This is a genomic window from Shewanella zhangzhouensis, from assembly GCF_019457615.1.
Classification (GTDB): domain Bacteria; phylum Pseudomonadota; class Gammaproteobacteria; order Enterobacterales; family Shewanellaceae; genus Shewanella; species Shewanella zhangzhouensis.
The window spans coordinates 2,450,068-2,565,410 of the sequence record NZ_CP080414.1 but is presented as its reverse complement, the minus strand read 5'-3'; the positions used below and the strand labels follow the sequence as shown (position 1 = coordinate 2,565,410).

At 52.1% G+C, this 115,343-nt stretch carries 99 protein-coding genes, 1 tRNA gene and 1 pseudogene (2 of these 101 only partly in view); 50 read left to right on the top strand and 51 right to left on the bottom strand.

The genetic code is table 11. The features are described 5' to 3' along the window. From K0H63_RS11090 to K0H63_RS11080, 3 genes are all read left to right on the top strand, one after another. Positions 1-697 carry the 3' portion of a hypothetical protein gene (locus tag K0H63_RS11090; protein ID WP_220064739.1) on the top strand. It extends 191 nt beyond the left edge of the window, so the window shows 697 of its 888 coding nt (coding positions 192-888); the start codon falls outside the window, past its left edge; it ends in the stop codon at positions 695-697. After that, entirely contained in the window at positions 697-1,536 is an 840-nt protein-coding gene (rlmA, locus tag K0H63_RS11085) for a 23S rRNA (guanine(745)-N(1))-methyltransferase (protein ID WP_220064738.1), read from the top strand. The genes K0H63_RS11090 and rlmA overlap by 1 nt, the downstream gene beginning before the upstream one ends. A 287-nt stretch (positions 1,537-1,823) precedes the next feature. Then, complete coding sequence (locus tag K0H63_RS11080) at positions 1,824-2,033, top strand: cold-shock protein (protein ID WP_011760083.1); 210 nt, start codon at positions 1,824-1,826, stop codon at positions 2,031-2,033. A gap of 552 nt (positions 2,034-2,585) precedes the next feature. On the opposite strand, the gene K0H63_RS11075 is transcribed toward K0H63_RS11080, so the two are convergent. The 4 genes from K0H63_RS11075 to K0H63_RS11060 form a co-directional block, all read right to left on the bottom strand. Further along, positions 2,586-3,491, bottom strand: coding sequence for an ABC transporter ATP-binding protein (locus K0H63_RS11075; protein WP_220064737.1), 906 nt, complete (start codon positions 3,489-3,491; stop codon positions 2,586-2,588). Beyond that, a complete protein-coding gene (locus K0H63_RS11070) occupies positions 3,488-4,327 on the bottom strand; it encodes an ABC transporter permease subunit (protein ID WP_220064736.1) in 840 nt (279 codons plus the stop codon). Before K0H63_RS11070 ends, K0H63_RS11075 begins: the two co-directional genes overlap by 4 nt. A gap of 22 nt (positions 4,328-4,349) precedes the next feature. After that, the gene (locus K0H63_RS11065; RefSeq protein ID WP_220064735.1) at positions 4,350-4,982 is read right to left on the bottom strand and encodes a YceH family protein; all 633 of its coding nucleotides are present in this window, start codon (positions 4,980-4,982) and stop codon (positions 4,350-4,352) included. Between the two features lie 122 nt (positions 4,983-5,104). Beyond that, positions 5,105-5,935, bottom strand: a complete 831-nt coding sequence (locus K0H63_RS11060) for a CvfB family protein (protein ID WP_220064734.1) — start codon at positions 5,933-5,935, stop codon at positions 5,105-5,107. Between the two features lie 498 nt (positions 5,936-6,433). Between K0H63_RS11060 and K0H63_RS11055 the strand changes: the two genes are divergently transcribed. The 5 genes from K0H63_RS11055 to pdxH all read left to right on the top strand — a co-directional run bounded on the left by K0H63_RS11055 (position 6,434) and on the right by pdxH (position 11,421). After that, positions 6,434-6,577: a hypothetical protein gene (locus K0H63_RS11055; protein ID WP_220064733.1), complete on the top strand. Its 144-nt coding sequence runs from the start codon at positions 6,434-6,436 to the stop codon at positions 6,575-6,577. A gap of 106 nt (positions 6,578-6,683) precedes the next feature. Further along, positions 6,684-7,559, top strand: coding sequence for a polyamine aminopropyltransferase (gene speE, locus K0H63_RS11050; protein WP_220064732.1), 876 nt, complete (start codon positions 6,684-6,686; stop codon positions 7,557-7,559). Between the two features lie 28 nt (positions 7,560-7,587). Then, entirely contained in the window at positions 7,588-9,498 is a 1,911-nt protein-coding gene (gene speA / locus K0H63_RS11045) for a biosynthetic arginine decarboxylase (RefSeq protein WP_220064731.1), read from the top strand. A 73-nt stretch (positions 9,499-9,571) separates the two neighbouring features. Then, positions 9,572-10,501: an adenosylmethionine decarboxylase gene (locus K0H63_RS11040; protein WP_220064730.1), complete on the top strand. Its 930-nt coding sequence runs from the start codon at positions 9,572-9,574 to the stop codon at positions 10,499-10,501. Positions 10,502-10,782: 281 nt separating this feature from the next. Further along, the gene (gene pdxH / locus K0H63_RS11035; RefSeq protein WP_220064729.1) at positions 10,783-11,421 is read left to right on the top strand and encodes a pyridoxamine 5'-phosphate oxidase; all 639 of its coding nucleotides are present in this window, start codon (positions 10,783-10,785) and stop codon (positions 11,419-11,421) included. Here the strand turns inward: pdxH and K0H63_RS11030 are convergent, their stop codons facing one another. Beyond that, the gene (locus K0H63_RS11030; protein ID WP_220064728.1) at positions 11,422-11,634 is read right to left on the bottom strand and encodes a cold-shock protein; all 213 of its coding nucleotides are present in this window, start codon (positions 11,632-11,634) and stop codon (positions 11,422-11,424) included. Positions 11,635-11,817: 183 nt separating this feature from the next. Between K0H63_RS11030 and K0H63_RS11025 the strand changes: the two genes are divergently transcribed. The 4 genes from K0H63_RS11025 to K0H63_RS11010 all read left to right on the top strand — a co-directional run bounded on the left by K0H63_RS11025 (position 11,818) and on the right by K0H63_RS11010 (position 14,215). Beyond that, the gene (locus K0H63_RS11025) at positions 11,818-12,393 is read left to right on the top strand and encodes a YceI family protein (protein WP_220064727.1); all 576 of its coding nucleotides are present in this window, start codon (positions 11,818-11,820) and stop codon (positions 12,391-12,393) included. A 93-nt stretch (positions 12,394-12,486) separates the two neighbouring features. Further along, positions 12,487-12,837 (top strand): DUF3802 family protein, encoded by a 351-nt coding sequence (locus tag K0H63_RS11020; RefSeq protein WP_220064726.1) that lies wholly within the window; start codon positions 12,487-12,489, stop codon positions 12,835-12,837. Between the two features lie 35 nt (positions 12,838-12,872). Further along, entirely contained in the window at positions 12,873-13,241 is a 369-nt protein-coding gene (locus tag K0H63_RS11015) for a SpoIIAA family protein (protein ID WP_220064725.1), read from the top strand. 104 nt (positions 13,242-13,345) lie between these two features. After that, on the top strand, positions 13,346-14,215 hold the full coding sequence (locus K0H63_RS11010) for a putative ATP-dependent zinc protease (RefSeq protein WP_220064724.1): 870 nt from the start codon (positions 13,346-13,348) through the stop codon (positions 14,213-14,215). Here K0H63_RS11010 and K0H63_RS11005 read toward each other — a convergent pair. Further along, a complete protein-coding gene (locus K0H63_RS11005) occupies positions 14,212-16,761 on the bottom strand; it encodes a PAS domain-containing protein (protein ID WP_220064723.1) in 2,550 nt (849 codons plus the stop codon). The genes K0H63_RS11010 and K0H63_RS11005 overlap by 4 nt on opposite strands. A gap of 118 nt (positions 16,762-16,879) precedes the next feature. Then, the gene (locus tag K0H63_RS11000; protein WP_220064722.1) at positions 16,880-18,394 is read right to left on the bottom strand and encodes a methyl-accepting chemotaxis protein; all 1,515 of its coding nucleotides are present in this window, start codon (positions 18,392-18,394) and stop codon (positions 16,880-16,882) included. A gap of 419 nt (positions 18,395-18,813) precedes the next feature. On the opposite strand from K0H63_RS11000, the gene pheS reads away from it, so the two are divergent. The 5 genes from pheS (at position 18,814) to K0H63_RS10975 (ending at position 24,548) form a co-directional block, all read left to right on the top strand. After that, positions 18,814-19,797 carry a phenylalanine--tRNA ligase subunit alpha gene (pheS, locus tag K0H63_RS10995; RefSeq protein ID WP_220064721.1) on the top strand — a complete coding sequence of 328 codons (984 nt, stop codon included), beginning with the start codon at positions 18,814-18,816 and terminating at the stop codon, positions 19,795-19,797. 15 nt (positions 19,798-19,812) lie between these two features. After that, a complete protein-coding gene (gene pheT / locus K0H63_RS10990) occupies positions 19,813-22,200 on the top strand; it encodes a phenylalanine--tRNA ligase subunit beta (RefSeq protein ID WP_220064720.1) in 2,388 nt (795 codons plus the stop codon). Between the two features lie 3 nt (positions 22,201-22,203). Next, positions 22,204-22,500 (top strand): integration host factor subunit alpha, encoded by a 297-nt coding sequence (gene ihfA, locus K0H63_RS10985; RefSeq protein ID WP_011760064.1) that lies wholly within the window; start codon positions 22,204-22,206, stop codon positions 22,498-22,500. A gap of 81 nt (positions 22,501-22,581) precedes the next feature. Continuing rightward, positions 22,582-23,508, top strand: coding sequence for a lauroyl-Kdo(2)-lipid IV(A) myristoyltransferase (gene lpxM, locus K0H63_RS10980; RefSeq protein WP_220064719.1), 927 nt, complete (start codon positions 22,582-22,584; stop codon positions 23,506-23,508). 56 nt (positions 23,509-23,564) lie between these two features. After that, positions 23,565-24,548 (top strand): GGDEF domain-containing protein, encoded by a 984-nt coding sequence (locus tag K0H63_RS10975; protein ID WP_220064718.1) that lies wholly within the window; start codon positions 23,565-23,567, stop codon positions 24,546-24,548. A 117-nt stretch (positions 24,549-24,665) separates the two neighbouring features. On the opposite strand, the gene hisIE is transcribed toward K0H63_RS10975, so the two are convergent. From hisIE to hisG, 8 genes are read right to left on the bottom strand one after another with little or no spacing between them, the layout of a single operon-like run. Beyond that, positions 24,666-25,292, bottom strand: a complete 627-nt coding sequence (hisIE, locus tag K0H63_RS10970) for a bifunctional phosphoribosyl-AMP cyclohydrolase/phosphoribosyl-ATP diphosphatase HisIE (RefSeq protein ID WP_220064717.1) — start codon at positions 25,290-25,292, stop codon at positions 24,666-24,668. A gap of 6 nt (positions 25,293-25,298) precedes the next feature. Beyond that, the gene (gene hisF, locus K0H63_RS10965) at positions 25,299-26,078 is read right to left on the bottom strand and encodes an imidazole glycerol phosphate synthase subunit HisF (protein ID WP_220064716.1); all 780 of its coding nucleotides are present in this window, start codon (positions 26,076-26,078) and stop codon (positions 25,299-25,301) included. Further along, positions 26,060-26,797, bottom strand: coding sequence for a 1-(5-phosphoribosyl)-5-[(5-phosphoribosylamino)methylideneamino]imidazole-4-carboxamide isomerase (gene hisA / locus K0H63_RS10960; RefSeq protein ID WP_220064715.1), 738 nt, complete (start codon positions 26,795-26,797; stop codon positions 26,060-26,062). Before hisA ends, hisF begins: the two co-directional genes overlap by 19 nt. Continuing rightward, on the bottom strand, positions 26,794-27,534 hold the full coding sequence (hisH, locus tag K0H63_RS10955; RefSeq protein WP_220064714.1) for an imidazole glycerol phosphate synthase subunit HisH: 741 nt from the start codon (positions 27,532-27,534) through the stop codon (positions 26,794-26,796). Before hisH ends, hisA begins: the two co-directional genes overlap by 4 nt. Before the next feature lie 19 nt (positions 27,535-27,553). Beyond that, complete coding sequence (gene hisB, locus K0H63_RS10950) at positions 27,554-28,621, bottom strand: bifunctional histidinol-phosphatase/imidazoleglycerol-phosphate dehydratase HisB (RefSeq protein WP_220064713.1); 1,068 nt, start codon at positions 28,619-28,621, stop codon at positions 27,554-27,556. A 19-nt stretch (positions 28,622-28,640) separates the two neighbouring features. Beyond that, positions 28,641-29,729, bottom strand: a complete 1,089-nt coding sequence (gene hisC, locus K0H63_RS10945) for a histidinol-phosphate transaminase (RefSeq protein WP_220064712.1) — start codon at positions 29,727-29,729, stop codon at positions 28,641-28,643. After that, a complete protein-coding gene (gene hisD / locus K0H63_RS10940) occupies positions 29,726-31,033 on the bottom strand; it encodes a histidinol dehydrogenase (RefSeq protein WP_220064711.1) in 1,308 nt (435 codons plus the stop codon). The genes hisC and hisD overlap by 4 nt, the downstream gene beginning before the upstream one ends. A gap of 3 nt (positions 31,034-31,036) precedes the next feature. Then, positions 31,037-31,930, bottom strand: a complete 894-nt coding sequence (hisG, locus tag K0H63_RS10935; protein ID WP_220064710.1) for an ATP phosphoribosyltransferase — start codon at positions 31,928-31,930, stop codon at positions 31,037-31,039. A 461-nt stretch (positions 31,931-32,391) separates the two neighbouring features. Between hisG and yoaA the strand changes: the two genes are divergently transcribed. The 8 genes from yoaA (at position 32,392) to rnd (ending at position 41,273) form a co-directional block, all read left to right on the top strand. Continuing rightward, the gene (gene yoaA, locus K0H63_RS10930) at positions 32,392-34,404 is read left to right on the top strand and encodes a DNA repair helicase YoaA (RefSeq protein WP_434086730.1); all 2,013 of its coding nucleotides are present in this window, start codon (positions 32,392-32,394) and stop codon (positions 34,402-34,404) included. Between the two features lie 117 nt (positions 34,405-34,521). Then, positions 34,522-35,232, top strand: coding sequence for a tRNA (adenosine(37)-N6)-threonylcarbamoyltransferase complex dimerization subunit type 1 TsaB (tsaB, locus tag K0H63_RS10925; RefSeq protein WP_220064709.1), 711 nt, complete (start codon positions 34,522-34,524; stop codon positions 35,230-35,232). 17 nt (positions 35,233-35,249) lie between these two features. After that, positions 35,250-35,543, top strand: a complete 294-nt coding sequence (locus tag K0H63_RS10920; protein WP_220064708.1) for a hypothetical protein — start codon at positions 35,250-35,252, stop codon at positions 35,541-35,543. After that, positions 35,536-36,246 (top strand): M50 family metallopeptidase, encoded by a 711-nt coding sequence (locus K0H63_RS10915; protein WP_220064707.1) that lies wholly within the window; start codon positions 35,536-35,538, stop codon positions 36,244-36,246. The genes K0H63_RS10920 and K0H63_RS10915 overlap by 8 nt, the downstream gene beginning before the upstream one ends. A gap of 84 nt (positions 36,247-36,330) precedes the next feature. Beyond that, complete coding sequence (locus K0H63_RS10910) at positions 36,331-37,140, top strand: class I SAM-dependent methyltransferase (protein ID WP_220064706.1); 810 nt, start codon at positions 36,331-36,333, stop codon at positions 37,138-37,140. A gap of 170 nt (positions 37,141-37,310) precedes the next feature. Then, a complete protein-coding gene (locus K0H63_RS10905; RefSeq protein WP_220064705.1) occupies positions 37,311-38,246 on the top strand; it encodes an alpha/beta fold hydrolase in 936 nt (311 codons plus the stop codon). A 173-nt stretch (positions 38,247-38,419) separates the two neighbouring features. After that, a complete protein-coding gene (gene fadD / locus K0H63_RS10900) occupies positions 38,420-40,096 on the top strand; it encodes a long-chain-fatty-acid--CoA ligase FadD (protein WP_220064704.1) in 1,677 nt (558 codons plus the stop codon). A 61-nt stretch (positions 40,097-40,157) separates the two neighbouring features. After that, positions 40,158-41,273: a ribonuclease D gene (rnd, locus tag K0H63_RS10895; RefSeq protein WP_220064703.1), complete on the top strand. Its 1,116-nt coding sequence runs from the start codon at positions 40,158-40,160 to the stop codon at positions 41,271-41,273. A 495-nt stretch (positions 41,274-41,768) separates the two neighbouring features. Here the strand turns inward: rnd and minE are convergent, their stop codons facing one another. Genes minE through minC form a run of 3 tightly spaced genes read right to left on the bottom strand, consistent with a single transcriptional unit; the run spans position 41,769 to position 43,542 of the window. Next, complete coding sequence (gene minE, locus K0H63_RS10890) at positions 41,769-42,026, bottom strand: cell division topological specificity factor MinE (protein WP_203323958.1); 258 nt, start codon at positions 42,024-42,026, stop codon at positions 41,769-41,771. Positions 42,027-42,028: 2 nt separating this feature from the next. Then, the gene (gene minD / locus K0H63_RS10885) at positions 42,029-42,838 is read right to left on the bottom strand and encodes a septum site-determining protein MinD (RefSeq protein ID WP_011760044.1); all 810 of its coding nucleotides are present in this window, start codon (positions 42,836-42,838) and stop codon (positions 42,029-42,031) included. Positions 42,839-42,867: 29 nt separating this feature from the next. After that, the gene (gene minC, locus K0H63_RS10880) at positions 42,868-43,542 is read right to left on the bottom strand and encodes a septum site-determining protein MinC (RefSeq protein WP_220064702.1); all 675 of its coding nucleotides are present in this window, start codon (positions 43,540-43,542) and stop codon (positions 42,868-42,870) included. 122 nt (positions 43,543-43,664) lie between these two features. On the opposite strand from minC, the gene K0H63_RS10875 reads away from it, so the two are divergent. Genes K0H63_RS10875 through K0H63_RS10865 form a run of 3 tightly spaced genes read left to right on the top strand, consistent with a single transcriptional unit; the run spans position 43,665 to position 45,463 of the window. Continuing rightward, positions 43,665-43,943 carry a YcgL domain-containing protein gene (locus K0H63_RS10875; RefSeq protein ID WP_220067883.1) on the top strand — a complete coding sequence of 93 codons (279 nt, stop codon included), beginning with the start codon at positions 43,665-43,667 and terminating at the stop codon, positions 43,941-43,943. Positions 43,944-43,982: 39 nt separating this feature from the next. Then, the gene (locus K0H63_RS10870; protein ID WP_220064701.1) at positions 43,983-44,978 is read left to right on the top strand and encodes a lytic murein transglycosylase; all 996 of its coding nucleotides are present in this window, start codon (positions 43,983-43,985) and stop codon (positions 44,976-44,978) included. Between the two features lie 44 nt (positions 44,979-45,022). Continuing rightward, positions 45,023-45,463 (top strand): YcgN family cysteine cluster protein, encoded by a 441-nt coding sequence (locus tag K0H63_RS10865; RefSeq protein WP_220064700.1) that lies wholly within the window; start codon positions 45,023-45,025, stop codon positions 45,461-45,463. Between the two features lie 75 nt (positions 45,464-45,538). Here K0H63_RS10865 and dsbB read toward each other — a convergent pair whose 3' ends face one another. Together dsbB and nhaB are read right to left on the bottom strand one after the other, a co-directional pair. Continuing rightward, positions 45,539-46,048, bottom strand: coding sequence for a disulfide bond formation protein DsbB (gene dsbB, locus K0H63_RS10860; RefSeq protein ID WP_220064699.1), 510 nt, complete (start codon positions 46,046-46,048; stop codon positions 45,539-45,541). A 100-nt stretch (positions 46,049-46,148) separates the two neighbouring features. Beyond that, positions 46,149-47,735: a sodium/proton antiporter NhaB gene (gene nhaB, locus K0H63_RS10855; RefSeq protein ID WP_220064698.1), complete on the bottom strand. Its 1,587-nt coding sequence runs from the start codon at positions 47,733-47,735 to the stop codon at positions 46,149-46,151. Positions 47,736-48,041: 306 nt separating this feature from the next. Here nhaB and fadR point away from each other — a divergent pair, with 306 nt between their 5' ends. Further along, positions 48,042-48,764: a fatty acid metabolism transcriptional regulator FadR gene (gene fadR, locus K0H63_RS10850; RefSeq protein WP_011760037.1), complete on the top strand. Its 723-nt coding sequence runs from the start codon at positions 48,042-48,044 to the stop codon at positions 48,762-48,764. 45 nt (positions 48,765-48,809) lie between these two features. On the opposite strand, the gene K0H63_RS10845 is transcribed toward fadR, so the two are convergent. The 4 genes from K0H63_RS10845 to sodB all read right to left on the bottom strand — a co-directional run bounded on the left by K0H63_RS10845 (position 48,810) and on the right by sodB (position 54,441). Next, positions 48,810-50,336 (bottom strand): SpoVR family protein, encoded by a 1,527-nt coding sequence (locus K0H63_RS10845; protein ID WP_220064697.1) that lies wholly within the window; start codon positions 50,334-50,336, stop codon positions 48,810-48,812. A gap of 9 nt (positions 50,337-50,345) precedes the next feature. Further along, complete coding sequence (locus tag K0H63_RS10840; protein ID WP_220064696.1) at positions 50,346-51,617, bottom strand: YeaH/YhbH family protein; 1,272 nt, start codon at positions 51,615-51,617, stop codon at positions 50,346-50,348. 51 nt (positions 51,618-51,668) lie between these two features. Further along, positions 51,669-53,603: a PrkA family serine protein kinase gene (locus tag K0H63_RS10835; RefSeq protein WP_011760034.1), complete on the bottom strand. Its 1,935-nt coding sequence runs from the start codon at positions 53,601-53,603 to the stop codon at positions 51,669-51,671. 253 nt (positions 53,604-53,856) lie between these two features. Further along, positions 53,857-54,441 (bottom strand): superoxide dismutase [Fe], encoded by a 585-nt coding sequence (gene sodB, locus K0H63_RS10830; RefSeq protein ID WP_011760033.1) that lies wholly within the window; start codon positions 54,439-54,441, stop codon positions 53,857-53,859. 242 nt (positions 54,442-54,683) lie between these two features. Between sodB and grxD the strand changes: the two genes are divergently transcribed. Further along, a complete protein-coding gene (grxD, locus tag K0H63_RS10825; RefSeq protein ID WP_011760032.1) occupies positions 54,684-55,016 on the top strand; it encodes a Grx4 family monothiol glutaredoxin in 333 nt (110 codons plus the stop codon). A gap of 105 nt (positions 55,017-55,121) precedes the next feature. On the opposite strand, the gene K0H63_RS10820 is transcribed toward grxD, so the two are convergent. Continuing rightward, on the bottom strand, positions 55,122-56,351 hold the full coding sequence (locus K0H63_RS10820; protein WP_220064695.1) for a uracil-xanthine permease family protein: 1,230 nt from the start codon (positions 56,349-56,351) through the stop codon (positions 55,122-55,124). Positions 56,352-56,558: 207 nt separating this feature from the next. Between K0H63_RS10820 and K0H63_RS10815 the strand changes: the two genes are divergently transcribed. Both K0H63_RS10815 and hda read left to right on the top strand, forming a co-directional pair. Beyond that, the gene (locus K0H63_RS10815) at positions 56,559-57,710 is read left to right on the top strand and encodes a DUF2066 domain-containing protein (RefSeq protein WP_220064694.1); all 1,152 of its coding nucleotides are present in this window, start codon (positions 56,559-56,561) and stop codon (positions 57,708-57,710) included. Between the two features lie 87 nt (positions 57,711-57,797). Next, complete coding sequence (hda, locus tag K0H63_RS10810) at positions 57,798-58,508, top strand: DnaA inactivator Hda (protein WP_220064693.1); 711 nt, start codon at positions 57,798-57,800, stop codon at positions 58,506-58,508. A 163-nt stretch (positions 58,509-58,671) separates the two neighbouring features. Here the strand turns inward: hda and K0H63_RS10805 are convergent, their stop codons facing one another. The 3 genes from K0H63_RS10805 to bepA all read right to left on the bottom strand — a co-directional run bounded on the left by K0H63_RS10805 (position 58,672) and on the right by bepA (position 60,985). After that, a complete protein-coding gene (locus K0H63_RS10805) occupies positions 58,672-59,064 on the bottom strand; it encodes a DUF2069 domain-containing protein (RefSeq protein ID WP_220064692.1) in 393 nt (130 codons plus the stop codon). A gap of 8 nt (positions 59,065-59,072) precedes the next feature. Further along, positions 59,073-59,423, bottom strand: coding sequence for an arsenate reductase (glutaredoxin) (arsC, locus tag K0H63_RS10800; RefSeq protein WP_220064691.1), 351 nt, complete (start codon positions 59,421-59,423; stop codon positions 59,073-59,075). Positions 59,424-59,515: 92 nt separating this feature from the next. Then, complete coding sequence (bepA, locus tag K0H63_RS10795) at positions 59,516-60,985, bottom strand: beta-barrel assembly-enhancing protease (RefSeq protein WP_220064690.1); 1,470 nt, start codon at positions 60,983-60,985, stop codon at positions 59,516-59,518. A gap of 103 nt (positions 60,986-61,088) precedes the next feature. On the opposite strand from bepA, the gene K0H63_RS10790 reads away from it, so the two are divergent. Together K0H63_RS10790 and K0H63_RS10785 are read left to right on the top strand one after the other, a co-directional pair. After that, positions 61,089-61,319: a sulfurtransferase TusA family protein gene (locus tag K0H63_RS10790; protein WP_220064689.1), complete on the top strand. Its 231-nt coding sequence runs from the start codon at positions 61,089-61,091 to the stop codon at positions 61,317-61,319. A gap of 57 nt (positions 61,320-61,376) precedes the next feature. Next, positions 61,377-62,495: an AI-2E family transporter gene (locus tag K0H63_RS10785; RefSeq protein WP_220064688.1), complete on the top strand. Its 1,119-nt coding sequence runs from the start codon at positions 61,377-61,379 to the stop codon at positions 62,493-62,495. Positions 62,496-62,590: 95 nt separating this feature from the next. Here the strand turns inward: K0H63_RS10785 and bcp are convergent, their stop codons facing one another. Continuing rightward, the gene (gene bcp / locus K0H63_RS10780) at positions 62,591-63,055 is read right to left on the bottom strand and encodes a thioredoxin-dependent thiol peroxidase (protein WP_220064687.1); all 465 of its coding nucleotides are present in this window, start codon (positions 63,053-63,055) and stop codon (positions 62,591-62,593) included. 295 nt (positions 63,056-63,350) lie between these two features. Then, entirely contained in the window at positions 63,351-63,878 is a 528-nt protein-coding gene (locus K0H63_RS10775; RefSeq protein WP_220064686.1) for a glycine cleavage system transcriptional repressor, read from the bottom strand. Positions 63,879-64,050: 172 nt separating this feature from the next. Here K0H63_RS10775 and dapA point away from each other — a divergent pair, with 172 nt between their 5' ends. The 4 genes from dapA (at position 64,051) to K0H63_RS10755 (ending at position 70,611) form a co-directional block, all read left to right on the top strand. Continuing rightward, positions 64,051-64,932, top strand: coding sequence for a 4-hydroxy-tetrahydrodipicolinate synthase (gene dapA, locus K0H63_RS10770; RefSeq protein ID WP_220064685.1), 882 nt, complete (start codon positions 64,051-64,053; stop codon positions 64,930-64,932). A 42-nt stretch (positions 64,933-64,974) separates the two neighbouring features. Further along, the gene (gene bamC, locus K0H63_RS10765; protein WP_220067882.1) at positions 64,975-66,039 is read left to right on the top strand and encodes an NlpB/DapX family lipoprotein; all 1,065 of its coding nucleotides are present in this window, start codon (positions 64,975-64,977) and stop codon (positions 66,037-66,039) included. A gap of 385 nt (positions 66,040-66,424) precedes the next feature. Continuing rightward, on the top strand, positions 66,425-67,510 hold the full coding sequence (locus tag K0H63_RS10760; protein WP_220064684.1) for an efflux RND transporter periplasmic adaptor subunit: 1,086 nt from the start codon (positions 66,425-66,427) through the stop codon (positions 67,508-67,510). Further along, a complete protein-coding gene (locus tag K0H63_RS10755; protein ID WP_220064683.1) occupies positions 67,507-70,611 on the top strand; it encodes an efflux RND transporter permease subunit in 3,105 nt (1,034 codons plus the stop codon). The genes K0H63_RS10760 and K0H63_RS10755 overlap by 4 nt, the downstream gene beginning before the upstream one ends. Before the next feature lie 68 nt (positions 70,612-70,679). Here the strand turns inward: K0H63_RS10755 and K0H63_RS10750 are convergent, their stop codons facing one another. The 11 genes from K0H63_RS10750 to rmuC all read right to left on the bottom strand — a co-directional run bounded on the left by K0H63_RS10750 (position 70,680) and on the right by rmuC (position 91,540). Further along, positions 70,680-72,401, bottom strand: a complete 1,722-nt coding sequence (locus K0H63_RS10750; RefSeq protein WP_220064682.1) for an AMP-binding protein — start codon at positions 72,399-72,401, stop codon at positions 70,680-70,682. A gap of 257 nt (positions 72,402-72,658) precedes the next feature. Beyond that, positions 72,659-73,669, bottom strand: a complete 1,011-nt coding sequence (locus K0H63_RS10745) for a D-alanine--D-alanine ligase (protein WP_220064681.1) — start codon at positions 73,667-73,669, stop codon at positions 72,659-72,661. 99 nt (positions 73,670-73,768) lie between these two features. Beyond that, a complete protein-coding gene (gene recD, locus K0H63_RS10740) occupies positions 73,769-75,664 on the bottom strand; it encodes an exodeoxyribonuclease V subunit alpha (protein ID WP_220064680.1) in 1,896 nt (631 codons plus the stop codon). Next, positions 75,661-79,320, bottom strand: a complete 3,660-nt coding sequence (gene recB / locus K0H63_RS10735) for an exodeoxyribonuclease V subunit beta (protein WP_220064679.1) — start codon at positions 79,318-79,320, stop codon at positions 75,661-75,663. Before recB ends, recD begins: the two co-directional genes overlap by 4 nt. Before the next feature lies 1 nt (position 79,321). After that, positions 79,322-82,831, bottom strand: a complete 3,510-nt coding sequence (gene recC / locus K0H63_RS10730; RefSeq protein ID WP_220064678.1) for an exodeoxyribonuclease V subunit gamma — start codon at positions 82,829-82,831, stop codon at positions 79,322-79,324. Between the two features lie 111 nt (positions 82,832-82,942). After that, positions 82,943-85,009: a transglutaminase TgpA family protein gene (locus K0H63_RS10725; protein WP_258405569.1), complete on the bottom strand. Its 2,067-nt coding sequence runs from the start codon at positions 85,007-85,009 to the stop codon at positions 82,943-82,945. Next, complete coding sequence (locus tag K0H63_RS10720; RefSeq protein ID WP_220064676.1) at positions 85,009-86,037, bottom strand: DUF58 domain-containing protein; 1,029 nt, start codon at positions 86,035-86,037, stop codon at positions 85,009-85,011. The genes K0H63_RS10725 and K0H63_RS10720 overlap by 1 nt, the downstream gene beginning before the upstream one ends. Beyond that, positions 86,037-86,966 (bottom strand): AAA family ATPase, encoded by a 930-nt coding sequence (locus K0H63_RS10715; RefSeq protein WP_220064675.1) that lies wholly within the window; start codon positions 86,964-86,966, stop codon positions 86,037-86,039. Before K0H63_RS10715 ends, K0H63_RS10720 begins: the two co-directional genes overlap by 1 nt. Positions 86,967-86,998: 32 nt before the next feature. Next, a complete protein-coding gene (locus K0H63_RS10710; protein ID WP_220064674.1) occupies positions 86,999-87,787 on the bottom strand; it encodes an EAL domain-containing protein in 789 nt (262 codons plus the stop codon). Between the two features lie 254 nt (positions 87,788-88,041). Continuing rightward, positions 88,042-89,958: a transglycosylase SLT domain-containing protein gene (locus tag K0H63_RS10705; protein WP_220064673.1), complete on the bottom strand. Its 1,917-nt coding sequence runs from the start codon at positions 89,956-89,958 to the stop codon at positions 88,042-88,044. Between the two features lie 19 nt (positions 89,959-89,977). Then, the gene (rmuC, locus tag K0H63_RS10700) at positions 89,978-91,540 is read right to left on the bottom strand and encodes a DNA recombination protein RmuC (RefSeq protein ID WP_220064672.1); all 1,563 of its coding nucleotides are present in this window, start codon (positions 91,538-91,540) and stop codon (positions 89,978-89,980) included. A gap of 174 nt (positions 91,541-91,714) precedes the next feature. Here rmuC and msrP point away from each other — a divergent pair, with 174 nt between their 5' ends. Both msrP and msrQ read left to right on the top strand, forming a co-directional pair. Beyond that, entirely contained in the window at positions 91,715-92,734 is a 1,020-nt protein-coding gene (gene msrP, locus K0H63_RS10695; RefSeq protein ID WP_258405568.1) for a protein-methionine-sulfoxide reductase catalytic subunit MsrP, read from the top strand. After that, positions 92,734-93,360 (top strand): protein-methionine-sulfoxide reductase heme-binding subunit MsrQ, encoded by a 627-nt coding sequence (gene msrQ, locus K0H63_RS10690; RefSeq protein ID WP_220064671.1) that lies wholly within the window; start codon positions 92,734-92,736, stop codon positions 93,358-93,360. The genes msrP and msrQ overlap by 1 nt, the downstream gene beginning before the upstream one ends. Here msrQ and K0H63_RS10685 read toward each other — a convergent pair. From K0H63_RS10685 to K0H63_RS10675, 3 genes are all read right to left on the bottom strand, one after another. Then, positions 93,313-94,620 (bottom strand): GGDEF domain-containing protein, encoded by a 1,308-nt coding sequence (locus tag K0H63_RS10685; protein WP_220064670.1) that lies wholly within the window; start codon positions 94,618-94,620, stop codon positions 93,313-93,315. The two genes, msrQ and K0H63_RS10685, sit on opposite strands and share 48 nt — an antisense overlap. A gap of 8 nt (positions 94,621-94,628) precedes the next feature. Beyond that, positions 94,629-95,615 carry an ABC transporter substrate-binding protein gene (locus K0H63_RS10680; RefSeq protein WP_220064669.1) on the bottom strand — a complete coding sequence of 329 codons (987 nt, stop codon included), beginning with the start codon at positions 95,613-95,615 and terminating at the stop codon, positions 94,629-94,631. 534 nt (positions 95,616-96,149) lie between these two features. Further along, positions 96,150-96,470 carry a hypothetical protein gene (locus K0H63_RS10675; protein WP_011760002.1) on the bottom strand — a complete coding sequence of 107 codons (321 nt, stop codon included), beginning with the start codon at positions 96,468-96,470 and terminating at the stop codon, positions 96,150-96,152. 174 nt (positions 96,471-96,644) lie between these two features. Between K0H63_RS10675 and K0H63_RS10670 the strand changes: the two genes are divergently transcribed. The 3 genes from K0H63_RS10670 to K0H63_RS10660 are packed head-to-tail and all read left to right on the top strand — an operon-like array spanning position 96,645 to position 99,490. Beyond that, entirely contained in the window at positions 96,645-97,139 is a 495-nt protein-coding gene (locus K0H63_RS10670) for a putative 4-hydroxy-4-methyl-2-oxoglutarate aldolase (RefSeq protein WP_220067880.1), read from the top strand. A 12-nt stretch (positions 97,140-97,151) separates the two neighbouring features. Continuing rightward, a complete protein-coding gene (locus K0H63_RS10665; RefSeq protein ID WP_220064668.1) occupies positions 97,152-98,966 on the top strand; it encodes an AsmA family protein in 1,815 nt (604 codons plus the stop codon). Continuing rightward, the gene (locus K0H63_RS10660) at positions 98,963-99,490 is read left to right on the top strand and encodes a BsuPI-related putative proteinase inhibitor (protein WP_220064667.1); all 528 of its coding nucleotides are present in this window, start codon (positions 98,963-98,965) and stop codon (positions 99,488-99,490) included. Before K0H63_RS10665 ends, K0H63_RS10660 begins: the two co-directional genes overlap by 4 nt. 500 nt (positions 99,491-99,990) lie before the next feature. Here the strand turns inward: K0H63_RS10660 and K0H63_RS10655 are convergent, their stop codons facing one another. Further along, positions 99,991-101,478, bottom strand: coding sequence for a LysM peptidoglycan-binding domain-containing protein (locus tag K0H63_RS10655; RefSeq protein WP_220064666.1), 1,488 nt, complete (start codon positions 101,476-101,478; stop codon positions 99,991-99,993). A 132-nt stretch (positions 101,479-101,610) separates the two neighbouring features. Continuing rightward, entirely contained in the window at positions 101,611-102,387 is a 777-nt protein-coding gene (gloB, locus tag K0H63_RS10650; protein ID WP_220064665.1) for a hydroxyacylglutathione hydrolase, read from the bottom strand. A 182-nt stretch (positions 102,388-102,569) separates the two neighbouring features. Here gloB and K0H63_RS10645 point away from each other — a divergent pair, with 182 nt between their 5' ends. Together K0H63_RS10645 and K0H63_RS10640 are read left to right on the top strand one after the other, a co-directional pair. Continuing rightward, the gene (locus tag K0H63_RS10645; protein WP_220064664.1) at positions 102,570-103,292 is read left to right on the top strand and encodes a class I SAM-dependent methyltransferase; all 723 of its coding nucleotides are present in this window, start codon (positions 102,570-102,572) and stop codon (positions 103,290-103,292) included. Then, complete coding sequence (locus K0H63_RS10640; protein ID WP_220064663.1) at positions 103,289-104,197, top strand: LysR substrate-binding domain-containing protein; 909 nt, start codon at positions 103,289-103,291, stop codon at positions 104,195-104,197. The genes K0H63_RS10645 and K0H63_RS10640 overlap by 4 nt, the downstream gene beginning before the upstream one ends. A gap of 41 nt (positions 104,198-104,238) precedes the next feature. On the opposite strand, the gene rnhA is transcribed toward K0H63_RS10640, so the two are convergent. Beyond that, positions 104,239-104,709 (bottom strand): ribonuclease HI, encoded by a 471-nt coding sequence (gene rnhA, locus K0H63_RS10635; protein ID WP_220064662.1) that lies wholly within the window; start codon positions 104,707-104,709, stop codon positions 104,239-104,241. 71 nt (positions 104,710-104,780) lie between these two features. Between rnhA and dnaQ the strand changes: the two genes are divergently transcribed. The 4 genes from dnaQ to K0H63_RS20220 all read left to right on the top strand — a co-directional run bounded on the left by dnaQ (position 104,781) and on the right by K0H63_RS20220 (position 107,883). Further along, complete coding sequence (gene dnaQ / locus K0H63_RS10630; protein ID WP_220064661.1) at positions 104,781-105,509, top strand: DNA polymerase III subunit epsilon; 729 nt, start codon at positions 104,781-104,783, stop codon at positions 105,507-105,509. 59 nt (positions 105,510-105,568) lie between these two features. Then, on the top strand, positions 105,569-106,810 hold the full coding sequence (locus tag K0H63_RS10625) for a TIGR03503 family protein (RefSeq protein WP_258405713.1): 1,242 nt from the start codon (positions 105,569-105,571) through the stop codon (positions 106,808-106,810). A 113-nt stretch (positions 106,811-106,923) separates the two neighbouring features. Further along, a tRNA-Asp gene (locus K0H63_RS10620) sits at positions 106,924-107,000 on the top strand. 445 nt (positions 107,001-107,445) lie between these two features. Then, entirely contained in the window at positions 107,446-107,883 is a 438-nt protein-coding gene (locus K0H63_RS20220) for a DUF4113 domain-containing protein (protein ID WP_350355108.1), read from the top strand. Positions 107,884-108,262: 379 nt separating this feature from the next. Here the strand turns inward: K0H63_RS20220 and K0H63_RS10610 are convergent, their stop codons facing one another. From K0H63_RS10610 to K0H63_RS10595, 4 genes and pseudogenes are all read right to left on the bottom strand, one after another. Continuing rightward, positions 108,263-110,464, bottom strand: coding sequence for a DEAD/DEAH box helicase (locus K0H63_RS10610; protein WP_220064659.1), 2,202 nt, complete (start codon positions 110,462-110,464; stop codon positions 108,263-108,265). Then, positions 110,461-111,768: an ATP-binding protein gene (locus tag K0H63_RS10605; protein ID WP_220064658.1), complete on the bottom strand. Its 1,308-nt coding sequence runs from the start codon at positions 111,766-111,768 to the stop codon at positions 110,461-110,463. The genes K0H63_RS10610 and K0H63_RS10605 overlap by 4 nt, the downstream gene beginning before the upstream one ends. Beyond that, entirely contained in the window at positions 111,768-114,047 is a 2,280-nt protein-coding gene (locus K0H63_RS10600) for a tellurite resistance TerB family protein (RefSeq protein ID WP_220064657.1), read from the bottom strand. Before K0H63_RS10600 ends, K0H63_RS10605 begins: the two co-directional genes overlap by 1 nt. A 201-nt stretch (positions 114,048-114,248) precedes the next feature. Then, positions 114,249-114,913 (bottom strand): annotated as a pseudogene (locus tag K0H63_RS10595) (IS5 family transposase); the annotation flags it as partial. Positions 114,914-115,298: 385 nt separating this feature from the next. On the opposite strand from K0H63_RS10595, the gene K0H63_RS10590 reads away from it, so the two are divergent. Further along, positions 115,299-115,343, top strand: partial view of a methyl-accepting chemotaxis protein gene (locus K0H63_RS10590; RefSeq protein WP_220064655.1) — the 5' end (the start) only. Its footprint extends 1,113 nt past the window's final position; only the first 45 of its 1,158 coding nucleotides appear in the window; the start codon lies at positions 115,299-115,301; the stop codon falls past the right edge of the window.

The window sequence follows — 115,343 nt, the reverse complement described above, 5'->3', positions numbered from 1 at the left end:
GGGCTTTAGCCTGTTTTCTCACCCAGTACTCAACGGTGATGTGCAGGGCCGATCAGCAATAGCCGGTGACAAGGGACAAGGGGCTATTGCGGGTCAGGTAACCAGCGGCCATGCCCCGGAGCATTTGCTTCGCGGACAAGGGCAAGGGCTTAGAGTGTACGCCAACAGTACCCGTACCCCGGCGCGCTTGTTGGAGAGATTACGCCGTGGTCTGCTTATCACCCTGGACCCAGAACAAAGCGAGTCTGGGTTATTGGGAATTCGGCTGGACGGAGAAGGGGAGTTTAATCTAGTAGCGCTTGAAACCGATTTACGTCTGTGCGAAGAGCCCTTGATACTGCAAAATGCCAAATCTGTTCTCGCCCGGGAGCCCGACTATGGTGCGAGCAGTGTCGCGTTGGCGCTGCTTATCACTGAGCTTGAACAGGCTAGGCTAGAATTGGTCGCTTACCTCTCTGGTATTGACTGCCATCCTGGCCTTGCAGCCGAAGCGATGCGCATTGAGCCTATGCTGAGTCAGCGTCGCCAATGGTTACTCAGGCAGTACGCGGAGTCTCAGGAGCGCCCCAAAATAGGTACCAGTGCCAACGATTACGGCCAGAATATAGACAAACTTAAACGTCTGTTGGAGTGTTACGAGCTTTTATCAACACCAGAGGTTAACGCCATGGTGCTGGCTATCGCAGAGGAAGATTAATGGTGGCCCAGAGCATTCAGCCGATTTACCTTTGCCCTTTATGTCAAGCGTCCTTGCGGTCGGAAACAACCAGTTTGGTATGCCCCGCAGGTCATAGATTCGATAAGGCAAAAGAAGGGTATGTCAATCTGTTACCGGTGCAGAAAAAAAAGTCAAAGGATCCCGGTGACAACAAGGAGATGATGCAGGCCCGCCGCTTGTTTTTGGAGTCGGGCGCTTATCAAGCGTTGAGTGACAGGTTGGGGGAATTGGTACTTGGGCTACCGGTAAATCCAGCCACAATACTGGATCTTGGATGTGGGGAGGGCTACTACACCCGCAGGTTGCAACAGGCTCTGGCAAATGAGGGCATTTGGCCCCAAACCTACGGTCTGGACATTTCCCGTGCTGCTCTGAAAGCGGCAGCTAAACGATATCAGCAAATTCATTTTTGCGTTGCCAGCAGTTTTGAAACCCCTTTTGAAAGTGAGTTTTTCGACTTGGTGGTACGAATTTATGCGCCCTCAAAAGCAGAAGAGCTCAAGCGCCTGGTTAAACCGGGTGGCCATTTACTGACAGTGTCTGCCGGCCCCTTACATCATTTCGCCGTTAAGCAGCGCATATATGGCACCCCAAGGCTGCACGAGGATAACGAAGAGCAAATCGAAGGGTTTGAAATGGTGAGCACAGAGCGCTTGCAATGGCAACTCGATATGGAAACACCTGAGTTGATACTCGCGTTTCTTGAGATGACACCCTACGCCTGGAAGTTTACGCCAGAGGCCCGCAGACAGCTTGCTGGCCAGCCATTCAGTTGCGAGTTGGATTTTCGGATCAATTTACAGCGCCGGGTGCTGTAAAACTTGGAAATAGAATGGGTTGGCAGGGGCTGGAGAGGTTGTCTGTACGCTATTTGAACAGGCCTTAAGCCAAATTCCAGAAATTTAAGTAAAAAATCAGAACGACATACACAAAGGTTTGTTGACTTATGTCTAGGATGGAGTATAGTCGATAAAGCTTGAAGGTTGGATTTATTTTGTGTTCCGCACGACCAGTTTGTCCTGTAAACATTAAGTAATACCGGCTTTTCCCGCTCCACCGCCGTAACCGGCAATTGTTTAAATATTTAATGTTACAGGATACCAATATGTCTCAAGTGACTGGTGTAGTTAAGTGGTTCAACGCTGATAAAGGCTTTGGTTTTATCGCTCAGGAAGCTGGCCCAGATGTGTTTGTTCACTTCCGCGCCATCAACACTGACGGTTTCAAGACTCTGGACGAAGGTCAGAAGGTGTCTTTCACCGTGACTCAGGGTCAGAAAGGTCCTCAGGCTGAGAACGTAACCGTAATCGGTTAATTCTCCCAAGAGATGTATAAAAGCCGTGGCAGATGCCACGGCTTTTTTGTTGCCTCGAATTTGTCAGTGCCGATCTTTTTCATTCCATAATTCAGTTTCTGGACACCATGCTATCGTTCGAAACGGGAGTATTTGTTGATAGCTTAGGAACGAACGGGACTCAGTTAGCGGTGGTAAAAGAGGGAATAGAAGCGCATAGAAGCGCAGAGTCGAACCGTACCGAACAAAGCAAAGCAAAGCAAAGCAAAGCGTACAATTGACTTTAACCTTGCTGGATGTCTGCCTAAAGATCAGGCGTAAATCGGGCGCCGTTTATGCTGCTGTGTGTTGATGACCGACATAGTTCGCGGAATTTCAGGATGTCGACAGCTACTCAGTTACTCAGTTAAACGGCGGTTCATGTGAGGCGATTTAACAGGGTACGAACCAAAACGATAGTGACACCTTTATGATGCACACTTTTTCGTTTGTCGATGACTATCACCGCCATTGAACAATGGTATAAAAAAGCACCACTGTGGGTGCTTTTTTATTATGCGGCTAAGGAAAACATCATGAAAAGAGCTTATCTTCCAGACTCTTGCCATTCAACAGTTGGCGATAGCGAATGCCTTCTTCGGCAAGTAACTCCAACGCGGCTTTTTCCAAACCGTAGTCCCTCGATGCAGGCTCAAATCCGATAATAAACTCTCGCCCATTGTGTTGACGTTTCACGCTGTGAACTCCAGGCAGTGTGCTCAGTTTATCACCGAACTCTTCTCCGGCGATATCCTGGAGGCTCAGTGTCAAAAAGCGCTCAACACTCTCAGATTTTATCGACAGGGACTGGCTGAGTTTCCCTTTATCCAGATACAGGACAGAGTCACACAGACGTTCAAGTTCTTCGAGATTATGTGATGAAATCAGGAAGGTTGTTTGTTCGCTGGCATGGGATATCAACTCCCGCACGGCCCTGGCATTGGCAGGATCCAGGCCGGCAGTCGGTTCATCCAGCAGCACCAGCTGAGGTGTGCCTATCAATGCCTGGGCAATGGCAACGCGCTTGCTCATGCCATGGCTGAGCGCAGTGGGCTTGTGCCTGGCTGCGTCTTTCAGCTGAACCAGCTCCAATACCCGCTCCGCTTCCAGGCGGGCGTCTTTGGCTGAGAATCCCTGCAGAGATGCAAAAAAAGCAAGCTGTTCGCCCACGCTGAAGTTGGGATCGAGCAAGGCGTCCTGAGGCAGGGCACAGACTTTGCCCAACAATTGGCGGCTTCCGGGAGCATAACCCAGAATCTCGAGGCTGCCGCCGTCCGGTTGGATATAACCACACATCAGGCTCATCAGGGTGGTTTTACCTGCGCCATTGGGACCGACGAGCGCAACCGGGGCGCCGGCTTCTACTTGCAGCGATACATCATCCAGCGCAGTTTTGCTGCCGTAGCGTTTGGTCAGGTTTCGGGTAACTATCAGGCTCACAGTGCGCTCCTTTTCATGTATACCAGGCCAATAAACAGCAGCACAGCGGTTTGCACTAAAGGCAGCGGCGCATGGAGCAGGGCACCCATTGGTGTGTTATCGACAATCATCTCAATCTGGCTTCCAGGCAACAGCCAATCGAGGCTGGGCAGAGAAGGTACGTAATAGGCGGCCAGCGCTGAAACAATAGCCAGAACGCACCACACCAACACGGCAAATAGCGTCGCCTGGCGGGCGCTGTTGGCGTATAGCGAAAGCAAGGCCATCAGCGCTATGTAGGGCATTATCACTATCAGCAGGTTCAGCAGCACCACAATACCGTCCGCAATCGCCGCACCGGCAAGGTCGGGTTCGCGAAACAGCGTCAGCACCAGGGTGGCCAGTCCGGCTGTGATGATATAGGCACTTTGTAATAACAATTGCCCAACTACACGGCCAAAAAACAGGGCTTCACGGCCGGTGCGCTGCACCAAAAAGCGAAAGGTCTTGCGACTCTTATCGGAGGCAAATTGATCCGCACTGCTTAAAATGGCAAACAGCGGGAACCAGTAGAGACTGATAACCCAAAACAACGACAGCTCGGGGACATCCCAGGAGAGCAAATACTTTGGACTGACCACACCGAGCATTTCGGACAGCGTCTGGCGCATGTGAGGGTCGGCGATATACTTGGCGGCACTGCGGATGGGGTAGTAGAGAATAAGCCCCCACACCAGACAGTAAGCAACCAGGGCAATCAGCCCCCGAAGATTAAAGAAACCTTTGATAACTTCTTGCCTGGCTATCAACCAGACATGGGTCATGGGACCCGGATGGGCGAGCTGAGCTTGAGACATGCTAACGTCCTGTCGTCACGGATTAGTGTGTTTGTGTTAAGAGTGCATCCAGGCGCGCTTCCAACTGCGCGACTCGCTCCTCCAGGGCTGCAATTCGGCTGTCGTCCCTCTCGTCGACTTGGGGCGCAACAGTATGTGCTGTCATGCCTGCTGTGGCTTCGACTATGGTGAGACTGAATCGCGACTCCCGTTTACCCGGCTCTCGGGGAAGTTGTACCACTAACGGTGTTTCCCGTGACGCCAGTGCGGTAAGGGTCGCGTCGACTTCACCGATGTCTTTGAATTCGTGTTGACGACCGGCGCGGGTTCTCAGCTCGCCGGGAGTCTGCGGTCCCCTGAGCAGCAACAGGCTGAGTACAGCAACCTGTGCGCTGGAAAGCTGAAGATCTGAAAACTCAGTATTACAAAACCTGTGTTTATATTTGACGACTCGGCTGCCAAATCCGGATTGCTCGCTTACCAGCCTCTTCTTGGTGAGTTCATCAATGCCGGCCTGAACCTGCGTTTCTGACAGGTCCATCACGGGATCCCGACTGCTTTTTTGGTTGCAAGCCAGAGTCAGGGCATTGAGCGAAAGGGGATATTGATCCGGTGTGGTAACTTCTTTTTCCAATAAACAGCCAATAATTCTGGCTTCGATGGCATCAAGCAACATTGAAAACTCCTTTAACTTCCTGAATCTGTTATATCAGAGCAGGCTGCTTGTGCCCATAGGCAACGCACTTTGTTACCATTTCGCCAATAAAAAACGGTGGCTATGCCACCGTTTTTTATCAATCAGCTCAGATAGAGCCCATCGTCTGTAATTCGAAGTTTCCCCTGTTTGAAGAGGCCGCCAATGCTCTTTTTAAACGCTTTTTTACTCATACCCAGCTCAGCGTAAATCACATCGGCGTCTGTCTTGTCGCCCAAGGGCAGGAAACCACCGGCGGCCTGCAGTTTTTTCAGGATAACGCCTGAATGGGCATCCAATTCATCGCGGGTGCCTTTGTTGAGCACCAAATCGATTTTACCGTCGTGGCGTACCTGCTTGATGTAACCCTTGAGCTTGTTGCCCGCCCGCAGTGGCTTGAACACATCGCTTTGATGGATAAGCCCCCAATGGCTATCGTTGATAATCGCCTTATAACCAAGATCCGTGCGTCCGGCGATAGTCAGTTTCACTTCCTGACCTGGTTTGTAAAAGGCAGGCGTCTTATCGAGGAACTTATCCAGCTTGGCAGAGGCGACAATTCTGTCATCTGCACGGTTGATATGCAGGTGTACCAGCTGATATTTGCCTTCCTCCGGTGGGCGGGTTTGCTCGGCAAAGGGCAGCAGTAAGTCTTTGTCCAGTCCCCAATCAAGGAAGGCGCCCACCCGGCTGACCGATACTATTTTCAGGTTGGCGAATTCACCGACCTGTGCCAGGGGTTTTTGCGTGGTGGCAATGGGCGTATCTTCAGAGTCCAGGTACAGAAAGACATCGATTTCATCACCTACCTGCAGGTTGTCCGGTGCAAACTTATTGGGTAAGAGCACCTGACCGAAGTCACCGGCATTGAGATAAAAACCAAAATTAACTTGTTTAACAACCGCCAGTCGGCAAGTTTTTCCTAATTGGATCATTGAGTACCTGATTTCAGATGATTGGGCATTACGGCGCAGATTATACCTCAAACAGACTGGATTCACCTCAGTTTACGCTGTAACGGCGCCGGGATTTGTTCAGGAAATATTCGGGTGATAAAAACCGCTTCATTAATAAGGTTTTTTGCGTGTTAAAAGCGAGTCTGAGCTATTTAAATATATTGAACACACACTCTGAAAACCGCTTTGGAATTAGAACTTTATTATATGATTTTAAGAGATATTTTGTGATTTCGTACTGAGAGGCTTTGTTCGCTTTGTAGTATATCTTGCAACTCATTGAACAAATGCGAATTCCTGCTTGCATTCTTGTGGTATGCGGGGTTTAATTGCGCCGTTTTTGGGGGTATTCCCAAAGGCTGGCGCCTGTTTACAGGTCAGTTTATCGGTCTGGATATTTTGGATGAGTCACGGGCCGTGTCATCTTGCACATCAAATGACGCAAGAGGTACGGTGAAACGAAGGGGGAGTTGGCTAATGCACTATCATTTGCTTTCTGCACATTGCCTCAAGCTGGCTTCTTGCCTGACTCAGGAGCTGGTTGCTATAGACACAGACGTCAAACACCTGACCCTTATCCGCATCAATTCTGGCCGCGAAGAGGCCAATAGTCCCCAATAAGCCGGTCTGACAAGACCTTACGGCTTCCTGATCCCGTCTTTCCTTAAAAAGTTCTCGGGACTGGGTATTCTACACTTTTCATACCGACACCATCGGATCCAGATCAATGCAAGACAACAAGCTATATTTCGAGACGCTGCACAGCGGCTATGGTCAATATTTCGAGATAGACACGGTGCTCTTCGAGCAAAAAACCAATCAGTGGCATTTATCAATTTTTGAAAATGCCCGTTTTGGCAGAGTGATGGCCCTAAATGGTGCTATTCAAACCACCGAAGCGGATGAATTTGTCTATCACGAAATGTTGACCCACGTGCCGGTTTTGGCCCATGGCAAGGTAAAGAGCCTGCTGATTATCGGCGGGGGCGATGGCGGCATGCTGCGTGAAGTGGTGAAACACCCAGCTATTGAGCGTATCGTGATGGTGGAAATTGATGGCGCCGTGGTGGACATGTGCAAAACCTGGTTGCCAAATCATTCTGCCGGCGCCTACGACGATCCTCGCGTGGAGCTGGTTATCGCCGATGGCATGGACTTTGTTGCCAACTGCACTGAGCGGTTTGATGTGATTATTTCTGACTGTACCGACCCGGTTGGCCCCGGCGAAGTGCTGTTCAGCTCTGATTTTTATGCGGGTTGCAAACGATGCCTTAATGAAAACGGCATCTTTGTGGCCCAAAATGGGGTGCCCTTTATGCAGGTTGAATCCCTGCAGGACACGGTGCGCCGCATGAGCAGTTATACCCGGGAATGCTGGTTTTACATGGCGGCAGTCCCAACGTACATTGGTGGTTCCATGGCGTTTGCCTGGGCTACCGACAATCCAGAGGCGCGCAAGCTTGACCTTGCAACCCTCGAGGCGCGTTTCAACGAGGCTGGGATCAGTACCCGTTACTACACGCCCGCAGTGCACCAGGCAAGCTTTGCCTTGCCAAAATACGTCGAACAGGCGATCCGGTCAGCCATGACCGTGATCGCTTAATATCTCTCTATATATAGGCACAATTGAGATGAACGAATGGTCAATTGACGACGCCCGCGCCGGGTACAACGTTGCCCACTGGAGTCAGGGTTTTTATGGGATCAGCGACGAGGGTGAGGTGACCGTCTCCCCGGATCCTAAAAATCCCACTTTCAAAATTGGTTTGAACGCGCTGGCCAAGGATATGGTTAAAGCCGGCGTGAGTTTGCCAGTGTTGGTACGTTTCCCGCAAATTCTGCACCACAGAGTCGACCACCTGTGCCAGATGTTCAACCAGGCCATTCAGAAATACGAATATCAATCTGATTACCTGCTGGTATACCCCATTAAGGTAAACCAGCAGCAGACCGTGGTTGAGGAAATCCTGGCAAGCCAGGTGAGCAAGACTGTACCTCAGCTGGGTCTTGAAGCCGGCAGTAAACCAGAGCTGATGGCTGTGCTCGCCATGGCGCAAAAGGCCAGCTCAGTGATCGTGTGTAACGGTTACAAAGACAAAGAATACATTCGTCTGGCCCTTATCGGTGAGAAACTTGGCCACAGTGTATACATAGTGCTCGAGAAAATGTCCGAGCTGCAGATGGTGCTGGAAGAGTCCAAGAAGCTGGGGGTTACCCCACGCCTGGGTCTGCGCGCCCGTTTGGCTTTCCAGGGCAAGGGCAAGTGGCAGGCCAGCGGCGGCGAAAAGTCCAAGTTTGGTCTGTCTGCTGCACAAATCCTCAAGGTAGTCGAGCGCCTGAAAGATGAAGACATGCTCGACTCGCTGCAACTGCTGCACTTCCACCTGGGCTCGCAAATCGCCAACATCCGTGATATTCGCCACGGTGTGGGTGAGGCCGCACGTTTCTACTGTGAACTGCGTAAACTGGGCGCCAAGGTTAACTGCTTTGACGTGGGCGGAGGCTTGGCCGTGGATTATGACGGTACACGCAGTCAGTCAAACAACTCCATGAACTACGCGCTGGCCGAATACGCCAATAACATCGTGTCTGTGCTTACCGACGTGTGTAACCAGAACGAACAGCCAATGCCGCGTATTATTTCTGAGTCAGGCCGTTACCTCACAGCCCACCACGCGGTACTCATCACCGACGTGATAGGCACCGAGGCATACAGCCCGGAAGAGATCCCAGCGCCGGAAGAAGAAGCGCCTCAGTTGCTGCACAACATGTGGCGCAGCTGGAACGAAATCAGCTCACGTCTTGACCAGCGTGCTTTGATTGAAATCTTCCACGATACTCAGTCTGATCTGGCCGAAGCCCAGTCCCTCTTTGCGTTGGGACAGCTGAGCCTGGAAGACCGAGCCTGGGCCGAGCAGTGTAACCTGGCCGTGTGTCATGAGTTGCAGGGCCTGATGAACGCCCGTAACCGTTATCAGCGCCCGATCATCGATGAATTGAACGAGAAACTGGCTGACAGATTCTTCGTGAACTTCTCCCTGTTCCAGTCGCTGCCCGATGCCTGGGGTATCGATCAGGTATTCCCTGTGTTGCCGCTGTCAGGTTTGGACAAGGTTCCTGAGCGCCGCGCAGTGATGCTCGACATCACCTGTGACTCCGACGGTATTGTTGACCAATACGTTGATGGTCAGGGCATTGAAACCACTTTGCCGGTACCTAACTGGTCAGCCGAAGATCCTTATTTGATTGGTTTCTTCCTGGTGGGTGCTTATCAGGAAATCCTCGGCGACCTGCACAACCTCTTTGGTGATACCAACTCAGCGGTGGTGCGTATCGACGAAGAAGGCCAGACCAATATCGAGTCTGTACTTGCCGGTGATACCGTGGCCGACGTACTGCGCTATGTGAACCTCGATGCCGTGTCCTTCATGCGCACCTACGAGGAGCTGGTGAACTCACACATCGCAGAAGACGAGCGCGCTATGATCCTCGAAGAACTCCAGGTGGGCCTCAAGGGCTACACCTATCTGGAAGACTTTTAACCCATACTAAGGCAAGGTGAAGCCAGGCCGGGGAACCAGGGCGTAAGCCCTCCCGGCCCTCAGGTAGAGAAAAATGTTTTTTGAAGGTTCAGAAAAAAAAATAGAAGTCATAGTCACCCCCGAATTCGGCTCACTCAGAGCACTGGGGCGTGAGTTCTGGAAAGAGATGGTGGCCTGCGCCAATGCGGAAATCCTCTCCAGTATCCACAATGAACACTGCGATGCCTACTTGCTCAGCGAATCGAGTTTGTTTGTTTGGGACGACAGATTCCTGATGTTGACCTGCGGCACCACAACCCTCGCTAAAGCCGTAGTCCGTTTTATCAATCAAGTAGGTGCCGACAAGATTGCTTTTGCCAGCTACCAGCGCAAAAACGAGTATCTGTCTCACTTGCAAAGCAGTGCCTTTACTGACGATTTAACCGCCATCCGCGCGTTGTTGCCGGGGGAAGCGTTCAGAATCGGGCATCTGGATTCCCACCATCACTATATTTTCACCAGTAACAAACCGTACGACGCGACCGCCGATGACCACACCAGTGAGCTTTTGATGTACCACATCCGTGGTGAGGCTGCCGATTACTTGCGCAGTGAACATCAGAGTGCAGCTGAAATCCGCCGTCTGCTGCAATTGGATGCCATGTTGCCCGGGTTTGTTTTTGACGACTTTTTGTTTGAACCTTTTGGGTATTCTATCAATGGCATCCGTGGCGATCGCTACATGACCATTCATATTACGCCGCAGGAAAACAGCTCCTACGTGAGTTTTGAAACCAACTTGCCTCTGGCAGGGGAGTATCGTCAGATTTTCTCTCGCCTGCTTGGTATTTTAAATCCGGGCAGTTGGGATGAGATTGGTTTTAACGCCCAGCGTCACACCGAAAACTACCCCGCGCACCTGTGCCTGGGAAGCTGTGCCTTATCCATGTCCCAGGGGTATAAGGTGGAGTTCAGCCACTATCAGCAGTTGTGTCATGAAGTGTTGATCCCCGAGCCCATGTAATCTTCGCCCAGTGTGATTGTTAGACCCGCTGCGCCAATGAGGTGTCTGGCAATGCTCAAAGAGTGCTGTGTGAACTACTCCGGGGAACAGCGGGCATCGAAGCCAAACGCAGTCACCCTTGTGCACCTGAAGCCCAGGTTTCACTAATACGAGAGTCTGCTTTGACTCTTTCCCGGGGATATTGGCGAATAAAATCAAAAGCCGACTTCACAGTCGGCTTTTTTGTTGCGCGTCAAGCGGCTAGAATGCCTCAAACGATACAGTGCCCATAAGGAATCACCATGACAGATCTCAGCGACATTCGCCGTGAATACACCAAAGGAGGCCTGAGGCGCAGTGAATTGCCCGAAGACCCCATGGCATTGTTTGAGCGCTGGATGGAGCAGGCCAAGGCCGCAGAGCTTACCGACCCAACGGCCATGTGCGTGGCGACAGTCGACGAGCACGGTCAACCCTATCAACGGATAGTGCTTCTCAAACGCTTCGACGAGCAGGGTTTTGTATTTTTCACCAATCTGGGTAGCCGCAAGGCGGCTCAATTGAAGCAAAACGCCCATATCAGTTTGCTCTTTCCCTGGCACCCTTTGGAGCGTCAGGTGGCTGTGACCGGCATTGCCGAACCGCTTTCAACGGCGGAGGTACTCAAGTACTTCGTTACCCGACCGAAAGACAGCCAGATTGCTGCCTGGGTATCTGCTCAGTCATCCAAACTCAGTGCCAGGCAGGTGCTGGAAGCCAAGTTTATGGAAATGAAGCAAAAGTTTTCCGCCGGCGAAGTGCCATTGCCGTCCTTCTGGGGTGGATATCTGGTGCGTCCCGCCAGTATTGAATTCTGGCAGGGCGGGGAGCACAGGTTGCACGACCGCTTTATTTATGAAAAAACGGCCGCGGGTTGGGATATTGAGCGGCTGGCGCCCTGATCACAGTGGCGTGACGTTTTCTGCCAGGAAGCCCTTTTGGCCTTCAACCAGGTTAAAGCTGACCTTTTGACCTTCTTTCAGCGTGCGTCTTCCCTGAGTGTTGATAGCGCGATAATGAACAAACACATCTGTATCATTATCGCGACTCAGGAAGCCAAAGCCTTTCTCATCGTTAAACCATTTTACGGTACCAGTGTGTTGTGGGGCTGACATGTAAACCTCGTAAGGGATTGATAACCTATTTGAACTTTAACAAGCAGATATTTCAGCCAATTGACAGCCCTGACGGGAATTTGCAGCTAGAGTTATAGTGGCCGTTTGGTTTATTGTTTGTGGTGTCACTAATTTAGCAATTCAGGAAAGGCCTGAACGACATAAAACACAAGGAGACAAGTGATGTTTATCCGTACTTTGTTGGGCGCAGCCCTGCTGGTATCTGCCTCGGGTGCCATGGCCGATTGGCAATTGAATGCAGCCAATTCCAACGTCAGCTTTATCTCGGTCAAGAAGGGCGATGTTGCTGAAGTTCACAAATTCAAAAGCCTGGAAGGCAAACTGACTGAACAAGGCGATTTCAGCCTCAATATTCCCCTGGCGTCTGTCGATACAGGTATTGAAATTCGCGATGAGCGCATGAAAAGCATGTTATTTGAAGTGGAGCAATTTCCCTCATTAACACTTTCTGCCAAGATAGAGCCGTCACTGGTAAACGCATTGAAACCCGGAGACATCACAAAAGCAGAAATTCCTGCAACTGTGGAATTGCATGGTAAAACAGACAAGCTCAACGTCGAAGTGACGGTGGCAAGAGTCTCTGATAACACCCTGATGGTTAGCAGCAGTACCATGTTAATCGTTAATGCAGCCAATTTTGGTTTAACCGCCGGGATTGAAAAGCTGCGTGAAGTGGCGGGGTTATCGGCCATCAGCAGTGCCGTACCGGTTTCATTCGTGCTAACACTTGAGAAATAACAGGAATTGCATGCTTTAAGGAAGAAGAAAGCAACTTGTTCCATAATAAAAATGCGGGCTTGGACCCGACATTAATGCAATACGGGATTTGACATGGTCACTGATAAAGAAGGTTACGTGCATCTCATTCAGTACTTGACTGAAAACTTGGGGCTTTTCGAAGCACCTGAGGGACAGGGTTTAGCTGATGAGACAGTGATGGAGCTCTTTGAAGAGCAGTTGTCCGCGCAGATCATCATGGTCTGCGGTCAAAATCCCGAATTAAGTTTTGCCCAACGTAACATGGTCATTCGGGAAATCGACGCCATCGTTTACGATCTCGAAGAAATCCTGGCCCATGTCGGAAACAAAAAAGCCACGCCGGAACAAACGCACTTTATTGCTGATTTTTCTGGGCTTATCAAAAATTTATTCGACCAGGAAATTGTCAAGCTGACCGCCTGACGCACCGTCGTGGTTCACACTCTGATGGGGTGAACATGATAAGAATCAAACCAGGATTTGAACACGATACCATTGCTGTAGAAGCATCAGGGATGATTGAGGCCGATGACTACAGCCGTGTATTGATCCCCGCCCTCGAGCAAGCGCTCAAAGATCATGCGTCGGTGCGCATCTGGTACGAAATTGCCGATGGATGCCGGGGGGCCAGTCTGCTGTCTCTATGGCAGGACGTACTGCTTGGCCTCTTCCATCTCGATGACTTCAGGCGTATCGCCATTCTCACCAATCGTCCCGCTTTTCGCCGCATGGGTGAGCTTATAGGCTTATTCATGCCATGCCCTGTGTGCGTGTTTCCCCTGGATGAGGTGCAATCCGCCAAAATCTGGTTGTCTCAACGTTGCTGAAATCAGTGCTTTTTATTGGCAAGCACCAGCGCTTCCGTTATGGTGGTTCAGGTTAAGTGTTATCCACGCTTTCTTGTAATTAATTGTTTTTCAGGATGTTATTTATGTTTAGAGCTTGGATCGCTATTTCGTTACTCCTGTTATCTTATGTGGCTTGTGGCAAATCGATTGTAGGGCAGAGTGTCGATATCCATCAGCCCGCCTCTGGGCTTAACTTTATTGCCCGGGTCGATACAGGTGCCTCTATAAGCTCAATCCACGCGGTCGATATCCAAGTGCTTGGCGGCGCAGCCGACTCGATGAAGGACAATATCGGCAAACGGGTGAAATTTACCACCCAAGGCTTGGGGGGCGTGACTAAAACCATTGAAGCCAAGATAGTGAAAGTCACCACTGTGTCCAACTCTCAGGGAACCGAGAGTCGTTATACGGTTGAGCTTGAGCTGCAATATGAAAAGGATGTTCGTAACATCCGGGTGAACCTCAGAGATAGGGGCCACATGGATTACAAGCTGCTGTTGGGCCGCAACTGGCTTGAAGGCCATTACCTGGTCGATGTGGCCGAAAAAAATGTTATCGGTGAGCGTGCCCCCATTCATCTGGTGGAAGGTGATATCACCTTCGATACCCGTATCGACACAGGTGCTGTAGAGAACAGCCTCCATGCCATCGATATTCAAATAGAAAATGAAGACCCCAGCGATATGGAAGCCAATGTTGGCAAGCCCATCAGCTTTACCACGGTTAATGAAAAAGGTGAAACCCGGCGCATCCATAGCCGAATTACTGAAACGTCACTTATCCGAAATGCTCAGGGAAGTGAAGTTCGCTATATGGTGGAGCTGACTCTGGGGGAACCCGGTAAAGAGTTCAAGGTAAAGGTAAACTTAAGAGACCGAAGCGAGATGACCCATAAGCTGCTCATTGGCCGTAACTGGCTGCAGGGGCACTACATCGTTGATGTCAGCCGCTAGTCTGCAAAGGGCAGTCTGCAATCCACTATGGTGGCCACGGTCAGCGAATGACAGAGCGTCAGTGAGCCGCCAAATTGGCGTTCAAGCCAGGCACAGAGGGCACTTAGTTCAGGCGCGATAATGTCAGAGCTCGCGCCCTGGCGATCAAACCTGATGAGGCAATCATTTCCGGCCCCGTCGACACAGACCCTGACAATATTGCCCTGAGGTGCGTTATCAATCTGAGTGCACAGGAGTTTTAATAAGCTGAATATCAGCAGCGTTAACTGCCAGGTCTCAAGCTGGACACTAAAATTACGTTCGCCCTCCAACTGAATTTGGATGTCACGTCCGGTGATTTCTGATTGAAACAGCAGCGTTAACTGCTGCAACACATCCATGGGAACGGCGCGTTGGCTTGCCTTGTGTCTGCCGGTTAATAGTTCCAGTACCCTGAGCCGCTCTGCGTGTTCGCTCAGCGCATCCTTCAGCTTTTCCATGGACGTGGCGCCCGGGTTGCAGGCCTTGGCCAGAAGGATTTCCTGCTCACGGGCAATCAAACTCACCAAATCTCTGAGCCAGTTTTTAAATAAGCGTCTCTCCGTAACCCAAGCCTCGTCTTTTGCTCTGGTCACTTCCATGCTTTGTGTCTTTTGCGACAGTTCGAATTCTGCCTGTTGCAGATTCTGCTGCAGCTTGCCACTTTCACTGACGCAAAGACTAAGGCTGCGCTCCAGTGTCGTTATCCTCTCCAGCAATTCGTTTTCAATGCGCTTGCGATTTTGAATATCAAAGGCGATGGCACCTGTTCCCCTGAGATTGTCGTCGTCATCCCGAATGGCGAACTTGGTCATTTGAAAACGCATCTCTCCCAAACGTGTTGGCAGTGTCTCTTCGAATTGCAGCGGGGCATCCTGAGTCATCACGCGCTGGTCGCTCTCGCCGTAGGCCTGGGCAAGATCCGACGAAAAGAGTTGTCTGTCGGTGGCTCCCAGGATCCTGTGTCGGTCAAGACCTATGGTTTCACAAAACTTATCGTTCACCATCAGGTAGCGGCCAGCCGTATCCTTGATAAAGATGAGGTTGGGGGATGATTTGAGCAAGGCGGTCAGTTGCTCCTTGTGGGCGAGTAAATCCTGTTGTGCCTCTTGCTGAACCTCCAACTGTTGCTCCAGCGCCAAATTTGAGGCATCGAGACTTGCCATGGCGATTTCGAGCTGACGGGTTCGGGCCACAAGGGCGCTGGCCAACACCCCAATTTCATCCTCACGCTGGCTCGCTTGCAGCTCCAGATGGGCTGCATCTTCTGCTTTCAACGCAGACACCATGCGGGCGATGGGTTTGATGTAAAGTTTGTGTTGTACAAAAATCATCAGCAGCAGTGCCAGCACCTGCGCCAGCAGCAGATACAGCCCAGCGCGCTCAACCAAAAGCAGGGCTTCATTTTTGAAAGAGCTTTTCGGGGTTACAGTGACCACCTTCCAAAATGTGCCCGGCATCCGATATACAGACACCAGCGACGGCGCGGCAATCAGCGGATCTGCGTCGATAGCCAGGGTTCCTAATAATGCAGGTGATTCCGTCATGGCAATGGCGCTGGTGTTAATCATGGCCTGGTACATCAGTTTGCCCTGGGGGAAATTACTGGGGGTCATGGTCAGAAACTGTTCCTGAGTGATGACCTGGTGTGCCTGCGCGTCCTTGATAAACAGCGTGTCTGCGTCCACAACCAGAGAGAGCAACGCCGACAGTTGAGGATAGCGTTGGGTGAGTGAGGCTAAATCGGGCAAGCTTGCGTGTTCAGGTAAACTTTGCTCTGCGCCGGGCAGGGGGGCCGACAACACCTGATTAAATTGGTCCAAAAGGATCACATAGCCCCCGAGTTCTTTACGGGACTCGGTTAGATAACTTGAGAGGCTGGAAAGGCTTACATCTATCGTCGCGACGCCCTGGAATTCATGCTCTTGCCAGATGGGCACCGATGCCGTGACCATGGACTCCTGAGTATGGGGGTCTATGTAGGAAGGGGACCAGAATACCCTGCCGGCGGGAAACAGCCGCATGGGCTTATACCAGAGTTCATCAAAGTAATGACCGCTGCTTTGGTTGTAACCGTCGTTTTTACGCAGCTGCCCAAGCAAGTCTCTGACCCAGAAAAGGCTTCTGATCTCATCTTCCTGACCGAGAGGATGTCCCTTTTCCGGCCAAATTCCACCGCTTGCGACCACGTCTTTATGGTTAGGCAAAGAGAGCAGACTGGGTATAGTGTTTTCAATGGTGGCGATATCGTTTCTTTGGGTGCCTGCGACATCCGCAATGGCAACCACCAGGGTGTCAAGCTGGGCCGTCAAGTCCCGCAACCTGGCTTGGATTAATTGACCCTGAGAGAGATTGAGGTTCATTTCCTGTGTCAGCCGCTCTTCTTTTTGGCTGCCAAGGAGGATCCAGAGGGTGGCCATAAGAAGCAGGGTGGCTATCAGGCTTTGTAGTAGTCCCACCCGAAAGGGCAAGCTATTACGCCACCTCGGGTGCAATGTATGTGATACATAGGCCTTGGAACGGTTCATGACAGGCCGGATCCTTTGGGCTGAAAATGACATTCTCAGCAGCCAGTCTAACGGATAATTTGTTGTTTGCCATTAGCTTAAAGCTAAAAGGCACCCGGGAGGGTGCCTTTTGCGTGGGTCAGAGTTTTAATCCGACCAAAAGCTTATCGAGCTTTTCGGCGGTGGCGTGGAGTTCATCACAACCCGATACCGATTGGTTCGCCGACTGTTCCACATCGTGGGACTGGTTACGGATTTCCATCAGGTTACCGGCAATTTCATTGGCAACGGCGGATTGCTCTTCGGCGGAGGTGGCAATGAGCACGCTCATTTCAAACACCTTGGCACTGTGATGGGCGATGCTGTCGAGATCCTCACCGGTTTTTATCACATGCTTTTTACCTTCTTCCGCTTGCTCAACGGTACGTGCCATCACCTGAGTGAGGTTACGGGAGCCGGATTGCAGCGCCTCAATCATGGACTTGATTTCCACCGTTGCCGCCTGAGTACGGCCCGCAAGGGTACGCACTTCATCGGCCACCACGGCAAAGCCACGTCCCTGCTCTCCGGCGCGGGCCGCTTCGATGGCGGCGTTAAGCGCCAGCAGGTTGGTTTGCTCGGAAATGGCATTGATGGTGGTTACCACTTCATCGATACGACTGGCATTTTCATTGAGTACGGTTACCGCTTCGGACGCCCTGGCAATTTCATTGGAGAGCTGACCTATGGCGCTCACCGTAGTCGCAATATCTTTGGAGCCGGCCGCCACTTGCTGGTTGGCCTCCTGAGTCTCCTGGGATGAGTGCTCGGCATTGCTGGCGACTTCCCGCACTGCAGCGGTCATTTGCTCCATGGCTGTAGCAAGGGAGTCGAGATGGGCACGTTGACTGGCAGCAAGGGCCTGACCGTCCCGTGCATTGGTACGAAACGACTCCACCACAGTACGGATTTGGTGGATGGCGTCGTTGATGTTTTTCACCAGGTTATGCTGACGTTCAACCAGAGAGTCGATGCTGATGGCCAGAATACTGAACTCATCTTTTACCTGGAAGAAGTTGAGCCTGCCGGTAAGGTCGCCATCGGCGGCACGTTTAAGCGCCATTACCGTGGTATACAGAGCGCCACCAACAAAGGTGGAGATGTAGTAGCTGAAGATAAAGATAATAAAGAGCACCAGCGCGATGGCGCCAATGACAAACCAGGTATCGTTACCGGATTCCAGCGACACCGCCTTGGCATCAAGCGTATTTACCGCCACCAATTGCTTGTCGCTGATGGCACTGACCGTTTGATAACGGCCGTTGGCGTTCGCCTGATCGCTTCCGCCGCCACTGCGGGCCAATTGCTGGGCTTTGTTGCCCAGATTACTGACGGGCACTACCTGAGTGCTCCCGGAAAGACTTTGTAAAAAAGTACTTTGCTGGTCAGCCGGAATATAATTAAGCGCCTGCGACACCAGCTGATTGACGTCATTGGTGTGGTTTCGGCTCTGTGCCAGATGGGTTTCGAGTAAGGTGTCGTTAAATTTGATGTTCAGCACCAGTGCCAGCGACAGCACCATCAGCACCGGGACAATAGCCAAAATGGCAAACTTGGTTTTGAGTGTCATGTGGATGAGATATTGATCTACCCAGCGAAACTTCACTTCTTTCATGAATTACCTCGGAGCGGGGCTGCGTGTGACCCTATGTTTATCGGTTCTTGATGACCGAACTTTATTATTGCAGCCGAAATATGCTTGTGAATGAATACTTTTTAATCAGCGCCTTGGCTGTGTTCTGTATTCTCAGCATAGAGCACAGCGACAATTTTACATCTCGTCAACATAGCCCGCCAGTCACCCTGTAGGGAAAATACGAACCCTGTATGAAAATTCCTGGAAACCGCTGGAAAATGCAGCGGAATTTCCCGGGATTTTTCAACATTTGGGCAGATTTATCCCTAGTCAAATAAAGATGCCTGCCGTAAAATTTCACTCTTTTGTTTATTTTGACAAATTTACGCGGCAAGCACGTCGACATGTCGTGAACAGCCTGCCCAAAAAGGTCAGGCACGAGAGCAGTGGAAGAGAAGATGCAGCAATTAACAGAGATTGTGGAACAGGCTCTGGCCGCCATCGAACAGGCGACAGATCTGAAGGTTCTGGACGATATCCGGGTAGACTATCTGGGTAAAAAAGGCCGGATCACCGATTTAATGAAACTGATGGGCACCCTGAGCGCAGAAGAAAAGCCCAAGTTCGGTCAGGCAGTAAACGATGCCAAGCAGAGCGTTCAGGCTAAACTCGGTGAGCAGATGGAGCTGTTTAAAGCCCGCGAACTGGAAGCCAAACTGGCCGCAGAGCAAATCGACGTGACTCTGCCAGGGCGTACTCTGGACAATGGTGGTCTGCACCCAGTGACCCGCACCATTGAACGCATTGAATCTTTCTTTGGCGAGCTTGGTTTCACGGTTAAGCAAGGTCCAGAAATCGAAGATGACTTCCACAACTTCGATGCGCTGAACATTTCTGAGCATCACCCGGCCCGTGCCGACCACGATACCTTTTATTTCAATCCCAAGGTGATGTTGCGTACCCAAACGTCGGGTGTGCAAATTCGCACCATGGAAACGGAAAAACCACCGCTTCGGATTATCTCTCCAGGCCGTGTGTACCGTAACGACTACGACATGACCCATACCCCGATGTTCCATCAGGTGGAAGGTCTCCTGGTGGACGAAAACGTAAACTTTGCAGAGCTTAAAGGCATTCTGCACGACTTCCTGCGTAACTTTTTTGAAGAAGACCTGCAGGTACGTTTCCGTCCATCTTATTTCCCATTTACCGAACCTTCGGCCGAAGTGGACGTAATGGGCAAAAATGGTAAGTGGCTCGAAGTACTCGGCTGCGGCATGGTACACCCCAACGTACTGCGCAGCGTGGGCATCGACCCTGAGAAGTATTCCGGTTTTGCTTTTGGTATGGGTGTTGAGCGTTTGACCATGCTGCGCTACGGCGTAAACGATCTGCGCGCATTCTTCGAAAACGACCTGCGTTTCCTCAAGCAATTCAAATAACGGAGCAAATTAGTAATGAAATTCAGTGAATCCTGGCTTCGTGAATGGGTTAATCCAGCCATCAGCCGTGAAGACTTAAGTCATCAAATCACCATGGCTGGCCTGGAAGTGGACGGCGTTGACGCGGTTGCGGCCGACTTCAGCGGCGTATTTGTGGGCGAAGTTGTGGAATGTGGCCAACATCCCGATGCCGACAAACTGCGTGTGACTAAAGTAAACGTGGGTGGCGATACCCTGCTGGATATCGTTTGCGGCGCGCCAAACTGCCGTTTGGGCCTGAAAGTGGCCGTTGCCACTGTAGGCGCCGTATTGCCCGGCGACTTCAAAATCAAAAAAGCCAAGCTCCGCGGTCAGCCGTCTGAAGGCATGCTGTGTTCCTACAGCGAGCTGGGTATCGATATCGAAAGCGATGGCATTATCGAATTGCCGCTGGATGCGCCCATTGGTACTGACATCCGTGAATATCTCGACCTGAACGATGCAGTTATCGACGTAGACCTGACCTCCAACCGTGCCGACTGTCTCGGTATGGCCGGTCTTGCCCGCGAAGTGGGTGTACTTAACCGTGCCGAAGTGACAGAGCCAAGCTGGGCCCCTGTTACCGCCAGTATTGCCGACACCATCGATATTCAGCTTTCAGCCCCTGCTGCCTGCCCAAGGTATCTGGGCCGTATCGTGCGTAATGTGAACGTAAAAGCGCCGACACCTGAGTGGATGAAAGAAAAGCTGCGCCGCAGTGGCATCCGTTCAATCGACCCTATCGTGGATATCACCAACTATGTGCTGATTGAATTCGGTCAGCCGATGCACGCTTTTGACCTGGCCAAAATCGACGGCAAGATTGAAGTCCGTCTGGGCAATGGTGAAGAAAAGCTGACATTGCTGGATGGCAGCGAAATCACAGTGCCAAGCGATACTCTGGTTATTGCAGACAACACTAAGCCTCTGGCGCTTGCCGGTGTGTTTGGTGGCGAGTTCTCCGGTGTGGGTGAAACCACTCAGGACATACTGCTCGAATGTGCCTTCTTTGCTCCTTTGGCCATCATGGGTAAAGCCCGCAAGCTTGGTCTGCACACAGACTCATCACACCGCTTTGAGCGTGGCGTTGACCCAGAGCTGCAGCACAAGGTGATGGACCGTGCCACCCGTTTGGTGCTGGATATCTGTGGTGGTGAAGCCGGCATTGTGGTGGAAGCCAAATCCGATGAACATCTGCCAAAAGCCAAAGAGATCCTGCTGCGTCGCAGCAAGCTCGACAAAATCCTTGGCCACCATGTACCAGACAGTGATGTAGTTGAAATCCTGACACGTTTGGGTTTTGCCGTAACAGCAGGTGAGGGGGAGTGGCAGGTAACCACGGCGACCTATCGTTTCGATATGGCCATCGAAGAAGACCTGATTGAAGAAGTTGCCCGTATTTACGGTTATAACAACATCCCCAACAAGGCGCCCATGGCACATCTCAGGATGTCTACCCATCAGGAAGCCGATATCAGCCTGAAGAAGGTGCGTAGCCTCTTGGTTGCCCGCGGATTCCAGGAAGCCGTAACTTACAGCTTCGTCGATCCCAAATTGCAGCAATTGGTGCATCCAGGCGAGCAGGCGATGATCCTGCCTAACCCGATTTCCAGTGAAATGTCGGCCATGCGCCTGTCTATGTTCACCGGTTTGCTCAACGCTGTCGGCTACAACCAGGCTCGTCAGCAGGGCCGTGTGCGCCTGTTTGAGACAGGATTGCGCTTTGTGCCTGATGCCAATGCAGAATCCGGCGTAAGGCAGCAACCTATGCTGGGTGCCGTGATTGCAGGCCTCCAGAACGAAGAACATTGGTCAATGGAGAGCAAAACCGTTGATTTCTTCGATCTTAAGGGCGATTTGGAGGCAATTATTGGCTTGACAGTTTCGGGATCCGAATTTAGTTTTAGAAGAGCGACACATTCGGCGCTTCACCCAGGCCAATGTGCTGAAATTCTAAGGAATGATCGCGTGATTGGCTATATAGGTGCCGTTCATCCAAGCCTTGAGAAGCCATTTGGGCTCAATGGTAAAACCATCGTATTTGAGCTGGAACTGGATGCATTGCTACATGCGAAATTGCCCGAAGCTCAGGTAATTTCCAAGTTCCCCGCTAACCGCCGGGATATCGCATTGGTCGTGGATGAAAGCGTTGCTGCGGCTGATGTGATAAAAGTGATAAGAAAAGTTGGCGAAAATCAGTTGGTTGGCGTAAACTTGTTCGATGTATACCAGGGTAAAGGTGTTGAGCCCGGTAAAAAGAGCCTGGCAATTGCACTGACGTTACAAGACAACACTCGCACACTTGAAGAAAAAGAGATCGCAGAAGCAGTAGACACTGTGGTTTCAGCACTCAAGTACGAGTTCAACGCATCGTTGAGGGATTAAAGTATGGCACTTACCAAAGCCGAAATGGCAGAGCATCTTTTTGAAACGCTTGGCATTAACAAGCGGGTCGCGAAAGAGATGGTAGAGACGTTTTTCGAGGAAATCCGAAGCGCTCTCGAAAGTGGTGAGCAGGTCAAGCTGTCCGGTTTTGGTAACTTTGACCTCAGGGACAAAAACCAACGACCTGGCCGCAACCCAAAAACCGGTGAGGATATCCCGATCTCTGCCCGTCGTGTGGTGACATTCCGCCCCGGTCAGAAGCTGAAAAGCCGCGTCGAGTCATCCAACTCCGAAAAGTAACATCGGAATACACTGAGGGAAGGCCACTCATCTGAGTGGCTTTCCTGTTTGTGTGCTCAAAAGAGATTCTAAGTTAAGACAATGCGTTATTTTGACAGACGATTTTACTGGGGACTGCTGCATCCAAGACTGTGGGGTACCTGGATAGCCATCGGCGTCTTGCTCTTTTTGGGCGCCTTGCCTGCTGCTATTCGCGATCCCATTGCGCGTGCGCTGTCCGGGCTGGTACTGGCTATCGCTAAAAAGCCAATCCGGGTGGCAAGGGCCAATATCAAGGCCTGTTTCCCTGAAAAATCAGAACGGGAAGTGGAAGCGCTAATTCGTGAGAATGTAGCGCAGTTCGTGATGATCCTGATTGGTCAGGCCGAGCTCCTGTTCGGCAGCGAAGATCATTTACGTCGCCGGGTTTCGCTACAAGGCTTTGAGCATGTCAAAGCTGCCCGTAACGCTGGGCAGCCAATTATTTTCATTATGCCGCACGTATGGGGTATAGATTACGCCGGGCTCAGGTTAAACCTTGAGTTACCGATGGCGACCATGGCCAAGGCCCATCGTAACGAACTCTTTAATTGGTTCTCCAACCGCATTCGCAGTCGTCTTGGCGGCCATGTGTATATGCGTGAAGCGGGTCTTCGGGTGCTGATCAGCGAGATGCGCCAGGGGAACAGCTTCTTTTATCTGCCTGATGAAGATTTAGGACCTGATCAAAGTGTGTTTGCACCGCTTTTTGCCACCACCAAGGCGACATTGCCGGTAGTAGGGCGGCTGGCAGCAGCCGGTAAAGCCCAGGTGATGCCGGTCACCATAGGTTACGATGATAAGGCACATCGGTTTTCACTTACAGTGCTACCCGCCATCGACGAAGTCAGTATGGCTGGCAAAGAAAATGAAGCACTGGCGCTTAACCGCGCTGTTGAGCAGGTCATTTCGGCTTACCCTGAGCAGTACATGTGGTTTTTAAAGCTGCTTAAAACCCGTCCAGAGGGTCAGGCGTCTATTTACGATTGACGCTAAATTTCGTGCGGGCAACTATACTTGTCCGAAGTTAGCCTTTCGGAGTCTTCATGTTGCCCGCACCCATTCCCTTCGATGAGGCCGAAAGGCTTGAGGCGCTTCGCAGCCTGAATGTGCTCGATACTGAGGCCGAAGAGCGTTTCGATCGCCTGACCCGTTTGGCGCGTAGGCTGTTTGATGTCCCCATCTGTCTGATAAGCTTGATTGATACCGACAGGCAATGGTTTAAATCCTGTATTGGTTTGTCCGAGTCTGAAACCCACCGCGATATTTCCTTTTGTGGTCATGCCATTATGCAAGCCGATATCTTCGTGATTGAAGATGCGCTCAAAGACCAAAGATTTGCCGATAATCCGCTGGTGACAGGTGAGCCCCATATTCGGTTTTATGCAGGCTATCCGCTTACCCTGAGTAATGGTCACAGAGTTGGCACCCTCTGTATTATTGACCGTACCCCCCGCCATTTTGATCCTGAGGCATATCGTGACCTGGAAGATCTCGGTAAATTGGTAGTGTCTGAGCTTGAAGCCGTTCAAACCGCCACCCTGGACCCATTGACGGGCCTGACGAATCTGCGCGGTTTCGATCTTCTCGCAAAACAGTGTTTGGCCAAGTGTCAGCGGCAACAGCAGGACGCGACGCTTTTTTTCATGGATCTGGATTACTTCAAGGAAATCAATGACCGCTTTGGGCATCAGGAAGGAAACAGCGCCCTGGTGGCATTCGCCAATCTGCTGAAAGAGGCCTTTCGTGAGTACGACGTGATTGCCCGTATTGGCGGCGATGAGTTTGTTGCGCTGGTCAGCCATGAACGGTCGATGTCGCCGGCAGCCGGGATCTTAAGCCGCTTGCATCAAAACCTGGCAAGGCACAATATCAATACTCCCATTGGCTATCAGTTGGAATTCAGTTGCGGCACTGCGCGTTTCGATGCTCTGTCACCAAGCTCCCTTGAGCGGCTCTTGAAGGATGCCGATATTCATATGTACCGCGAAAAGCAAGTACACCACCAAAAGCATGACGAGCAGAACTGAAGCAGGGCGAGACAGGTGTGCAGTCTCTGCCCGTGTCACTCGTAAGAAATGACGTCTGAAAACACCAACAAAAAACGCTGCAATGGCAGCGTTTTTACATGAGTGGCAGGCAGAATTTTAGCTTCTGGCCTTATGACGCTCATAGAGGTTCGCAGTGATGTCGGCAAGTGACAGCCCCTGGTCCTCCAGCAATACCATCAGGTGAAACAGTAGATCAGAAGCTTCATCAACCAACTCTTTTTTATCGTGGGTTGCGGCGGCGAGCGCTGTTTCCAGCCCTTCTTCACCTACTTTTTGCGCCATACGTTTGGTGCCGCTGGCAAACAGGGATGCGGTATAACTGCTGCCGCCTTCGCCTGCATCACAGGCTTTTTTCCTGCCCTGAATCAAGCTCTCAAGTCCGGCGATAAAGCTGTGACTGCCATCTTGCCAACATGACTCTGTGCCTGTGTGGCAGGTTGGGCCCTTGGGCAGAACCTGCACCAACAGACTGTCGTTATCGCAGTCGGCGGCAATGCTGATAAGGCTGAGCACATTGCCGGACGACTCGCCCTTGGTCCAAAGCCGCTGCTTGCTGCGGCTGAAAAAGGTGACCATGCCGCTCTGCAGCGTCTTTTCCAGCGCGGCCTTGTCCATATAACCCTGCATCAGCACCTTGCCGCTTAAGTGGTTTTGCACGATAGCGGGAATGAGGCCGTCTTGTTTGTCCCAGTCGAGACGGTTTAAAAGGGTTTCGTCAGCCATGGACCATTACTCCGTTAACCTGATGGCAATCCCCTGAGATGCAAGGAATTGTTTAAGCTCACCTATATTGATGATGCCTTTATGAAACACACTGGCGGCAAGTGCTGCATCAACCCGGGCATTGCTGAACACCTCGGCAAAGTGGGCCATGGTGCCGGCACCGCCGGAGGCAATCAGCGGCACATCGCAGATGGCCCGAACCTTCAGCAGCTGCTCAATATCATAGCCCTGACGCACACCATCCTGATTCATCACATTCAGCACTATCTCACCGCAGCCCTGACGCTGCACTTCTTCAACCCAATCCAGGGTGTGCCAGCGGGTGTCTTTGGTGGCGGCTTCATCGCCGGTAAACTGCTTTACCGTGTAGTTGCCGCCGTCGCTATCGTAAAAGCTGTCGATACCCACCACCACACATTGGCGTCCAAATTCATCGTGCAGCCTGCGAATAAGGCTGGGATCCGACAGAGCAGGCGAGTTGATGGAAATTTTATCGGCGCCGAAGGCCAGAATTTCCCGCGCCTGAGCTGCCGTTTTGATACCGCCAGCCACACAAAAGGGAATGTCGATGCGCTCGGCAATGCGGCTAACCCAGGATTTATCCACCACATCGCCTTTGGCACTGGCGCTGATATCGTAAAATACCAGCTCATCGGCACCTTCTTCGGCGTAGCGGGCGGCGAGGGGGACTATGTCGCCCACAATTTCGTGGTTACGAAATTGCACCCCTTTAACCACTTTGCCGTCTTTCACATCCAGGCAGGGCACTATGCGTTTGGCCAGCATGCAATTGCCTCCTTTGCAGTAAATACGCCGGTTAGCAGTGCCTTACCGATAATGATGCCGCTGGCACCGGACTCCCTGACGGCTTTTACGTCTTCCAGGGTGGCAACGCCGCCGCTGGCCTGCCACTGTACATCGCTAAAACGCTCGGCCAGTTCTCGGTAAAGCGCTGTGTTGGCGCCGGTCATGGTGCCATCGCGGCTGATATCGGTTACCAAGGCGTGTTTAAGGCCCGCGGGCATAAAGGTATCCACAAGGGATTCGAGCGACTTTCCGCCGCCCTGTTGCCAGCCGTGAACTGCCACCATCTTGTTGCCCTGGGCATCGATATTGACATCGAGGGCAAGGCAAATGGCATCGCCGCCATATTTTTCAAAAAGGTCTAGTACAACCTCGGGTGATTTGACCGCCAGCGAGCCAATCACGACCCGGGCAACGCCTGCATCCAGCAGGGCATCCACATCGGCGGCGCTGCGAATGCCACCTCCTACCTGCAGTGGGGTGGACAAACCGGCCGCAATCTCTTCAATTAACCTGGTTTGCCTTTTGTCGGGGTCTTTAGCGCCGGTCAGATCAACAAGATGCAAGAGCGCTGCGCCGTCTTGCTGATAACTCAGCAATTGTGTTTTGGGATCCAGAGAAAATTCGGTCTTTTTGGCGTAATCGCCCTGAAACAGGCGCACCACCTGACCATCAATAAGGTCGATTGCAGGAATGATCATGATTGCTCCAAGGCGCCGACATTAGCTTGCGCCGGTGAATTTTCAATAAGCCCCGCTTCGGCAGCTGCAAGCCCCAGGTCGGCCAGTGTGAGTCCCAGAAAGTTTTTCAGGATTTTGGCGCCGGTGGCAGCGCTTTTCTCCGGGTGGAACTGCACTCCCATAAAATTATCTTTGGCGATGGCCGCACTGAAGGCTTCGCCATACTCGCAGCTGGCGATGGTGGCTGCGGACTCGGGGGCACAGAAGGAGTGCACAAAGTAGACCCACTCGCCAGGCTCAATGCCGGCAAATAGCGGATGGCCGGACACCTTAAGCTGATTCCAGCCCATGTGGGGCAAAGGTTGGCTGCCTGCATCCAACTCGCGAATTTCGCCAGGGATAATATCGAGGCAATCAATATCTTCACCCTTGGCGCCGCGCTCGTGTGAGCGGGTCATCAACAGCTGCATTCCAAGGCAGACGCCGAGCACCGGCTGGTGCAGGGTTGGGATAAGTTTATCAAGCTCTCTGGCTCTCAGGGCATCCATGGCTGCCGCTGCCGTGCCAACGCCCGGCAGTACCAGACGTGGCGCTACGCGAAGTACTTCGCTGTCGCGGCTTACCAGCACCTTGGCACCGAGGCGCTCAAAGGCAAACTTCACCGAGCTTAGATTGGCGCAGCCGGTGTCAATGATGACCAAATCGGCGCTTGCGGCTGCTTCAGCGGCAGAGCTGGCCGATATAATGGACTCTTTCATCAAAGCATTCCTTCTCTCATCAAAGCACGCCTTTGGAGGATGGCAGGGCATCACCTTCGATGGCAATGGCCTGACGCAGGGTTCGGCCCAATACCTTGAACAGGGCTTCTACTTTGTGGTGATCGTTATCGCCGTCGCAGCCGATGTGTAAGGTGCAGCGCAGGCCATCGGCAAACGAGCGGAAGAAGTGCGGCACCATTTCGGTGGCCATTTCGCCCACTTTATCGCGGCTGAAGCTGGCATCAAACTTGATAAACGGCCGACCCGAGATATCCATCAGACACTGACCCGAGGCTTCATCCATGGGCAGGGCAAAGCCGAAACGGCCGATGCCGCGTTTGTCACCCAGGGCCTGACGCAGTGCATCACCCAGCGCCAGCGCTGTATCTTCCACGCTGTGGTGATCGTCAATTTCAAGGTCGCCATCGACGTTAAGCTTCAGGCTGAAATTGCCGTGGGTGGCGATTTGATCGAGCATGTGGTCAAAAAAGCCGATGCCGGTCGCAATTTGATTGTTGCCGGGGGTATCCAGATCAACAGTGACCCGGATGTCGGTTTCGCGGGTAGTGCGCACCACGGTGGCGCAGCGACCTTTGGCGAGCAGCGCATCGGCAATGGCATTCCAGCCGAGGGTTTCACGCTGATACTTAAAGCTCTTGATGCCCATGGCATTGCCAAGCTCGACGTCGGTGTCGCGATCGCCAATCACCGCTGAGGCGGTGAAATCCACCAGACCTTGGGTCAGGAAGGATTTCACCAACCCGAGTCTGGGTTTGCGACAGCTGCAGTTTTCATCATTGAAGTGCGGGCAAATAAGCACCTCATCAAACTTAACGCCCTGACTTTCAAAAACCTGCATCATCAGGTTGTGGGGCGCATCGAAATCTTCCTGGGGGAAAGATGGGGTGCCGAGGCCATCCTGATTACTGACCATAATCAGTCGATAACCGGCTTTTTGCAGCCGCAGCAGCGCGGGAATGGCGTTTGGTTCAAACACCAGCTTGCTGAGACTGTCGACCTGCTTATCTGTTACCGGCTCTTCAATCAGGGTGCCATCGCGGTCGATAAAAAGCATTTTCTGGGGCATGGGTACTCTGTCCTTATGATTATTTGCTGTCGATGCGGCCGATGGCCTCGATAATGGAATCCGTCTCTTGCTCGCTGGTGTAGCTGATGCGAATGGCACCTTTAAGCCTTGGGTGGCTGTAGCGTCTGGCGACTATGCCTGCATTGGCAAGGGCTCTGGCTAGTGCCTCCACATCATCGCTGAAGGCGAGCACATAGTTGCCGCCGCTTGGCAGGACGCGAAGGCCTGCATTGGTAAGCGCTACCGCGAGTCTTGCGCCCTGTGTATTAAGCAATACCACATCTGCGCACATTTGGGTGACGCCCTGCTCGGAAAGCGCTTTTTCGGCAATCACAGACACAGGTACAGGCACCGGATAGGGCGCAATCACCCGCATCACCAGCTCGCACACCGAAGCGCTTGCCAGCAGGAAACCGCAGCGGGCACCGGCAAGTCCAAAAGCCTTGGAGAGGGTGCGCAGCACCACCAGATTTTCAAATTCTGCCATCAAGCCTGTGGCACTTTGGGCGGGTGAGCCGTCTGGGTTGCGGGCAAATTCGATGTAGGCTTCATCAACCACCACCAGCGCATTGGGGAAGGTTTTTGCCACCCGCGCAATTTCATCAAGCGGCAGCAAGGTGCCGGTTGGGTTATTGGGGTTGCAGACAAACACCAATTTGCTGCCTGTTAAGGCCGAGATGTCGTCAGGCAGGCTGAAATCTTCCGCCAGCGGCAGGGTGTTGACCGCCACATTAAAGGTGGCCGCGCTGATGGAGTACATGCCATAAGTTGGGCTGAAAATGCCGATGCTGTCTTTGCCGGGCACACAAAAGGTGCGAATAAGCAGTTCAATGGCTTCATCGGCGCCGCGGCCGCATATCAGCTCATTGGCCGCAACGCCGGCATACGCCGCATAGGCGGCAATCAGCCCGGGTGGCTGGCACTCGGGGTAGCGGTTGGCGCCATCAATGCCAGTGCGGTTAAAGGGTGACTCATTGGCATTTACCCAAATTTCGCCGCTGCCACCAATGCGCCGAGCGCTCTGGTAGGGCTCCAGGCTTAAAAGCTCAGGGCGGGCGAGGCGTGCTGCCAGGCTATCCGCTGGAATTGCGTTTACCTGAGATGTCATTGACCATTCTCCTCACGTGCGATGGCATCAAGCCTGACTTTTACCGCATTTTTGTGGGCATCCAGTGACTCGGCCGCAGCCAGTGTCATCACAGTTTGACCAAGTCCTTTCAGTCCGTCCGCAGTTAATTCCTGCACTGTAAAGCGGCGGCAAAAATCGGCCAACGACAGGCTGGAGACGGTTTTGCTGTAACCGTAGGTGGGCAGCACGTGGTTGGTGCCGGAGGCATAGTCGCCAACCGATTCCGGCGTAAAGGCGCCTAAAAACACCGACCCTGCCGCACGAATGCGTGGCAGCAGCTCCCTTGGCTCGCGGGTTTGAATGATGAGATGCTCCGGGGCATAGAGGTTAGACACCATTGCCGCCTCATCCAGGGTGTCAGTCATGATAATGCGGCTGCATGACAGCGCGCCTTCTGCGGTTTCCCGTCGTGGCAGCAGCGCAAGCTGGCGCTCAAGTGCCGCTTCAACGGCCTTGGCCTGGGCGCTGGAGTCGGTGACAAAAATTACCTGTGAGTCACTGCCGTGTTCAGCCTGAGATAAGAGGTCGGCAGCAATAAACTCAGGATTGGCCGTATCATCGGCAATCACCAGCACTTCGGAAGGACCGGCTGGCATATCTATGGTGACCGCGGCCTGGGTATCCCGTGCCACCTGGGCCTTGGCTTCTGTTACATACCTATTGCCGGGACCGAAAATCTTATCGACTTTCGGCACGCTTTCGCTGCCGTAAGCGAGCGCCGCAATGGCCTGGGCGCCACCTATTTGGAACACATCGGTAATGCCGCACACGCTGGCCGCGTAAAGAATGGCGTCATCGATGGGCGGCGGGCTTACCAGCACCCGTTTGTTGCAGCTGGCAATGGTTGCAGGCACTGCCAACATCAGCACGGTGCTGATAAGGGGGGCGCTGCCGCCAGGAATATAAAGCCCCACCTTTTCAATTGCTTCACTTTTAAGCTCACAGCAAACCCCCGGTTGGGTTTCCAGGCTGATTTCACTGAACTGCTGGGCGCTGTGAAAGCGGGAAATATTGGCGCGGGCGGCATTGATGGCGTCTTTAAGCTCGGGGCTGACGCGCTCGCAGGCTGCCGCAATGGCTTCAGCACTCAGCGCCAGCGTATCGATTTCGGCTTTATCGAAGCGCGCCGCGTATTCAATAAGGGCCTTGTCGCCACCACGCTTCACATTGTCAAGAATGTCACTGACCGAAGCCGCCAGACTGTCGTCACCCACCAGAGGTGAGCGGGACAGCGCCTTGCGCTTGGCATCCTCGTTTAAGCTGTTCCAGACCAAGGTTTCCATCGCTTACCCCATCATTTTTTCGATTGGCATTACCAGGATGGAGCTGGCGCCAAGGGCGGTCAGTTCTTCCATGGTGTCCCAGAACAGGTCTTCGGTGCTGACCGCGTGGATGGCAACCCGATTGGTTTCATCATTGAGCGGCAGCACAGTGGGGTTTTCGGCGCCGGGCAGCAGGGCGACGATTTGCTCCAGCGTTTCGGTTGGGGCGTGCAGCAGGATGTACTTGCTTTCACGGGCACGGATAACCCCATTCACCCGGGAGAGGATTTTATTGATAAGTGCCTGCTTGGCATCGCTTTGTGGCGTGGTGGACTGAATAATACAAGCCATGGAGCGGAAGATGACTTCAGTTTCGTACAGGCCGTTGGCTTCGAGGGTGGCACCTGTCGACACCAGATCGCAGATACCATCGGCAAGGCCGGCACGGGGCGCCACTTCCACTGAACCCTTTAATTGGCAGTCCTGATAGGATATGCCTTTATTTTGCATAAAGCGGCGAAGCAGGTTGGGGTAGGAGGTCGCGATCCTAAGGCCTTCCAGCGAGCTTGCATCGCCATAAACAAATTCGGTTGGTACCGCCAGAGATAAGCGACAGGCACCAAAGTCCAGTTGTCTGAGCTTAACGACGTCGGATGCATTGCCAAGACATTCGCGCTCAAGCTGCTCTTCTTCCAGTACGTTTTCACCGACTATGCCTAAATCGACCACACCGTCCATTACCAAGCCGGGGATGTCATCGTCACGCACCCGCAAGATATCCACGGGCATATTGTCGGCGTGGGCGATGAGCCGCTGTTCATTCACGCTGAATTTTACCCCGCAGCTTTTCAGCAGCTGTTGGGATTCGGTGGACAGGCGTCCGGATTTTTGAATGGCAATTCTCAGTCTGGCAGTCATGGCGAAATATCCTGGTATCTAAAGTAATGTTTAAAATCAAAAACTTTGGTGCAAAGAAAAACCCCCGGAATTCCTTCCGGGGGTTGTCCTGAAACTTTAGATCATGACCGCCAGAAGGAATGCACCTTCGGCAGTGAGCTTCCGAAGGCTACCGCTTGTGATGGTGATGATGGTGCTTGGCAGTCGAAAGCTGGAACATGTGTCTTTAATCCTGTGTCTGGCGCCGTGCGCTCGTTACATTTACTGGCTGGCCGAATTTTTCGGACGCTTTTTACACTAAAGGCTTTCAGGATGCTTTGCAAGAGCGTTTTTCGTCAATATTAAAAAAGTTCAGCTTTGCATGAATATTCATGTGACTCAGGTCTGATTTGGCGTCTGTTCCATACTCCGCTTGTGGCAGTCAGTGAAATCGGCATAATGCATTCAACCAAAAGGTGAATCACCTCAATGCTGGAGCAAGTTTGTCTTCCCAATCCGCTGCCAACAAGCTGATAACCCGTACTCAGGCCGTCTTCGATGAGGGTGGGCTGCTGTCGCGTTTTATCCGCGGCTATCGGCGCCGTGAGGTCCAGCAGCAGATGGCAGAGGAAGTGGCATCTTGCTTAAGTCATTCCCACAAGTTGGTACTGGAAGCAGGTACCGGTGTGGGCAAAACCTTCGCTTATCTGGTACCGGCGCTATTAAGTGGCAAGCAGGTGATTGTCAGTACCGGCAGTAAAAATTTGCAGGAGCAGCTCTTTTATAAAGACTTACCGGCCCTTTTGGAGATGCTTAAGCTCCACCTGCCAGTTAGCATTTTAAAGGGGCGCAGCAATTATTTGTGCCAGCGGTTGATGGCGGCGCAGATGGAGTCGGCCTTCAGTCACGATGAGAAGCTGTTGGATGATTTACTCAAGCTCAATCAATTTGCGCAAACCACAGAAGATGGTGACCTTGGCAATCTGACCGGCGTGGCCGAAGATGCCCGCGCCATCAGTCTGGTGGCCAGCACTCAGGATAGCTGTACCGGCCAGCGCTGCGCCTTTTATGAAGACTGCTTTACCCGTAAAGCCCGTGCCCGGGCCATGAATGCCCGCTTGATTGTGGTGAACCATCACCTGTTTTTTGCTGACAGGGTGCTTAAAGACACGGGCTTTGCCGAACTCTTACCCGATGTGGATGCGGTGATATTTGACGAGGCGCACCTGTTGCCTGATATCGCGATTCAGTATTTTGGCTCTCAGCTTTCAACCGGCAGCCTGCGACGGCTGCTTGATGGCATAGAGCGGCTCACCGAAGGCGAGCTTGGCGATACCCAGGGGCTTAAGCTTTTGCCGCAGCGTGCCCGGATTAAGTTGGATGCCTGGCAAAATTGCCTGGTGGATGCAGGCAGCAGTGATTTCAGGCAACTGCTGAAAGATAAAACCGCGGCATTGGCCGCAGGTGATTTGATTGGTGAGCTCTCAGCGCTGGAAGCTTTACTGCTCGCCAATGTGGGCCGCAGTGAGCCGCTTGATGATTTTGCCGTTAAGCTGCCGGAGCTTAAGCAAAAGCTTGTACGCTTCATCGCCTGTGACGATCCTGGGTCTGCCTATGGCATCGATATCGGTGAGCGCCATCTGATGCTACGTATTTCCCCCATCGATATTGCCAAGGCGTGCCGTGAGTTATTCAGCGAAGACACCGCCTGGGTGTTTACCTCGGCGACCTTGCAGGTGGAACGAAGCCTGCAGTTTTTTACCCGAGAACTTGGGCTCACATCTGCTGCGCATTCGTCTATTAATCGAGGGAATGCCAGTCGAAGTCAATCCAGCGGCGCTGCCAAATCCTCAATGTGCAAAGAAGTGCTGCTCGACAGTCCCTTTGATTACCCCAGGCAATCTCTGTTATGTGTGCCGCGCCGCCTTGGCAGCGTTGCCAATCAGGATGCCATGGTGCGCCAGCTCACCGAGGTGTGCCTCAAGCTGATTAAGGCCGCCAAGGGGCGCACCTTTATTCTCTTTACCAGCCACAGGATGATGGAGGCCGTCGCCCGCGCTCTGGTTGGCCGCTGCCACTATCCTCTGCTGGTTCAGGGGCAGGGCGGTAAGCAGCAATTACTATCCAAATTCAGACAGTTGGGTGAAGCGGTGCTGCTTGGCACCGGCAGCTTTTGGGAAGGCGTCGACGTGCGTGGCAAGCTTCTGTCGTGCGTGATTATCGATAAGCTCCCCTTTGCCTCGCCGGATGACAGTCTTTACCGAGCGAGAGCCAGCAGGGTAGAGGCGAGAGGTGGCGATCCCTTCCTGGAAATTTCGCTGCCCCAGGCGGTGATTGCCCTGAAGCAGGGCGCTGGAAGGCTTATCCGCGATGAGACCGACCGTGGCGTACTGGTTATCTGCGATAACCGTCTGGTGAATCGGCCCTATGGGCAGGCATTTTTGCAATCCTTGCCGCCGATGGCCCGCACCCGTGATTTGGGTGCAGCCTGCGCTTTTTTAGAGGCAATTGATTGAATTTAATCCGACTGCTGACCTTAGCCGTTTTATGGCTGGCGTTTTATCGGGTAAAATCACCCCAATGACCCACAGGGCCCTCTTTCTGTGGCCAACGATTTTGGAAACTCGTACCCCATGACGCAGCCAATTGCACTGCCGGACAATCCGGTGATCCTCGCGCTCGATACCTGCACCGAAGCATGCTCCGCCGCGCTTTATGCCAAGGGTGAAACCTATGCCGATATGGCCGATGCGCCCCGTGAGCACAGCCAGCGCCTGCTGCCCATGATTGATGGGCTGTTAAACAAGGCTGGGCTCAGCATTAGCGATGTCAACATCATTGCCTACGGCCGTGGCCCGGGCAGCTTTACTGGCATTCGCATCTGTACCAGCATGACCCAGGGCCTTGCGCTTGGCCGCGAGCTGCCGGTGATTGGTATTTCTACCCTGGCCGCCATGGCGCAGGAAGCGATGGAAAAGAGCGGTGAAACCCGGGTGCTGTGCGCCATAGATGCGCGCATGTCTGAAGTCTATGTGGGTGAGTATCGGATGCAGGATGGCGTGGCGACACCGGTGGGTGAAGAAGCAGTATTGCCACCGTCGATGGTGAAGGTATCTGACGGCGTTAAGCTTGCCTGCGGTACAGGTTTTGATGCCTATCCAGCGCTTTTGACTCTCGGACACGGCCTGGAGCTCAGTACTGAGGTGAAATTTCCTGCCGCTGAGGCTATGCTGACTCTTGCCAGACTAGGCATTGCAGAAGGGCTGCACACCAGTGTGGATGACTTGGCACCTGTGTATCTTCGCGATACTGTGGCCTGGAAGAAACTGCCCGGCCGTGAATAATCTGAGGACTCGCTGATATGGTGATTAACGCTGCACAGATTGCGTTTTTTGGGGCAAGCGCCCTAATTCCGCGCGCTTTGCCTGCGTCATCACCGCAAGCCGACGAAATGCCTGAGCAGTCCCCCAGCGTGACTGGCGCTCAGGCAAGAACGCTGATGGCGTCCTGGGATAGCGGATTCACGCCTAATCAACAGCTTAACTACGATGAAACGCCCCAAAGCCGGGGTGCCATTGCTGAGTATTTGTTGACCCAGCATGGCGAACGGCGGGAGCAAATTCGTGCCATGGTCGGCATAGATCTCTATGCCTGATATCAACACATCGAATGCAACCTCTGAGCGCACTGTCATAAGCCCTCATCCAGGGCGTGGCATATTCCTGCTGGAGCTGGCCGTTGCGGCCTTTATCACCCATATCCCATACCTCGGCATCCCCTTCAAGTGGTTGGAAAGCTTTTTCCATGAGCTGTCTCATGCATTGGCGACCCTACTGACCGGTGGGACAGTGAGCCATATCCAGTTGTTTCCCAATGGTGCAGGGCTTTGTTTCTCAGGTGGTGGTATGCCTGTGGTCATAGGTTTCAGCGGTTATGCAGGCGCAGCGGTTTGGGGACTGACGCTGTTTGTCATGGCGACCTGGCCCAGGGGTATAAAGCCAGCTTTTGCCTTGCTTGGGGTGATGGTGTTGGTGGTCTTGCTGTTTTACGCCCGTGATGTGCTGACAATGGGTATTTTACTGGTTCTGGCAGGGTTATTTTTTCTGCCTTTGAAGCTCGCCAGTGCGCCGTGGCTGGTTATGCTGCTCAGGCTACTGGCTCTCATAGGGCTTCTGAATGCCCTTAACAGTCCAACCTACCTGTGGGGGCTTGAGGGGCTGGGGGATGCCGTGCTCCTGAGCGATTTAATCTGGTTACCGCCTGTATTTTGGATTGCATCCTGGCTGGCAGTGGCGGCGGCATGCCTCTGGCTTTGTTGGCGACGGGTAAATGCCCTGGTCAATTGCAACAAATTATGAATATCCCTTGGAAAACGTCCTGAGCCTTGTTAGCTTCGATGCCAGTATTGGTAAGGTATTTCGATGTATTTCAAGGAGAACAAGATGAACAAGTTACTGGTAGCGGGCCTGGTATCCTGGGCCGGACTGACAGGGATGGCTCATGCCATGACATTGGAAGAAGCAGCTGCCAACAGTCTGCGCACCCCCGCCAATGTTGAGCGCGATCAGTATCGTCATCCCGTTGAGACCCTGAGCTTTTTCGGTGTGAAGGACAATCTTACTGTGGTGGAGTTCTGGCCCGGTGGCGGTTGGTATACCGAAATACTGGCACCACTGCTTAATGAAAATGGCCAGTATGTTGCTGCGAATTTTGAAACCAATCCGGCACCCGAGGCCAACAGTCCTGCCTACCGTATTCGTCTGGGTAAGGCGCTGGAAGGCTGGCTCGAAACCCATGCCGATAAGGTGGGGAATGCGAAAACCGTGACCTTCGACCCTCCCCATAAAACCTCATTGGGAGAAAGCGGTAGCGCCGACGTGGTGCTGACATTCCGCAACATGCATAACTGGGCCATGGCGGGCCAAGCAGAGATGGTGCTCAGCGCCGCCTTTGATGTATTGAAGCCAGGCGGTGTATTCGGCGTAGTGGAACACAGGGCCAAGCCGGGGATGAGCCTTAAGTCAGGCTACATGGAAGAAGATGAAGTGATCCGTTTAGCTAACGCTGCAGGCTTTGTGCTGGCAGACAAGAGTGAAGTAAACGCGAATCCCAGGGACACCAAAGACTATGCTGACGGCGTCTGGACTCTGCCGCCATCACTTCGTAAGGGGGATACGGATAAGGCACGTTACCTGGCCATCGGCGAGAGTGACCGTATGACCCTCAAGTTTGTCAAACCGGCGGAGCGTTAATCTGGATTGACTCAAGCGTTGAATGGGGCACTGCTGCACCTTTAATAGGCCTTTAAGTCAGCGCCCATGCTGGAAAATGCCGATACCGGAACACCGCCGGTGTCGGCATTTTTCACTGTATGTCAGTGATGGGATGAGTGCGTGGCAGTAATAACGATGCGAGAGTTTTGATGACTAGTGAGTTTCAAGAGCTGGAGCTCACCTTGCCCCATATCAGGCTGGCAGGGTGGCAATATGGCGGCATGATAAGTGATGAAGCCAAAGACGACTCTCGGGCAGATGCCCAAGCCAAGCCGCTGGTGCTGGCACTTCACGGCTGGCTTGATAACGCCCAGAGTTTTGCGCCGCTCGCGGCCTCATTGAACGATGTCACGCTGTTGGCCGTTGACTGGCCGGGGCATGGACTGTCAGCGCACAGGCCGGGGGAGTATCCCCTGCACTGGATAGATTACCTCTATGATTTGCATGCACTATTACAGTTTTTAAAGCTACGTGGTGAAAGGCCTTTGGCCATTATTGGTCATTCACTGGGCGGCATAGTGGCCAGTGCTTACGTGGCCGCTCACCCGGATGCCTGCGAAAAGCTGATCCTGATAGAAGCACTTGGGCCGCTTAGCGAGAGACCAGGCAAGAGTCAGAAGCGGCTGGCTGACAGTTTTGCATCTCACACCGCCTTATCCGAAAAAAAGGTAACAGGGGAGCAGGCAAAGGCTTATACCAGTTTGGATGCGATAGTCGAGGCAAGACATAGGTTGACGGGGCTCGATAAAGCGGCATGCAAGTTGATTCTGGCACGTAATTTTGAATATCGCAGCGAGGGCGACCAATCAGGCTGGTATAACAAAACCGACCCCCGACTTAAGCTGGATTCACCGCTCAGGCTCACACCGGCGCACGCCGAGGCGTTTATCAGAGATCTCGAAATGCCAACCCTGTTACTGATGGGAGAGCAGGGATTTGCTAAGCTGCACGAGGCGCTGGAGCATGCGCGCCCCCTCTATCGGCAGCTGCAAGTGCAAACTATCGCAGGCGATCATCATCTTCATATGACCGACCCGGATGGCACCGCCGATGCCATTCGTCACTTTCTGAGCACCTGCGGATAAGCCTTAAAAAGGGGCTGGGCTTTTAAGCGCAATTATGTGATGATTGTCAAAAATTTAAACGCCCGTATGATTTTCGTGCGTAAGTAAATAATAACAAGTTAAAACAACCGTATCGGCGATCCTTAGACGCTTGGACAAGCGTCGCCGTTACCTCGGGGTTTTAGGAGACTTTTGTGGACAAGCCTTGGATTAATCATTTGCCACACGATGTGCCTGCTGAAATTGATGCGGGCAGATTTGACAGTTTGGTCGACATGTTTGAACAGGCGGTGAGGGATTACGCCGATCAACCTGCCTTTATTAACATGGGTGCGGTGCTCACCTACCGTAAGCTTGAAGAGCGCAGCCGCGCCTTTGCCGCCTACCTGCAAAACGAACTTGGCCTCAAGAAGGGCGACAGGGTCGCGCTGATGATGCCCAACCTGCTGCAATACCCCATTGCACTTTTTGGTGTGCTGCGTGCAGGCTTGGTGGTGGTGAACGTCAATCCGCTGTATACCCCGCGGGAGCTTAAGCATCAACTGATTGATTCCGGCGCGAAAACCATCGTAGTGGTGTCAAACTTTGCCCGCACCCTTGAAGAAGTGGTGGACGACACGCCGGTAGAAAGCGTCATTATTACAGGGCTTGGTGACTTGCTGAGCGCGCCCAAGCGTACCCTGGTGAACTTTGTGGTGAAGTACATCAAAAAGTTGGTACCCAAGTACGATTTGCCACATGCCATCTCCTTCAGGAGCGCCCTGCAAAAAGGCCGCCGTATGCAGTATGTCAAGCCAGAGCTCGATATAGATACACTGGCATTTTTGCAATATACGGGCGGTACCACGGGCGTATCAAAAGGCGCCATGTTGAGCCATGGTAACGTGGCGGCCAACGTATTACAGGCTAATGGGGCCTACGCGCCGCTGCTTGCCGATGGTAAGGAGTTTGTGGTTACTGCACTGCCGCTCTATCACATCTTTGCCTTAACGGTGAACTGCTTGCTGTTCCTGCATAAAGGCGCACAGAACCTGCTTATCACCAACCCCCGTGACATTCCGGCCTTTGTATCGGATCTGCGCAAGTATCCTTTTACCGCGCTGACCGGAGTGAATACGCTCTTTAACGCCCTGGTGAACAACGAAGAGTTTACCCAGCTGGATTTCTCTCGCCTTAAACTCTCTATTGGCGGCGGTATGGCGGTGCAGCGCGCGGTGGCAGACAAGTGGCAAAGTATCACCAAAACCCGCTTGCTTGAGGGCTATGGTTTGACAGAAGCCTCGCCGCTGGTGGCCTGTTGTCCCTACAACCTTGAAGGTTACAACGGCTCTATCGGTTTCCCGGCGCCTTCGACCCTGATACAGGTGCGTGACGATGATGGAAATGTCCTGCCCCAGGGTGAAACCGGTGAACTCTTCGCCAAAGGCCCCCAGGTAATGAAAGGCTACTGGCAACGCCCGGAAGAAACCGCCAAGGTAATTGATGCCAATGGCTGGCTCGCCACCGGTGACATTGGCTACATGGATGAACAGGGATTCTTTTACATAGTTGATCGCAAGAAAGACATGATCCTGGTGTCGGGCTTCAACGTGTTTCCCAATGAGGTGGAAGACGTGGTTGCCATGCACCCGAAAGTGATTGAAGTTGCCGCCATAGGTGTGCCCAATGATGCCAGTGGTGAAATCGTCAAAGTCTTTGTGGTAGCCAAAGACAAATCTTTGACCGAAAGCGATATTATCAAGCACTGCAAGCATCATTTAACGGGCTATAAGGTTCCCAAGCTGGTAGAATTCCGCGATGAGTTACCTAAGACCAACGTGGGTAAAATATTGCGCCGAGAGCTTAGAAACGAGGAGCTTAACAAGGCGTGATAGAAAAACCGGCGTAAAGCCGGTTTTTTATTGCCACGAGCCAAGATAAGGGGAGAGAGGTTTGCTGGAGTTTCACTACGTAAAGGACGATGAAGCGCTGACTGCTTTGGTCGACCAATACAGCCAAAGCCGATTATTGGTATTGGACACCGAGTTTGTGCGTACCCGTACCTATTACGCCAAGTTGGGTCTAATTCAGGTATACGATGGCAATACTCTGGCCCTGATAGACCCGCTCGATATTCAGGATTTATCTGGCTTTTGGGCGCTGCTTACCAACCCGAATATCCTTAAGCTGGTTCATTCCTGCTCAGAAGATCTGGAAGTCTTTGCCCGTTATGGCAGGATTCAGCCCACACCCCTGTTCGATTCACAGATTGCGGCCGCGCTCAGTGGCATGGGCCATGGCCTTGGCTATGCCAAACTCGTTGAAGAATGTTTGGGGCAAACCCTGGACAAGGGAGAATCCCGGACCGATTGGATAAAGCGCCCTCTGACAGATGCCCAATTGCAGTATGCTGCCAATGATGTGTTTTATCTGTATCAGCTTTATCCTCAGCTTGAGCAAAAGCTTAAAACGCTGGGTCGCTTCGATTGGGTACTGGAGGAAGGTACCCGCCTGACTGAAGGCCGTTTGCTTCGCCCTGAGGCTGCAACGGCATATCTTAGGGTGAAGAACGCATTTCAGCTGACCCCTAAGCAATTGGCCTACCTTAAAGTGCTGGCAGCCTGGCGGTTGGAGCGTGCGCTTGATCGGGACCTCGCGCTTGGCTTTGTGATTAAAGACCATGCCCTGATTGCCCTTGCGAAAAAGCCGCCACGCTCCATCAGTGATTTATTGAAAATCAACGACCTCTCAGAGCATGAGAAACGCATTCACGGCAAGGACATCCTGAAAGTGTTGCAAAAGGCCGATGTGGATAATCCACCAGATGCCATTGATGTGATTGCACTCAAGCCCGGCTATAAGCAGGCGTTTAAAAACATCAAGGCCGCGCTCACCGAGATTTGCGAGCGTGAAGGGTTACCGAGCGAGCTTTTCTGCTCGAAACGCCATATCCACGAATATCTTGAATATCGCTGGCAAGGTGGTGCAGAGGATACGCCGCTGTTGTTGCAGGGGTGGCGCGGGAAACTCGCTACTGAAGTACTGCACGCTCTGGTATTGGAACCCTAGCCCCAGTGATAGGTTAGTTGAGATAGGTTAGCTGAGATGATTAGGCTGCTTCACATCGCAATCAGTTGAGATATCGAAAACACATCGTAAAAAAGCCGCCTCAAGGCGGCTTTTTTGTCACCCGGTGATTTTGGCCGTTATTTTTAGCCCAAGCGCCGCGACTCCATAGACCTAAGGAAGGTGCGAATAAGTCCCGTGCTTGCTCTGCGTGTGCTTAAAGTGGATAGATGCAAGGCACAGTTCGCAGCGAATGGCCCTAGTCCTTCGCAAGAACTGTAACGCAGCAGATACCGCTGTAAGCCACGCCCTGCGGGGCTTTGATAGCAACACCATTTCGGCGTTATTCAACTTCAGCAGGCCTCGGCATGCCCTCAGTTGAATGCCTTGAACTGTCGCTGCTATCAAAGCCAGAGCTGTGCGACGACTTGTTCGCACCTTCCCTAATCAAGGCTGCCTTGAACTCGGCTACGGCGGCAACTGAAATCACTGGCCCGATTAACGCTCCGGCAGGGTAACGTTGAGCTCAAGCACTGACAGGTTGTCGTCATTTTGCTCAAGCTGCACTGAGACCTGTTCTTCCGAAATGTAAACGTACTTACGGATCACTTCGATAATTTCCTGTTTCATTTGAGGAAAGTAGTCTGGTGCGCCGCGTTCAGTGCGTTGATGTGCCACGATAATCTGTAAACGTTCCTTGGCGAGGGACGCTGAGTTGGCTTTTTTGTTGCTTCTGAAGTAATCGAGTAAAGACATAATCAGCTACCAAAAATCCTTTTCAACAGGCCCTTCTTCTCTTCGGTGACAAAGCGAAGTGGGAGTTCTTCACCCAACAAACGGGCAACGGTATCACTGTAGGCCTGACCAGCGTCACTTTCCTGGTCGACAATCACAGGAACCCCTGAGTTTGACGCCTTAAGTACGGCCTGGGATTCGGGGATAACACCCAGCAAATCGATGGCCAGAATGTCTTCCACATCTGCGACGCTCAGCATTTCACCGTTTTTCACCCGGGTTGGGGAGTAGCGGGTCAACAGCAGGTATTCCTTGATGGGCTCAAGGTTTTGCTCCGCACGGCGCGACTTGCTTTGCAGAATGCCAAGGATGCGGTCGGAGTCACGCACAGAACTGACTTCAGGGTTGGTGGTGACAATCGCGATATCGGCGAAATACAGTGCCATCAGGGCGCCGGTCTCGATGCCAGCTGGTGAATCACAGACTATGTATTCAAAGTCTTTGGCGAGATCATCCAGCACTCTGCCGACGCCTTCGCGGGTGAGGGCATCTTTGTCGCGGGTTTGCGAAGCTGGCAGTACAAACAGGTTTTCGCTGCGCTTGTCTTTGATCATCGCCTGGTTAAGATTGGCTTCACCATTGATGACGTTAACAAAATCGTATACCACCCGGCGCTCGCAGCCCATGATAAGGTCAAGGTTACGCAGCCCGATATCAAAGTCTATCACCACGGTTTTATGACCACGGAGGGCCAAACCTGTGGCAATGGCGGCACTTGATGTGGTTTTACCTACGCCGCCTTTTCCGGAAGTGACAACAATAATCTGTGCCATGCTAATTTTTATCCCTTAATTCTGCCCCATCACAATGGCAGTGCTTCTACTGTTAGTGAGTCGCCATCGAGGCGCACACAGCCGCTTTTCGCGGTCACACCATGCTTTTGTAAATTCTCAGTCAGCCAGTATTGACCCGCGATGGAAATAAGTTCGGGCTCCAGGTGGCTGGCCAGGATAACTGCATCCCGCTCGCCATTGGCGCCGGCCATGGCCTTGCCCCTGAGTGCACCGTAAATATGAATACTGCCATCGGCAATCACCTCGGCGCCGTTTCCGACTGCACCGAAGATAATCAAATCGCCATTTTTAACGTAGATCTGCTGCCCGGAACGCACGTTTTGCCGCACGATACGGGTGGTTCTGGGCGCGGGAGGGGGAGAGGGCATCTGTGTCTGCTTGCCGGCTTTGACCGAGGCAAGCCCACAGGCTTTGGCCAGCTCAGACAGTGCTTCACTGGCGCCGGTAACACCAACAATCACCAGTTGACGTGATACCAGCAGGTCTTTAACTGCTGCCAAGTCCAATTTTCCGTCTTCGACGGCGGATAGATTCAATACCAAAGGGGCTCCGATAAAAAACTGCGGCGCTTGCGCCAGCTTCTTATCGAGGTCCAAGGTGATGCTGTCCAAATCGGAGGTATTGATATGCAATACCGACAGCGTAAAAGAAGATCCCTTTAATTCAAGGCTTGCTTTTCGCATCCCCGTAATCTGCTCCAGAAATTAATCAGTCTCGCGCTGATCTGCATTTTTTTCTAAAGAGCCCATGTTATAGTGTGCCCCAATCACTGGCAAGTTTGATATTTTCGGAAATTGACCCACCTATGATATGTGCCGTTTATAAAAGCAGCCGTAAGCAAGAAACCTATTTATTCGTACCCAAGAGAGATGATTTCAGCCAGGTGCCAGAGCCTTTACTGCAGATGTTTGGTACACCTATGCTGGTAATGCTGTTGCCGCTCGACAGGAAAGAGAAGCTTGGGATTGCCGATATCGACAAAGTGCGCAGCGAACTTGCTGAAAAAGGCTATTATTTGCAATTGCCACCACCTAAAGATAATTTACTGACGCAACACCGCCGAGATTTAGGCATAGAGGATTGATAAAGGATTCATCATACTCATCAGGAGGCGTTTGAAACTGTGAAGTCAATATTCTGTACTTCCCTGTCAGCGTTGGCACTGATGTCTGCCACTGTCATGGCGCAAAGCGCAGACAGTGGCAGTTTCGCCGACTATCTGGCTGGCCTTAAAAATGTGGCCGCCAGCCAATACCAAATCCGTCCGCAAACCTTAGATGCTGTTTTCCCAAAGATTAAGGAGTTTCGACTCGCGAAGAGTGATGCGAGTGAACCCGTCGCAGCGCCTGAGACCAATCTCGATACTTTTTTGCCACAAACCCTGAATGATGCCTTGGTAGACGAAGCAAAGTTTCAATATCAGGGGCATGCAGAAACCCTGAACCGGATTGGTAAAAAATACGGCGTTCAGCCCCGTTTTATCGTTGCTCTGTGGGGGCTTGAGTCGCGTTATGGCCGCGACTCTGGTGTCTACCCCATATTGTCTGTCACCGCATCAAAGGCCTTCAATCAGGAACAGGAAGCCTTTTATCGTGAGCAGTTTTTTGCAGCGCTCAAGCTAATCGACAGCAGCAGTTGGCAGCCCGATGACTTGCTTGCTACACCCGATGGCCGCATGGGACAGCCCAAGTTGTTACCTCAGGCCTTTTTGTCTTCAGCCAAAGATGGCGATGATGATGGCAAAGCCGATATCTGGACCAATCCAGCGGATGTGTTTGCCACGCTCGCTTACTCGCTGCAACAGGCCGGTTGGCGCGAGGACGAAACCTGGGGGCGCCAGGTTAAAATTCCTGCCGACTTTGACGTGTCTCAGGCCGCAGAGGGGAATAAGAAGTCGTTTTCCCAGTGGCAGGCCCTGGGTGTAAGGCGTTTTGATGGTACCGATTTACCGGCAAGGGCCGACATGCAGGTTGAAATGGTCATGCCCGATGGCCCCAAAGGACGGGTCTATCTGGTTTACGACAACTATGTTGCGCTTAAACGTTGGCATGACAGTGACTATTTTGCCCTGGCGGTGGTGCATCTTTCGGATCGCATCAAGTTTCAACTGGGTGAATGAGGTATAATGCCGCGTTTGTTCACGTATGCCGGTAGTCTGTTGTGATGGAATTTTGGAAAACCAAACGTTTGGAAGAGTTGAGTCCCGAAGAATGGGAATCTCTTTGCGACGGTTGTGGTAAATGTTGTCTCAATAAAATCATTGATGACGAAACTGATGAGCTGTATTACACCAATGCGGCCTGTAAGTTGCTCGACCGGGATGCCTGTCGTTGTCGTCATTACAGCGAACGCTTTACGTTCGTTCCGGGCTGCGCGGCCATTACACCTGATAATATCTCCAGTTTGACCTGGTTGCCGGACAGCTGTGCCTATATCCGCTTGTTTCATGGCAGGGATTTACCGAGCTGGCACCCGCTTATAACCGGTTCAAAAGAGACCATGCATGCTGCGGGTATGTCGGTGAAAGGTAAGGCCGTTTGCGAAACCAAGGTAAGATACCTGGAAGACCATATCGTGCTGTGGCCACTTAAAGATGTCGATTAAAAAACGCCCCATACGGGGCGTTTTTTATTGAACGGCATTGTTGACCACGTCCAGCTTCAATTTCGAAGGTGCGTGTCAGGTGGATTTCTTCAGCATCGGCACGATAAACGCAAGCCAGGCAAGCAAGTACACGCTGAACGCCACTATCATCCATTCCCCCATGGTGACACCGGCAAATTCCCAGGGAATATCGGTGCACATGCCTGTGGGCATAAACACACTGGGTAGCCATTCATGTAATTGCAACCAACTCGGAAATTCCGGCAGAAATGAACAGGTTGAGAATGGGTTGGGGTTGTTTTGCATATCAACCAGCTCAAGGGCCAGTTTAAGCCCCCATGCAGCGGATACACCCCACAGCATGGCGCCAAGCACGCGAATCAGCCGATTTGCCGGCGCCATGAAACCGATTAGTCCTGCTCCAAGTAGACCGAATACGGCAACTCGCTGGTAAATACACATCACGCAGGGGTCGAGTTTCATAATGTGCTGAAAATAGAGCGCGGCAGATTCCAGGGCGAGGGCGCTTAAGGCGAGAATGCCCCAGGACAGACGGCTGTGGGCAAACGAAATCAGGCTTTGCATAGGGTCTCCATGGGTGGAATGTCCATAAAAAAGCCCGCACACGAGAGTGCGGGCTATTTCTGACTTTACTTAAGCAGCTAAGTTCAGTCAATCCAGAGAATTAATGTCCACCCAGTGCCTTACCGGCAGCTTCCGCTGCTGTGTGATGATTAATCAGGTGGCTGTCATAGAAATACTGGGTCATATCGGTGAGGAAGCCTGATTCGATGGTCAGGATGCCTACGATAGACAGCACTATGGTGTATGGCAGCGCCATCATCACCATGCGGCCATAGGACAGGCGAATGAGCGGAGCCAGGGCTGAGGTCAGCAAGAACAGGAAGGCTGCCTGACCATTTGGGGTAGCCACAGATGGCAGATTGGTCCCCGTGTTGATGGCCACGGCCAGCAAATCAAATTGGTCACGGGTAATTTGCCCATTAAGCAGCGCAGCCTTAACCTCGTTGATATACACGGTACCCACAAATACGTTGTCACTGACCATGGAGAGCAGGCCATTGGCGATGTAGAAGATAACCAGCTGCACATTGCCTTCATAGCTCAGTGCCCACTGGATAACCGGTGCAAAGAGTTGTTGGTCAATTATCACACCTACCACAGCAAAGAAGACGGCCAGCAACGCGGTAAAGGGCAGGGCTTCTTCGAACGCTTTACCCAGCGCATGCTCGTCGGTAATGCCGTTAAAGGCAGTGTTAAGAATGATCACAGAAAGACCAATCAGACCCACCGATGCCAGGTGGAAAGCAAGACCAACAATCAGCCAAACACCTACCAATGCCTGAACGATGAGCTTGACCTTGTCTTTTGGTGTGCGACGGGCATCTTCGTATGCGTCGTATTCGCTCAGGATCTTGTGTACAGCTTCCGGCAGTTTGGCGCCGTAGCCAAACCATTTAAACTTTTCCACAATAAAACAGGTCATGATCCCGGCAAAAAACACCGGCACAGTGACCGGAGACATGCGAATGGCAAATTCGCCAAACTGCCAGTTGGCCTGAGCGGCGATGATGAGGTTTTGGGGCTCGCCAACCATGGTGCATACGCCACCGAGGGCAGTACCCACACCGGCGTGCATCAAGAGGTTACGCAAAAATCCGCGGAATGACTCAAGCTCGCTTTCGTTAAGCTGCTCTGGCGCTTCCGAGGTATGGTCGTGATCTGAGCTGAAATCTTTACCCGATGCCACCTTATGGTAGATAGAGTAGAAGCCCACAGCCACGGTGATAATCACCGCAATAACGGTAAGGGCGTCGAGGAAGGCAGACAAAAACGCTGACGCAATACAAAACAGCATGGATACGACGATTTTCGAACGTACCTTGGTCAGCATCTTGGTGAAGGCGTACAGCAGCAGCTGTTTCATAAAGTAGATGCCAGCCACCATAAACACCAGCAGCAGCAGTACTTCCAGGTTGGCCTGAATTTCGTGTAACACCTGAGTGGGGCTGGTCATGCCGATGATCACGGCTTCTATGGCAAGCAAACCACCGGGTTGCAGGGGATAGCATTTAAGGGCCATGGCCAGGGTAAAGATAAACTGGATAACCAAAACCCAACCTGCAATAAAGGGGTTCAGGTAAAAGAGTATCGGATTTATCGCCAAAAACGACAGGATCGCGAACTTATACCATCTGGGCGAATTACCCAGAAAGTTGGCAAACAGTGACTGCCCAAGAGTCAATGGCATTTTCCCTCTCCATATGCTTGATAATTAATGAGGTTTATTATTTTTTAGTATAGCGGAACTGACACGTACTTCAGTCTAGCCTAAACCTTAACCTAAAGTAATCCGCTAACCACAACAGAAGGTGGCAAAAAACTGATCTCAATTACAAAAATTGCAGATAAACGACGTCGTTCGATGTCTTTTTAAACAACAATGTGATTTCGGACCAATTCAAATTGTTCAATAGCACGCTTTAGGTTTTCATTTTTTACCGCTCTGGTATGATCAGTGCCCAACACGAGGTTAAACCACTGGAAATTGGGGCTGATGATAATCAATGCCAAAGGTCCTGCGAGTTTCGCAGAGAAATACATAGTGCGTTCCATTTGGGAAAATAAATTCCCCCCTGGCTCCATTCTTCCTGCCGAGCGTGAGCTTTCAGAGCTTATCGGTGTAACCCGTACCACATTGAGGGAAGTACTGCAGCGTTTGGCACGCGATGGCTGGCTCACCATCCAGCACGGTAAGCCAACCCGGGTAAATAATTTCTGGGAAACTTCAGGTCTGAATATTTTGGAAACCATTGCGGACCTGAATCCGGAAGGCTTTCCGGTGTTGGTAGACCAGTTGTTATCGGCCCGAACCAATGTCAGTGCCATCTATTTCCGAGGCGCGCTGCGTCACAATCCAGAAACTGCAGTCGAAATCCTTGCGCGGATCCATGGTATGGAAGATTCGGCCGAGGCATATGCAGAGTTCGATTACGATTTGCATCACACCCTGGCCTTTTCATCGGGTAACCCGCTTTATGTACTGATCCTGAATGGTTTTAAAGGACTTTACAGCCGGGTAGGCCGCTACTATTTCTCCAGCGCTGAAGCACGAAAGCTGGCGATGGATTTTTATATCGAGCTGGAAAAGCTGGCAAAGCGTCATGCCTACGGAGAAGTACCGGCGCTGATGCGAAGCTATGGCATCAACAGCGGTAAAATGTGGCAAAAACTGAAAGACGCCATGCCAGCTGATATTAATCAGGACCCCCACGGTTAATGTTTTCAGCAGCATAAAAAAACGCAGCCATCAGGCTGCGTTTTTTTATATTTTCACCGAGTGTCCCTCTTCATCTCTTGGGGGACAACGTGCCAGCTCCTTGATGGTGCCATCACTTTCTTCCTGTTCAAGCACCACGGTAAAACCCCACAATCGATGAAGGTGTTTCAACACTTCCCTGTAATCGTCTGCCAGTGGAATATTGTGGAAAGGCACATACCTTAACGTCATGGAGCGATCGCCCATTACCTCAACCCTGTGCACCTGAATATTGGGCTCAAGATTGGACAGGTTGTATTGCTGCGACATGGTCTGCCGAATTTCCCGATAGCCGACCTCATCATGGATGGCTGAAATAGACAGATAGTTTTTGCGCTCGTCGTCCACAATCCCGAAAAGCTTGAACTGTCTTATCATGGCCGGTGACAGATATTGGCTGATAAAACTCTCGTCTTTAAAGTTTTCCATGGCAAAGTGCAGGGTATCCAGCCAATTGCTGCCGGCAATTTCAGGAAACCAGGCTCTGTCTTCCTCGGTGGGGTTTTCACAGATCCGGCGGATATCGGTAAACATATTAAATCCGAGGGCGTAGGGGTTGATGCCGGAATAATAGCGACTGTTGTAAGCGGGCTGTGCGACCACCCCAGTGTGGCTTTGCAGGAATTCCAGCATAAAGCGGTCGGTCACCAGGCCTTCATCATATAGGTGATTCAAAATGGTGTAGTGCCAGAAAGTGGCCCAGCCCTCGTTCATCACCTGGGTTTGCTTCTGGGGATAAAAATACTGCCCCATCTTGCGCACAATTCGGACGATTTCCCTTTGCCATGGTTCAAGCAGTGGCGCGTGTTTCTCTATAAAATAGAGAATGTTTTCCTGAGGCTCTGCGGGGAAACGTTTTTTGGGCTGCACTTCCTTCTCAACCTGGCTAACTGGAATGGTTCGCCAAAGGTCATTTACCTGGCTTTGCAGGTATTCTTCACGCTCTTTCTGGCGGGCTTTTTCTTCGCGGAATGAAATTTCTGACGGGCGTTTGTAGCGGTCAACACCATAGTTCATTAACGCATGACAGGAATCGATGACATTTTCCACGGCATCGACACCGTGGCGCTGTTCGCACTCTGCAATGTAATTCTTGGCAAATACCAGATAGTCGATAATTGAGCTGGCATCGGTCCAGGTTTTGAACAGGTAATTGCCTTTAAAAAAGCTGTTGTGGCCGTAGCAGGCATGGGCCATCACCAATGCCTGCATGGTGATGGTGTTTTCTTCCATCAAATAGGCGATGCAGGGGTTGGAGTTAATGACGATTTCATAGGCGAGTCCCATTTGGCCACGCTTGTAGCTTTGTTCTGTTTGAATAAACCGTTTGCCAAAAGACCAGTGGGTGTAGCCGATAGGCATGCCGATGCCCGCATAGGCGTCCATCATCTGCTCGGCAGTGATGACCTCAATTTGATTCGGGTACGTGTTTAGCCGATAGTGCGCTGCAACCCGCTCAATTTCCCGTTGGTACTCTTCCAACAGTTCAAAGGTCCAATCTGGTCCGTCGCTTAAAGGTTTGCGTTTCCCCATAAAGCCCCCTTATACCGCCTGCTTCTTGAACAGCTCTCGGAACACAGGATAGATATCTTCTGCCTGGCGAATGTGCTGTACAGCCATGTTGTCAAACACTTGTCTTAGGGAGTCATATTCACGCCACAGGGTTTGATGGGCGCGGTTAGTGATTTCTATGTAGCTGAAATAGCGCACGGTTGGCAGTATTTGCTTCTCCAGTATTTGCCGACAGGTAGGGGAGTCATCGGCCCAATTATCGCCATCCGAGGCCTGGGCGGCATAGATGTTCCATTCCTCTGCCGGATAGCGTTCTTTTTGAATATCGACCATCAACTTAAGGGCACTGGAGACGATAGTGCCACCGGTTTCCTGAGAGTAGAAAAACTCGTGCTCGTCCACCTCTTTGGCTTGGGTATGGTGACGTATGTACACCACCTCAAGGTTTTTATAGGTGCGGGTAAGAAAGAGATACAGCAGAATATAGAAGCGCTTGGCCATATCTTTCGTGGCCTGATCCATGGAGCCGGAGACGTCCATCAAGCAGAACATCACCGCCTGGCTGGATGGTACTTCACGCTTGGTAAAGTTGTTGTATCTGAGGTCGAAGGTATCGATGAAAGGTACGGCATCGATTTTTTTACGCAGTGCCTCTATTTCGGTTTTAAGCGCAAGTATGCGGTCTGCGTTTGCACCTGGCGTGTTTTCCAGCTCCTCAAGTTCAGCCTCAAGTGTTTTAAGATGTCTTTTTTTCGCCGCTGTCATGGCTGTCCGGCGGGCGAGCGATGAGCGAAGCGAACGCACGATACTGATATTGGCCGGTACGCCATCGTTGGTGTAACCTGCTCGTTGAACCTGATATTCCACCAGTTTATTCAGGCGATTACGTTGAAGATTTGGAAGTTCCAGGTCCTCAAACAGTAGTTCCAGGTATTCATCCTTGGAGATCTGGAATACAAAATCGTCCTGACCTTCGCCGGAATCTGACGCATCACCCTGGCCACTACCCTGACCACCACCGCCCTGAGGGGGTCTGTCTATTCTATCCCCTCGGGTGAACTGGTCGTTCCCCGGATGGACACGTTCACGGAAACCACCCCGTCCCTGATGGAACATGGGCTCAGTGATATCCCGGGTCGGGATACTGATTTGTTCACCCTTGTCCACATCGGTCACACTGCGACGGGTCACCGCGTCACTGACGGCTTTTTTTATCTGTTTTTTGTATCTGTTAATAAAACGCTGACGGTTAACGGTACTCTTACCCTTGGCATTCAGTCGCCTGTCGATAAAGTTCGCCATATGCACCTCCCCAAATCCAGCAACCCGCCTGCGAGCAGGCGGGTATTGGCATCAAGACGATTTACGAACCCGCAGATACCACTCAGACAACAGACGTACTTGTTTCTTGGTGTAGCCTTTTTCCATCATGCGATTGACAAAGTCATCGTGTTTACGCTGATCGTCGGTGGAGGTTTTGGCATTGAAGGAAATCACCGGCAGCAAATCTTCTGTGTTGGAGAACATCTTCTTCTCGATGACGGTTCTGAGTTTTTCATAGCTGGTCCAGGTCGGGTTTTTACCTTCATTGTTGGCCCGAGCCCGCAGTACGAAGTTAACGATTTCGTTACGGAAGTCTTTGGGATTGGAGATCCCGGCAGGTTTCTCTATTTTCTCAAGTTCCGCATTGAGCGCGGCGCGGTCAAACAGCTGACCGGTTTCGGGGTCGCGGTATTCCTGATCCTGGATCCAGAAGTCGGCATAGGTGACATAGCGATCGAATATGTTCTGACCGTACTCGGAGTAAGACTCCAGATAGGCGGTCTGGATCTCTTTCCCAATAAATTCGACGTATTTGGGGATGAGATAACCTTTGAGGAACTCAAGATAGCGCTCGGCGGTTTCACCGGGAAATTGCTCAGCTTCAATCTGACGCTCCAGCACATAGAAGAGGTGCACCGGGTTGGCCGCAATTTCGGTGTGGTCAAAGTTAAACACCTTGGAGAGGATTTTAAAGGCGAAGCGGGTTGAGAGTCCGTTCATGCCTTCGTCAACGCCGGCGTAGTCACGGTACTCCTGATAGGACTTGGCCTTGGGGTCTGTATCCTTGAGGCTCTCACCGTCATAGACCCGCATCTTGGAATAAATGGATGAGTTTTCAGGGACTTTGAGCCTTGAAAGTACGCTGAATTGAGCGAGTGTTTCCAGGGTGCCCGGAGCACATGGCGCTTCGGACAATTCTGAATTGATAATGAGTTTTTTGTAGATCTGGATTTCTTCCGACACCCGCAGGCAGTAGGGCACCTTAACGATATAAACACGGTCGAGGAAGGCCTCGTTATTTTTATTGTTTTTAAAACTCGACCATTCAGATTCATTGGAGTGGGCGAGGATAATGCCGCTGAAGGGGAGAGCCGACAGGCCTTCGGTGCCGTTATAGTTCCCTTCCTGAGTGGCAGTCAGCAGCGGGTGCAGCACCTTGATGGGCGCCTTGAACATCTCCACAAATTCCATCAAGCCCTGGTTCGCGCGGCACAGCGCGCCTGAATAGGAGTAGGCATCGGCATCGTTTTGGGCAAAGTGCTCCAATTGGCGAATATCCACCTTACCGACCAGCGACGAGATATCCTGGTTGTTTTCATCGCCGGGTTCCGTTTTTGCCACGGCGATTTGATCGAGCACAGACGGGAAGACTTTAACCACCTTAAAGCGACTGATATCACCGCCATAATCGTGCAGGCGTTTAACGGCCCAAGGCGACATGATGGTTCGCAGATAACGGGTGGGAATGTCGTACTCTTCCTGAAGCAGCTTGCCATCTTCGTCTGCATCGAACAGGCAAAATGGGTGGTCGTTCACCGGGCTGCGTACACCGTCGGCACTGAGCACATACACAGGGACTTTCTGCATCAACGCTTTGAGCTTTTCAGCCAGAGAGGACTTACCGCCGCCCACAGGCCCCAGCAAATAAAGAATTTGCTTAGATTCTTCAAGCCCTTGAGCCGAATGTTTAAGGTAAGCCACTATCTGCTCTATGGCGTCTTCCATGCCAAAGAAATCTTTGAAGGCCGGATAGCGGGAAATAAGCCGATTTGAGAAAATTCGGCTCAGAACAGAATTTTTTGAAGTGTCGATAAGTTCGGGCTCACCGATAGCCAGAAGTAAACGTTCGGCCGCGGTGGCGTAGGCGCTTTTATCCTGCTTGCAGATTTCAAGAAACTCTTGCAGTGAATATTCTTCTTCGAGTTTCTTTTCATAGCGCTGTTGGTAATGTTCAAAGATGCCCATGATAACCCCCTGAAACGCCATTGATGTGATGCAAGGAGCGGCGATCTGATTTTGCTCCCTATCTGTAATCTTAGACACAAAATCTTGCGCTGTGTCAAAAAAATCCTGAAAAAACAATGACAAATAGTTGCAAAAGCAACTATTGCAAGTGCGTTGATTCGAGGTAATAGGGGATGTAGTGGGATTGACTAAGGAAAAATGACAATAAAAAAGGAGCCATCAAGGCTCCTTTTTAATGAGGCAACGGCTTGTATTAACCAGCGAAGTTCTGGTTTACGAAGTCCCAGTTTACCAGTTCCCAGAAGTGGGCCAGGTAGTCAGGACGTACGTTGCGATAATCGATGTAATAAGCGTGTTCCCACACATCCACAGTCAGGATTGGGGTAACGGAATCATCGGTCAGCGGAGTAGCGGCGTTGCTGGTGTTTACAATAGCAACGGTGCCGTCGGCTTTCTTAACCAACCAGGTCCAGGCGCTGCCGAAGTTGTTAACAGCGGCGTCGGTGAACTTGGCTTTGAATTCTTCGAAAGAACCGAAAGCAGCATTGATGGCATCGGCAACCGGACCAGTGGCAGCGCCACCGCCGTTAGGGGCCAGACAGTTCCAGTAGAAGGTGTGGTTCCAAACCTGAGCAGCGTTGTTGAACACACCACCGGTGGAGGTCTTTACGATCTCTTCCAGGCTCTTGCCTTCGAACTCGGTACCTGGGATCAGGCCGTTCAGCTTAACCACGTAGGTGTTGTGGTGCTTGCCGTAGTGGTACTCGATGGTTTCCTGGGAAATATGGGGTTCCAGTGCGTTCTTTGCGTATGGCAGTGGGGGTAATTCGAAAGCCATTAGTATCTCTCCATGGACGATTATACGTTTTTCACGTTCTTGCTCACTGGCCAATATTGTACTCGGAAAATCTGTGATGTGAATCATTCTTTGGGGTTTTCGGGCGATAGTGCTTATCGAAAAATCAAATAGTGACATAACCTTACAAACTGTGGGATTTTGTTCCTGCGTCCACTGGCGTACAATAAAGGCCACGTGTAAGACATCAAAGCCCCTATGGGGATGCCAAGTCAGGAATCAAAATGGAAACAGTAGAAAGAATCAAGCAGCAAATTGCTGAAAACCCAATCATTGTGTACATGAAGGGTTCTCCAAAGCTGCCAAGCTGTGGTTTCTCTGCCCGCGTTGCCGAGATGATGATTAACATTGGTGAGCAGTTTGCCTATGTGGACATCCTGCAACATCCGGATATCCGTGCTGAGCTGCCCAAGTATGCCAACTGGCCAACCTTCCCGCAGCTGTGGGTCGAAGGTGAATTGATTGGTGGCTGTGACATCCTGACCGAGATGTTCCAGAAGGGCGAACTGCAGCCACTCATTAAAGAAGTGGCCGCCAAGTACAAAACTGAAGAATAAGCTTCAGGTTCTGCCTTATAAGAAAAGCCCCGCCAAGCGGGGCTTTTTTGTAGCTGTTAATCAGTACTCTATTCCTTGGCACTGAGTGACATCGACCGTCAGGGATTATGGGCTTTCGGGCTCGGGCGCCGAAGGTGGCAACACCAGATTCATCAAAATCGCCACAATACCGCACAAACTGATGCCGGTGAGGCTGAATGAGCCAATACCAAAGGCCATACCGCCAATACCGAACACCAGGGTCACGCCCACAATGGCCAGGTTGCGCGGGCAGGCCAAATCCACCTGATTGCGAATGAGGGTATTCAGGCCCACTGCGGCAATCGAGCCAAACAGCAAGCACATGATACCGCCCATCACAGGCACGGGGATGGTTTGCATCAAGGCACCGAGTTTGCCAACAAAGGCAAGCAAGATGGCCACAATCGCTGCCCAGGTCATGATCCTGGGGTCGAAGTTGCGGGTTAATGTTACCGCACCTGTCACTTCTGAATAGGTGGTATTGGGTGGACCACCGAAGGCGGCTGCAGCAATGGTGGCTACGCCGTCACCGGCAAGGGTGCGGTGCAGGCCGGGGTCTTTCATAAAGTCTTTGCGGGTGACATTGGAGATAGCCAATATGTCGCCGATGTGCTCGACCGCTGGAGCAATGGCCACGGGGATCATAAAGAGTATGGCCTGCCAGTGGAACTCCGGTGCTGTAAAGCTTGGCATGGCAAACCAGGGCGCATTGGTCATGGCATCGAAGCTTACAACGCCATAAAACAGGCTGGCCACATACCCCACCAGAATACCGGCGAGAATGGGCATCAGCTTAAGTAAGCCTTTTGCCAGCACGGCAACCAATACTGTGGTGATAAGAGACAGCAGCGAGATGATAAGGGCGGTGTTTCCTTCAACCAGTACCAGGCTGCCATCGCCACTCTTACCGAGCGCCATATTCACCGCGACGGGCGCCAGGCCCAAACCAATGATAATGATCACAGGGCCAACCACCACCGGGGGTAACAGGCGATGGATAAAGCCAACCCCGCGAAGTTTTACCAGCGTGGACAATCCCAGATACACACAGCCAGCCGCAACCAAGCCGCCCATGGTCGCAGCGACGCCCCACATCTGTACTGAGTACATGATGGGTGCGATGAAGGCGAAGGAGGAGGCGAGGAATATGGGTACCTGACGGCGGGTGATCAGCTGAAACAACAAGGTGCCTATGCCGGCGGTAAAGAGCGCAACACTGGTATCCAGGCCCGTCAACAGCGGCATCAACACCAGTGCCCCAAAGGCCACAAATAACATTTGTGCGCCCTGCAGGGGAAGCAGGAGTCTATTCATTTTGTTATATCCTGTAGGGTTAAAAATCTTCCCATTCTACCAGTTGTTGGCATTTTGATAAGTCAGGATCGTTTTTTTGTGAACTCCTTGGCGTACAAGGACAAAATTGGGCAATTACTGACCCGGGTGCCTCTTTTTGTCGCTGTGTTGCCGCGCTGTAAGTATGTTACACTGCCGCTCTATCATTGTTGGGAACGACCATTTTTCATGATGAAATCCTTTCTCAAAGTTGCATTGGGTCTTGGGCTACTGTTTGGCCATGTGAGCGCCGAGGCGGTTCAGGTCAGCCGTTTGAACGAGGCCGATGTTGCTGTCACTTCCAGAAGCAGTGCTGAGCTTGAACAGGCCATTAAAGATGCGTTGGCCAAGGTGTTGGTGAAAAACAGTGGCAGCACGGAAACACTGGCCAATGCCGAAGTGCAATCGTTGATTGCAAAAGCGCGCTCAGTACTGAGCCAGTACGGTTACGTTGAAAACGATGGCCGTTTGTACGTTCGGGCGAGTTTCGACAGTGCCCGGGTCACGGCAACATTGCGTAACGCTCAATTGCCTGTGTGGGGCAAACAACGCCCCCTGACACTGTTGTGGTTAGCCACCGATGGTGAAGGGGAGAAGGTGTTGTTGGGCGACCAATCGGATTTGCCCATTCGCAGTCAGTTTAATGATGCCAGTGCCCAGGCCGGTGTGCCTTTACTGTTTCCCTTGCTGGATTTGGACGACATGATGGCGGCCAATATCAATTCTGTCAGAGGATTTTTTGCAGACGAAGTAGCCCAGGCATCCCGTCGATATCAGTCGGACTTTTTTGCGCTGGCGACTTTGGAAGCGGCAGGGACAGGCTATGAATATCGCCTGGCGCTTTATCCGCGTCAGGCCCAGAGCGATATGGCGACACAGCTGCAATCGGTAAATCAGGTCGAGGGCAGCGCAGAAAATCTCGACAGTGCCATCAGTGCCATTCTGTCCGGTATGAGCTCCTTCTACGTTTCCCGTTACGCTGTGACCGGAACCGGCCAGGAAAGTGAAACCGAATTGGTGTTTACCGGCGTGGACCGCCTGAAAGCAGTGGTCGATATCGAGACTTACCTGGGGCAGCTCTCCATGGTTAAGTCTGCCCGCCTGGTGAGTATCGAAGGGGATTCACTGCGTTTTGCACTGGTACTCTTTGGCAGCGAGGATGAGCTCAGGCGCACTCTGGCACTGGAGCCGCGGCTTCAGCCGCAGGGTGACGCTGACAATAGCAGCCAACAGGACGGTGTGATTGTCGATCCTTTCGCCACCGCTGTTCAGCCGGGAGAGATCCTGGAAGTGCCCGGTGTGCCTGTGCAGCCAAATCGTTACCAATGGCGAGGCCTGTGAGCCTTCCGGCTCGGAATTTAACGGCGTCCGTGTTACACTGACGCCGTTTTTATTCAGGTGCCACAAGATAGATTGAGAAGTAACCGAGTGACACAACATCCCCCATTGCAGTTGTCCCTGCCCGTACATTTGCCAGACGATGAGACCTTTACCAGTTATTACCCCGCAGCAGGTAATGATGAGCTTATCGGCGCGCTGAAATCGGCGGCAGGTGGTGACGGAGCGCAGGCTATATATCTCTGGGGACCCGTCAAGTCGGGACGCACTCATCTCATTCACGCCGCCTGCGCCAGAGCCAATGAGCTGGAGCGCCGCAGCTTCTATATCCCACTGGGTATTCATGCCAGCATTTCCACGGCCTTGTTGGAGGGGCTTGAGCAGTTTGACCTAATCTGTATCGATGATGTGGACGCGGTGGCTGGTCACCCGCTTTGGGAAGAGGCAATATTTGATCTCTACAACCGGGTAGCAGAGCAAAAACGTGGCAGCTTGATAGTCAGTGCCAGTGCCTCGCCCATGGAGGCCGGTTTTGTGCTGCCGGATCTGGTGTCCAGAATGCATTGGGGGCTGACTTACCAGCTGCAGCCCATGATGGACGATGAGAAACTCGCGGCATTGCAACGCCGTGCCGCTATGCGCGGGCTACAGCTACCGGAAGACGTGGGGCGGTTTTTACTTAATCGCATGGCGCGAGATTTACGTACACTGTTTGATGTACTCGACCGGCTGGATAAGGCGTCCATGGTCCATCAGCGTAAATTGACCATTCCTTTTGTCAAAGAGATGCTGCGGCTTTAAATGACGTCTGTCAGTCAATAAATGTAATCAGTTAACCATTTGAACTGATTTAGATAATTTAAAAATTTATTCGATAGCAAACAGTTTGCGTTGAAATGCTTTCAATAGCACCATCCCACAAAAAACGCGGCATATTGCCGCGTTTTTTGTGCCTGAAAGCGTCTCACTCGTCGGCTTTTTCCCTGGACTTTTTCTTAAGTCCCAGGCCGAGTTCACGACCGCGATGGCGGGCGTAAAACGGGAAGGTGACTGACAGGAGCACCAATAGCGCAAGCTCAAGGCATGCAAACCACAACCAATCACCTGCGATGTATACTAGGGTCAGTGCGTGCAGCAGATACAGGCAAAGCACAAAGCTTGCCCACGCATGGGTGTAAGGATTGCCTTTCATCAGCCCCGGCAGTGGCAGCAATAAAGGCACCAACCACAGCAGGTTAAAAACGAGGGAATAGTCCTGACTGTTGGGCCCGAGCACAAACCAGTAGGCCATCACCAGCAGCAGCGCGAGGTACCCCACACGGTTAATGGTCAGCAGTAACGCGGTGTTTGACAGCACAGGACACCTCAAAGAATTTCAAGTACGTTTTCGGGAGGCCTGCCAATGGCTGCCTTGCCGTTAGCCAGTACCACAGGGCGCTCGATGAGCTTGGGGTTGGCCACCATGGCGTCGATTAATGCGGCCTCATCCAGCGCAGGGTTATCCAGACCAAGTGCCTTATATTCTTCTTCCTTGGTACGCATCAGTTCCCGTGCACCAATCCCAAGCAGGGATAAGATGCGGGCAATTTCTGTGGCATCCGGGGTCTCTTTCAGGTATTCGACGACTTCAATATCAACACCCTGTTCACCCAGCAGCGCCAGTGTTTCGCGGCTTTTGGAGCAGCGAGGATTATGCAAAATAACGGCTTTTGTCATTATGGATTCCGATTTTAATGCCATAAAAATTGGCGCAGATGATATCAAAAAAAACAGGCCCCGTCAGTGGCGGGGCCTGTTTGAAAATCCGGCTACTTTAGTTCGTCCAGAGCTCTTTCGGCATCTTTAAACTGGCGAATGCGGGCTTCAATGCGAGCCAGTTGCAAGGCATCGTCCTTGGTGTAGCGATAGGCAAAGTTAAGCTGATCTACCGCGCCCTTGTAATCTGCTGCAAGTGCCAGGGTTTCGGCGGTGGAAAAGTGCTCCAGTGCCTTATTGCCTGCTTTTCGGTAGGCATGTGTCATCAACTGGTAGGGCAGTGGATTTTGACTGTCGAGGAACACCATGTCTTCCAGGAGTGGAATGGCCTTCGCACTCTCGTCGGCTTCGATATACACGTTCGCGAGGTTGGCGTTGATTACCTGAGAGGTAGGTTTGAGTTTACGCTTGGCCTCGAGAAGCGTAATGGCTGCCTGGAAATCTTTGCGCTCAGCGAGCAAATCGGTTTTGGTATCGAGATAGAAGAGATTGTTGTCATCCCGGGCAAGCAATTTGTCGATGATGGCTTCAGACTCTTCGAAACGCTTCAGTCGAAACAGTGCCAGTGCCTTGCCATAGAGGGCTGCACTTTCAAAGGTATAACTGTGGCGTGAGAGTTGTTTTTCAAACAGATTCAGCGCCGCTTCTTCACTGTAACTGGAGAACCTGACCTGCACCCTGGCACGGGCCAAATGGTAGTTCAAACTGTCCGGCACATACTTGTGAGGGTATTGGGTCGCCCGGGTGCGGGCTTCGCTGATGCGCGACTCAGGCAAGGGGTGTGTCAGCAGCATTTGTGGCGGCTTGGTGGTAAAGCGGTAACGACTGGCAATCTTACCGAAAAAGTCCGCTGCCGCTTCAGGGTCGAACCCGGCCTCCACCAGAATTTGCATCCCGATTCGATCGGCTTCTTTTTCGTGCTGACGGGTGTAGTTGATTTTTGACTGGGTAGCGAGGGCCTGGGTGGTGGCCAGCGCCGCCATGCCCGCCTGGGGAGCGGCGATGGTCAGCAATATTGCACCAAGGAGACCAGCTATGGTGGCAGGCCCCGATTTTTGCTGTGCTTCCAACGAGCGGGCCAAATGGCGCTGGGTGACGTGGGTGATTTCGTGCGCCAGTACCGATGCCAGTTCACTCTCGGTGTCAGCGTTTAAAAACAGCCCCGTATGCACGCCCACATGGCCCCCGAAAAATGCGAAGGCGTTGATTTCGTCGTTACGCAGCAAGAAAAAGTAAAAAGGCGTTTTCACGCCGGTGGCATTGGCGACAAGCTTGTTGCCCAGTTCAGTGAGGTATTGGCTCAGTACAGGGTCGTTCAACAGGGGCGCCGATGAGCGGATGACCCGCATGTAGGCATCCCCGTAAACCATTTCTTTTTCCAGACTGAAGGTGTTGACCGCTGCCGTACCAAGATCGGGTAAATCGTTACTCGCAAAACTCTTGGCCGCCGGTAAGGTGAGCATGATGGATAAACCCGCCGCGGCGAGCGTTTTTGTCAGTCTGGAAAGTGTCAAATTACGCAAGAGGATAAAGGTCCCTGTGTTGGTGTCCGGCCTTGGGCAAGTCGCTTGTGGTTTAGCGTGCAAGCAAGGATAATAGCCCGGGTTTAACGAAGGCAAGTTCATTATGGTTTTTATCGATTTAACAGCGTTTCGATGTCCTGTGCCTCTGGTGCAGGTGAAGCTGGCGTTAAAAAAATTACCGGCCGGTGAAACACTTGAAGTTGCTCTATTGGACAATGGATCCCGCCGTGATGTTCCCGCGTTTTTGGAAAAACGGGGTTACGGGGTAGAGTGTACCCAGGACGACAACACTTGCCTTAAACTTCTTATCAGCCACGTGCCCCATACTCAGTAACCGTATTCAGTAACCCATATTCAGTAACCATAGCGATCTTATCTGTAAGGAGCCCCAATGCTCGAATTCGTGACTCGCTGGTACAAGGACAAGTTCAGTGACCCCCAGGCAGTGACCCTGCTGTTTATTCTTTTTGGCCTCTGGGCACTGATTTATTTTGCCGGTGGTTTGCTGGCGCCCCTGTTGGTGGCGTTGGTACTGGCTTTCTTGCTCGAGTGGCCGGTGGCTCAAATGTCCCGCATCGGTGTAAACCGCACCACGGGGGCCTCGCTGATGTTGGTGCTCTTTGCCGGCATCGTGCTGTTGATGGTGTTCGGTTTGGTGCCAAGTCTCTGGAAGCAGGGCATGTCGCTTTTGACCGAGCTGCCTGCCATGCTCGATAAAGGCATGGGCTACCTTGAGGATCTCACCCAGAAGTATCCTCAATATGTGAGCGCCGAACAGGTGATAGCCATGGAAACCGAGCTTAAGCGCATGCTGGACACTCAGCATCTGCTGGATATCGGTAAGCAAATTCTGGGCTTCTCGGCGTCGCTGCTGGTGCTCATGGTGTACACCATTTTGGTGCCGCTGCTGGTGTTCTTCTTCCTGAAGGACAAAGAAGAGCTTATCCGTGGCAGCAAACGCTTTTTCCCCAGCAACCGTGAACTTGCCCGCAAGGTATGGGGTGAGATGAACCAGCAGATTTTCAACTATATTCGCGGCAAGGTGATTGAAATCATTATTGTTGGCGCCGTGAGTTATGTGTTCTTTGCCTTTATGGGGCTGAGATACTCGGTGCTGCTGGGGGTGCTGACCGGTCTGTCAGTGCTGATCCCATACGTGGGTGCGACCCTGGTGACTCTGCCGATTGCACTGGTTGGCTTTTTTCAGTGGGGTTTCTCTCCTGAATTTGGTTATCTGATGCTGGGCTACGGCATTATTCAGGCGCTGGATGGGAACGTGCTGGTACCTGTGCTGTTCTCCGATGCGGTGGATTTACACCCGGTTATCATCATCGCCGCTGTGTTGGTGTTTGGTGGGCTGTGGGGCTTCTGGGGGGTGTTTTTCGCCATTCCGTTGGCATCCCTCGTTAAAGCTGTGGTCAACGTCTGGCCGCGGAATCATACGGCCGATAAAGCAGATGGTGACGGCTCAGCGGGTAACGGTATAAACGATAAAGCTGTCAGTGAATAAGCTGGCCGCCGCAGAATCTACGTAGAAGTCACTCTGAGCAATAATAAAAAAGGCCCACCAGGGCCTTTTTTACTGTGTTGATGTTATCGCCAGTTTTAGCCAAGGGCTTCCAGTACAGTTTCGTGATGGGTCTTGGTTTTGAACTTGGTCAAATCCTGGCTGATGATGCCATCGGTGCCAACGATAAAGCTCAAACGGTGAATGCCGTCGTACACCTTGCCCATGAATTTCTTCTCGCCCCAGACACCAAAGGCGTCGGCTACGGCGTGGTCTTCATCGGACAGTAAATGGAAATTCAGGCCGTGTTTCTCTTCGAACTTTTTCAGCTTGGCAACAGGGTCCGGGCTGATACCAAACACGGTCACGCCCTTGGCATCGAGCTGCGGCTTGCTGTCACGCAGGCCACAGGCCTGATCGGTGCAGCCGGGCGTCAGCGCCTTGGGATAGAAATACACCAGTACGGGCCCATTCTTGAGGCATTCAGCCAGGGAAATCATCTCGCCATTTTGATTGGGCAAGGTAAATTGCGGGGCTTTATCGCCTGCTTTCAAGGTATTCATTGGTTGTCCTTTTGGTTAGGGAAGGTGCGAATAAGTCCCGTGCTTGCTCTGCGTGAGTTTAACAGCGGATAGATGCAAGGCACAGTTCGCAGCGAATGGCCCTAGTCCTTCGCAAGAACTGTAACGCAGCAGATACCGCTGTAAGCCACGCCCTGCGGGGCTTTGATAGCAACACCATTTCGGCGTTATTCAACTTCAGCAGGCCTCGGCTTGCTTTCAGTTGAATGCCTTGAACTGTCGACGCTATCAAAGCCAGAGCTGTGCGAGGACTTGTTCGCACCTTCCTTAGGCCGGTTCAGCTTTGCATTCTCTTGATCTGACAGGCAAGAGACATGTCGCTTGCCAGTTCATGAATACTCTTTTCGAGCTTATCCAGTTCAACTTTTTCAGGAATATTGATGGCGAGGAACACGTGCTGGATGGAATCTCCGGCTTCTGTTTCCTCGGCGTTTGAGCGTACCGCCGCCAGATCCAGGGAACGGTCGGCCAAAAATTGGGTGATACGCTTCATGGTGCCGCGCTGATCTTTACCGTGGAACTCCACCTCAATCCGCGACACGTAGTTTTGCGGGGTGTGGCGCGAAGTGCGCTTCATCACGGTCAGCAGCTCCATTTCCACAGACAATGGGGGCAGGGCGGCTTCAATTTTGGTGATGGCGGCCCAGGAGCCGGACACCATCATGATCAAGGTAAATTCATTGCCGAAAAGCGCCATGCGGCTGTCGACGATATCACAATCACAGTCACTGGCCAGACGGGCGAGTTTGCTGACGATACCGGGACGATCGGATCCCATGGCGGTGACGACCAGGTAATTGGTCATGTAGGTTCCTCTTTTTGTGTCGTTGTCTTGGCGTCTTTTTAACCACATCGGCAGTGGTTTTGACGCGCGCCAATGCTACCACAAACAAATCCTTTTGAGAGCCCTGTAAATGGCTTGTCAATCGCCATAGGGGTCAGTACCATAGCGAATCCTGCAACCTTGGGGAAGTCAGATGATAAACGGAAGCATCGTAGCCTTAATCACGCCTATGAACAGTGATGGCTCAGTGGATTTTGCAAGTCTTGAGAGTTTAGTCGAGTTTCATATCGCCAATGGCACCGATGCCATTGTGGCCGTGGGGACCACGGGCGAATCGGCTACTCTGCCAATGAAAGAACACATCAATGTGGTGGCCAAAACCGTTGAGTATGCCAAGGGCCGTATTCCGGTTATCGGTGGCAACGGTGCCAATGCCACTGCAGAGGCGATTGAACTGACCCAGGGATTGTCTGCAACGGGTGTTGCGGCCATGCTGGGGGTGACGCCTTACTACAACAAGCCTACGCCTAAAGGCCTGGTTGCCCACTATAAAGCGGTGGCTGCTGCCACTGACATCCCGCAAATTCTGTATAACGTGCCTGGCCGTACCGCGCTGGACATGAAGCCTGAGACCGTGGCTGAGCTTTGCGATGTAGCTAACATCATCGGCATCAAAGAAGCCACGGGTGATGTGAGCCGCGTGGCCCGCCTGCGCGAACTTTGCGGCCCCGACTTTTTGCTGTACAGCGGCGATGATGCCACTGCCCGTGAATTTTTGCTGGCCGGCGGTGATGGGGTGATTTCGGTTGCCAACAACATAGTGCCTGCTCAGTTTAAGAAGATGTGTGCACTGGCGCTGGCCGGTGACATCGAAGGCTCTTTGGCGGCCGATGAGCCCATGCGTGGTCTGTACAGCACACTCTTTTGCGAAGCCAACCCTATCCCGGTGAAATGGGCTGCCCATCGTATGGGACTCATCAAGGAGGGTTTTATTCGTTTGCCACTGACTGAACTTTCTGAGTCCTGCCATGGTCTACTGCTCGATGCCATGAAAAAAGCTGGACTGGAGGTCTAAGTCTTGAAGTTGAAACAAATTACCCCATTCGTTCTCGTTGCCATGGCCGCTGGTTGCACCACGCCAATGGAGCGCCGTCAGGCCAATGGGAACGATGAGTACGTGAACGCACAAACCACAGCGCCGCTGAAAGTACCAGAAGGGCTCAAGTCCCCCAACTACAGCCGCGAGTACGATATCCCTAATCTGGGTGCCAAGGCCAATCGTGAATTGGTGGGTAAAAACCTCGATATACGTCCACCGCTGCAGGTGCTGCCAATGGCGGAAGGCACTCGGGTGGAAGAAGGTTCGGATAACGTAAAGGTCATTGTTGAGTCGTTCGACAACAGTCTGGATCTGAAACAGGAGATTTTTGGTCTGCTCAAAGATCACCTGCAAAGCCGTAACATTGAAATCGTAAAAGAAGACTTTGCTTCAGGCACCCTGGAAACCGGTTGGATTGAGACCCAGGAAGTGCTGGAGTCCAGTCTCTTGGGTTCAGACAAGGTCTTTACCCTGAAACAGCGTTACCAATATCAGGTTGAAGTGCGACCCCATGGCCGTACCGGTGCGGTAAGCATCAACCTGATTGACCATCAGGAAAGCTATGATGGTGATGACCTTAAGACTGCATTGTCTGCTGATGACAAGCGTCGTTACACCATTGACATGCTCAACAACTCCATTGCCTACATGGCCGTGAAGCGTGAACAGGCCATCAATGCCAAGCGCCTCCGTGAGAGTCTGGGTATTGGTGTAGAGCTGGTGGATGGCGTTGAAGAGGGTGATGCCTTTTATTTGGCCCAGGGTGATTTCAATCAGGTATGGGGCCGCTTGCGCCTGGTACTGCCCGAAATGGGCTTCGAAATTGCCGATATGGACAGCAGTAAAGGGGTTTACTTCCTGAACTACAGCGACAATTCCGGATTTTGGAGTTCGCTGTGGGGCGATGCCAAGCTTGAGCTGAGCAAGGGCACCTATAAGCTGAAAGTCAAAGACGGTGAAACCAAGGGCACCAGCGAGTTGCATATCCTCGATAAGGAAGACAGCCCACTGGCAGACGAGAAGGTCGCTCAAATTTACCGCGCACTCGCCGAGCTGATGAAAGAAGACAGAAAAGTCCGCTGATTACCGTTGCTTAATTCTGGTTGGCAGACTCAGTTCAATTAACCCGCTTGCTTTTAAAGCAGCCAATAAAAAAGAGGCCATAAGGCCTCTTTTTTATTGGGGTTTTAGCGGCTAATTGCCTAATCAGTCAATTGGCTTTCCTTGGCAGATGTCAGAGGGAGATGCACTGACGTCAGCCTGACATCAAGCACAAGTCACTTCCGAAGCCAGATGAAGCCGCACGACGTACTTTTGAACCAGAACTGTCATAAAAGCGTATTTTGTAAGGAAAAGTAAAACGTGTTGAAGCCCGGTTGCTCGCAGGTAAACTAGCCTCTAACCGGAAAGCCGGCGTCCGCCTATTGGTGGGCGATAACGATAACACAGCCTGAACTTCGGAAGTCACATGAAAAAGATAGCGTTTCTTTTAGCCCTTGTAGGGGGTGCGGGTGCCTGGTATCTGTATTCTCTGGATGAGTCCACCAGTGGGCCAGCTCGTCCTCGCCCTGTACCCAATGTCGTCGTGACCAAGGTAGCCACTCAGGAAGTACGTGATGAGGTTGAAGCCCTCGGCACAACCCATGCCAACGAGTCAGTTACCATCACTGCCAAGGTTACCGATGTTGCCACCAAGGTCAATTTCAGCGATGGCGATATAGTCCGCGCCGGACAATTGTTGGTTCAGCTTCAGGATGCAGAGCAGCGCGCCCGGGTTCAGGTTGCCAAGGTTAAAGTTATTGATAATCAGCGCGAATTCGACCGTATCCGCTCGCTGGTAACCAGTCAAACCGTAGCGGAGCTTGAACGTGACCGCCTGCAAACCCTGATTGATACCAGCCGCGCCGAGCTGGAGCAGGCCGAATCTGCACTGCGTGACCGTGCCATCACGGCCCCCTTTGCCGGCCGCCTCGGTCTGCGCCAGGTCAGCCCCGGCGCGCTGGTAACGCCCGGCACCGCCGTAACAACCCTCGATGATATTTCCACCATCAAGCTGGATTTTGCAGTTCCCGAGCGTTTTTTACCTCAGCTGCATCCCGGTAAGGCCGTTGAAGCCCAGGCCGTTGCCTACGAAGGCCAGCTCTTTACCGGCAAGGTGACCTCCATCGACAGTCGGGTGAATCCTTCGACCCGCGCCGTAACAGTGCGCGCCGAAATTCCCAACCCGGATGCCAAGCTGCTGCCGGGCATGTTGATGAAAATTCGCCTCATCAAAACCAGTCGCGAAGCCATCATGGTGCCTGAATCGGCGATTATTCCGCTGCAAAACCGCCACTATGTGTACATGGTGGGCGCCGATAACAAGGTGGATCGCCGTGAAGTGACCATCGGCCTTCGCAAGCGTGGCTGGGCCGAAATTGTTGATGGTCTGGCGCTCGGCGAAACCATCATGATCCGCGGGATCCTCAAGGTGCGCCCCGGCGACCAGGTGACACCTGAACTTAAAGAACACTTCAGTGCATCCGTTTCCTCCGATGAGGAGAACGCTGCATGATCCTGACAGATCTCTCTGTTAAACGCCCGGTATTCGCCTCGGTGATCAGCTTGTTGCTGATTGCCTTTGGTCTGGTGGCCTTTGATAAGCTGCCACTGCGGGAATATCCTCACATAGACCCACCCGTGGTGTCCATCGAAACCAACTACCGTGGCGCCAGTGCCTCTGTGGTGGAAAGCCGCATTACCCAGTTGGTGGAAGACCGCGTCAGCGGGGTAGAGGGTATTCGCCACATCAGCTCCTCTTCCAGTGACGGTCGTTCATCGGTGACTCTGGAATTCAACATCAACCGAGACATCGAAGCGGCTGCCAACGATATCCGTGACCGGGTATCGAGTATGCTCAACAACCTGCCCGAAGAGGCTGACCCACCGGAGATCCGTAAAGCCAACGGCGGCGATGAAGTGATCATGTGGCTCAACCTGGTGTCGGACAGCATGAACACGCTGGAGCTCACCGATTACGCCAACCGCTATCTTGCCGACCGCTTCTCGGCGGTTGACGGTGTGGCCATGCTGCGTCTCGGTGGCGGCAAGGTCTATGCGCTGCGCATTTGGGTTGACCGTCAGGCGCTGGCGGCCCGAAATCTGACGGTTGCCGACATCGAGTCCAAACTGCGCTCAGAAAACGTGGAGCTGCCGGCAGGCTCAGTGGAGTCCAAAGAACGTCACTTCACGGTGCGCCTCGAACGCACCTTCCGTACCTCGGAAGACTTTGCCAACCTGGTATTGGCCCAGGGTGACGATGGTTATCTGGTGAAACTGGGTGATGTGGCCAAGATTGAATTGGGCTCAGAAGAAGAGCGCATCATGTTCCGCGGTAACCGCGAGTCCATGATTGGCCTGGGGGTGACCAAGCAATCTACCGCCAACACCCTTGAGGTGGCGCGGGCGGTAAACAAGCTGGTTGACCAAATTAACCCGACTCTGCCACCTGGCATGGAAATCAAGCGCAGCTACGACAGCTCGGTGTTTATTGAAGCCTCCATTAAAGAGGTTTACACCACGCTTATCATTGCCATGGTGCTGGTTATTTTGGTGATTTACCTGTTTCTTGGCAGTGTTCACGCCATGCTTATCCCTGCGGTCACAGTGCCTGTGTCACTGCTGGGTACCTTTATCGTGCTCTACGCCCTTGGCTACACCATTAACCTGCTGACGTTGCTGGCGATGATCCTTGCCATCGGTATGGTGGTGGACGATGCCATTGTGATGCTGGAAAACATTCACCGCCGTATCGAAGAAGGGGAAAGCCCGCTGGTGGCCTCATTCCTCGGTGCCCGTGAAGTGGCGTTTGCGGTGGTGGCAACCACCCTGGTGTTGGTGGCGGTGTTTATGCCTATCACCTTCCTTGAGGGTGACCTGGGCAAACTCTTTAAAGAATTTGCCGTCACCATGAGCGCTGCGGTGATGTTCTCAAGCCTGGTGGCCTTAAGCTTAAGCCCCATGATGTGCTCCAAGCTGCTGCGCCCCAGCAGTGAAAGCTCCTGGTTGGTGAAGAAAGTCGATAAGGGTATGGATTGGCTCGAGCACACTTATCGCAGCTCCCTTGAGCGCACCATTCGCCATCCGTTGGCGGTGAGTCTCACTGTTATCGCCGCCCTCGGGCTCAGCGTGTGGATGATGCAAAAGGTGCCCCAGGAATTCGCCCCCCGCGAAGACAGGGGCTCCATGTTCCTCATGGTGAATGGCCCCCAGGGTGCAAGCTATGAGTACATTGAAAAGTACATGAATGAAGTGGAAGAGCGCCTGATGCCCATGGTCGAGAGCGGCGAAATCAAGCGTTTGCTTATTCGTGCACCCCGAGGTTTTGGCCGCTCGGCTGATTTCTCCAACGGTATGGCCATTATCGTGCTCGAGGATTGGTCGGCTCGCCGTAATGCTTTCGACATCATGAATGATATTCGCGGCAAACTGTCTGATTTGGCGGGTGTGCAGGCATTCCCCATTATGCGTCAGGGTTTTGGCCGCGGTGTCGGTAAACCCGTGCAGTTTGTGATTGGTGGCCCAAGCTATGAGGAGCTTGCCCAGTGGCGGGACATTCTGTTGGCCAAGGCCGCGGAAAACCCCAAACTGCTGGCGCTGGACCACGACTACAAGGAAACCAAACCTCAGTTCCGCGTGGTTATTGACCGGGACAGAGCCGCCGATCTGGGCGTATCCATCTCCCATATCGGCCGTACGCTGGAATCCATGCTGGGCTCCCGTCTGGTGACCACCTTTATGCGCGATGGTGAAGAATATGATGTCATCATTGAAGGTGACAGGGCAAAGCAGAATACGGCGCAGGATCTGTCGAACATCTATGTTCGCTCTGACCGTACCCGTGAGCTGATCCCGCTCTCGAACCTGGTGCATGTGGAGGAGTTTGCCGACGCTTCCAGTCTGAACCGCTACAACCGGATGCGTGCCATCACCATCGAAGCCAACCTGGCGGATGGTTACAGTCTGGGTGAGGCGCTGGATTATCTGAACGACATAGTACGCACCTATTTGCCTGCTGAGGCGGTGGTGAGCTATAAGGGCCAGTCCCTTGACTATCAGGAGTCCGGTAACTCCATGTACTTTGTGTTTGTGCTGGCCCTCGGGGTCGTATTCCTGGTGTTGGCCGCTCAGTTTGAGAGTTATATTCACCCTGCGGTGATTATGCTCACAGTGCCGCTCGCGACGCTGGGCGCCTTGATTGGTTTGTGGCTCACAGGACAAACCATAAATATTTACAGCCAGATAGGCATTATCATGTTGGTGGGACTGGCGGCGAAGAATGGTATTCTTATCGTGGAGTTTGCCAACCAGTTGCGTGACCGGGGCGTTGATTTTATCGAGGCACTGCTTACCGCATCTACCCAGCGCTTAAGACCCATTCTGATGACGGGTATAACCACTGCTGCCGGTGCTGTGCCCTTGGTGATGGCACAGGGCGCCGGTGCTGAAACCCGCTTTGTGATTGGTGTGGTGGTGCTGTCCGGCATCATACTGGCCACCATCTTTACCCTGATGGTTATTCCGACCGCCTATGCGCTCTTTGCACGGCATTCGGGCTCGCCCGATGCGGTGGCGCAAAAGCTGGAAGCTGAGCTTGTGGGTAAAGCCAAACGCTGAGTTTTAATGACAGCAAAAAGGCCTGAACTTGGTTCAGGCCTTTTTTTATTGCGATGGACATAATCAGATCAGCGATTGATGTCCTGATAAAGCTCTTCGTACATGAGTTCCCGCATCCGGAATTTTTGCAGTTTACCTGTGACTGTCATCGGGTAACTGTCAACAAACTTGATGTACCGTGGCACCTTGAAGTAAGCCACTTTTTCGGTGAGGAAGTGGCGAATTTCCTGCTCGTCCAGATTGGCGCCCGGGCGCAGCTTGATCCAGGCGCAGACCTCCTCGCCATACTTATCGCTTTGCACCCCGAATACCGCAGCATCCTGCACCTGTGGGTGGGTAAAGAGCTTCTCTTCGATTTCCCGGGGATAGATGTTCTCGCCGCCGCGGATGATCATGTCTTTTATCCGGCCGACAATGCGCACATAGCCGTGCTCGTCCATCACGCCCAAGTCACCTGAGTGCAGCCAGCCTTCGCTGTCTATGGTGTCGCGGGTTTTGGCGTCGTCATTCCAGTATCCCAGCATCACACAATAACCCCGGCTGCACACATCGCCCGGTTCACCAATGGGCTGGGTTTTGCCAAAGACATCGACGATTTTCACCTCGGTATGGGCGAGTGCCCGGCCAACCGTGGTGACCCTGAGCTCCAGCGACGAGTCGATTTCGGTGAGGTTGTTGATGGGGCTGCATTCGGTTTGACCGTAACCTATTACCACTTCCTGCATGTGCATCAGGGTCTGTACCCGCTTCATCACTTCTTCCGGGCAGGTGGCGCCGGCCATCACGCCGGTGCGCAGGCTGGATAAGTCGTAGTCGCTAAAGTTGGCGAGCTCCAGCTCGGCGATAAACATGGTGGGCACGCCGTGGAGCGCGGTGCAGCGCTCTTTTTCCACGACGGCAAGTGTGGTGGCCGGGTCAAAGGCATCACCGGGGAAAACGGCAGTGGCACCCGTGGCAACACATACCAGATTACCCAGCACCATGCCGAAGCAGTGATAGAGCGGCACCGGAATACAAAGTCTGTCCAGATGACTGAAGCGCATTCCCTTGGCCACCAACATGCCGTTATTGAGGATATTGTGGTGAGACAGGGTCGCACCCTTGGGGTTGCCCGTGGTGCCTGAGGTAAATTGGATGTTGATGGGATCGAAGGGGGAGAGTGTGTCGCTTATTCCTGCAAGGTCGGCATATTCGGCATCGCTGCCGAGGCCACACACCTTATCAAAGTTAAGCATGCCCGGCGTTGCCTCACAGCCGGTGCGAATGACCAATTTCAGGTCCGGTAAGCGGCTTGATTGTAGCTGTCCGGCTTCGCAGTGGGCCAGCTCCGGCGCCAGTGATTGCAGCATCGCCAGATAATCACTGCTTTTAAATTTGTCATGGGTGATAAGGGCCTTACAGCCCACATTCACCAGGGCGTATTCCAGCTCTTCGGGGCGGTAAGCGGGATTGATACACACCATGATGGCGCCGATGCGGGCGGTGGCGAACTGGGTCAGGCACCATTCAATGTTATTGGGTGACCAAACTCCGACCCTATCTCCCGGACCAATGCCAAGTGCCAGCAGGCCTGTGGCCAATCGGTCGATTTCAGTCAGGTATTTTCGGTAGCTCCAGCGGATGTTCTGATGATGCATGACGATGGCATCATGGTCGGGATAGCGGTTGGCAATGCATTCAAGGTAGCGGCCTATGGTGTCCTGAATAAGTTCAGGGGTGTCACTGCCTCGATAATGGCTCTGGGTAAGTGGAAAAGGGGTGGGCGATGTGTGGTCTGAGGACATGTGCATAAAGCCTCCATGGCATTGCTTGTTGATTTGTCGTTATTGTTGTCGTTATTCCTGTTGTGCCGGTTTGCTGCCCATTCCTGAGTGGCCAAACCGGTGAACTCTGACTCTAGCCAAAAGGCGATGCCAAGGACAAGCGCCACAATGCCGCTTTATACTAAAGGCTAATACAATGATCTTGCGCGAAAAACACCATTTTAGATGCGATACGCAAATAAAAAAGCCAGCAAATCTGCTGGCTTGAATTTCAGGCTCTGGTATCAGCGCCCTTCGAGCTCCGCCAATATGGCCTGCTCCAGGAAGGTTGCAAAATCATGGCCGTGATGGGCCAGCATCTTCGGGAACATCGAAATCTGGGTAAGGCCCGGGAAGGTATTGATCTCGTTCAGCAGGATTTGATTGTCTTGTGTCAGGAAGAAATCAATGCGCGACAGGTGGCGCAGCTTCATGCCTTTAAAGGCCCGCACCGCATAGTCACGAATGGCAGCAACGGTTTCTTCGTCCACATTTGGTGCTTCCACATGGGTGATAGCCTGACTCTTGGTGTCGTATTTTTCTTCGAAGCTGTAAAAGGTGTTGGCGGCACAGACGATTTCGCCGGGGCGGGTCGCCACGATTTCGCCCTCATACTCATACACAGCCACTTCCAGCTCTCTGGCCTTGATGGTTTTCTCTACCACTACGAAGGGGGCGTATTCGAAGGCCTTGCAGACAAGCCCTGGAATATCCTCACGGCGATGGGCAGGGAAGCAGCCCACCGATGAGCCCTGACTCGCGGCCTTGATAAACACGCTGCCCCATTCATCAAACGCCGCTTCCACCCGGGCGATGGCTTCATCGCTTGGCTCATCAAGGTACAGATAAGGCGTATTGGGGATGCCGAGGGCACTGAACCACATTTTGGCGGTGATCTTGTTAAAACAGTTGCTGGAGGCCTCCGAGCCACAGCCAAAATAGGGCAAGCGGATAAGGTTAAACCAGGACTGAATATCGCCGGTTTCACCGGGGTAACCGTGGATGCAGGGAATGACGTAATCCACTGGCCAGGGCGCTTTTGCCTCGTCGGCAAAACGTATTTCACGGCGGTTGGTCAGCTCTACAATCTCGCCTTCGCGGGTGCGGTATTGGCCTTCAGCGGTCAGCTCAAGCCACAGGGTATTGAAACGGGGCAGGGTAGCCAGGCACGACTCGAAGTATTTGGCCGAAAGCAAAGAGATCTCGTGTTCGCTGCCACCGCCACCACAGAGCAGCACCAGATTGTATTTGTTCATCTTGTCTCCAAAAGACGTAAAACCGGCGTAAAGACTTTTCCCGGCAAAAGGAGCAGTGTAATGAGCCCGCGTAGGGGGCGCAAGGAAGATGACTGAGATTTAATGCTCATGCCACAAGCGCTCTGCCAGCCCCGACGCCCGCTCGGTACGACGCTCAGTTGCGGCCTCAAACAGTGTCTCTGTCCCCAGGCAGGTAAACTTCGACTTGGCCCGGGTAATGGCGGTGTAAATCAGCTCTCGGCCAATCAAACTCTGTTGTGAGGGGGTAGGCTGTGGCGGCAGGGACAGCGCTACCGAGGCAAATTCACTGCCCTGACTCTTGTGCACTGTCATGGCGTAGCAGGTATCGTGTCCTGGCAGTCTTGCCGGCAGGACTTTAAGTACCTGCCCATCACTTTGAATAAAATGAGCCATCAGACGCTGGTTGTTCCCCTCTACCGGGAGCAGTATGCCAATGTCGCCGTTAAAGAGCCCAAGACTGTAATCGTTACTCTGGATCATGACCGGACGCCCGGCATAAAACTCCTGGCTTGGCTGTATCAGCCCGGCTCTGGCAAGGGCAGCGGTGACGGCCCTATTGATACCTTCAACGCCATACTCGCCGTTTTTCATGGCGCAGAGCACGCGAAATTCATTGTACTTTTGCAGTATGGTTTTCGGGTCGGCCTGCTGTTTCATCGCCTGTAAATACTCGCTGTAGGCGGATTTGGCGAGTTGCACCAGGGCTGCGAGCCCATCACTGTTGTCGCCGGAGATCCAGCAGAGCTCGGCATAGTTCTTGTGCCAAACCGCAGCGACTTTCTCTTTGTCGCCTTCATTTACCGCCATGGCGAGCTGACCAATACCGGCATCTTCGGCAAATCTGTGGCTGTGGAGCAGTCGGCACAGGTTATCGCCAAGCCCGGGGGCGTCTGCGCTGTGAGCAAGCCTTGTACCTGCCAGCGCCTCGATGCGTGCAGTTTGTACCGCGCTGTAGCGGTAGCCCTGGCGCGCGCCTTCACAAATATCCGCTAGCACAGCGCCGGCTTCCACTGAAGCCAGCTGGTCCTGATCGCCCAGCAAAATTAACCGGGCGTGGCTTGGCAGGGCATCGAGCAGGCGGTCCATCATGGGCAAATCCACCATGGAGGCCTCATCCACCAGCAATAGGTCCAAATCCAGCGGATTGTCTCTGTGGTGGCGGAATCTGTGGTTGCCGGGTTGATAGCCAAGCAGACGGTGAAGGGTCGAGGCATCTTCCGGCAGGTTTTCAATGGCGCCCTGGGATATGAGGGGCGAGTTTAACTCCTGCGCCAGACGCTGCTTGCTGGCCTTGATGGACTCCGACAGCCTGGCCGCCGCCTTGCCCGTGGGGGCTACCATGCGGATATTCAGGGAAGACGACAGTGACAGGAGCAAAAGCAACTTGGTTACCGTGGTGGTTTTACCCGTGCCCGGGCCACCTGTGATGACAGTCAGCTGTTTTCCTGCGGCGGTGGCCACCGCAATTTTTTGCCAGTCGATGGCCTCCTTGCCTGCCCCAAAGAGCGCCTCCAGCAGCGCCGCCGTGTGGGGATGCGTACCAAACTCAGTACCTGCCATGGCGTTAAGCCGCGCCGCTACCCGGCTCTCAAAGCCTTGATAGCGCTTAAGGTAGAGACGTTTACCCTCTAAAATCAGCGGCTTGTTTTCATCCGGGGTGCCAACGGCATCGAGATTGGCAACGGCACGCAAAAGTGCTGGGTAATCAGCCAGAATGCGCAACTGCGCCTGACGTGTGCCCATTGGGTTGGCGAGCATCAATGCGCTTAAATCAAGACAGGGATGCTGACGGGAAAGCTGCCTTGAGACCAAAACGCACATCAGCAGCATCAGCGGCGAATCGTCATTGTGAAGCTCTGCCATCTGCAGGGCAAAGTGGCGGTCCAGTGATGACAGCTCTCCCTGTGATTGCCACAGTTTCAGCTGATCTTTGAAGGCTTCGCTGCTGCAGGGCTTGCCTGAAAGTTCAATCATAGCCGGATCTCCTGACCTTCAAACAAGGCGTCCAGCGCTTGGATCAATAGCTTGGGGGGCTTGTCAAAATACACGCCCGTACCGGGAGATGAGGCCGACATGCCCCTCAGGAACAGGTAAAAACAACCGCCAAAATCGTTGTCATAGTCGTAGTTCGCCAGCCGGCTTCTCAGCAGTCGGTGCAGCGCCAGGGTATAGAGCAGGTATTGCAAATCGTAGTGATGATCCCGGATTGCAGTGTGCATGGCGTCCCTGTGATAGTGACCGAGGGTATCACCCAGATGATTGGACTTGTAATCGGCGATGTAATAGCGGCCGTCATGGCTGAAGCAAAGGTCGATAAAGCCCTTTAGCATGCCGTTAAGGGTATCGAACCCAAAGTCACAGCGATAACCATAGAGTGCCAGCAAATCCCCCAAAGCCCCGGGCTTAAGTCGGGTGACAGGCAAGTAAAACTCCATTTCAACCAGCAGGTTGGCAGGTGACAGGGCGCCGAGTGCAAACTGGCCTTTGTCATCCTGAAGTGCCGCCTGCATCAGATCCTGATACCAGGCATCCAACACGGGTTGCCACAGGCTTTCGATACCAAAATGGGCCATGGCATCGGGCAGCACTTCGGGCAAGGTTTCGGCCACTGCATCAAAGCGGATAAGCTCCAGTACCTGGTGCATAAAGCTGCCGGCATTGGCGCCACGGGGGAAAGAAAAACGGCTCAGTGCCGCGGCATCCTGAGATTCTGACTGTTCAAAGGGAAGCGGCAGCTCCAGCACTGAAAACGACTCATCGCCGGCGCCTGGAATGGCGGGGACCGTGGTTTCTTCGTTGGTCCAGACGGCATCACTATGATGTTCTGTATGGCCAGCTCCCTGGGCAATCAGCGCCGAATAGCTGCCAACGCGCCACGCTTCTTCGCCAATTCGGTTTGGGGTTCGCGCTCTTGGCGGCTCGGTGCTTGCAGGCTCTGCACTTTCAAGGGGCGTCAGATCATCTTGGATAATGTCCGCTACACCCATGATATCGCTGCCATTTGCATGGCTGCAGATGCGCTCTGCGGCCTGGCGCAGTGCGTTGATGTCGCAATCCTTGCTGTCGATGCCAAGCAAGAAGCCCAATGCGGTCTTGTGCACTTCACTGCTTATCCCGGCTTTGAGCATGCGGCTGTGATTGGCAAGCCCCAGACGACAGCCGTACACAGGGCGGGTGAGCGCCACATACAGCAAACGCAGATCTTCACCCAGACGTTCGGCATCATAGCATTCGACGCCTTCATCGGTTTGCAGCAGGTCCCACACCAGCCTGTCATCCTTGTGGTAGACAAGTGGCGAAGGCTTGCCGCGACTGTCTCTGGCCAGACTTAAAAAGGGGATATAACAGAGGCCGTATTCCAGCCCCTTACTTTTGTGGATGGTGACTATCTGTACCAGGTTTTGTTCGCTCTCGAGCCTCAGCTGCATGGCTTCGTCACTACCGGGGTCCAGCAGCGCCTGCTCAAACCAGCCGAGGAGCGCACTTATACCGTCGAGCGACGCCGCGGCCTGCTCGAGCAATTCGCACAGGTGGCGAAAGTCGGTCAGGCGCCTGTCGGCTTCGTTATCTCCCCCGAGGCGCTCAAGCAGTCGGGTGTCGTCGGCAAAGGCCATTAAGGCGGGCATGACACCCTGTTTTTGCCAGCGCTGATGCCAGCGATCAAAACACTCCAGTGCCTGGCGACGGGCTTCCTCGTCCTGATTGAAGGCCGCTATCTCGCTGAGGGTCCAGCCCATCAGCCGGGTGGCCATGGCTGCACGAAGGCGTTTTTCATCCCTTGGCTGGGCAAGTGCGGCCAGCACATGCAGCAGCTCCGAGGCTTCCTTGGTGGCAAACACATTGTCCCGGGACAAAAACACGGCGCCGATATTGCGCCGGGTGAGGGCATCTTTGATAAATGCCGCTTCGTTTCTGTCTCTGACCAGCACGGCAATGTCTTTGGCCAAGAGCGGCCTTTGCTTGTCGGCAAGTACCGCACGGCCATTTGCCGCAAGACCGAGCAACTGGCCTATATGGGCAGCAGCATCTTCTGCCATCAGGGTTCTGGCCGTTTGTTTATTTAATCCCTTTTCGGGGTCTTCCCCAAGTAAGGCGATTTGCAGTGCAGGCCCCTGGGGCTTGCCATCAATCAGCAGCGTTTTGGCACCTTTATCGGAGGCTGCAACCGGCTCGAAGGGGATTTCATCACTTAAAAACACCCGCTCCCGGGCACTGAAGACGGCATTGACCGCCCGCACCATGGCGCTGGAAGAGCGGTAATTGGTCCCCAGACTATAGTGGGCCGCCGCGGTGCGTCTTGCCCCCAGATAGGTATGAATATCGCCGCCCCGAAAGGCATAAATGGCTTGTTTGGGGTCGCCAATCATCAGTAGCCCCTGAGCCTTTGGCTGCTGACGGTACAGGGCACTGAAAATGGCAAACTGCAGTGGATCTGTGTCCTGAAATTCGTCAATCAATGCCATGGGGAAACGGCTGGCTACTTCTGAAGATAGCCTGAGGGCGATATCCCTATCGATGTCGGACACAGGCACTGAGCCTGACCCCTGAACGCCAAGCGCTTTTGCCAGGTGTTTCAGCAGGTCATCGGGTGCCATGAGATTGCGTTCGGCCTTGAGGGCATCGAATCGTGCCTGTATCTCGTTTCTGGCAAGCACCAGGAATGCCGGTAACAGGTTTTCCTGCGCGTGCAGCAGCTCATCAATTTGCACCAGCAGCGAAAGTGTTTCAGGGCCCGGTAATTGCCCCCCTTTGTTGAGCTTGATATTGCCATAGGCGAGGGCCTGCATGGCTTTTTCTGGTGGCGAACCTTCACCGCGAAGCGCCCATGCCGTCATGGTATCCCAGTGTTTTTTAAGTTTGGGGAAACCATCTGCGGCCTTCCCGTAGCTCACGCCGTTAAGGGGCAATTGAGTGAGTGCGCTGAAGGTGTCTTCTGCCTGACGTTGCCAGGCCAGACGAAGCCTGGCGATTCTTGCACTGAATCCGCTGGCAAGCTCACTGAAATCATCCACCCGAATGTTGACGGCGGCATCTCTTGCCCCAAGCAGTGACTTAAGCTCTATCTCCAGCGCCCTGGGCGAGGCAAATTTTTCCTGTACCAGGGCCGCGATGTCTGTGCTCAGGGGATAACAGTGTGCGCGCCAGAAATCCGCGGCTGCCATGGACAAGAGTTCGCTGTCGTCCAGGGTAAATTCGCTTTCAAACAGGAGCGCAGACTCAAAGGCCATATCCGACAAAACCCGCTGGCAAAAGCCGTGGATGGTGTAGATGGCCGCTTCATCCAGGGTCTTGAGTGCCAGGTCCAGCTGCCTTAGGGCCAGCTGTCTGTCGGGGAGTGCGTCTAGAAGCTGAGTGAGAAATCTGTCTTCGCTGGGCTCGCCGAGGCAGAGGCGAAAGCCATCCTGAATTCGGCGTCTGATCCTGTCTCTGAGTTCACTGGTGGCGGCATTGGTGAAAGTCACCACCAGGATTTCTTCCACCTTGAAAGGACGCGGCTGGCCAATACCCAGCAAGAGGCGCAAATACAGATTGGCGATGGTGTAGGTTTTGCCTGTGCCGGCGCTGGCTTCAATCAGGCGTGCACCGTCAAAAGGCAGGGTAAAGGCATCCAAAGGCATTGAGGCTTGCATCTTATTCTCCCTGTCCCTGGTGCTTGACGTTGCCGGTCTGTATACCGATGTGCTCAGTACAGTCAGTGTTAGCCCAGTCAGTGTTGGCCTCGAGGCTCAATAGGGGCGGTATTGACGATGGGTTACTGACAAAGTCAGCAAGATCACCGAGTTTCCCCTTGTAGCAGCGGCCAAGGAGCGGCCGCCACAAACGCTCAGCGAGGACGGTGAACGCCGGTGTGGCGAAGCTTGCGGGAAATTCAAACAGGCGCTCGTTGTGGGGCTCAGCAATTTCGCCCATACCGTTGCCGTCATCCCATTTGGTACTGATTTCTGCCAAGGACTCTTCCGCACTTGCCCCTTCGGCGAGGGCCTCTATGTAGGTCATGGCTAGGGCAGGGATCAGTGGCGATGGCGTGTGCACGGCCTCGAAATAGTGGCTGATAAAATCCTCAAGGCTTGCCAGGGCGTTATCCGGCGTGAGGGGTAAAAAGGCATGGAAGTTACCCACATCCAACAGGAAACTGCTCTGCCGGTAACCTGAGGCGCACAGACAAAGGTGGCGCAGATACAACGCCAGCACATCTTTGGCCTTGGCGGTGCCCGGTCTTGCCACCAGGAGGCCTTTGGCAAAAACCTTGTCTATGGTGCCGACCAGTTTATGCCCTTTATTCAGGGCGAGGGAAATCCTCAGGCTTTGTCCCTCGGTCTCACCCATGATAAAGCGACATCGGTCGAGAATGGGCGCCAGATCCCGTTGGTAACTGGTAAAGAGCAGCTTGTCGAACGGTGCCATGGGTAAGGCCCCGGCCCCGGCAAGTCTGTCACACAGCGTATCCACCGCCTGCTGCTGCCTGACTTCATCTGCTTCCAGGGCGGCATTGAGCATCTTATCCTGCAGTTGGTAGCGCCCGAGGGCATCCACATCAAAGGGTTCGCTGTCATCCAGCGCATCGAGTCTGTGGCTTAAGTCGAGCCTGAGTCGTCGCTGGCAGAAAAAGCGTGCCGGATCCCGGTAGAAGCGGATGAGGGATGCAAGCTCCAGCATTTTTTGCTCATCTTCATCCACTTCGTCCAGCGCTGCATCGATAAAGGGTTTGGGCGGACGGTGTTCCTGCGGGCACCACTGGGCGGCAAAACTAGCAGTGATGTCCTGATGGGGCAGATACAGCCTTTGGTCGAAGGGTTGCAGCGGCTGCTGTTTAACCAAACGTTTAACCAGACTGCCCTGAGGGACATAAGCGCTCAGTTCACAGTAGTCCAGCAGCTCACTGACCAGCATGGATGGCAGGCGCTCGCTGTCGTCCCGTTCGCTGCGGCCAATAAAGCTGATGTAAAGCTGCTCCCTCGCTGACAGCAGGGCTTCCAGAAACAGGTATCTGTCGTCCAGACGCCGGGAACGATCGCCCCGGCGTGCGGGCGTTTTCGCCATCAGATCGAAGCCCACGGGATGCTGCACCCTGGGGTAAATGCCTTCATTCATGCCAAGCAAACACACCACGTTAAAGGGAATGGATCGCATGGGCATCAGGGTACAGAAATTCACTGAGCCAGCCAGAAAACGCTGCCCGACCCGGGCATCGGTGAGTTTGCTGGCAAGGGTTTGGCGGATAACCTCCAGTGAAATGTCGCTCAGGTTGCTTTCGCTGCTTGCCGACGATTGGAGGGCTTTTTGGGTATCACTGAGGGTTTCCCGTATAAGATTCAGCTCTTCCTGATATTCCGGCAGCGGCGCAAACAGGGTCTCTGTGAGGCGGCTAAGCTCCGCAAACTTGAGCACAAGGCTATCGGCGGCAGCAAAACGTGCTGCAAATTCATCGAGATGCTCAATAAAGTCCAGCAATTTACCTATACACTGGGCTTGCTGGCCCTCAACACCCGCAAATGGAAGGGTACCGTGATAAAAATCCCCTTCGTCGCCCAGGGAAAAGCCCAGCAGCAATCGGCGGATGCCAAAGGCCCATGAATGCTTGTCAAAAGCGGGTAAGCCGAGTCTTTCCCGGCTTTGGGCATCCCGCCCCCAGCGTACGCCAGCCTCACTGAGCCAGTTACCGAGACGGGAAAGCTCTTCCTCATCCAGTTTAAATTTCGCCATCACCGCAGGAATTTCCAGCAAGCCGAGAATTTCCGACAAGCCAAAGCGGCTGTGATTGATGTCCAGCAAGGTCAGGAAACCGTGGATCAGGGGGGATTCCTCTACCGCACCCCGATCGGCGATGGCGTAGGGGATGTAGTGTTCGCCCCTGCGGGAAGCAAACACGGCATCAATAAAGGGCGCGTAAGCGGCAACATCGGGCAGCATCACCACTATGTTTTTGGCACAGAGCGTGCCCTGACTGTCTGACAGCAGACCAAGGAGGTGGTCGTGCAGGGTTTCGACTTCCCGAAGCGGGCTGTGACAGCTTCGCAGGACCAGGCTGTGATCCTGCTCATCCAGCAGAAACTTGCCCTCGTTGGATTGATAGCGGGCCAGATCCGCACAAAGCGGCGTTCCTGCGACTTCCATATCCAGAATATCGTTTTGCAACCTGCCCAGGAGATGGCTGCCATCGTTCTCTTCATAGCCACTGTCGTCCAGGGTGAAATGCTCGGGCGGCAGCGAGAGCACCAAATCAAGCAGCTCCCGACCCATTTTGCCGTTGGCTGCGAGCAAGGGGTTGCCCACTTCGAGGGTTTCTTCCCAGTGCTCCGGCAGCATCTTGTGGGCTTTGTATTTCAGCGCCAGCTTGGCCCTGAGTTTGCTGTCGACTATGTCACCCCAATATTGGCGGCAGGGACTCAGGCTCAGCATGGTCACAGGAATGCGGCTGCCAAGGGCGTAAAGCACTTCCAGGGTTTGGGGTGGCAAAGATGAAATACCAAAGACATAGAGCCGCCTGGGCAGAGCACTGATATCTGTGGTTGGGTTTGACAGTGCTGCCACCAGTGCCTGATGTAAATTGGCGCGGTGCCAATGGCTTTGCCCCAGTTCATCCCGGTTGTATTGCACCAAGGCGCGCCATAGCATAGGTTGCCACAGACAATTATCGGGCAGGGTAGCTTCTTGCGTCAGCGGGCTACCGATTGCACTGAGACTGTTTTCACCCTGTTCCCATGCCACTATCCAATCGGGGCGGTAAACCAGATACTGGTCGAAAATGTCCGCAACCCGGCTCGCCAGTTGAAACAATTTTAGCGGAGAGTCACTGCTTAAATAGTCCCGCAGTGGCTCGAAATGGGGCATATTAATCAGTCTTGGCAGCAGTGCCATCAACTTCCAGGTCATGGCATCCTTGGTAAAGGCGTTTTCCTTGGGAACTCCCGGCAACAAGGCATAACAGAGTGACCAGATAAAATTCGAAGGCAGAGGGAAGCTCAAGGCGGCGGCGATGCCATTGTGGGCTGCAATTTCCAATCTCAGCCAGGTCGCCATACCTGGGCTTTGTACCAAAATCTGGTCAGATGCCAGCACATTGCCTGATGCCTGATTAAGTTCGTCTGCCAGGCGTTTTGCGAGGCGCTCCATGTGATTGGACTGAACGAGTGTGAACATGCTATCCCTTTGATAAATGCGTCCCCAAGGAAGGGCCTTGCTGCCGGGAGCGATAAAAGCTACCTAGCGCAAAGAAAACTCATTGTATGAGACTGACTTAGCCCATTCAACTCAGTCAGGGCTGGCCGCTGAAATTTTGCCTTGTTTACGGATACGTCTGGCAAGGACACGGCTTTCTTTCACAAAGCGTTGCAGTGCCCTCGGGCTTGGTTTGTCACTGCTATACCTCAGGTGACAGAACTGCTGGGCCCAGCGGATAAGGTCGGCCGCCAGTAGCGGAATCACTGCGCCCACACGGGCCGCATAATCCCCGGGGCCTTCGGAAATCTCCCGTGGCAGCCCAATAGATGTCAGGGACTTTTCAATCCGTGCAAATGCCATAAGCAAGGGTGGTTGCCTGCTGGGTAATCTCAATATGCCCGCCTGCCAGGCCACAAACAGCAAGATGACACCACTTATCCCCAATACAAACAGGATAAGGCGGGCGGGTTTAAGGCCGCCAAGCAGACGGTTTAACAAACCTTCCCTGCGTTCATTGTCAAAACCCAGCACCCACACACTCCAGTAATAATCAATACTGGCCAGTTGCAGCCTGAGGTTATTCAGCCAGGGGATCTCTTTTAATCTGTGTCCGCTGAACAGATTTTCCGCCAGGTAACTCTCATCCGGGTTGAAAGTGGCATCAAAACCATCGAGGATACGGGAGGGGGCTATCATGGCGGTGGGGTCCACCCGAACCCAACCCTGGCCTTCAAACCAAACCTCACTCCAGGCGTGGGCCATATACTGATACACGCTGACATAACCTGCCCCGGGGTTCAGCTCGCCGCCCTGATAACCCGAGACAAGGCGCGCCGGGATTCCTGCGGCTCTGGCCATAAAGGTCAGCGCGGTGGCGTAATGCACACAAAAACCTTGTTTATTGTCAAACAGGAAATCATCTATCTGAGCGGTGCCCACCGGTGGTGGTGACAGGGTGTAGAAATAGGCTTCAGTACGAAACCTTGTCATCAGCCTTTGAATAAAGTCTTGTGGTGAATCGCTTTCGGCCTTGAGCTGACTCACCAGATCGCGGGTACGGGGATTAATGCCATCGGGAAGCGAAAGATTAAGGCGTTTCACACTGTCTGGGAGCCTTGAGTCCATCCGGGCATCAAAGGCGCGGGCCCGGTACTGAAAGCGTCCATCCAGAGGCCTTAATGCAAAAAGGCGATAGTCGGGCAGGTTAACCACGCCCGGCGTATCTGAATAGGCCACATCCAAACCGAACAGCCATCGCTGACCACTTGGTTCGGCGATGACCTCGTAACTCAATGGGGCTTTCCGGGGACGGTTTGTCGTCTGTGGTGGTTCGTCCGCGGGCGCGGCGCGGCCGCTGCCCAGTAAAAACGCTTCCCGCTCTAGGCGTTTTATTCCGCTGTGTTGGCGCCAATGGGACCCATCGTAGTCTTCCATCACCAGCGCGCGCCAATAAAGCTCAGGATTGGCTGGCACCTGACCATCGAATCTGGCTCTGAATGCCAGCGCATCGGATTGGGTCAGTTTACTGATGTCGCCAAATCCGACTTCATTTCCAAGGCCCGTGATACTGCTCTTGAGGCTGGGTACCATCCAAAGTGGTGGCAGGCGTGGCAACACCAAAAACAGCAGTATGGCCAATGGCAGGCTTTGCAGTACCAGTTTGATTGCGAGGGCATCGCGCTTGCCTCCGGGGTCGCGATAAAGAGTCAGCAGAGACTGGGTGTTAAGCCAAAAGAGTGCCAGCGCGAGTGCCATGGCACCAATCCCCTGATTATCAATGAGGTTGATGGCAATCAGGAAATAGCCCACCAGAATCACAGTGCGCACATCTCGCTTACCCAATATTTCGATGGTTTTCAGTGAGTAACCGAGGATTAGCAGGTTCATCAAGGCATTGAGAAAACCTATCTGTTTGCCAACCAACGCCAGTGTGACGGCAGAGGCAATGCCAAGCCCTGTGACCAAAAGACGAGGTGGCCGCGCGACGCGGCCGTAGAAAATCCCAACCCGCCAAACCAGACAGATGGCACTGATGGCAAGGGTCCATGGGGTCGATTTATCGGCAAGGGGGGCTATGAGGGCAAAGTGAGTCAGCAGCAACCAAAAGAGGGTACTGCGGCCGATGATTTCTGCGTGGTGTTTGGTGGAAGGTCCCATCACTCATGTCCTTCCATGTGAGGTTGCGATTGAGTCCTGGCTTTCGGGCCAGATTCAGCTTCAGTTCCAGCCGTATTGGGACTTGGAGCACAATCGAAGGTGGCGATCGCTACCTGACAGGCCAGACGATGGGGGTCCCCGGAAGAGGGAGCAATGTTTACTCCGGGTAAACTGAGCCCAAAGATCTGTTGCCGACTACTCAGTTCATCCACCCAATAAGAGAGCACCGAGAGCCAGTGTTCCCGGCCCTCTGGCATCTGAAGGGGCAAACTCAACCAGCGTGGCGCGCCCTGGGGCATGGCAAAATCTTTGGATAACATGCCCCGTCCCTGTGCCAATTGTTTCCAGGCGACCTGTTTGAGGGATTCTCCCGGGATATAGCTCTTAAGCCCCTGATATTCATCCATGCCACTGACCAAAGAGCCTTGCTCATGGGTATCCCCGTCAGATTCTGGTATTTGAATAAGGGTATCCTGCCTGTGGGCGGCAAATACGGGGTGAGCGATGTCGAGATCAACCCAGGTCCAGGTTCTCATTAATCCAAGCGGGAAGCGGGACTCAACCTTCATACGTCCGGGGCTTAATATGCCGCGCTTCTTAGTGGGGATAGGAATGAGCACCTCGACAGGTGTGGTATTGGCCGACGCATACACAGGCTTGATGTCGGGATAGGCGAGGGCGATTTGATGGGCATCTCTTTGGGTACTTAGCTGTAATGGCATGGCGAGGGTTTCACCCGCGTAGATGGGAGGCAGTGTTAACCGCTTCAGGGTCAGGCCCTCGAGATTGCGATAGCTGTAAATAATGCAACTGACAAACAGGCTGACGAGCAGCAGACTGATGCCAATGATGAGATTGTTTTGATAATTGGTGCCCAGCAGATACAGCAAGGTGGTTAACACCAGCCAGGCAAGCCCAAAACCACTGGGTAAAATAAAGATCCCCTTGTGGCTGAGGGTTTGCTCCCGTGCGGGCGGTAAACGCCTTGCAAGGAATGGCTCCAGTCTGACAGATATACCCTTTGCCATCAGCGGATGGGATTCACGGCGCCAAGGACACGTTCGGCCAGACTTTGGCCCTGATGCTGGCTGCTGGCTCTGAGCCTGTGCTGTGCAACTGCCACAAACACAGCCTGCAGATCTTCCGGCACCATGAACTGGCGGCCACTGAGAAACGCCCAGGCTTTGCCACAGGCGAGCAGGGCCTTGGTGGCTCTGGGCGACAGGCCGTAGCCTTCACCCTGTGTGCGGGTTTCCTCTACCAATGCCAATAAGTAGTGCAGCACCGCATTTGAGCTGGTGATTTTGTCTACCTCTGCCTGAAGTTGCATCAAACCCAGTGGACTGATGCACTGGGGCAACGCTGAAGCCGGGTTTTCCCCTTGCCCTTTGAGCATGGCAAGCTCGGCTTCTTTACTCGGATACCCCAGGGATATTCGCATCATGAAACGGTCAAGCTGGGACTCGGGCAGGGGGAAGGTGCCCGATTGATCGGTGGGGTTTTGCGTTGCAATCACGAAAAACGGTTTGGGCAGTGGATGGGTATTACCATCGACCGTGATTTGACCTTCGGCCATGGCCTCCAGCAGTGCGCTTTGGGTCTTGGGGCTGGCGCGGTTAATCTCATCGGCAAGCACCATCTGGCGAAACAACGGACCTGGATGAAATACAAACTGGTTCATTGCCTTATCGTAGATGGATACCCCAAGGATATCGGCAGGCAACATGTCGCTGGTAAACTGAACTCGTTGATAAGTGAGGCCAAGGCTCTTTGCCATGGCCTGGCTGAGACTGGTTTTACCCATTCCGGGCAGGTCTTCAATCAGCAGGTGTCCGCGGGCCAGTACACAGCAAAGTGCCAGACGAATTTGCTTGGGTTTACCCAGCAGTACCCGTTGTAATTGGGCAATCAGATTTTCCAGTTCGGTGGCATTTTGGGCTGCGGTGTTTTCCTGCATCCTTTCATCCTCAGGGGGAACTCAAAGTCTTACTATGCGCAATTTTCGATAAGTGATCCAGCGTTACAGCCATCAAATGCCCGAAGAATCGACGCCGAAATAATTGCCTTGTCACCGGGTTGTAAGAACCTGTCTTGAAAGAGAAATCCCTGAGCCAGGTTGATGCCAAGCGAAGCCGCGTGCTGAAAGTGAGCCAGGGTTTCTATTCCCTCTATTACAGTGCCCTTGGCGGTGTTTCTGGCATAGGACACCAGCGAATCAAGCAAATGGGTATCCGTTGCCACATCTAACCGGCTTAGCCAATGGCGGTCGAACTTAACCCAATCAACTCGGGATAGCAGCTCCAGGGATAACATGGCATGGGGTGCCCCCACATCATCCAGCGCCACCTGCATTCCTGCACTTTGCAGAGAATTCAGCAGCTGTGACGCCATCAAGGCATCGTTAATGCAGGTATTTTCAATCAGTTCAATAACCAGCGTCTGCGGGTTTGTGGGCTGACTCAGTAAGGCCGACAGTGCGGTGCTCACAGGGCTTTGGGCTGCCAAACTGTGTGGATCCAGATTAAGATACAATGGCATGCCCCGAGGTGCGTGCTGCAGTTGGAATGTTTTTGCCGCCAGTTCAAGCTCTGCCAGCGCTTGCGGACGCTCATGCAGTACTTCAAATACCCTGTTCGGGGCAATGGCCTGGCCCTCGCTGCTGTAAAATCGTGACAGGGCTTCGTAGGCGACAGTGTTACCGGTAGCCAGGCAGATTAACGGTTGGTATTCACAGCCCATCAGAATGGGGCGGGGACATGGGGCAGGAAATGAGGTCATGGTGCACACCGGGATTTAAGTTAATGCAAATAAATCTCATTAACCTCAGCTTTGCAACCCCGATGTGACCTTTCTTTGCCTATTGTGAGCCGTATGCCGTAAATATATTCAGGGCTCTCAGCCGGCCGCTCTGATAACGGGTGACTTGTTCAGGGGACTGACACAAGGTAACTGGTAAAAGGGGCTCTTACAGGTGGACAGTTACAGGGGGACTGTTAAAAGGGAGCAGCCCCCCGATGCATAACTGGCTCGATTCAGTATTTGAACTTCATTTCAGCCTCGCTGAAAAGTGGGGTGGGATTTCCTTTGCGATGCTCGTAAATCAGCCGATAACTGAACACGGCCTGCACGTATTCACGGGTCTCGGTGAATGGGATGGATTCGATGAAGGACATCACATCCAGTTTACCCTCGCTGCGAGCAAGCCAGGCATTGACCCTCGAGGGGCCGGCGTTATAAGCCGCCGTTGCCAGCACCCGATTATTGTTGTAACGCTCGAGTAAGCTTGCGTAATAGGCGCTGCCCAGCTGAATATTCAACGCCGGTTCGTACAGCGACGCCTCACCGCTGTACTTTATGCCTTGTTTTTTGGCGGTTTGTTTGGCCGTGGCCGGCATCAACTGCATTAACCCCCGCGCACCCACAGCGGATTGCGCTATGGGGTTAAACGCGCTTTCACGGCGGGCGATGGCTCTCAGTTCTTCAGCGTTGAGCTTATGGTGTTTAGCGGCCCTGGCAAAACTCTGCTCTTCGGCGGGTGGGAAGCGCATACCCAAATCGTCCCAGAACTTGCCTTGAATAGACGCATCAACGGCGAGGGCGTACAGCCCATTTTCTACCGCCCAGTTGCCATATTTCGCCTTGCCTTCGGCATCTTCCCGGCCAAGCATTCCGAGCCATTCAACACGGGCCTGACGTGGCCGCTCCAAGGCCAGGAGCTCTTTTACCCTGGCCAGAGCGGGCTCTGTTCCCGGTATGAGATTGGCATCGGCGGCAGAGATTACATCGCTCGCTTTAACCTCATTGAGCGCAGGGGACATGCCTTTGGATTGGGCAGCATGAAATCCGTAGAAGCTTCTGTCGGCTGCAAGCAGCGCCGAGAGGGTGTCACTCAAGTCCGCGCTATTTTCGTACCTGAGGCGCCAATATTGCCAGCGCTCCTTGGCCGCGGTTTCACTGCTCAGCAGCGGCAGAAAACGCTTGATGGCATTTTCGTCACCATCCCGTATTGCCCAGCGCAGCCTGAGCTCAGTCAGGTCGTCCGATGCAAGGGGCGGCACATGTTTGTCGGCATAGCTCAGCAGTGACTCTTCTTGTCTGAGTAACACGCGGCGAACCATAAAGGCGTGCAGGCTTTGGGCCTGAACCTTGGTGAAACGGCCTGATTTTTCGTATTTACCCAGCAGTGACACGGCTTCTTTCAAATCTTTGCGTGCCAGCGCCTTGAGTCCCAACTCGACCATTTCGGCCATCACAGGCGCTTTGGCCTTGTATCTGTCCATGTGCCTGAGGTTTCGGGGATCCTTATACAGGGCAAGCAACTTTTGGGCTTCTTTGGGGTAATTGGTGACCTTTTGGGCCAGATAGCTCAGGAGTGACGCTTCCCGGGCTTCAAAGGCGAGGAACATACGACTCCAGATGAGCTCCTGGCTGCGATGCCCGGCTTTGGCCCATTTAATAAACAAGGGATCGCAGGCATCCGGCATTGAGCTGCCGTTTAGCCACAAGCGTCGGGCTCCTTCATAGGCGCGGGATTTTTCACCCCGGGCCAGTAACGCATGATAGTAGTGGCATTGGAGCACAGTATCTTTTGGCGTGTCCGGGCTGATGGTCAGAAAATCTTCCCAGCGAGCGCCCCTGGCGGCAGTGAGCAGGTAACGGTAGCGGGCGTTGCTATAAAGTGGCGTATTCTGAAACGCCTGAATAGCGGTCTTGGCCTTACTGCCCGGCAGCATCACCAGACTGTCGATTTGGGCATCAAAGTCGAGATAAAGGGCCAGGGGGTAATCATCCAGGCTTTTTCTCAACTTGGCATATTGGGCCTTATTACCTTCCCGCAAGGCTTTTTCCGCCTTGAGAAACTGTTGCCGATCATCCTTGATATCGGCAGACACCAGCGGGCTGATGAACATGAGCGATGTGAGACAAATGCCGTAAAACTGCTTCAGCATGGGGAAACGTCCTCCGTGATTACTGTCTCTGGTTAGTCAAATGTGGCACTGGCGTTGAACCATTGCCAGCCAGGGCGTCTGCTACAGCATCTTGGTTCTCACCCGCTTCCATGCTGTCGTCAAGCGCATTATCCAGCAATTGCTTGTCCAGTTGTTTACTGCTTTCAATGCCAAGCTGGCGCATTTGATGGGCTTGACGGATAAGATTACCTCTGCCGGTGGCAAGCTTACCCATGGCAGACTGATAACTCTTTTGTGCGGTGTCCAGAGCGCGACCTAACTTGTCCATTTCGTCCACATAAATACAGAGTTTATCGTAGATTTTGCCTGCGGCCCTGGCGATGTGCTGTGCATGCTGATTCTGATATTCGTATCGCCAGATATTATGAATTGTGCGCAGGGCGACCAGTAAATTGGTTGGGCTGGCAAGCATAATATTGTGTTCAAGGGCATAGCCCACCAGCCCCGGCTCCTGCTCAAGCGCCAATAAAAAGGCAGGCTCCACGGGAATAAACATCAGCACATAGTCCAGGGTTTTAAGGCCGTGGAGGTGTTGATAATCTTTTTGCGACAGCAGCTTGATATGGCTTCTGACCGACAGCACATGCTCCTTGAGAGCCTGGGCCTTATCGGCATCGTCGCTGGCGTTAAAATAGCGTTCATAGGCGGTGAGCGACATTTTGGCGTCTATCACCACGTCTTTTTCGCCCGGCAGGTGGACGATAACGTCGGGTTTAAATTTTTGTCCGTTCTCGGCCTTCAGCTCTTGCTGTGTGTGGTACTCGTGACCTTCACGCAGGCCGCTTTCGCTGAGTACCCGCTCCAGTATCACCTCGCCCCAGTTGCCCTGTTGTTTATTGTCACCTTTGAGGGCGTTGGTCAGGTTGATGGCGTCCTGGCTCATCTTCACATTAAGGGATGCAAGTTGTTCGAGCTGATGCTTGAGGCTGCTGCGTTCGGCCTGTTCTATTGAATAGGATTCATTGACCTGTTTTCTGAAACCGTCAATTTGTTGTTTGAGAGGGCCAATAACCGCATCGAGCTGCAATAAATTCTGCCCTTTTAGCTGTTCAGCTCTTTGTTCAAAAATTTTGTTGGCTAGATTTTCAAACTGCAACTTTAACCGGGCTTCAGCCGATTCCAGCAGGGCCAGCTTTTCTTCGAACGCCTGCCTTTCTGCGTCAAACTTGGCGCTGATGCTCTGTTGCATGGCGATAGCCTTGGCGGTTTCCAGCCGGGCTTCCATCAGCTGGCGATGGGTGTCGGCCAGCTTTTGCTCAAGTTCGGGTAACCGCTGAGCCTCGGCCTTGGCTTCACCGTAACGTTGGCTGACTTCTTCAATGCGGGTTTGAAAAAAGCTCAGTCGGTCTTCTTTGTCGTCGAGCTGATTTTTGTGTTCATCCAGTTGTGATTCCAGGGTGGTGATGGCGGCTTGATGCTGCTCGATGCGCAGTGCATCCAGGCTTTCCCAACGTTTACGGGTAAGGATCTGATTAATGAGCGCCCCGATCATCAGAAAAAGAAAACAAAGGGCGGAGATGGCTATCCATTGGGGAAGAGAAAAAAGGTCAAGCGGAGTCATGGTATTCCTTAAACCGGACTGATGGCGCTAAGCTTGGCATGGTCGAATACTGCCTTCAAGGGGCGTAAGAATGATAATTGGTCACCTGAAGAAAAAATCACGTATTACTGAAAGAAGTCAGACCTTACGGCTGTCTTGTTTAACAGCAGCCACCGAATTTTTAAGGAGTCTTAGGTGAAACGACGCAGAGTGACACGCCCATCGTGGCAACTGTCTGAGGCTGAGGTCACGCCGGAGCCTTTGTTCCGGGACCGCCGTGCCATCGTAAAAGCGTTGGGATTGGGTGCCATTGGCGCGAGCCTTCCCGGTGCTGTGCATGGCAGTATATTTGATGTGTTTTCAAAATCGCCCAAGCCTGTTTTTATTCAAGCGCCCCTCTCAGCAAGCAAGCCTGCGGCGTTTCAGGATTTATCTGAGCCCCTCACGCCGGAAAACAAGGTCATAAGTCACAACAACTTTTATGAGTTTGGTACCGCCAAGACTGACCCGGTCGAAAATGCTCAGGCATTTCAGGTCAATCCCTGGCGTTTGTTGGTAGAGGGCTTGGTGGATACGCCATTGCAGCTTGATTATGACGATCTGCTGCACAGTTTTGCCCTCGAGGAACGTATCTATCGACTGCGCTGCGTTGAAGCCTGGTCAATGGTGGTGCCCTGGATTGGTTTTCCACTGGCGGCGCTGTTAAAGAAGGCCGGTGTAAAAGCCGGTGCAACCCATGTTGCCTTTGAAACCCTGTACGATCCGGCGCAAATGCCGGGACAAAAAAATGCCTATGTGGGCGGTGGCATTCATTATCCTTATGTGGAAGGGCTGACACTGGCTGAAGCCATGAATGAGTTATCTCTTTTGAGTGTCGGGCTCTATGGTAAAACCCTGCCGCCCCAAAACGGGGCCCCGGTGCGTTTGGTGGTGCCTTGGAAATATGGCTTTAAGAGTATCAAGTCAATTGTGAAAATCCGGGTGATGAACAAGCAGCCACCCACAAGCTGGAATCAACTCGCATCCCACGAATATGGGTTCTACGCCAACGTGAATCCCAACGTGGATCACCCCAGGTGGTCTCAGGCTTCTGAGCGCAGAATAGGACCAGGCGGGCTTTTTTCTGCCGAGCGTATTGCGACACGCCTGTTCAACGGATACGAAGAACAGGTAGCGCATCTTTATAAAGACCTGGATTTGAAAAGGTACTTTTAATGCGATTAACCCCGGGACGATTATTTTGGCTCAAGTGTGTGCTGCATACGGGGTTTGTGTTGCCTTTGCTGTGGCTCGGATGGGGCGTTGCCTTTAACCAATTGGGCGGCGATCCGGTGCAGTACATTATTCATTTTACCGGTAAAGGCACGCTGCACGGGCTTATGCTGACACTGCTGATTACACCGCTCGCAAAACGCTTAAAAATGGGGCCGTTAATGCAAACCCGCCGTTTGCTTGGCTTGTGGACGTTTAGCTATGGTGTGTTGCATCTATTGGCCTTTGTCAGCCTGGATTTGCTGTTTGCCTGGAACATGTTGCTGACGGAAATTTTGAAACGCCCGTACCTGTTGGTGGGTATGGCAGGCTTGTTGATTTTAACCGCGCTCGCCGTAACCTCCCTAAGAAGCGTACAAAGGCGCATGGGGGCGCATTGGCAAAGGCTGCACAACTGGGTGTACTTAGTCGCCTTGCTTGCCCCCATACATTACCTCTGGTCGGTAAAATCTGAGATCATTGAGCCCAGCCTGTATTTGCTGCTTTGTCTGTGGCTACTGTGGCTGCGGCGTGACAAGTTGTTAAACACGGCCTTTATCCGCAAGGTTTTCAGCCCCCTGTCGAGCTGATTTGGTGTCACGGTCGCCGCGCTTACAGGCATACATGTTGCGATCGGCGACATTGATAAGCTCTTCTATGCCAGTACCATCCTGGGGATAGCAAGCCGCACCGATACTGACATCAATCAGCAGGTGGACATTGGCAAAATGAATGTCAAGGTGGAGTTTATCCAGCAGCTTTTTAATGACCACCTCCAGTTGCAAAGCGTGCTCTATGGGTTCGAGCCACACAATAAATTCATCTCCTCCAATACGGGCAACCATATCCGATTCGCGAAGGGTGTGGGAGATCCTCTGAGCAACAGTGACCAGTACATGATCGCCAATACTGTGGCCATAGTTGTCATTGATGGGTTTGAATTTATCAATATCGATAAACAGCAGCGCGCCTGTGCCATTGGTGCGGGCAAGGCGTTTCAGACTTTGCTCCAGTAATCGATGAAACGCATAACGGCTGTACACCCGGGTGAGCGAGTCATGTTCAGCTTCGTACTTTAATTTGTCTTTCTGCAGTTGCAGTACTTCGGTGCGTTTATTGACTTCATCCTGCAGCTTATCTCTGCTCACCGTAATTTGCTGTAACTCCTGTGTCATCCAATTAAAGTGTTTGGACAACTCGGTAAATTCGGAACCCGAATCTTCACATACACGCGTCTCCAAATTGCCTCTGGCGAGATCTTTTATCCCTGTTTCAAGGGAGAGCATTCCCCGTTTGAATACTGACATGGTCCTGAGATTGAACAGAATGACCGCTGACATCGACAGAAAAAGCACCACTGCAATTAATAGCAGCAGATACTGTTTGGAATAAAACTGCTCTTCTACCAGACGATGACGTATTTCCCCCATCTCATCTTGCATGGTTAGCAGAAGCGTGTTGAACCGCGCGTTAAGCATGGCGGCGGTTTCTACATTTTCTCTGGGGTCTGAGGGGTACAACTGCATTAACAGTTTCAGGTTTTGATTGGTTTTTTTGATGTGGCTCAGTAGCGGATTGTACTGAGCGTCCTTTTCGAGGAACCCAATTTGCTCATCCAGCAATTGGGTCAGTTCGCGCGCCTTGTCCAAGGCCTGTAAATCTTCGTAACGATTGAGCTGCCATAGTTCACCTGACATCCGGGACAGGGTGACCTGGGCCTGTTGATAGGAATAGCTGTGACGGTAACCACGCACATCCATTCCGACCAGATAGAGCAAAACACCCATCAGCAGAAACAGCAGAAGGCCTGATATCACCACGCTGAGTTTGAGTCGTTTGGAAAGTGTCATGGTTCACCTCAATGTGAGCGGAACGTATCCCTAATCTGGCTGAGTGCAGATTTATCGATAAAATCACGAAAATCTGGTGCTTGAGACTGGTCCACATAGCCCGAATCTATTGCCCAGTGGGCTTGGGACAACAGCTCTAATTGGAGCGTTTTATCCAACCCGAGATGAAAGTGGTAGTCAGCCCAGTAGTCTTCTATCTCCGGCAGAGGCACATTAAGATAGGCACTGACAAGCTGTTTGGCTTCCTCCGGACTGGCGATGATACTGGCAATGGCATCATCCAGTGCCCTGAGTACACGCACATGGGTCTCCTGCTTACTCAGTATGTCGCCCCGCATTGATAACAAATTAAAAGACAATCGGTAGAGGCCTTTTGTACTGATTTGATGACCATTACTTTTAAGTAATTGCATCAGCTCGCTGGCGTATGGCTCCCACAGAGCGACAGCATCCAACTGTTTATCAAGCAGTGCCTTGCCTAACTCTTCCGGCGCCATAAAACGGGCAGAAATAAGGGCGTTCTCCACGCCATTAAGCAATAAAGCGGAATTGAAAAAATACTCACTGGCAGTGCCTTTGACCATACCCACACTGTGGCCTGAAATGTCCGTCAATGACGTTATGCCGCTGTCTTTACGTACGATAATTTTTACGTCGTTATCCGAGGTAACAAAGCTAGTTATTACACTGAAATCATTGCGTTTAAAGGCGTTATACATCACCACGGATTCAGAGCTTGTGGCTAAATCAACTTCATTTTTAATCAAGGCATCAAAGCATCGGTGACCGCCCTGAAGTAGCTTTAACTGCACTTTCAGGCCGTGTTTTTTAAATAACCCCTTCTTTTCGGCAACGATAACGGGACTCGACAGTGGCGTAGCGGACACGGCAATAGTCAGGGAGTTGGTGGCATTGGCCGATCCCTGGTCTACGGATACCATCAAATACCACACTACAGCGATTGAGATTGCCAAGGCTGCAACCAGTCTCTTCATGTTGTCGAAATCCTCCCCGTGTTGAGTTGAGTGTAGTTGGCTTTAACCCTGCTCGCACAGGTGTCCAGCGGGTTTTCGGTAGAAACCTCTTAAGAAAAAGCCCTGCGTAGGATTAACCGTCCCACAAAAATCCTCTGTCCGCTGAAAACAGCTACGACTTGTTATGAACGATGAAAAATATTAAATAAATACAGTGACGTGGCTCAGGCTGTATTAAATAGCCCACAGAAAAACCATGTTCATATCGAGAGAGTTCAGCGGTAACGCACTGCTAAAGAGGGTGAAAGTCAACCACAGGGTTGCTTCAACAATGTGTCATTCGCAAAGCGGCAAAGCGGCAAAGCGGCAAAGCGGGCAAAGAGATAAAGAGACAAAGCGGCAAAGAGACAAAGAGAGGAGAGCAATGTGAAGACAGGCGATTCTCTTGTGCGGCGACGGACTATAAGAAACAGATGACGGTAAATTTTACCTCAGCAGTATCACCAAACATACCTGAGGTGAAAAAATCCAAGGCCTTAAATAAAGGCCCTGGAATTAATTTTTGCTGTCCAGCTTGCTCATTATCTCCAACACTTCGTTATAGGATAGATTCAGTTCTTTGGAGAGGTTAATAATTTTGGTTTTATAGGTTTGAATATTTTCTTGCTGTGCTAACAGTGCCTTACGCTCAGCAACCCATTCGTTAACCGATTCCTGCAATAGCTCCATGCGGCGCAGACTATAGTCGAGTGAGTCCAGATATTTGCGCATCTGTTGTTTATTTCTTGCTTGCTCAAGATCCGTCGAAAGCTTTTTGTCGTAGCCATATTCATCCAGCGCGGCAATAGCACGTTGCAAATCTATATCGGTTGTCATCTTAGCTTCGCTTTCTGTAAATACTCTGGTGCCTGAGTGCAGGCAATATTAAGGGAACTGATTATAAAGAATAGTGCAATTGAGATAAAGGCCGTGTTGATTGCTTGAGTGTGAATATTCATCAGGCTAGAGTAATCCATGTCTCTACAGGAAAATGATAATGGGAGTAAGGACATGCTCGACCTGTTACCGGATTTGTTTGATGAGTTTGCTGAACATCTCGTCTTGGTGGCGGCGCCCTGGCGCCAGTTTGGTGCAAAACGGATTTTTTACGGGCAGGTGGTCACCGTAAGCTGCTTTGAGGATAACTCCAGGGTGAAGGAGCTGCTGGCAACGCCCGGTCTTGGCAGGGTGCTGGTGGTTGATGGCGGTGGCTCACAGCGCAAAGCCCTGGTCGGCGACCTGATTGCCCAGTCTGCTCTGGACAATGGCTGGGCTGGTATTGTTGTCTACGGAGCCATTAGGGATGCAGGTACTCTCGCCACCTTGAATATAGGCATTCAAGCCTTGGGTACTGTGCCCATTAAAACTGAACGTCGTGGATTGGGAGACACAGGTGTTACACTTAACCTGGTTGGCGTCACCGTTAATCCCGGTGACTGGATATATGCCGACGACAATGGCATTGCCGTGTCCCGTGAGGCCTTGCCCATTATTGAACAGGATTAAAGGAAAACCAGGATGAAATTGATCAAATGGATCTTCGCTGGCATCGCTGCGATTGCCGTCTTAGTGGTGCTGTACATTACTCTCATTTTTGACCCCAATGATTTTAAACCCATGCTGGTGGATGCTGTAAAAGAGCAAACCGGTCGGGAGTTGGTTATCGAAGAGCCGCTGTCATGGCAATTTTTCCCTTCTATCGGCATTCGTTTGGCTGGGGTGAGTCTGTCCAACCCGGAAGGCTTTAAAGAAGCCCATATGATGGCCGTCAAAGAGGTAGTCGCTGAGGTTAAACTTCTGCCACTGCTTAGCCGGGATGTGCAAATCGATCAGTTGCGTCTGGACGGCGCCAAGTTAACCCTGGTCACCACCAAGCAGGGTAAATCAAGCCTCGATGGCCTGACTGGCAACACTGGATCTGCTGATAAGCCGGCAGACGCCAAGCAGGGCCCTGGGCTTAATGCCATCAGCATTGGTGGCATTAACATCAGCGATACCAGCATTACCCTGATTGATGAAGCCGCCGGCAGCAGCCAAACCTTTACGCTGTCGTCATTAACTCTGGGTGAATTTACTCCCGGAAAAGCAGCGCCTCTGGCATTTGCGTTCGGCGCAGATTTGCCCGATATGAAAGTGAAGGGCGAGGGTGAGGCAACGCTGACGGTAAGTGAAGCGTTGAACGCCTTGTCACTTGCCGGATTGAATTTGGAGGTTAATGCTCAAGGCGACTCGCTGCCAAAGGGCGCAGTAAAAGTGGAATTTGCCGGTGGCGCCGATGTGGCTCTGGAAGCCAAAACCGCCAAACTGACAGTGGACAAACTTAGCCTGATGGACATTGAAGGTAAAGGCGCCATTGCAGCCAACTATGGCAAAAAGGTGCCCTTTGTAGACGTTGAGCTGGCTTTTGGCGCCATCGATGTCGATGCCATTCTCGGCACTGAAAAGTCCGAAACCAAGGCAGATACGGCAACAACCGCTCCCGCGCAGAAGGAGCCGGACTTGTCTGGGATGAAGGCCGTTGATGCCAAACTCAAGCTGGACATTGCTGTCGTGAAAGTGGCCGGCCTTTCCACTGCCGATTGGGCACTCAGAGCTAATCTTGCCGGTGGCGTGCTTAAGGTCGATGAGCTCAAAGCATCTTTATACGGTGGCAAGGTCGGTGCCAGCGCCACCCTCGATGGCCGCAAAGTACCGGCAGTCTATAGCTTTAACAAAGCCATCACCGGCGTACAGATATTGCCGCTCCTGAAAGATGCTGCCGAAGTTGATTTGCTTGCAGGTACCGCCAACTTTGACATTCAGGGTAAAGGCGCTGGTTTGCTGGCAGACAGCATTAAGCGCAACCTTAATGCCAATGGAAAGTTTGAAGTGGCCGATGGTGCGCTCTATGGTGTGAACGTGCCACAGATGATCCGTGATGCACAGGCCAAGCTCAAAGGTGATTTAAATGCCGCCGCCGGTGGCGAAGAGAAGAAGACAGACTTCTCCAGTCTCACAGGCTCTTTGAATATTGCTGCAGGTAAAGCCAACAATCCTGATTTGTTGATGCTCTCTCCACTTCTGCGAATTTCAGGGCAGGGCGGCGCAGATCTGATGGCTGAAACCCTCGACTATAAGCTTGCCACCAAGGTCGTTGGCTCACTGGAAGGACAGGGCGGTGATACTGCGCTGGCAGGCATCGAAATTCCGCTTGCTATTACCGGCAGCTTTACTGAACCCAAGTTTGCCCTGGATACCGAGGCCCTGCTCAAAGGCCAACTCAAGGGCGAGACAGATAAGCTCAAAGATAAGCTGAAAGACTCCCTGTTCAAAAAGTTGGGAGGCAATCAATGAAGCTGCCACTGCTGGTGCTGAGTTTGCTGCTTGGTGCTGGGTGCGCCGAGGCGGTTGTCACGCCGGCGACGGTGGATGCCGACCTGCGTCAACAGCAAAACGGGTTTAAGGAACACACCATGGACATGCCATTGATTGGCGCCCTGACGGTAGAAGGCACAGACAAGCGTGGCAAACTTATGGTTACGCTAACTGTCACTCATCAGGGCAGCAATGTGATTACCGCGCACTTTACCTCGGGCATGGGCGCGGATCTTTGGCTTAAAGACAAGTATAATCGGCGGGTATGGGCCTGGTCACAGGAAATGATGTTTACACAGGCATTGAGAGAAACCCAAATCGCTCCCGGTGAGGTGTTGACGCATAAGTTTGCCGTGCCTCAACAAGCGCTGTCGAGCTGTCAGGGACCCTGTCAGTTTGAGGCCATCTTCGCCGGCACCACGGCGGGTCGAAGCCCGCTGATGGCCCCTGTCAGCATGAGTGTGTCAGGGTTGGCGGTGCCAAGCATTCCTCCTCGCAGCTGATATCAGAACCTATGCTCGGCAAAAAGTAAGCTTGGGGTGTGGAAAAAGGAGCGGCCTGGCCGCTCCTTTCTATTTCGGGTGTTATCCATAAAAATCGGTACTTGGTTGTCATTGTCGGTATCTATCTTCTGCGCAAAGTCTTCTATCGACAGCTGCGGCGGTGTAATAGTCTTAAAGTCTGCGGGAAGCTTTTACTCCCACTTTGCTCACGCAGAGGCCTGAATCACCATACACGGCACACTCAGGCACCTTGCAGGACGGCTTGATTTTCAGTTTGATTTCTTTACATGTACAGCAGGGGCTATGTTACATATGGTCTGGAACGGCTGTTCAGGCGTGATGAGACAACTTCGCCATGTGAGAGTAGCGACTTGACCATCCAACCAGCCAACCCGGAGCGCAGATGGTGGTCTATGACTTAAGGGCCAACTCAATGGACTTGTCGAAGCTATTCCCAATAAAAAGCAACCAACGGCTGCTTTTTATTGGGAAGGCAGTGATTACTGCAGCATCACAGTCAGGGTCTGTCCGGGCTGCAGGGCACTGCTGGAAAGCTTGTTCCAGCTCATCAGCTCAGAGATTTTGACCTTAAATTTCTGCGCAATCAGTGACAGGGAGTCGCCGCGTTTGACTTGATAGGTTGTCGAGCGCGTGTTGGCGACGGCTTTGGAGCCTGGCCAGACAGTCAGGAGCTGTCCCTGACGAATAATGGCTTTGCTACCGAGGGCATTCCATTTTTTCAAATCATCCACACTGACGCCGTGGGCCTGGGCGATTTTCCACAGACTATCACCGGATTTTACTTTGTAGCTTTGTTTTGGCGTTGTCGATGCCAGTTGCGCCGTAGCACTTGTGCGGCCATTGGCAGGCACCACCAATTCTTTGCCGGCAATCAGTTGATTGTTCTTCATCTGATTCACCTGCTTGAGTACCTGAGGTGTGGTACCGAAATGGCGGGCAATCACACTCAAACTGTCACCACGTTTAATCTGGTATCTGGCCCACTGTACCCGCTGTTCTTGCGGGGTCTGCGCCAGCGCCACGACAAAATCAGGCGCTTTGCTCACAGGCACCACCAAACGGTGAGGGCCTTTGGGGGCCGTCGCCCATTGCTTAAATCCGGGATTCAGTGACTTAAGCTCACTGACACTCAACCCCGCCAGCTCCGCTGCCAGGGCAAGCTCTATCTGGCTGCCGACCTCTACGACATCGATTACAGGTTCGTTTTTGATGCTTGGTAAGGAGACGCCATATTGATCGGCGTGTTTTACCACATCGGCCAGCGCCAACAGATTAGGCACGTAATTGCGGGTTTCCCGAGGCAACTTTAATGCCCAGATATCAGTTGGCTTACCCACTTTTTCATTATGACGTACCGCACTCAATACCCGGCCTTCGCCGCTGTTGTATGCTGCAATCGCATAGTGCCAGTTGTTGCCGGTGCGATCGTACAGGTATTCCAGGAAATCCGCTGCCGCTTTGGTGGACGCTACTACATCGTTGCGGCCGTCATACCACCAGTTCATCTTCAGCCCGAAGTAACGGGCCATGGGCGGTGTTAACTGCCATAAGCCAGAAGCACTGGCATGGGAAATGGCGTCCGCATCAAAAGCGCTTTCGATGGCGGGTAACAGCGCCAGTTCCAGGGGTAAGCCCCGTTGTTCGAGCTCATCGACTATCAGATACAGGAATGGCTCGGCACGGCTGAACACCTGTTCAAGGTGCCTTGGATTGGCCAGCAGTTTCTGACGGAAAGGCGCGACGTAGGCTTCATTGGGCTTATCCCAAAGCATACCTTCCTGCATACGTTGCCACAGATCCCGTACTTCAACGACCTGCTCCTGCGTGTCAGATTCGGTGGGAGAGACAACCTCGGAGATAGGATTGATGTTGGTCTCATCATCGGCCGGAGCGTCCCCATTGGGGATCAACTGACAGCCGGAAAGCAGCAGTAAGCTGCCGGCAAAAAAGTAATTAATGTTTCGCATGAAAACAGGCAAACCCTCGTTATTTTTTATGTTTTATGCCGTTCCCGTGATTATTCGGGCCGCACAATCGCCGGGGAGGCGATGCAGTCATTCCATGTCATAAGCAAAATGGCCGACATAGTAGCGCAAAAGTTAAAAATTGTCTTTCCAACGGCGCAAAAGGGCGAGGCAGGTCACTTCATCTGTCACTTTTTGTCCAGCATGTGCGGCGACAGCGGCGTTAACAGTTGCTTTATCTACCCTCAAAAAAGGGTTGATAGCCTTCTCGGTTCCAAGCGTGTTTGGCAGCGAAGGCCTGTTGGCTTCACGGAGGGTGTTCACCTGCTTAAGGTAATCCTGAAGACATTGATTTTGTGGCTCCACCGCCAGCGCAAACTTGAGGTTGGAGAGAGTATATTCGTGGGCGCAATAAACCTCTGTGTTATCGGGAAGAGAGGCTAACTTTGCCAGCGAATCATATAGCTGGCGTGCATCGCCCTCAAACAATCGGCCACATCCCCCGCTGAACAGGGTGTCTCCACAGAAAAGGGCGTTGTCCACCACAAAGGCCAGGTGGTCCAGGGTATGGCCCGGCACCGACAGCACTCTGACAGGGCTGGTCAAGCCCGAAATGTTGACAGTGTCGCCATCGCGGCAGGGAACATCACTGTAATCGGAGGTTACAGCGCCATAGACAGTAAAAGATTGCCCATTGGATTTTGCCCAGTCACGCAGTTGGCTTATGCCACCATTATGATCGCCATGATGATGGGTCAAAAGCACCGCAGTTAAATGCAGGTTCAAGCTTTGGAGGCTGTTTATCACAGGCGTTGCATCGCCCGGGTCGACCACAACGGCACCACCATCAGGCAGTACAATCATCCAAATGTAGTTGTCCGCGAACGCGGGAATGGGGCGAATATCCAACATGCTTTGGCTCTTGTGGTGAAAAATGCTGGGCGTGAGTGTGTCACGTCTGCGCAATTAAAGTACAGTGAAAATCCATTAATGGATGAGGGGGAACTGAGTCCCTTATTGGCGAAGGCGTTGGTGCAATGGGCAAAAGAATTAAGGTATGCTATTGCCAAGTTTACGCTTTTTATAGAGCGCCCATGACAGATTCGCCGACACCATGGCAGGCCTTGCCAGCGCATCCCCAGTTGCAGGCAGCTGTTGAAAACACCCTCAATGCCTGGTGGCCAAAGGTGTTCGGCTATCACTTATTGAAATTGGGTGGGTTTTCATCGGCCATCGACAGTCGTGGATGCAGTATCAGTCACCAAATCTCGCTGGACTGTGCCCCGGGCGCAGGAGTGCAGGCGGATTTCCATCAGTTACCTTTTCAAAATGCCTGTATCGATGCCGCACTGATGAGCTTGTTGTTGGAGTTTGAAGAGGACCCTTACCGGATCCTGCGTGAAACAGACCGGGTGCTTATCAGTGGCGGCTATTTGTTTATTGTGGGTTTTAATCCCCTGAGCAGCCTGTTTTTTGGAAAGTTGCTGCCGTCGTTTCGACAGCGAGCGCCCTGGCAGGGACGTTTCTTTTTACCTTCTAGGGTTAGAGATTGGCTCAGCGTTCTTGGCTATCAGGTCATCAGTGATGAGCGTTTCTTCTACCATCCCTTAATCGGTGATCCCAACAGGTTTGGGTTTTGGCAGGATGTCCTGCGAGCCTGGCTTCCCGGTGCCGGCAGCCTTTATTTACTGGTTGCCCGTAAAGTGGATATACCGCTGACCCCAGTTGCCGATAAGTGGAAAGTTGCCCAACCCAAATGGACGACCGCGGCCACAGCGGGGCGTGCAGGTCGGGTTGTCGGAGCAAACGGGCGATGAAAATGACCCTCAGACAGCTTGAGGTCTTTGAAGCCATTGCCCGCTCGGGGCAGGTGAGTAAAGCCGCCCAGTGGCTTGGGATGACAGGGCCGGCAGCCTCAATGGCGCTTGCAGAGCTTGAAAAGCAGCTGTCAGTAAGACTCTTTGAACGTGTTGGTAACCGGCTGCGGCTGAATGCACAGGGCGCACAGCTGCTGCCACTAGCCACCGAGCTTTTGGCTCAGGCATCCAAGGTAGAAGCCCTGTTTCATGCCAGTGGCGCTGTGCTGGCCGGTGAGCTTAAAGTTGGCGCCAGTACCACCATAGGTAATTTCCTGCTGGCAAAGGCGGCGGTGGCGTTCGGTCAGCAGCATCTGGATGCCCTGGTGGACGTGTCTATTCACAATACGTCCGCGGTTATCGAACAGGTGGCTAACTTTGAAGTGGAGCTCGGCTTTATTGAAGGCCATTGTGTGGATCGCAGACTGGATGTCAGCGCCTGGCATCAAGACCATTTGTGTGTGTTTTGCCATCCTGCCCATCCGCTGGCAGGGCAACAGGTCTCGGTGGATGATGTCAGGCAGCAATACTGGGTGCTCAGAGAAGAGGGCTCAGGTACCCGGGAGCATTTTGTCAACGCAGCCCATGCTCTTGGGCTGCATCCCGAGGCGCGGTTTTGTTTTTCAACCGCAGATGCCATCAAACTCGCAGTAAAACAGGGCGCTGGGCTAGGGGTGTTATCTGAGCTCGCCCTTGAGCGGGAGCTTGCCCGCCGTGAGCTCACCCTGATTGAGGTGACCGGTCTGTCCATTACCCGGCCGTTCTTTCTCATCCGCCACAAAAGTCGTCAACCAACGGCGCTTGCCAATGCGTTTGTGCAGTTTTGTCAGAACTTTTTCAATATTCAGGAAAAACCGGCAGGCTAGCAGCGAAGCGCAGCATCGATTCCGGATAATGCCAGTAATTGTCAGGGCTGATAGCCTTTATCGATTTGGGTCGGCTTTGCTTCGGCCGCTTCACGGGCCAGAGTATCGCAGCGTTCGTTTTCGGTGTGGCCCGCATGGCCCTTCACCCAGCGCCAATCCACCTTGTGCTTGGCGGCAGCAGCATCGAGGCGTTGCCACAGATCCACATTCTTGACCGGCGTTTTACTGGCAGTCACCCAGCCCTTTTTTTTCCAGCCATGGATCCATTCGGTAATGCCCTGACGCATATATTGGCTGTCACTGGTGAGGATGACATTGCAGGGTTCTTTAAGGCTTTCCAATGCCACTATGGGGGCCAGCAGCTCCATGCGGTTATTGGTTGTCAGGGCAAAGCCATCAGCGAGTTCTTTGCGGTGCTGCTTATAGATCATGACCACGCCGTATCCACCGGGACCGGGATTGCCCAGACAGGAACCGTCGGTGTAGATTCGGATCTGTTTCAGTTCGCTCATCAAGTTGTTACCATAGTCAGAATTCCCGGCGAGTATAACCGTTTTTTGCCTCCTAAAGGCCAGAATTACCTATGAATATCATTTCAAATGCCGAAAGGCAGATCATCCTCGATACCGAAACCACAGGTATGAATCAGGGCGCCGGTGCGGTGTACCTCGGGCACAGGATCATTGAAATTGGCTGTGTGGAAGTGGTAAACCGTCGCTTAACCGGACGCACCTTCCATCAATATATCAATCCCGGTCAGGCGATTGATGAAGAAGCCATTGCCGTACACGGCATTACCAACGATAGGGTGGCAGCAGAGCCCAGATTTCATGAGATTGTTGGCGGCTTTCTGGATTTTATCCGCGGGGCCGAGTTGGTGGCGCATAACGCCTCGTTCGATATGAGCTTTATTAACCACGAGTTTTCGATGTTGGTGCCTCAGGGACCCAAGGTCGAAGACATCTGCACCGTGCTCGACTCCCTTGCCATTGCCAAGTTTTTGCACCCCGGGCAGAAAAACAACCTCGATGCGCTCTGTAAACGATATGGTATAGACAATACCCGCCGCACTTATCACGGCGCTTTGCTCGATGCCGAGATCCTGGCCGATGTCTATCTGGTGATGACAGGCGGCCAGACCAAATTTAATCTGCACGCCGATGAAGGCGCTCAGGAGCAGGGCGGGATCATTCGTCTGGATAGCAATCGCCCAAGCCTTAAAGTTGTCAGAGCCACGGCCGATGAACTGGGTAACCATGAAAAACGGCTTGATTTGGTAGGCAAATCGGGCAAATGCCTCTGGCGGGGATAATCACCTTGTTGAAAGCCTTGCAACTGTTACTGTTGTTTGCGCTGGTCTGTTTGCAGGCCATGCCCGTGCTTGCCGGCGTCGTGCCCAAAGAGCAGGCGCGGGAGCTTAAAAATCGTTTTCGCGTCGACCATATGGTCGAAAGCCTGACGCTGGTGATTCAGCGCGACTACGGCAGTGCACCCGTGGTGGTGGTGTTACCCGATGGCAGTAAATGGTATGCCTCCAGGCACCCCGAAACGGTTAAATGGACCGATGGGGTCACCGGCGACATCATCTCCATAGAAAATCCCCAGCCCGGTCCCTGGCAGTTGGTGGGCAAGGTGTCCAAGGGCTCAACGCTGTACATGTTAAGTAAACTCTCGGTGGAAATAGACCCCTTGCCGCAGCCCTTGTTTCAGGGAGAGCGCATCAAGATCACCGCCAGACTGATGGGAGATGAACAGCGGCTCAGAATGCCGGGGTTGGATTATTTGGTCGAGTGGGTGGCCCGCTTTATCAGCGATCATCAGCCAGGGGATGAAAACTTTGCCGCCGGTACTGTCACCGTGGGCAGCTATAAAGATGACGGTGAAGGTCTGGATGAAAGACCCGATGACGGCATATTTACCGGCACCATCAACCTGAACCAACCCTGGGGCCATTACAAATTTACCGTTCAGGCCCGAAACAATGTATTCGACCGTGAAGAGGAGATGTCGGTTATTCTCTCCAGGCATCCCATCAGTCTTCAGCTTCTTGAACCGGACGACCCGCTCACATCGCCTTATCGAATGAGCGTCAGTATCGATGCTGAAGCATTGCAACTGGCAGAAACCCATCTTGAACTGGAATTGGTCGGCCCGGCAGGACTTCAGCTGCCAATCACCTTTTCCGGACTGACAGAAGGGCAGAATGAATTTGTGCTCCCGGAAGTCCATGAGTTCGGTAGCTACCGCATCAAAGGGGAAGCGTTCTCGACCACTGTGAGCGGCCGCGAAATTGTCCTGAGTTTGCCGGAAAAATTTTTCAATCTTATCGAACCACCGGCACCACCGCCCAGCCCGGAGGAGATAGCAGCCCGTGAGGCGGCAATTGCCGCGGCCGAAGAAGCCAAGGCCAAAGAAAGCGCCATGATGGTTCTCATTGGCGTTAACCTGGTGTTGCTGCTGCTTGGTATAGTCGCAATTATCTTCTGGCGTAAGCGTCAGGCCTTGAAAAAGGCCCTTGAAGCGGCTGCACTGGATGCCGCAAATCAGGACAAGTCATCGAAATCCATGAAAGAAACCCTGGATGATATCGACCTGACGTTGCCCGAAGACTAGCAGAGCGCGCGGCACCCATAAGACTGTTTAAAATTTAATCTAACGGTCTGTTGTTAAATACAAAGCCATTGACCCAAATAAAATGTTGCGGGTATGATGCGCGCATCAATTGGGGAGCGGTAGTTCAGTTGGTTAGAATACCGGCCTGTCACGCCGGGGGTCGCGGGTTCGAGTCCCGTCCGCTCCGCCAACATTCATGAAGCCCAAGCTTATAAATAGCTTGGGCTTTTTGATTTTTACGTTTCTACTTCCTAATATTGCGGTTTGTGACCGTGACCAATCCGTGACCATTCGGTGACTCGCCCCAAGTTTTGACCGAGTGTCATTATCCATTTGATCAATATTTTGAGCTGTCTATTTGTGCATTTTGAATCTGAATATATGTGACAAACGTCTATGGGCATGGAGGCCTATATCGACGCTATATCTTTATTTGAGAGTGGCAGTTTATTAAAGTCATACTTATCTTGCCTTGTAGGGGATGGGATGAAACTTGGGCCGATAAGAAGCAGCTATTTTCAACCTGATTTGTTGGTGAGCGGATCACTGATCTGCAATCTTTGAATCAGGCTATTGCCAAGTAGGTAGGAATTGCTGCGGCCAAAGCCCGCAAGCAAGGGAACCTTACTGGCACTGTGTTGGTGTTTGCCAATAAGAGCCCCTATGACGAAAGTCCTGTGGGTTTTAAGCGGTTGATTAAGTTTGCCGTACCTACAAACTGTTCCGCAGTTATAACCACCGAAGTAAGCAGGGTTGTACCAGAACTTTACCGCCCAGGTGTGCGTTACTACAAGATTGGCGTAGGGCTGCTCGATCTGACGGACGAAGCACACTTTCAAGCTGATCTCTTTACGCCCAATCCGGCAAATCCACGGATAATGCAAGCTTGTGATGCCCTTAACCACCGTTATGGCTCTGATACCTTGTTCCTCGCGGCACAAGGTATCGAGCAGAAATGGGCTATGCGACGAGAGCTGCTACTCCACAGTACACCACCAATTGGCATCACCTTCGCGCTATACGGTGTTCCTGATAGCCACTGTCACTTGCCGTATAAATCGGGACGGCGGTAGAGAAAAAGTATTAAACCTGTGGCCAGTTTTACTTAACCTCTACAATCCTAGATGTCGACCTTCAAGAGGTTGTCTGTCAGGTCTACCTGGATAATGACGCTGAGAATCTGGCGGGTCTTCGACATATGGCTCAGAATATGTTCCGCATCGAGGCAACCAAGATCAGCGTGCGAATGAAGCTTAAGCGCTGCATGATTAATACCGGATTTTTAGAAGGCAGCAAATGAAACCAAAAAGCCAGCCTGATTTTCGTAAACTTTACTCGCCATTATGGAGTCAAGAGATTGATTTGTTAAAATATTTAATTTTCCTTAGTTAAAAAAATAGGAGCCAGAATCAATAAGGCAAAAGAGAAAGGAATAAGAAAAGTTTTATGTTTCTAGTACTGACTTACCGTAGATATAAGCCAGTTTTTGGTACTATCAAGATCGAAAGTTCTAGCGCTGTATGCTAGTTGGAGCGCCTTCGGAGGTAAATACTCATCAAACTTTTCAACTCGTTTTTCGAACACAAAATTTGCGAGCTCCTCAGCGCTTGGCAGCTCAAGATCTTTCAGAGATTGTAATTCCGATTTAATATTACTTAAACACGTATTACTGACTTCAATAGCCCCCGCGTAAACACCCGTTTCATACCCATTTTTAATGAGTAATGTTGCTATTGTGTTGACGACCTTATCACCGTGCCAAGTAAAGATGTATACATCATTGCCGTGTTGAAGCAATGAATTCTGTCGCAGCTCAGCCTCGTTAAAGAAAGCTACGCCCTCTCTAAACAGCTCTCTCGCGTTGGCATCAGCAAAGTCTATTTTTTGGCCAGCGACATCGATCCGGTAATCGCCATCACTTAAAATTTTAAACATTTCCTGGCGCACAACGTCATGTACCGACATACCGCTACCACCGAACTTTGGAGGCTTTCCTCCCTTTGCCCGTTCAACATAAATCGTCCTTTTTTCGCTGTCGATATCTTTGACTATCCATCTTTTTCCGCCAAAAATAATGTGTTGTCCAACGAGTACCAATGAGTCGACAGGCAACGTACCAAGCGTTTTGGTACCACTGACAATTCTGAATTCTTCAGGGGTTTTGAACACGGTATAGAATGAGTAATGCCCGGTAATTCGTTCGCCTAAAACACCTAAAACCAACTCTCCACTACCAAGCTGAGTGATTAATTCCGAGCCGCCCATATGCAAAAGAATAGCCTTGTAGTTGGCTGCAGAAACATTTTGGAAAGGCCCTTCTTTGCAGAGCAGGTTGTACAACTGATCGGCTCTAATACCTCCCCACTGAGCAATAACTGCGAGCATTTGATGTAGTAGCGTGGAAAAGTGATAAAGCGATGTATCGGCCGGCTCATACCACTTACTACTGATAAGCAATCTTATCATGGCAAGGGACTGGATTAACTCCAAACGTAGCTTATCAATCGGGTTTGAATCTTTGGTTAGTTCATCTTCAGCAATCAACATTCTGAGAATAGAGGCACCGCCCCTGCGTCCTGAACGCCCCATTCTCTGACGGAGACTTGACACGGAGTGAGGGGCCGTAACCTGGACAACTGAATTAACTTTCCCAATATCAATACCGAGCTCCAGGGTCATGGTGCATACCGCTGTTGTGGGATATTGTTCTTGTTGAAGCCGTTTTTCGAGGCTTTCTCTCAGTTCTTTTGAAAGCGAACCATGGTGTGGAAAAAACTCATTTGGTACATGTTGTTGATCACACATGTCACTTAACGTTGCCGCGATACTTTCCGTTCTATTGCGACTGTTGGCAAAAACAAGGTGGTTGCCACCGCGGCAAAATTTAAAAAGATCCTGGCAAATTTTATATTCAGCATCGATGGGTTCTTCGATGTCTACCTGAGCAGGATTAACGTAGCCTTTGATCTGGACTTTAAGTGTCGATACAGCATTCGTATCCCTGATGATTTTGCATGGTAATGATTGGTTAGGGCGCAAAGCCAAAGGGACTTTCTCTATTTCACCAAGCGTAGCACTTAACGCCACCCTTGGAATGGGAGACTTTAATCGTCCGAGTAGGTGCTCAAGCCTATGGAGCAAGGAGAGTAAATGGTGTCCACGTTCTGAGCCTAAAAAGGCATGAAATTCGTCAATAACAACGTATCTTAGAAGAGAAAAAGCTGATTTGACCCAGCCGGCATCACGAATGAGTAGTGACTCAAGTGACTCCGGCGTGATTAAGACAATGCCGGCAGGAGAGGTTTTCAGCTTATTTTTCTTACCCTGAGGGCTATCCCCATGCCAGGGTGTAACCGGCATATCCAGTAAGTCTGATAGGCTTTCAAATCGCCGATCCTGGTCATTTATTAGCGCTTTGAGGGGGCTGATATAGAGAATACCAACCCCTTCCTGTTGTCCTGCAATAGCACTTATTGCCGGGAGAAAAAACGCTTCGGTCTTACCTGCAGCAGTTGATGCACTGATAAGAACATCCGTTTGGGCAGATAAAATTGGCTCGATAGCAAGACTTTGGATCTCTCTGAGTCCAGACCATCCTTGCTGAAAAATCCAACGCTGAACTCTAATGTCCAGCTTCTCATGTTCGTCCCTCATAGCTTGAAGTCGGCTAAATCATCCTCAGTATCTTCGATATCAAGCTCTACATCGGAAGGTTTTTCTTCTTCAATAGCCACAGAAGCGACCAGATTATTCCAAGCAATATTCGGATTCTGATCGATAACCGCCAGCATATCGAGGAATGCCTTAATGGTGTTTCTGGGGGTTCTAAAGTAAGCATCTCCAATAGTTTGGCTACAGTGCTTTAGAAATGCTTTTAATGACTCATCAGGAACAAGATACTTACTTTCATCACCCTCGGCGTAAACATAACGCAAATTTTTCAACAGGATGTAGAGCTCTTCTGGCGTTAGACTCGCCAGATGTAAGGCAGGAGAAGAGTAATCGATAACACCGGCTTGCTTAGCAAAGGTGTTGCCGGCAAGTCTGGACTGCAACGCCTCGTAGCTATATAGACCCTTTCTGGGGTCAAGCAGGAACTCAGGAGTGCCACCCAGTAAGAAACCTAAATGTTCCGCCGTTCCCTGTAGACAATCATTCAGGATGCGTAAAATCTGTTCGTAGTTCGATGTTCTTGCTGTGGTGTTGTTGAGCTTATACAGGTTTACCATCTCATCCAGGTTGACCAAAAGCCCCTGATAGCCGGCTTGACGAACGAACAAACTCATCAATTTGAGTGAATCATAAAATGATGTATCAGAGATAATTGTTCTTACGCCAAGATCGTTACGCGCATCTGTTTTTGTGGAGTATTCGGCGCGCAGCCATTTAATTGCATTTGCTTTAAGTGTCTCATTATCTGTTTCATGACCAGTCCAATAGGCTTCGATAACCTTGGCAAAATCATACCCACCAACAAGCTCTGATAAAGACGCTAACTTTTCATGAATGACGGCATTGGCAATCTTTCCAGTGCTATCAGCCTCCATGCGAGCTTCAGTAATAAACCTCTCAACGACACTTGTTAGTGCGTTACCGTCGGGCTTATTACGGGTAGACATGTTGCGCATTAGTTCTGAATAGAGGTTTCTTGCCTGGCCTGCTGAGGCATGGATCCGTCTGTCGGGGGATAGGTCTGCGTTTACGGTAACCAGCTTTCTTTCCAGTGCTATAGCTCTTACAACACTCAAGAAAAACGTTTTACCCGAGCCGTACTCCCCGATAATTAACCTAAAAGCGGATCCACCATCGGTGATACGTTCAATATCCTGGATCATGGCCTTGAGTTCATTTACCCGGCCCACCTGAATATGTTGGATCCCAACTTTAGGTGTAACACCCGACTTAAGAGATTGGATAATTGCGTCTCTTTCCTTAGCCCGAATTTTCTTTGCAATCATCATTTACCCCTTAATTCTTCAACAATTTCGAGATCAACATAGATATCACCATCATCGTCCAGAACTGGCGCTTCGACTTTTTCATAAGCCCACTCATTAATCGTTTCTATCGCGCCATCAATCATCAGTTTGAGTTTACTGCATAACTCGTGAACTTCGTGACGAGTCCATGCGGCCTTTGTTATCAGCTGTTCAAACAAGGCCTGGTGAGTTGTATCCAAACCACTATTAACAGAGTTGACGACAGCAATAGGCTCAGATTCAGGCTCATCATCTACAGCAAAAATGCTTTCTAACATAGATTTTGCGTCACTGGTGTCATTCTCATGCATGGCCAATATTTCTTCATCCAACAGAAATACATCTTTGGTTTTACCTGTATCCTGCTGAGTTGATAAAGAGCCCTTTGTGGTCGTAGTCAGGTGGTGGATGTCGCTTGTTACGAGTGATTTATCCAAACCCAGGAAGGCGTACAGCTTTTCAATTTGCTTTATTTCGTCGGCATCTACCTTACCGTCCGCAAGGGCAATTGATACGATAAATCTCTTCAGGAACTCAATCTGAGTCTCATTTAATTGCTCAATCCTAGCGCTCAATCCAGCGGTATTCGCTGGGCTATTTAATCGCCATGTCAGATAAGCAGATAACGAATTCTTGTCCGTTGGTGACAGCTTGTCATCATGCTCGATAATTCTGCGAAGAGCTTTCTCCTCATCAGCCGCTACAACACCATCAATAGTTGCCACCATCGCACCAAGTCTTAAGGCGAGCATTACCTGATGAAATGCTGGAGACGATTCAAAGAACTCCCCATGGCCTGGAGAGAACAAAACGATATTTCCGTCAGCTTTAAACTTGGTTAAGTGAAAGCGTTGGTCTGGTGCGATACCAATTTCGGCCTTTGCAGCAAGATTCGTCAGCAAATCGATTTCTTTTTTATTAAGTGCTTTTGGCATCGGCATGCCTGTATGAGACCAAAAGTCCTGAACTGTTGTCAGTCCTTTATGATTTGTAATAATTTGCTCAGCCCATTGCTTGAAAGAACCGATGACGGGAGAATCAGCTTCGTTCGCAAGCTCCTTGGGTAATAGCATTAATGCGGCGATTTCATCCTTTGAGGTATCAGCCTTTCCTAAATACCGGCTATAACTATTTAGCTCATCAGTACACTGTTCAGCGATCGGTATGAGCTTATTAAGGGGGGCTTTAAGCACGCTGGGGTCAGGTAAATCCTCCAAATTTAAGTCAACTCTATGTATTCCATTACTAGCTGCGTGGTAGGACAGCGTGAGCTTAGTTTTGTTAGGTTTTACCAGTATTCCATCACCAAATTTCTCTTTAAACCTTATTTGGAAAAGTTTTCTGAACTCAGCTTCGCACCTTCTGGCAGGTGTTTTTAGAGTGTATTCAAACGTATTTTTCAGCCAATCTAGCGCCAGATCTGCATTAACAGGTTGGCCTTTAGCAATAGTGGTTGCAAGCCGAACCTTGAATGATAATCCGTTGTTTGTTTCTGGGATATCTGCTGCTCTATGCTCAAGTAGTGCGGGCCTAAGTAGAGTCATTAACTCCAGAAAGCTAGCCGAATACCCCCTAAACGAACGGTTAGCATTGAACACCCTATTGAGGCGTAAAACTTCATTAAATATGGTTAAAAACTCTTCATCTGATACTGAGTTGTTCGACCTGTTTTCGATAATACGTCTTTCAAATCCATAGAAGTATATGAAGACATAGCCAATTGGCGTGCCTGAATCAGTGCGGTCCGAAGCTAAAAAATCAAGGTATGCACCCCTACAAGCTTTGGATAAAGTGGCATAACTTGGCCAGTAACCGAGTGACTCATCAGTGTATAAATCTGAACCGGTTTTGAATGATTTTGTGAGTGCCGGGCGTTTCTCATCGACTAATGATGGCTCAATTCCGTACCCCGTTAGGGCATTCAGCACCCCACCAAAATAGTAAAAACCTCTGGGTATTTGCCTACCATTAACAGTCAGTTGCTCTCCTTCGCTGACCCAACGGCCTTTCTGAGTGTTGGACGTCTTTTCAGCTTCTGCGCCATAACTTGTATAGACCCTGAATGTCGCGAAATCATCATCTCGGGTACTTTCAACCTTAGAACTAGCAGATGAACGAGTGTTTTTTGAATTGATACTATTGCTTGTAATGCTTACTGACGGGCTAGTGTTAGAACTTGCTTTCGCCTTTGGTTTTGGTTTCCCTGACCCGAGTTTATAGAGAACAAAAATAACGATTGCACCTATAATGAATTCCATTTTCTTGTCCTTTCGGCGTTCTAGAATCTTTACGTTGCTCAAATTAGGTTTCAAATTCCCTAAAAAGACAACTGAAATTGATAACATTCTTTGTATCAGATTTCGCCTAAGCTGGCAAAAAACAACCTGGTTTGCAGGGTAAATTGGCGTTGTTGATCAAATAATTGCGCGAGTTACAACCGCTCCAAAGTTTTACACGGTTTAACGACCGGTTCCCACCGAGGGGATGCCCAAGCTCAGCATTTTGTTCAAAGCCTTGACTCCGACCAAAGCTTCCCCGACTTGGTCACTGTAGTCACGCAGACTCAAGGTTGGGTTTATCAGTTGCTTTTTTAGGTACATGGCCGTTTCTGTCAGTGACCTCTTGCCGTAGTCTTGTTGGCGTTTCCACTCTGTCAACTGATCTGCTTTCAAGGCGATTACCGCCTTGTTGCGGGTGTGCTCTCCTCGCCAAATGCCCGCATTTGACCACGGCGGGATAACTGCGGTGATCCCTTTACGTGTCAGCAATCGATGACAAGCCTTGGTGTCATAAGCGCCATTGGAAGAAACTTGCTCAATGCTAGGACCAATCGGCTTGAGTAAGGTACCCAGCACGTGGTTGTCGCCAACGCTCTCAAGATTGACTTCCGCCGTAATGCTGGTATATGTTTGGGCATCGACTGCCAAATGCAGCTTGCGCCAGACGCGGCGCTTGGTTTGCCATGCTTGCGGATTCTCCATTCGTCTTCGCCAAAGAATTTCAAGCCTGTGGCGGCGATGACGACATGGCCAATCGTGCCATGTCTCGGCGCTCGGTAGGTAATTTTAACGGTTTTAGCTCGCTTGCTGAGGCAGCTATAGACCGGTGAGGTTAAGGGAGCATCTGAATCGCCACTAATTTCCTAGACGCCTTGTTGTTAAGTTCAAATATCACTAATTACGTATTAAGCTAGAGCTGATGCGCAAGAGCAAATACTACTAAAGTGGTATGTTAATTTTAGGCAGAATAAGCGATTCTAAAATTTGGAATGCGATACTGTATCGTCAGGTGTTTGATTTTATTGGATTAAAATGTTTATTGCTAAAGGTGCGCAATATCTCCTAATGGGTGGTGTTGGTGATCATTGTCAAGCATATAGCATAAACACTTTGTAATAAACAAATTTCTAATTTACCGTCTAAAAACTAGAGCTAGAGGAGTAACGTCAGTGGTATTACCACTTTAACTGCCTCGAGTTTGTTGTTATCCGTTATTACACGGGGGGCGCTATGTTTACGAAACAAGGACTATGCATTTTCACTCCTGTTATCTTG

Excerpts from the sequence above, each read along its gene's own strand:
- pdxH (WP_220064729.1), top strand. The coding sequence starts at position 10,783 with ATGACAGATCTCAGCGACATTCGCCGTGAATACACCAAAGGAGGCCTG.
- K0H63_RS10610 (WP_220064659.1), bottom strand. The coding sequence starts at position 110,464 with ATGAGGGACGAACATGAGAAGCTGGACATTAGAGTTCAGCGTTGGATT.
- K0H63_RS11060 (WP_220064734.1), bottom strand. The coding sequence starts at position 5,935 with ATGATCCAATTAGGAAAAACTTGCCGACTGGCGGTTGTTAAACAAGTT.
- pheS (WP_220064721.1), top strand. The coding sequence starts at position 18,814 with ATGCAGCAATTAACAGAGATTGTGGAACAGGCTCTGGCCGCCATCGAA.
- K0H63_RS10790 (WP_220064689.1), top strand. The coding sequence starts at position 61,089 with ATGGTTTTTATCGATTTAACAGCGTTTCGATGTCCTGTGCCTCTGGTG.
- K0H63_RS10720 (WP_220064676.1), bottom strand. The coding sequence starts at position 86,037 with ATGGCAAAGGGTATATCTGTCAGACTGGAGCCATTCCTTGCAAGGCGT.
- tsaB (WP_220064709.1), top strand. The coding sequence starts at position 34,522 with ATGACGCAGCCAATTGCACTGCCGGACAATCCGGTGATCCTCGCGCTC.
- speA (WP_220064731.1), top strand. The coding sequence starts at position 7,588 with ATGAACGAATGGTCAATTGACGACGCCCGCGCCGGGTACAACGTTGCC.
- K0H63_RS10785 (WP_220064688.1), top strand. The coding sequence starts at position 61,377 with ATGCTCGAATTCGTGACTCGCTGGTACAAGGACAAGTTCAGTGACCCC.
- minE (WP_203323958.1), bottom strand. The coding sequence starts at position 42,026 with ATGTCTTTACTCGATTACTTCAGAAGCAACAAAAAAGCCAACTCAGCG.
- K0H63_RS11080 (WP_011760083.1), top strand. The coding sequence starts at position 1,824 with ATGTCTCAAGTGACTGGTGTAGTTAAGTGGTTCAACGCTGATAAAGGC.
- bcp (WP_220064687.1), bottom strand. The coding sequence starts at position 63,055 with ATGAATACCTTGAAAGCAGGCGATAAAGCCCCGCAATTTACCTTGCCC.
- K0H63_RS10865 (WP_220064700.1), top strand. The coding sequence starts at position 45,023 with ATGGAATTTTGGAAAACCAAACGTTTGGAAGAGTTGAGTCCCGAAGAA.
- K0H63_RS10705 (WP_220064673.1), bottom strand. The coding sequence starts at position 89,958 with ATGCTGAAGCAGTTTTACGGCATTTGTCTCACATCGCTCATGTTCATC.
- K0H63_RS10835 (WP_011760034.1), bottom strand. The coding sequence starts at position 53,603 with ATGGGCATCTTTGAACATTACCAACAGCGCTATGAAAAGAAACTCGAA.
- K0H63_RS10665 (WP_220064668.1), top strand. The coding sequence starts at position 97,152 with ATGAAATTGATCAAATGGATCTTCGCTGGCATCGCTGCGATTGCCGTC.
- K0H63_RS10760 (WP_220064684.1), top strand. The coding sequence starts at position 66,425 with ATGAAAAAGATAGCGTTTCTTTTAGCCCTTGTAGGGGGTGCGGGTGCC.
- hisB (WP_220064713.1), bottom strand. The coding sequence starts at position 28,621 with ATGCCCCAGAAAATGCTTTTTATCGACCGCGATGGCACCCTGATTGAA.
- grxD (WP_011760032.1), top strand. The coding sequence starts at position 54,684 with ATGGAAACAGTAGAAAGAATCAAGCAGCAAATTGCTGAAAACCCAATC.
- dnaQ (WP_220064661.1), top strand. The coding sequence starts at position 104,781 with ATGAATATCATTTCAAATGCCGAAAGGCAGATCATCCTCGATACCGAA.
- K0H63_RS10920 (WP_220064708.1), top strand. The coding sequence starts at position 35,250 with ATGGTGATTAACGCTGCACAGATTGCGTTTTTTGGGGCAAGCGCCCTA.
- speE (WP_220064732.1), top strand. The coding sequence starts at position 6,684 with ATGCAAGACAACAAGCTATATTTCGAGACGCTGCACAGCGGCTATGGT.
- bamC (WP_220067882.1), top strand. The coding sequence starts at position 64,975 with ATGGCCGCTGGTTGCACCACGCCAATGGAGCGCCGTCAGGCCAATGGG.
- K0H63_RS10660 (WP_220064667.1), top strand. The coding sequence starts at position 98,963 with ATGAAGCTGCCACTGCTGGTGCTGAGTTTGCTGCTTGGTGCTGGGTGC.
- K0H63_RS11025 (WP_220064727.1), top strand. The coding sequence starts at position 11,818 with ATGTTTATCCGTACTTTGTTGGGCGCAGCCCTGCTGGTATCTGCCTCG.
- dapA (WP_220064685.1), top strand. The coding sequence starts at position 64,051 with ATGATAAACGGAAGCATCGTAGCCTTAATCACGCCTATGAACAGTGAT.
- rmuC (WP_220064672.1), bottom strand. The coding sequence starts at position 91,540 with ATGACTCCGCTTGACCTTTTTTCTCTTCCCCAATGGATAGCCATCTCC.
- K0H63_RS10640 (WP_220064663.1), top strand. The coding sequence starts at position 103,289 with ATGAAAATGACCCTCAGACAGCTTGAGGTCTTTGAAGCCATTGCCCGC.
- K0H63_RS10710 (WP_220064674.1), bottom strand. The coding sequence starts at position 87,787 with ATGACCTCATTTCCTGCCCCATGTCCCCGCCCCATTCTGATGGGCTGT.
- K0H63_RS10625 (WP_258405713.1), top strand. The coding sequence starts at position 105,569 with ATGCCCGTGCTTGCCGGCGTCGTGCCCAAAGAGCAGGCGCGGGAGCTT.
- K0H63_RS10605 (WP_220064658.1), bottom strand. The coding sequence starts at position 111,768 with ATGATTGCAAAGAAAATTCGGGCTAAGGAAAGAGACGCAATTATCCAA.
- arsC (WP_220064691.1), bottom strand. The coding sequence starts at position 59,423 with ATGACAAAAGCCGTTATTTTGCATAATCCTCGCTGCTCCAAAAGCCGC.
- K0H63_RS10645 (WP_220064664.1), top strand. The coding sequence starts at position 102,570 with ATGACAGATTCGCCGACACCATGGCAGGCCTTGCCAGCGCATCCCCAG.
- gloB (WP_220064665.1), bottom strand. The coding sequence starts at position 102,387 with ATGTTGGATATTCGCCCCATTCCCGCGTTCGCGGACAACTACATTTGG.
- recC (WP_220064678.1), bottom strand. The coding sequence starts at position 82,831 with ATGTTCACACTCGTTCAGTCCAATCACATGGAGCGCCTCGCAAAACGC.
- hisC (WP_220064712.1), bottom strand. The coding sequence starts at position 29,729 with ATGACATCTCAGGTAAACGCAATTCCAGCGGATAGCCTGGCAGCACGC.
- K0H63_RS10820 (WP_220064695.1), bottom strand. The coding sequence starts at position 56,351 with ATGAATAGACTCCTGCTTCCCCTGCAGGGCGCACAAATGTTATTTGTG.
- nhaB (WP_220064698.1), bottom strand. The coding sequence starts at position 47,735 with ATGCCATTGACTCTTGGGCAGTCACTGTTTGCCAACTTTCTGGGTAAT.
- K0H63_RS11015 (WP_220064725.1), top strand. The coding sequence starts at position 12,873 with ATGATAAGAATCAAACCAGGATTTGAACACGATACCATTGCTGTAGAA.
- K0H63_RS10905 (WP_220064705.1), top strand. The coding sequence starts at position 37,311 with ATGACTAGTGAGTTTCAAGAGCTGGAGCTCACCTTGCCCCATATCAGG.
- K0H63_RS10755 (WP_220064683.1), top strand. The coding sequence starts at position 67,507 with ATGATCCTGACAGATCTCTCTGTTAAACGCCCGGTATTCGCCTCGGTG.
- K0H63_RS11040 (WP_220064730.1), top strand. The coding sequence starts at position 9,572 with ATGTTTTTTGAAGGTTCAGAAAAAAAAATAGAAGTCATAGTCACCCCC.
- K0H63_RS11010 (WP_220064724.1), top strand. The coding sequence starts at position 13,346 with ATGTTTAGAGCTTGGATCGCTATTTCGTTACTCCTGTTATCTTATGTG.
- K0H63_RS10975 (WP_220064718.1), top strand. The coding sequence starts at position 23,565 with ATGTTGCCCGCACCCATTCCCTTCGATGAGGCCGAAAGGCTTGAGGCG.
- K0H63_RS10915 (WP_220064707.1), top strand. The coding sequence starts at position 35,536 with ATGCCTGATATCAACACATCGAATGCAACCTCTGAGCGCACTGTCATA.
- K0H63_RS10745 (WP_220064681.1), bottom strand. The coding sequence starts at position 73,669 with ATGAACAAATACAATCTGGTGCTGCTCTGTGGTGGCGGTGGCAGCGAA.
- K0H63_RS11005 (WP_220064723.1), bottom strand. The coding sequence starts at position 16,761 with ATGAACCGTTCCAAGGCCTATGTATCACATACATTGCACCCGAGGTGG.
- pheT (WP_220064720.1), top strand. The coding sequence starts at position 19,813 with ATGAAATTCAGTGAATCCTGGCTTCGTGAATGGGTTAATCCAGCCATC.
- K0H63_RS11030 (WP_220064728.1), bottom strand. The coding sequence starts at position 11,634 with ATGTCAGCCCCACAACACACTGGTACCGTAAAATGGTTTAACGATGAG.
- sodB (WP_011760033.1), bottom strand. The coding sequence starts at position 54,441 with ATGGCTTTCGAATTACCCCCACTGCCATACGCAAAGAACGCACTGGAA.
- K0H63_RS10845 (WP_220064697.1), bottom strand. The coding sequence starts at position 50,336 with ATGGGGAAACGCAAACCTTTAAGCGACGGACCAGATTGGACCTTTGAA.
- K0H63_RS11020 (WP_220064726.1), top strand. The coding sequence starts at position 12,487 with ATGGTCACTGATAAAGAAGGTTACGTGCATCTCATTCAGTACTTGACT.
- hisA (WP_220064715.1), bottom strand. The coding sequence starts at position 26,797 with ATGATCATTCCTGCAATCGACCTTATTGATGGTCAGGTGGTGCGCCTG.
- hisH (WP_220064714.1), bottom strand. The coding sequence starts at position 27,534 with ATGAAAGAGTCCATTATATCGGCCAGCTCTGCCGCTGAAGCAGCCGCA.
- K0H63_RS10685 (WP_220064670.1), bottom strand. The coding sequence starts at position 94,620 with ATGACACTTTCCAAACGACTCAAACTCAGCGTGGTGATATCAGGCCTT.
- recD (WP_220064680.1), bottom strand. The coding sequence starts at position 75,664 with ATGATTGAACTTTCAGGCAAGCCCTGCAGCAGCGAAGCCTTCAAAGAT.
- hisIE (WP_220064717.1), bottom strand. The coding sequence starts at position 25,292 with ATGGCTGACGAAACCCTTTTAAACCGTCTCGACTGGGACAAACAAGAC.
- msrQ (WP_220064671.1), top strand. The coding sequence starts at position 92,734 with ATGCGATTAACCCCGGGACGATTATTTTGGCTCAAGTGTGTGCTGCAT.
- fadR (WP_011760037.1), top strand. The coding sequence starts at position 48,042 with ATGATAATCAATGCCAAAGGTCCTGCGAGTTTCGCAGAGAAATACATA.
- lpxM (WP_220064719.1), top strand. The coding sequence starts at position 22,582 with ATGCGTTATTTTGACAGACGATTTTACTGGGGACTGCTGCATCCAAGA.
- K0H63_RS10775 (WP_220064686.1), bottom strand. The coding sequence starts at position 63,878 with ATGACCAATTACCTGGTCGTCACCGCCATGGGATCCGATCGTCCCGGT.
- K0H63_RS11070 (WP_220064736.1), bottom strand. The coding sequence starts at position 4,327 with ATGTCTCAAGCTCAGCTCGCCCATCCGGGTCCCATGACCCATGTCTGG.
- K0H63_RS10715 (WP_220064675.1), bottom strand. The coding sequence starts at position 86,966 with ATGCAGGAAAACACCGCAGCCCAAAATGCCACCGAACTGGAAAATCTG.
- K0H63_RS10750 (WP_220064682.1), bottom strand. The coding sequence starts at position 72,401 with ATGCACATGTCCTCAGACCACACATCGCCCACCCCTTTTCCACTTACC.
- minC (WP_220064702.1), bottom strand. The coding sequence starts at position 43,542 with ATGCGAAAAGCAAGCCTTGAATTAAAGGGATCTTCTTTTACGCTGTCG.
- K0H63_RS10675 (WP_011760002.1), bottom strand. The coding sequence starts at position 96,470 with ATGACAACCGATATAGATTTGCAACGTGCTATTGCCGCGCTGGATGAA.
- rnhA (WP_220064662.1), bottom strand. The coding sequence starts at position 104,709 with ATGAGCGAACTGAAACAGATCCGAATCTACACCGACGGTTCCTGTCTG.
- K0H63_RS10840 (WP_220064696.1), bottom strand. The coding sequence starts at position 51,617 with ATGGCGAACTTTATCGACAGGCGACTGAATGCCAAGGGTAAGAGTACC.
- K0H63_RS11065 (WP_220064735.1), bottom strand. The coding sequence starts at position 4,982 with ATGTTGCTTGATGCCATCGAAGCCAGAATTATTGGCTGTTTATTGGAA.
- K0H63_RS10815 (WP_220064694.1), top strand. The coding sequence starts at position 56,559 with ATGATGAAATCCTTTCTCAAAGTTGCATTGGGTCTTGGGCTACTGTTT.
- minD (WP_011760044.1), bottom strand. The coding sequence starts at position 42,838 with ATGGCACAGATTATTGTTGTCACTTCCGGAAAAGGCGGCGTAGGTAAA.
- K0H63_RS11000 (WP_220064722.1), bottom strand. The coding sequence starts at position 18,394 with ATGAAAGAAGTGAAGTTTCGCTGGGTAGATCAATATCTCATCCACATG.
- K0H63_RS10680 (WP_220064669.1), bottom strand. The coding sequence starts at position 95,615 with ATGAAGAGACTGGTTGCAGCCTTGGCAATCTCAATCGCTGTAGTGTGG.
- K0H63_RS10670 (WP_220067880.1), top strand. The coding sequence starts at position 96,645 with ATGCTCGACCTGTTACCGGATTTGTTTGATGAGTTTGCTGAACATCTC.
- dsbB (WP_220064699.1), bottom strand. The coding sequence starts at position 46,048 with ATGCAAAGCCTGATTTCGTTTGCCCACAGCCGTCTGTCCTGGGGCATT.
- K0H63_RS11055 (WP_220064733.1), top strand. The coding sequence starts at position 6,434 with ATGCACTATCATTTGCTTTCTGCACATTGCCTCAAGCTGGCTTCTTGC.
- hisD (WP_220064711.1), bottom strand. The coding sequence starts at position 31,033 with ATGGAAACCTTGGTCTGGAACAGCTTAAACGAGGATGCCAAGCGCAAG.
- K0H63_RS10910 (WP_220064706.1), top strand. The coding sequence starts at position 36,331 with ATGAACAAGTTACTGGTAGCGGGCCTGGTATCCTGGGCCGGACTGACA.
- rlmA (WP_220064738.1), top strand. The coding sequence starts at position 697 with ATGGTGGCCCAGAGCATTCAGCCGATTTACCTTTGCCCTTTATGTCAA.
- K0H63_RS10875 (WP_220067883.1), top strand. The coding sequence starts at position 43,665 with ATGATATGTGCCGTTTATAAAAGCAGCCGTAAGCAAGAAACCTATTTA.
- K0H63_RS10725 (WP_258405569.1), bottom strand. The coding sequence starts at position 85,009 with ATGGGACCTTCCACCAAACACCACGCAGAAATCATCGGCCGCAGTACC.
- hisF (WP_220064716.1), bottom strand. The coding sequence starts at position 26,078 with ATGCTGGCCAAACGCATAGTGCCCTGCCTGGATGTGAAAGACGGCAAA.
- recB (WP_220064679.1), bottom strand. The coding sequence starts at position 79,320 with ATGCAAGCCTCAATGCCTTTGGATGCCTTTACCCTGCCTTTTGACGGT.
- ihfA (WP_011760064.1), top strand. The coding sequence starts at position 22,204 with ATGGCACTTACCAAAGCCGAAATGGCAGAGCATCTTTTTGAAACGCTT.
- hisG (WP_220064710.1), bottom strand. The coding sequence starts at position 31,930 with ATGACTGCCAGACTGAGAATTGCCATTCAAAAATCCGGACGCCTGTCC.
- K0H63_RS10655 (WP_220064666.1), bottom strand. The coding sequence starts at position 101,478 with ATGCGAAACATTAATTACTTTTTTGCCGGCAGCTTACTGCTGCTTTCC.
- K0H63_RS10600 (WP_220064657.1), bottom strand. The coding sequence starts at position 114,047 with ATGGAATTCATTATAGGTGCAATCGTTATTTTTGTTCTCTATAAACTC.